This is a genomic window from Nocardia anaemiae NBRC 100462, from assembly GCF_001612725.1.
Classification (GTDB): Bacteria; Actinomycetota; Actinomycetes; order Mycobacteriales; family Mycobacteriaceae; genus Nocardia; species Nocardia anaemiae.
In genome coordinates, this window is record NZ_BDAZ01000021.1 from 1 (window position 1) to 98,938 (window position 98,938).

The 98,938-nt window shown below is 63.6% G+C and carries 83 protein-coding genes and 4 pseudogenes; 48 read left to right on the forward strand and 39 right to left on the reverse strand.

What is annotated here, in order from left to right:
* The 8 genes and pseudogenes from NA5_RS41295 to NA5_RS14385 all read left to right on the forward strand — a co-directional run.
* Positions 1 to 450, forward strand: a pseudogene (locus NA5_RS41295) (ParB/RepB/Spo0J family partition protein); the annotation flags it as partial.
* Between the two features lie 110 nt (positions 451 to 560).
* Positions 561 to 1,424, forward strand: a complete 864-nt coding sequence (locus NA5_RS14355; RefSeq protein WP_062985977.1) for a bifunctional DNA primase/polymerase — start codon at positions 561 to 563, stop codon at positions 1,422 to 1,424.
* A gap of 30 nt (positions 1,425 to 1,454) precedes the next feature.
* A complete protein-coding gene (locus tag NA5_RS14360; RefSeq protein WP_062985979.1) occupies positions 1,455 to 1,763 on the forward strand; it encodes a hypothetical protein in 309 nt (102 codons plus the stop codon).
* Positions 1,764 to 2,200: 437 nt separating this feature from the next.
* The gene (locus NA5_RS14365; RefSeq protein ID WP_062985981.1) at positions 2,201 to 3,424 is read left to right on the forward strand and encodes a DUF4192 domain-containing protein; all 1,224 of its coding nucleotides are present in this window, start codon (positions 2,201 to 2,203) and stop codon (positions 3,422 to 3,424) included.
* Positions 3,424 to 3,681 (forward strand): hypothetical protein, encoded by a 258-nt coding sequence (locus NA5_RS41300; RefSeq protein ID WP_062985983.1) that lies wholly within the window; start codon positions 3,424 to 3,426, stop codon positions 3,679 to 3,681. The genes NA5_RS14365 and NA5_RS41300 overlap by 1 nt, the downstream gene beginning before the upstream one ends.
* Positions 3,682 to 3,798: 117 nt before the next feature.
* Positions 3,799 to 5,304, forward strand: coding sequence for a YifB family Mg chelatase-like AAA ATPase (locus NA5_RS14375; RefSeq protein WP_062985985.1), 1,506 nt, complete (start codon positions 3,799 to 3,801; stop codon positions 5,302 to 5,304).
* A gap of 557 nt (positions 5,305 to 5,861) precedes the next feature.
* On the forward strand, positions 5,862 to 6,080 hold the full coding sequence (locus NA5_RS14380; RefSeq protein WP_062985987.1) for a hypothetical protein: 219 nt from the start codon (positions 5,862 to 5,864) through the stop codon (positions 6,078 to 6,080).
* Positions 6,077 to 6,487 (forward strand): hypothetical protein, encoded by a 411-nt coding sequence (locus NA5_RS14385; protein WP_062985989.1) that lies wholly within the window; start codon positions 6,077 to 6,079, stop codon positions 6,485 to 6,487. The genes NA5_RS14380 and NA5_RS14385 overlap by 4 nt, the downstream gene beginning before the upstream one ends.
* Positions 6,488 to 6,499: 12 nt before the next feature.
* Here the strand turns inward: NA5_RS14385 and NA5_RS40350 are convergent, their stop codons facing one another.
* The gene (locus NA5_RS40350; protein WP_157110407.1) at positions 6,500 to 6,673 is read right to left on the reverse strand and encodes a hypothetical protein; all 174 of its coding nucleotides are present in this window, start codon (positions 6,671 to 6,673) and stop codon (positions 6,500 to 6,502) included.
* A 367-nt stretch (positions 6,674 to 7,040) separates the two neighbouring features.
* Here NA5_RS40350 and NA5_RS14390 point away from each other — a divergent pair, with 367 nt between their 5' ends.
* The 5 genes from NA5_RS14390 (at position 7,041) to NA5_RS40355 (ending at position 12,110) form a co-directional block, all read left to right on the forward strand.
* A complete protein-coding gene (locus NA5_RS14390; protein ID WP_062985991.1) occupies positions 7,041 to 7,580 on the forward strand; it encodes a single-stranded DNA-binding protein in 540 nt (179 codons plus the stop codon).
* Positions 7,581 to 7,693: 113 nt separating this feature from the next.
* Positions 7,694 to 8,260 carry a hypothetical protein gene (locus tag NA5_RS14395; RefSeq protein WP_062985993.1) on the forward strand — a complete coding sequence of 189 codons (567 nt, stop codon included), beginning with the start codon at positions 7,694 to 7,696 and terminating at the stop codon, positions 8,258 to 8,260.
* A 366-nt stretch (positions 8,261 to 8,626) separates the two neighbouring features.
* Positions 8,627 to 10,225, forward strand: a complete 1,599-nt coding sequence (locus NA5_RS14400) for a hypothetical protein (protein ID WP_062985995.1) — start codon at positions 8,627 to 8,629, stop codon at positions 10,223 to 10,225.
* Between the two features lie 81 nt (positions 10,226 to 10,306).
* Positions 10,307 to 10,693: a hypothetical protein gene (locus NA5_RS14405; RefSeq protein WP_157110408.1), complete on the forward strand. Its 387-nt coding sequence runs from the start codon at positions 10,307 to 10,309 to the stop codon at positions 10,691 to 10,693.
* A gap of 427 nt (positions 10,694 to 11,120) precedes the next feature.
* A complete protein-coding gene (locus NA5_RS40355; protein ID WP_157110409.1) occupies positions 11,121 to 12,110 on the forward strand; it encodes an MmyB family transcriptional regulator in 990 nt (329 codons plus the stop codon).
* Between the two features lie 740 nt (positions 12,111 to 12,850).
* On the opposite strand, the gene NA5_RS14415 is transcribed toward NA5_RS40355, so the two are convergent.
* Entirely contained in the window at positions 12,851 to 13,615 is a 765-nt protein-coding gene (locus NA5_RS14415; RefSeq protein WP_062986001.1) for a class I SAM-dependent DNA methyltransferase, read from the reverse strand.
* Between the two features lie 657 nt (positions 13,616 to 14,272).
* On the opposite strand from NA5_RS14415, the gene NA5_RS14420 reads away from it, so the two are divergent.
* The 5 genes from NA5_RS14420 to NA5_RS14440 are packed head-to-tail and all read left to right on the forward strand — an operon-like array spanning position 14,273 to position 17,155.
* Positions 14,273 to 14,593: a WXG100 family type VII secretion target gene (locus tag NA5_RS14420; protein ID WP_062986002.1), complete on the forward strand. Its 321-nt coding sequence runs from the start codon at positions 14,273 to 14,275 to the stop codon at positions 14,591 to 14,593.
* A complete protein-coding gene (locus NA5_RS14425; protein ID WP_157110410.1) occupies positions 14,590 to 14,886 on the forward strand; it encodes a WXG100 family type VII secretion target in 297 nt (98 codons plus the stop codon). Before NA5_RS14420 ends, NA5_RS14425 begins: the two co-directional genes overlap by 4 nt.
* On the forward strand, positions 14,886 to 16,307 hold the full coding sequence (locus NA5_RS14430) for a WXG100-like domain-containing protein (protein WP_157110411.1): 1,422 nt from the start codon (positions 14,886 to 14,888) through the stop codon (positions 16,305 to 16,307). Before NA5_RS14425 ends, NA5_RS14430 begins: the two co-directional genes overlap by 1 nt.
* Positions 16,308 to 16,724 (forward strand): ankyrin repeat domain-containing protein, encoded by a 417-nt coding sequence (locus NA5_RS14435; protein WP_062986006.1) that lies wholly within the window; start codon positions 16,308 to 16,310, stop codon positions 16,722 to 16,724.
* A complete protein-coding gene (locus tag NA5_RS14440; RefSeq protein WP_062986008.1) occupies positions 16,721 to 17,155 on the forward strand; it encodes a YbaB/EbfC family nucleoid-associated protein in 435 nt (144 codons plus the stop codon). Before NA5_RS14435 ends, NA5_RS14440 begins: the two co-directional genes overlap by 4 nt.
* Before the next feature lie 83 nt (positions 17,156 to 17,238).
* On the opposite strand, the gene NA5_RS14445 is transcribed toward NA5_RS14440, so the two are convergent.
* Positions 17,239 to 17,487 carry a hypothetical protein gene (locus NA5_RS14445; protein ID WP_157110412.1) on the reverse strand — a complete coding sequence of 83 codons (249 nt, stop codon included), beginning with the start codon at positions 17,485 to 17,487 and terminating at the stop codon, positions 17,239 to 17,241.
* A 345-nt stretch (positions 17,488 to 17,832) separates the two neighbouring features.
* Here NA5_RS14445 and NA5_RS14450 point away from each other — a divergent pair, with 345 nt between their 5' ends.
* From NA5_RS14450 to NA5_RS39265, 4 genes are all read left to right on the forward strand, one after another.
* The gene (locus NA5_RS14450; protein ID WP_062986012.1) at positions 17,833 to 18,159 is read left to right on the forward strand and encodes a hypothetical protein; all 327 of its coding nucleotides are present in this window, start codon (positions 17,833 to 17,835) and stop codon (positions 18,157 to 18,159) included.
* A gap of 336 nt (positions 18,160 to 18,495) precedes the next feature.
* Complete coding sequence (locus NA5_RS14455; RefSeq protein WP_062986014.1) at positions 18,496 to 19,284, forward strand: hypothetical protein; 789 nt, start codon at positions 18,496 to 18,498, stop codon at positions 19,282 to 19,284.
* 63 nt (positions 19,285 to 19,347) lie between these two features.
* Positions 19,348 to 19,512, forward strand: a complete 165-nt coding sequence (locus tag NA5_RS14460) for a hypothetical protein (RefSeq protein WP_218020096.1) — start codon at positions 19,348 to 19,350, stop codon at positions 19,510 to 19,512.
* Positions 19,513 to 19,565: 53 nt separating this feature from the next.
* Positions 19,566 to 20,561 (forward strand): restriction endonuclease, encoded by a 996-nt coding sequence (locus NA5_RS39265; protein WP_084484122.1) that lies wholly within the window; start codon positions 19,566 to 19,568, stop codon positions 20,559 to 20,561.
* A gap of 560 nt (positions 20,562 to 21,121) precedes the next feature.
* On the opposite strand, the gene NA5_RS14475 is transcribed toward NA5_RS39265, so the two are convergent.
* From NA5_RS14475 to NA5_RS14480, 3 genes are all read right to left on the reverse strand, one after another.
* Positions 21,122 to 23,620, reverse strand: coding sequence for a DEAD/DEAH box helicase (locus NA5_RS14475; protein ID WP_062986022.1), 2,499 nt, complete (start codon positions 23,618 to 23,620; stop codon positions 21,122 to 21,124).
* Between the two features lie 937 nt (positions 23,621 to 24,557).
* Positions 24,558 to 24,707 (reverse strand): hypothetical protein, encoded by a 150-nt coding sequence (locus NA5_RS40360; RefSeq protein WP_157110414.1) that lies wholly within the window; start codon positions 24,705 to 24,707, stop codon positions 24,558 to 24,560.
* A gap of 437 nt (positions 24,708 to 25,144) precedes the next feature.
* Positions 25,145 to 27,997 (reverse strand): tetratricopeptide repeat protein, encoded by a 2,853-nt coding sequence (locus NA5_RS14480; protein ID WP_062986024.1) that lies wholly within the window; start codon positions 27,995 to 27,997, stop codon positions 25,145 to 25,147.
* Positions 27,998 to 28,757: 760 nt separating this feature from the next.
* Here NA5_RS14480 and NA5_RS14485 point away from each other — a divergent pair.
* Entirely contained in the window at positions 28,758 to 29,591 is an 834-nt protein-coding gene (locus NA5_RS14485; RefSeq protein ID WP_062986025.1) for a DUF4365 domain-containing protein, read from the forward strand.
* A 266-nt stretch (positions 29,592 to 29,857) separates the two neighbouring features.
* Positions 29,858 to 30,667, forward strand: a complete 810-nt coding sequence (locus NA5_RS14490; protein WP_157110415.1) for a hypothetical protein — start codon at positions 29,858 to 29,860, stop codon at positions 30,665 to 30,667.
* 132 nt (positions 30,668 to 30,799) lie between these two features.
* Here the strand turns inward: NA5_RS14490 and NA5_RS14495 are convergent, their stop codons facing one another.
* From NA5_RS14495 to NA5_RS14550, 11 genes are all read right to left on the reverse strand, one after another.
* Positions 30,800 to 34,054, reverse strand: coding sequence for a protein kinase domain-containing protein (locus NA5_RS14495; protein ID WP_062986145.1), 3,255 nt, complete (start codon positions 34,052 to 34,054; stop codon positions 30,800 to 30,802).
* Between the two features lie 189 nt (positions 34,055 to 34,243).
* Positions 34,244 to 34,612, reverse strand: a complete 369-nt coding sequence (locus tag NA5_RS14500; protein ID WP_062986027.1) for a DUF742 domain-containing protein — start codon at positions 34,610 to 34,612, stop codon at positions 34,244 to 34,246.
* Complete coding sequence (locus tag NA5_RS14505) at positions 34,609 to 35,133, reverse strand: roadblock/LC7 domain-containing protein (RefSeq protein ID WP_307188882.1); 525 nt, start codon at positions 35,131 to 35,133, stop codon at positions 34,609 to 34,611. Before NA5_RS14505 ends, NA5_RS14500 begins: the two co-directional genes overlap by 4 nt.
* On the reverse strand, positions 35,031 to 37,439 hold the full coding sequence (locus NA5_RS14510) for a sensor histidine kinase (protein ID WP_062986029.1): 2,409 nt from the start codon (positions 37,437 to 37,439) through the stop codon (positions 35,031 to 35,033). The genes NA5_RS14505 and NA5_RS14510 overlap by 103 nt, the downstream gene beginning before the upstream one ends.
* A 1,459-nt stretch (positions 37,440 to 38,898) precedes the next feature.
* Positions 38,899 to 39,597, reverse strand: a complete 699-nt coding sequence (locus NA5_RS14520) for a TetR/AcrR family transcriptional regulator (RefSeq protein ID WP_084484140.1) — start codon at positions 39,595 to 39,597, stop codon at positions 38,899 to 38,901.
* A 218-nt stretch (positions 39,598 to 39,815) separates the two neighbouring features.
* A complete protein-coding gene (locus NA5_RS14525; RefSeq protein WP_062986033.1) occupies positions 39,816 to 41,288 on the reverse strand; it encodes a CoA transferase in 1,473 nt (490 codons plus the stop codon).
* 77 nt (positions 41,289 to 41,365) lie between these two features.
* Positions 41,366 to 42,874 (reverse strand): aldehyde dehydrogenase family protein, encoded by a 1,509-nt coding sequence (locus NA5_RS14530; RefSeq protein WP_062986035.1) that lies wholly within the window; start codon positions 42,872 to 42,874, stop codon positions 41,366 to 41,368.
* A 2-nt stretch (positions 42,875 to 42,876) separates the two neighbouring features.
* Positions 42,877 to 43,845 (reverse strand): cytochrome P450, encoded by a 969-nt coding sequence (locus NA5_RS14535; protein WP_169811300.1) that lies wholly within the window; start codon positions 43,843 to 43,845, stop codon positions 42,877 to 42,879.
* 311 nt (positions 43,846 to 44,156) lie between these two features.
* A complete protein-coding gene (locus NA5_RS14540; protein WP_062986039.1) occupies positions 44,157 to 45,005 on the reverse strand; it encodes an SDR family NAD(P)-dependent oxidoreductase in 849 nt (282 codons plus the stop codon).
* A 144-nt stretch (positions 45,006 to 45,149) separates the two neighbouring features.
* Positions 45,150 to 45,542, reverse strand: a complete 393-nt coding sequence (locus NA5_RS14545; protein WP_062986041.1) for a nuclear transport factor 2 family protein — start codon at positions 45,540 to 45,542, stop codon at positions 45,150 to 45,152.
* A gap of 15 nt (positions 45,543 to 45,557) precedes the next feature.
* The gene (locus tag NA5_RS14550) at positions 45,558 to 46,661 is read right to left on the reverse strand and encodes an alcohol dehydrogenase catalytic domain-containing protein (RefSeq protein ID WP_062986042.1); all 1,104 of its coding nucleotides are present in this window, start codon (positions 46,659 to 46,661) and stop codon (positions 45,558 to 45,560) included.
* 649 nt (positions 46,662 to 47,310) lie between these two features.
* Here NA5_RS14550 and NA5_RS43170 point away from each other — a divergent pair.
* A pseudogene (locus tag NA5_RS43170) lies at positions 47,311 to 47,454 on the forward strand (flavodoxin domain-containing protein); the annotation flags it as partial.
* Positions 47,455 to 47,482: 28 nt separating this feature from the next.
* Positions 47,483 to 47,744 (forward strand): annotated as a pseudogene (locus NA5_RS42195) (hypothetical protein); the annotation flags it as partial.
* A gap of 518 nt (positions 47,745 to 48,262) precedes the next feature.
* Here NA5_RS42195 and NA5_RS14560 read toward each other — a convergent pair.
* From NA5_RS14560 to NA5_RS14580, 5 genes are read right to left on the reverse strand one after another with little or no spacing between them, the layout of a single operon-like run.
* A complete protein-coding gene (locus NA5_RS14560) occupies positions 48,263 to 48,670 on the reverse strand; it encodes a Zn-ribbon domain-containing OB-fold protein (protein ID WP_062986046.1) in 408 nt (135 codons plus the stop codon).
* Positions 48,667 to 49,797, reverse strand: a complete 1,131-nt coding sequence (locus tag NA5_RS14565; RefSeq protein ID WP_245672233.1) for a thiolase family protein — start codon at positions 49,795 to 49,797, stop codon at positions 48,667 to 48,669. The genes NA5_RS14560 and NA5_RS14565 overlap by 4 nt, the downstream gene beginning before the upstream one ends.
* 54 nt (positions 49,798 to 49,851) lie before the next feature.
* Entirely contained in the window at positions 49,852 to 51,075 is a 1,224-nt protein-coding gene (locus NA5_RS14570) for a CaiB/BaiF CoA transferase family protein (RefSeq protein ID WP_062986050.1), read from the reverse strand.
* Positions 51,072 to 52,214 carry a CoA transferase gene (locus tag NA5_RS14575; RefSeq protein WP_084484127.1) on the reverse strand — a complete coding sequence of 381 codons (1,143 nt, stop codon included), beginning with the start codon at positions 52,212 to 52,214 and terminating at the stop codon, positions 51,072 to 51,074. The genes NA5_RS14570 and NA5_RS14575 overlap by 4 nt, the downstream gene beginning before the upstream one ends.
* Positions 52,215 to 52,234: 20 nt before the next feature.
* The gene (locus NA5_RS14580; RefSeq protein WP_062986053.1) at positions 52,235 to 53,077 is read right to left on the reverse strand and encodes an enoyl-CoA hydratase/isomerase family protein; all 843 of its coding nucleotides are present in this window, start codon (positions 53,075 to 53,077) and stop codon (positions 52,235 to 52,237) included.
* 294 nt (positions 53,078 to 53,371) lie between these two features.
* Here NA5_RS14580 and NA5_RS43555 point away from each other — a divergent pair, with 294 nt between their 5' ends.
* On the forward strand, positions 53,372 to 53,929 hold the full coding sequence (locus NA5_RS43555; RefSeq protein ID WP_062986055.1) for a TetR/AcrR family transcriptional regulator: 558 nt from the start codon (positions 53,372 to 53,374) through the stop codon (positions 53,927 to 53,929).
* A gap of 344 nt (positions 53,930 to 54,273) precedes the next feature.
* Here the strand turns inward: NA5_RS43555 and NA5_RS14590 are convergent, their stop codons facing one another.
* From NA5_RS14590 to NA5_RS14600, 3 genes are all read right to left on the reverse strand, one after another.
* On the reverse strand, positions 54,274 to 54,495 hold the full coding sequence (locus tag NA5_RS14590; protein WP_062986057.1) for a ferredoxin: 222 nt from the start codon (positions 54,493 to 54,495) through the stop codon (positions 54,274 to 54,276).
* 21 nt (positions 54,496 to 54,516) lie between these two features.
* Positions 54,517 to 55,746 (reverse strand): cytochrome P450, encoded by a 1,230-nt coding sequence (locus NA5_RS14595; RefSeq protein WP_062986059.1) that lies wholly within the window; start codon positions 55,744 to 55,746, stop codon positions 54,517 to 54,519.
* A gap of 564 nt (positions 55,747 to 56,310) precedes the next feature.
* Positions 56,311 to 56,511, reverse strand: a complete 201-nt coding sequence (locus NA5_RS14600) for a hypothetical protein (RefSeq protein ID WP_062986061.1) — start codon at positions 56,509 to 56,511, stop codon at positions 56,311 to 56,313.
* A 2-nt stretch (positions 56,512 to 56,513) separates the two neighbouring features.
* Between NA5_RS14600 and NA5_RS14605 the strand changes: the two genes are divergently transcribed.
* The 4 genes from NA5_RS14605 (at position 56,514) to NA5_RS14620 (ending at position 60,688) form a co-directional block, all read left to right on the forward strand.
* Entirely contained in the window at positions 56,514 to 57,770 is a 1,257-nt protein-coding gene (locus tag NA5_RS14605) for a cytochrome P450 (RefSeq protein WP_157110417.1), read from the forward strand.
* A gap of 276 nt (positions 57,771 to 58,046) precedes the next feature.
* Complete coding sequence (locus NA5_RS14610) at positions 58,047 to 58,835, forward strand: MBL fold metallo-hydrolase (RefSeq protein ID WP_169811301.1); 789 nt, start codon at positions 58,047 to 58,049, stop codon at positions 58,833 to 58,835.
* 231 nt (positions 58,836 to 59,066) lie between these two features.
* Positions 59,067 to 59,747 (forward strand): GntR family transcriptional regulator, encoded by a 681-nt coding sequence (locus NA5_RS14615; protein WP_062986067.1) that lies wholly within the window; start codon positions 59,067 to 59,069, stop codon positions 59,745 to 59,747.
* 338 nt (positions 59,748 to 60,085) lie between these two features.
* Complete coding sequence (locus NA5_RS14620) at positions 60,086 to 60,688, forward strand: TetR family transcriptional regulator (protein WP_062986070.1); 603 nt, start codon at positions 60,086 to 60,088, stop codon at positions 60,686 to 60,688.
* Positions 60,689 to 60,699: 11 nt separating this feature from the next.
* Here the strand turns inward: NA5_RS14620 and NA5_RS14625 are convergent, their stop codons facing one another.
* The 3 genes from NA5_RS14625 to NA5_RS14635 all read right to left on the reverse strand — a co-directional run bounded on the left by NA5_RS14625 (position 60,700) and on the right by NA5_RS14635 (position 62,758).
* Positions 60,700 to 61,464 carry an alpha/beta fold hydrolase gene (locus tag NA5_RS14625; protein WP_062986073.1) on the reverse strand — a complete coding sequence of 255 codons (765 nt, stop codon included), beginning with the start codon at positions 61,462 to 61,464 and terminating at the stop codon, positions 60,700 to 60,702.
* A 348-nt stretch (positions 61,465 to 61,812) separates the two neighbouring features.
* The gene (locus tag NA5_RS14630; protein WP_157110418.1) at positions 61,813 to 62,298 is read right to left on the reverse strand and encodes a FadR/GntR family transcriptional regulator; all 486 of its coding nucleotides are present in this window, start codon (positions 62,296 to 62,298) and stop codon (positions 61,813 to 61,815) included.
* A gap of 31 nt (positions 62,299 to 62,329) precedes the next feature.
* On the reverse strand, positions 62,330 to 62,758 hold the full coding sequence (locus tag NA5_RS14635; RefSeq protein ID WP_062986077.1) for a GntR family transcriptional regulator: 429 nt from the start codon (positions 62,756 to 62,758) through the stop codon (positions 62,330 to 62,332).
* 92 nt (positions 62,759 to 62,850) lie between these two features.
* On the opposite strand from NA5_RS14635, the gene NA5_RS14640 reads away from it, so the two are divergent.
* The 6 genes from NA5_RS14640 (at position 62,851) to NA5_RS14665 (ending at position 69,592) form a co-directional block, all read left to right on the forward strand.
* Entirely contained in the window at positions 62,851 to 64,068 is a 1,218-nt protein-coding gene (locus NA5_RS14640) for an FAS1-like dehydratase domain-containing protein (protein WP_062986079.1), read from the forward strand.
* Between the two features lie 553 nt (positions 64,069 to 64,621).
* Complete coding sequence (locus NA5_RS14645; protein ID WP_084484132.1) at positions 64,622 to 65,623, forward strand: LLM class F420-dependent oxidoreductase; 1,002 nt, start codon at positions 64,622 to 64,624, stop codon at positions 65,621 to 65,623.
* Positions 65,624 to 66,817: an acyl-CoA dehydrogenase family protein gene (locus NA5_RS14650; RefSeq protein WP_062986083.1), complete on the forward strand. Its 1,194-nt coding sequence runs from the start codon at positions 65,624 to 65,626 to the stop codon at positions 66,815 to 66,817.
* A gap of 125 nt (positions 66,818 to 66,942) precedes the next feature.
* The gene (locus NA5_RS14655; protein ID WP_062986085.1) at positions 66,943 to 67,860 is read left to right on the forward strand and encodes a phosphotransferase family protein; all 918 of its coding nucleotides are present in this window, start codon (positions 66,943 to 66,945) and stop codon (positions 67,858 to 67,860) included.
* Positions 67,861 to 67,870: 10 nt separating this feature from the next.
* A complete protein-coding gene (locus tag NA5_RS14660) occupies positions 67,871 to 68,659 on the forward strand; it encodes an SDR family oxidoreductase (RefSeq protein ID WP_062986087.1) in 789 nt (262 codons plus the stop codon).
* A gap of 84 nt (positions 68,660 to 68,743) precedes the next feature.
* Positions 68,744 to 69,592: a MaoC/PaaZ C-terminal domain-containing protein gene (locus tag NA5_RS14665; protein ID WP_062986089.1), complete on the forward strand. Its 849-nt coding sequence runs from the start codon at positions 68,744 to 68,746 to the stop codon at positions 69,590 to 69,592.
* A 46-nt stretch (positions 69,593 to 69,638) separates the two neighbouring features.
* Here NA5_RS14665 and NA5_RS14670 read toward each other — a convergent pair whose 3' ends face one another.
* The gene (locus NA5_RS14670) at positions 69,639 to 70,787 is read right to left on the reverse strand and encodes a CaiB/BaiF CoA transferase family protein (protein WP_062986091.1); all 1,149 of its coding nucleotides are present in this window, start codon (positions 70,785 to 70,787) and stop codon (positions 69,639 to 69,641) included.
* An 86-nt stretch (positions 70,788 to 70,873) separates the two neighbouring features.
* Positions 70,874 to 72,403 (reverse strand): acyl-CoA synthetase, encoded by a 1,530-nt coding sequence (locus NA5_RS14675; protein ID WP_062986093.1) that lies wholly within the window; start codon positions 72,401 to 72,403, stop codon positions 70,874 to 70,876.
* A gap of 312 nt (positions 72,404 to 72,715) precedes the next feature.
* Here NA5_RS14675 and NA5_RS14680 point away from each other — a divergent pair, with 312 nt between their 5' ends.
* Genes NA5_RS14680 through NA5_RS14690 form a run of 3 tightly spaced genes read left to right on the forward strand, consistent with a single transcriptional unit; the run spans position 72,716 to position 77,451 of the window.
* Positions 72,716 to 75,490 (forward strand): branched-chain amino acid ABC transporter permease/ATP-binding protein, encoded by a 2,775-nt coding sequence (locus NA5_RS14680; protein ID WP_169811302.1) that lies wholly within the window; start codon positions 72,716 to 72,718, stop codon positions 75,488 to 75,490.
* A complete protein-coding gene (locus NA5_RS14685) occupies positions 75,487 to 76,194 on the forward strand; it encodes an ABC transporter ATP-binding protein (RefSeq protein WP_062986096.1) in 708 nt (235 codons plus the stop codon). Before NA5_RS14680 ends, NA5_RS14685 begins: the two co-directional genes overlap by 4 nt.
* A 9-nt stretch (positions 76,195 to 76,203) precedes the next feature.
* Positions 76,204 to 77,451: an ABC transporter substrate-binding protein gene (locus NA5_RS14690; protein WP_157110419.1), complete on the forward strand. Its 1,248-nt coding sequence runs from the start codon at positions 76,204 to 76,206 to the stop codon at positions 77,449 to 77,451.
* Positions 77,452 to 77,511: 60 nt separating this feature from the next.
* Here the strand turns inward: NA5_RS14690 and NA5_RS14695 are convergent.
* Positions 77,512 to 78,814 (reverse strand): annotated as a pseudogene (locus tag NA5_RS14695) (MFS transporter).
* 928 nt (positions 78,815 to 79,742) lie between these two features.
* Here NA5_RS14695 and NA5_RS14705 point away from each other — a divergent pair.
* A complete protein-coding gene (locus NA5_RS14705) occupies positions 79,743 to 80,441 on the forward strand; it encodes a DUF8020 domain-containing protein (protein ID WP_371856418.1) in 699 nt (232 codons plus the stop codon).
* Between the two features lie 330 nt (positions 80,442 to 80,771).
* Here the strand turns inward: NA5_RS14705 and NA5_RS14710 are convergent, their stop codons facing one another.
* A complete protein-coding gene (locus NA5_RS14710; protein ID WP_169811304.1) occupies positions 80,772 to 82,286 on the reverse strand; it encodes a class I adenylate-forming enzyme family protein in 1,515 nt (504 codons plus the stop codon).
* A 53-nt stretch (positions 82,287 to 82,339) separates the two neighbouring features.
* On the opposite strand from NA5_RS14710, the gene NA5_RS14715 reads away from it, so the two are divergent.
* Positions 82,340 to 83,506, forward strand: a complete 1,167-nt coding sequence (locus NA5_RS14715; RefSeq protein ID WP_062986108.1) for a CaiB/BaiF CoA transferase family protein — start codon at positions 82,340 to 82,342, stop codon at positions 83,504 to 83,506.
* Positions 83,494 to 84,261 (forward strand): enoyl-CoA hydratase/isomerase family protein, encoded by a 768-nt coding sequence (locus NA5_RS14720; protein ID WP_062986110.1) that lies wholly within the window; start codon positions 83,494 to 83,496, stop codon positions 84,259 to 84,261. Before NA5_RS14715 ends, NA5_RS14720 begins: the two co-directional genes overlap by 13 nt.
* Positions 84,262 to 84,824: 563 nt before the next feature.
* Here NA5_RS14720 and NA5_RS14725 read toward each other — a convergent pair.
* Genes NA5_RS14725 through NA5_RS14735 form a run of 3 tightly spaced genes read right to left on the reverse strand, consistent with a single transcriptional unit; the run spans position 84,825 to position 88,769 of the window.
* A complete protein-coding gene (locus tag NA5_RS14725) occupies positions 84,825 to 85,946 on the reverse strand; it encodes an acyl-CoA dehydrogenase family protein (RefSeq protein WP_062986112.1) in 1,122 nt (373 codons plus the stop codon).
* Positions 85,947 to 85,980: 34 nt separating this feature from the next.
* Positions 85,981 to 87,180, reverse strand: coding sequence for an acyl-CoA dehydrogenase family protein (locus tag NA5_RS14730; protein WP_062986114.1), 1,200 nt, complete (start codon positions 87,178 to 87,180; stop codon positions 85,981 to 85,983).
* The gene (locus NA5_RS14735; protein WP_084484137.1) at positions 87,177 to 88,769 is read right to left on the reverse strand and encodes an AMP-binding protein; all 1,593 of its coding nucleotides are present in this window, start codon (positions 88,767 to 88,769) and stop codon (positions 87,177 to 87,179) included. Before NA5_RS14735 ends, NA5_RS14730 begins: the two co-directional genes overlap by 4 nt.
* A 94-nt stretch (positions 88,770 to 88,863) precedes the next feature.
* Here NA5_RS14735 and NA5_RS14740 point away from each other — a divergent pair, with 94 nt between their 5' ends.
* Entirely contained in the window at positions 88,864 to 90,138 is a 1,275-nt protein-coding gene (locus tag NA5_RS14740) for a phenylacetate--CoA ligase family protein (RefSeq protein ID WP_062986116.1), read from the forward strand.
* 29 nt (positions 90,139 to 90,167) lie between these two features.
* Positions 90,168 to 91,304, forward strand: coding sequence for a hypothetical protein (locus tag NA5_RS14745; protein WP_062986122.1), 1,137 nt, complete (start codon positions 90,168 to 90,170; stop codon positions 91,302 to 91,304).
* Positions 91,305 to 91,384: 80 nt separating this feature from the next.
* Here NA5_RS14745 and NA5_RS14750 read toward each other — a convergent pair whose 3' ends face one another.
* Complete coding sequence (locus NA5_RS14750) at positions 91,385 to 92,191, reverse strand: enoyl-CoA hydratase/isomerase family protein (protein ID WP_062986124.1); 807 nt, start codon at positions 92,189 to 92,191, stop codon at positions 91,385 to 91,387.
* 18 nt (positions 92,192 to 92,209) lie between these two features.
* Positions 92,210 to 92,959, reverse strand: coding sequence for an SDR family NAD(P)-dependent oxidoreductase (locus NA5_RS14755; protein ID WP_157110420.1), 750 nt, complete (start codon positions 92,957 to 92,959; stop codon positions 92,210 to 92,212).
* 119 nt (positions 92,960 to 93,078) lie between these two features.
* Between NA5_RS14755 and NA5_RS14760 the strand changes: the two genes are divergently transcribed.
* From NA5_RS14760 to NA5_RS14770, 3 genes are all read left to right on the forward strand, one after another.
* Positions 93,079 to 94,179 (forward strand): acyl-CoA dehydrogenase family protein, encoded by a 1,101-nt coding sequence (locus NA5_RS14760; protein WP_084484138.1) that lies wholly within the window; start codon positions 93,079 to 93,081, stop codon positions 94,177 to 94,179.
* Positions 94,176 to 95,393: an acyl-CoA dehydrogenase family protein gene (locus NA5_RS14765; protein WP_062986130.1), complete on the forward strand. Its 1,218-nt coding sequence runs from the start codon at positions 94,176 to 94,178 to the stop codon at positions 95,391 to 95,393. The genes NA5_RS14760 and NA5_RS14765 overlap by 4 nt, the downstream gene beginning before the upstream one ends.
* 81 nt (positions 95,394 to 95,474) lie before the next feature.
* Positions 95,475 to 96,227, forward strand: a complete 753-nt coding sequence (locus NA5_RS14770; protein ID WP_063813379.1) for an enoyl-CoA hydratase-related protein — start codon at positions 95,475 to 95,477, stop codon at positions 96,225 to 96,227.
* A gap of 191 nt (positions 96,228 to 96,418) precedes the next feature.
* Here NA5_RS14770 and NA5_RS14775 read toward each other — a convergent pair whose 3' ends face one another.
* Positions 96,419 to 97,249, reverse strand: a complete 831-nt coding sequence (locus NA5_RS14775) for an SDR family oxidoreductase (RefSeq protein WP_062986147.1) — start codon at positions 97,247 to 97,249, stop codon at positions 96,419 to 96,421.
* Between the two features lie 64 nt (positions 97,250 to 97,313).
* Positions 97,314 to 98,198: an SDR family NAD(P)-dependent oxidoreductase gene (locus NA5_RS14780; RefSeq protein WP_062986139.1), complete on the reverse strand. Its 885-nt coding sequence runs from the start codon at positions 98,196 to 98,198 to the stop codon at positions 97,314 to 97,316.
* Positions 98,199 to 98,938 lie beyond the last annotated feature (740 nt).

Below are 98,938 nucleotides of genomic sequence, written 5' to 3' on the forward strand. Positions count from 1 at the left end.
GCCAAGACCACCCGTACCGAGTTCGTGGCGCGGCTGTTGACGCGCAAGACCCCACCGGTGCAGGCTCCGGTGTTCCTTGCCCAGGCGCTGGTCTCCGACAGTGGGCTGCTCAGCGAGTACCACGCTTTCAGCACGGCCCTGGAACTGTTGGGCATCAAGGGTTTCCGCGGTCGCGATGAGGTGCTCGCCGACCTCGACACGGCGAAACCGGCCCGCGCCCAAGTGATCGTGCTCGCGCTCGTCCTCGGTGCCTACGAAAGCCGCTGCGAGAAAACTCTATGGCGCTACGCCGACCGCGGCGTGCGCCACTACCTGAAATTCCTCAGCCAACTCGGCCACCCGCTCGTGCCCGTCGAACTCGCCGCCCTCGGCGAGGTCAACTCCGACGACATCGACATCGACACCGCCGCAACCGAACCCGACGAGCAGGAGCAGGCCGAAGCCGCCTGACCAACCTCCCCGGCCACCCCGGCATGCCGGTGCGCGGCCCCGTTCATTACCGCGCGCGTACCGGCATGCCGGGGGTTGTCCTTCCTTCGAACATGTAGGAGGTCCATCCCGTGACCGCTGTCCCGGATCTGCGGGCGGTGGCGTTTGCTGCCGCCGCCCGCGGCTGGCCGGTGTTCCCGCTGCGCCCGGGTAGGAAGAAACCAGCGATCAAACGCTGGCCCGAACTCGCCAGCACCGACGAAGATCTCATCCACCGCTGGTGGGGTTACAACCCGCGCTACAACGTCGCGATCCAGACCGGCCCGCCCAGCGGGCTGCACGTGATCGATCTCGACGCGCGTCATATGAGCCCGCCCGCGCTCGACCTTACCGAGGCCCTGGCCCGGCTCGCCGCCCATCTGCCCTATCCCGCGCCACCGACGCTGACCATCGCCACCCCAGCTGGTTGGCACGTGTACTACCGTGCCCCGAACGAGCCGATATTGCGGTGCACGGTGGCACGCATCGGCGACGGTATCGATTCCCGCGGGCACGGCGGCTACATCGTCGCGCCCGGATCCCGTACGCCCCACGGGGATTACACCGTTGCCGTGAACCGGCCGGTCGCCGTTCTTCCCGAAATGCTGATCCAACGGATCATTCCGCCTCCGCCGGCTCCGGCACCGAGCGGTGGTTGGAGCGGGTCGGTGGCCGTGGCGCCGGATTCGTATCTGGCGGCGATCCTGGCCGGTGAAGCCGAGCGAGTCGCCCGCGCGCGGGTGCACCTGCGCAACCACACCCTGTTCCGCTCCGCGTTGGTCCTCGGGCGGCTCGTGGCCGCCGGCGAAGTCAGCGAACACGACGCCCGCACCGTCCTCACTGACGCCGCCGCGGCCCACATCGGCGTCGAGGGATTCACCGCCGCCGAAGCGCACCGCGCCGTCAGCAACGGATTCCGCTACAGCCGCGCGCGCCCCCGACGGCTGCGCCCCTAAATCCCCTGCCCTCGGATCAGGAGCCCTATCGTGCCCGAGTGTTACGTCCGCTGGGAGATCGACGTCAGTGCTGATGATCCGGTCTCGGCCGCGTTCGCGGCGTTCGACATCTTTCGTGCGCCCGACTCGACAACCACTGTTTTCGACGTCATCGAACCCGACGGCGACACCTACCGCGTCGACCTCGACGATGACCCGATCACAGCACACCTGATCAGAAAACGCCCGCGCCGAGGACCGGTGGCGCGGCGTCTGGCCCGGATACTGCCCGCGCGGGCGCGCCGCTGGGCTGCCGCCTGGTGCACCGCGGTGTCCACCGTCTTGCAGCAGTACGGCTGATCACCCGAATCCCGCCACACCTCGAACTCGTCCACATCCAGATAGGCGGGGGCAGCGGGCCCGCACACCGACGTCCTTGCCGTCGTCGTCGATCGTGATCGCCTCACCGTCGGCGCGGAATGGTTCGACGCCCTCCTCGGCCGTGACTGGGCTTCCCGCCTCCACCGGGGATCGCCTGAGCAGGGCCGACTTTCACTCCACCGCAACGTCCATTCCGCCTGGATAGGTCAGGGCCGCCCGCTGATCCTCACCACCGGTCGAGCCACACCCCACCGGCCGCATGCACCCCTGATCCGCCCTACCGGGAGGCCACCGCGCCTCCTGCCGCGGCATCGAGCCAACCGGTCGCATTCCTCGAGCCGAGCGGCCGGACCTGGCACGGCCAACCCCCTGGCGAACCGCACCCACCACCTACATTGCGAAGGAGACGAAAACCTATGCCCGACAACAACACGGATGACGCCGCGTGGTCGGCCAGCACCGAAACACCCCCAACCTCCAGCCACACCTCCAAGGACCATACGGCCGCGGATCGATTGCACGTCGATGACCCCGGGGAATTGATTGTCGCGGTGCCCGCCATGGTCGGGTTCGTACCGCAGCGGTCCCTGGTAGTCGCTGTGCTGCGGGATGCACCGAATCCGGGCCGCAGTCCGATCATCGACGCGGTGCTGCGCTTCGATCTCGAAACCGACGGCGGGAGTCGGCGTGGTCTGGCCGCGGTATACGCACAGGCTGTGGCGCAGATCTGTGCCGCGGAGGGGGCCTCGGAGGTGCTCGCGGTAATCGTCGATGATCGGGTGCGCGAATCGCGCCGCACGCACCGACAGGGCGCGGTGAGTACCGGGCCGTGGGCCGCGCTCATCGCTTCGTTCGCGCGGCGGCTCGCACAGCAGGAGGTGTTCGTCGAGGGCGCGTGGGCCGTGCGTGCGATCGAGAAAGACCAGCGGTGGTGGAGCCTGCTGGAGGCGAATCGTCGTGGGGTGCTGCCGGATCCGGCGGCATCGATGGTGACGGTAGCGCATGTGCTCGACGGGCGCCCGATCCGCGGCGACCGCTCGGAGCTGACCGATCTGGTCACCCCCGACCACGAACTGGTCCAGCAGGTGACGGCTCATCTCGACAGCGCCCACGCTCTCGCGCACGAACGCTACGAGACCGCGGTCCGGCGCGGCGATCCCGACGAATATCACCGACGCGCACTCGAAAACATCCTGTGGCAGATCGCCGACACCGACTCCGGTGGGGCGCTCACCGCCCCGGCATGCGCAGAACTGGCTGCGGCGCTGCGCGATCGGACCGTGCGCGACTCGCTGTTCGCCCTAGCCGTCGGCGAGCACGCCGCCGCCGCGGAAAACCTGTGGGCCGCACTGACGCGAGCGTTGTCGGGCAGTGACCGTGCCGATGCCGCAACCCTTCTCGCCTACAGCGCCTATATCCGTGGTGACGGCCCCCTCGCGGGCATCGCCCTTCAGGCCGCTCTCTACGCCGACCCCACACACTCCATGGCGACTCTGCTGGAAACAGCGCTACACACCGGAATGCGCCCCGACACCCTGCGTCGATTGGCCTATAGCGGCCTGGGGATCGCCGCCGACCTCGGCATCGACCTCGACACCGATCCGACGAGCGGTGCGGCTCCAGACCACACCGCACTGTAGTGATCGGTAGCGCCGCCGAGCTCGTGGCGTGGATCCGAGCGAACCTGCCCGCGCTCGACGAGGACCGATTCGAACCCTGGCACACCGGATCCCCAGCACCCGGCGCGCTCACAGCGCGTATCGAGGTGCGCATTCACACACCCGCAGCCCGTGACCGCGTCACCAGCATCGCCCTCACCGCCGCACCCGTCGGCGAACCTTCCCTCCTGATCACCACCCCGCCCAACACCGTGTCCGCTGATCCAGATTCGAGGTGATCATGAACAACCCGTCCTCACCGCCCCAGCCACCACCATCAGGTTCGCCCTCGTTGCGGTCTCGTACGCGCACAACCAGATTCGCTCGCTCCCCAGCCATCGGTAGGAGGTGTTCTGATGACGCTCGGGCGCAGTAACTCCGTGGCCGTGTCCGGTGTGACCGGTCAGGTCGTCGAAGTCCACGCCGACATCGGTGCGGGCCTGCCGTCGGTCACCGCGAGCATCGAGGGCATCGGAGCGGAGATGCGTGACCGTATTCGCGCGGCCATCACCAACTCCGGGGAGCATTGGCCCGACCGCCGGGTGACCCTTGCGGCTTGCGCAGCGGTCCCGTTGTCGGGTGCCGCGCACGATCTTGCGTTGGCCGTTGCCGTGCTCACCGCATCCGGTGCGGTCCCCGCCGACCGGGGAACCAGCGTGGTGTTCCTCGGCGAGCTGGCACTCGACGGGAGGTTGCGCCGCTGCCGCGGGCTCCTGCCCGCCGTGCTCGCCGCGCGTCAGAACAACCATCGGACCGTCATCGTCCCCCAGCAAACACTCACCGAGGTCGCCGCCGTCGACGGGATCGACATCTTCGCCGCCCCGGACCTGCGTGCGGTTGTGGGGTGGCTTCGCCGCCAACGACCACTGACCACACCTGACCGGGTTGTCCCCGAATATCGGCTACCGGCAACCGATATCGGCGATATCACTGGTCACTCACACGCAAAGCGGGCGCTGGAAATCGCCGCCGCCGGCGGGCATCACCTCGCTCTACTCGGCGGTGCCGGGTCCGGGAAAACCCTTCTGGCGCAGTGTCTGCCGGGCATTCTGCCGCCCCTGACCGATGCCCAGGCGCTGGAGGTCGCCGCCATCGCCTCAGCCGCTGGAGCCGACCCCGACCAGGGCGTGTCCAGGATGCCGCCGTATGTCGCCGCGCATCACTCGAGCTCTGTCTCGGCGATGCTCGGCGGCGGCTCTTCTACCCTGCCGTTGCCCGGCGCCCTCAGCCGCGCCCATCACGGCGTGTTGTTCCTCGATGACGTCACCGAACTCGGCACCCGCGTACGGGAAGCACTGCGGGCACCGTTGACCGAGGGTGAAGTGCGCATCGCCCGCCGCGACGCCATCACCCGCTACCCGGCCCGATTCCAACTCGTTGTCGCGAGTTGTCTGTGCCCGTGCGGGGCCGCCACCGAAACTGGTTGCGGCTGTTCTCCGGTGACCCGGCGACGTTACCTCGACCGACTCGCCGGTGCGTGGACCGATCACGTTGGTATCTGGGTTGACCTGTCCCACAACACCACTGGGCTCACTGCCCCCGCCCGAGAAACCAGTGAGACCGTCCGTGCGCGTGTGAGCGCAGCTCGTGCAGCGGCGGCGTGGCGGTGGCGCGAACATGGGTACACCAGCAACGCCGAAGTGCCGGGCACGGTTTTGCGTCACGATTTCTCGTACCCGACGGCGGTGACCACCCCGATCGAATCTGCTCTGCAGGTCGGGCGTCTGTCCGCCCGTGGAGCCGAGGGCGTGCTTCGCCTGGCCTGGACCCTGTGTGATCTGCGGACGGCGGACCGACCCGACAATCAAGACGTCACCGACGCCTTGATGCTGCGCCAGCGCACACGATCACCGCTGACCTGAGCCCCGCCGCCCGGCACGACAAGTCCACGCACCGGTGTGGTCGCTGGCCTGAGTTTGGGCTTCCCTCACGAGGCACCCGGCAGGGCAGCTAAGCTCACTCGTCGGGGGTCCCTGGGGGTCGCTTTCTGCGTTCACCCGGTGCAACGTCCACGCCAGCGCCAACCCCTGCCCGGCGCACCGCGTGGCACCCCAAGGGGTTGGTGCGCCCCTCCCCTTCGGGCGCACCACCCTTTCCGCCCGAGCGCAGCTGCGATCAACCTGGCCTGAGCGCCCACCGCTGCGGGCCGGGTCGTCACTGACTTCCGTGACCGGTTGCGCGGCAACTCACCCGGATGCTGCCCGCGAAGGCGCAGGGCTGGTCGGCCCCTGTGGGTGCGCGGCCTTTTGACCTTCAGCCCCACCGGACCCACCTGCTGACCCGACACCACCTTCGGTCGTGCGGCTGCCGCCCCCACAACCATGCCCCGCGGCCGTGCGCCGAACCGTGCCGCTGCGGTACCGCGTCCACCGCGCATTGGCACTTCGGTTGCCCGTTCTCCTGAAAGGAGGCTCTGCTCATGCCCTATCCGCAATTGGCATGCGTCCTGCCGCAACTGTCGCGTCTCGACGGCCGCTACGCCACCGACGGCCGTGGGATGCCTCCGGTGTTGGGTGAGGCGCACGACGTGGGAATTGGTTGGGGTTACGCCGATCTGGGGTCCGCGGATGCCGACAACCTCACCGCCGCGCTCGCGACCCGGCACCATCGGCGGCCCACACCGAGCGTGCGGCGATGAGCGCCGAGGGCACCCTTCCACCCGCTGTCGATGTGACCGAGGTTGCGTTCCTGCGCCACCTTGTCTCCGGTATCGATGGCTGGTTCAGTGACCGCACCCGCGTTGACGAGCTTGCCCACGTCCGGGATCTGCTGCGCCAGCGGCTGAGCATTCTCACCGACACCGCACACCTCGCCGATGTCGACCCCGATCCGGTGATCGCGTTGTTCGCCGTCGAACTGCACCGGCTCCGCCACGCCGCCGCCGCGGTCACGATCACCACCGTCGGCGGGCATAGCCACGACCGTGTCCGTGTCCACGGGGTGCACCGCCACCACACCGTCATCGGCCATCGCCGCGGTTCGGGGGTGTTGCTGCCGCTGCGGTTCATCGAGGCCATCACACCCCACGACCAGCCGAGGCAGTGACATGCCGAGGGCTCAGTCCCCATAAACCGCCAGGACGCCGACACCCTGCTGCTGCGCACGCTCAGCCCCCACCTGAAAGCCAGCTCCGATCTGATCGAGTACGCACGCGGGGTCGTCATCGCTGTCGGCGGACAAACCTGGACGGCGTTCGAGCATCTGCTCGCCGAATCGTCTGTGTCGCGCCACTCAGCGACGATGGCGACGGATGGGTGTACGCGATGGGTCACCTCATCGGCGACGACCGCATCGGTGAGCACTACCCGACCTGGCGAGAAGCCCTCGCACAGCTCACACACGACATAGTCGGCGTCCCGCCACTGTAACCACTCCCGGTCGTGGAATCGGGGCGACTACCGGCCCTCGACGATGCCGATCGGTGCCTTGCCCGCCGAGCATCGTGCGCGGCCCATCAACGACGGCCGTGCCCGCCCAGTCACCACCGTCACCGAAGTAATCGCCGCCGTCGACGCCGCGCCCCACACACGTCCCTGACCACCGCACCACACCGTGGTCGCACACCACATCCGCCGCGAATAGTGAAGGAGCACACCCCATGGCCGGAGACACCGTCATCACCGTGATAGGCAACTTGACCGCCGCACCGGAACTTCGTTTCACCCCGAATGGTGTGGCGGTCGCCGATTTCACCGTCGCCTCCACGCCCCGCTTCCGCGACCCGAACAGCGGGGAGTGGAAAGACGGGGAGGCGTTGTTCTTGCGCTGCAACCTCTGGCGCGACGCCGCGGAGAACGCCGCGGAGAGCTTGACCAGGGGCTCGCGCGTGATTGTGACTGGCCGACTGAAGCAGCGCCGCTGGCAGACCCCCGACGGCCAGAACCGCGCCGTCGTCGAACTCGAAGTCGACGAACTCGGCCCGTCGCTGCGCTACGCCACCGCCAAGCCCAACCGCGTCAGGCGGGGCACCAACGGCGACAACGGTTTCGGGCGCTCGGACGCTGGCCCGAACTCCGACAACCGGTCCGCAGAGCTGGTCGGCGCGGCAGCGGGCACCAGCAAGACCGACGACCCGTGGGCGGTCAACGGCGCGGGCTCCTTCGGCGGCGGCACCGGCAACAACGACCCCCAGTTCTGAACTACCTGCTCACCACACGGTGCCCGGCGGTTGACGCCGCCGGGCACTTGTCGTCCACCGAAGCGAATCCCGCTCTATCCATTCCACTTTCGTGATCAGGAGCCGATGTGACTATGACCTCTCCTTCCCGTCCCGCGATCGCGGTGACCCCGCTGTTGACCGATATCGCTGCCCTCACCGAGCTGATCGACACCGAACCGTACCGGGCGCGCCTGGAGTTCCGCCAAGCGCTCAACGGCGTCACTGCCGAAGACTGGGCGTTTCTCGGACTCATCCACCGGGCCTTTGCCCACAGCCCGAAAACGGCGCTGGCACGGGTCGTTTCGATCGCACGCGCCCGACTCGGCGCACCCGAGCTCGAACCCGGTGAGATCACCGACGGCGATACCGGCCTGTACGCGACCGCTGACGCCGTCGAGGTACCGGTGGAGGTCGAACTGGGTCGGTGGGCGCGGACCCCGGTCCGTGATCTCGCCGACGACTTTCGCCTGCACGCGATCCCGACCGCGGCGACCGAGGCGGCACGGACCACGCCCGAGGCGATCGCGCGCCGCCGCGCTCGGCGCACACCACCGCCCACCGGGGCGGTAGTGCTGCGGCACCGTGCCCGCGACGCCGCACATCGCCTCCAAGCCGACGCCGACGCCTACTTCGCGGATCGTCCGCTGTTGGTGGCCTGACCCCCATCTCGCGAAGGAAGAACACAACAGGGTCAGGTCGGGTGTCCGGGGTGTTCGTCTGGTCGAGCGCCCCGCCTGACCGAAGGGCTACCAGGGTGGCGCGCGCCGCGCCTGCGTGCCCGCGCCCGTGCGTGCACGAATTTCCCTCCGGCGCGACGCCCAGTGGGCTGGGTGTGGGTTGGGTTGTGTGCGCGGGAAATTCGCGCCCACCCGTTTCGGCGCGTTCCCTCCGCCGCGTCGTTCACCACCCTGGTCGATCGCCCTTCAGGCGGGTCACCCGACCAGCCGCCCACCCCTCGTGTTGCGAAAAGCGCACGCGATTCCCGGGGTGGGTTTCCTTTTTCCTCGCGAGACAGGACATTCGTCATGCCCAGTGCTTTCCTCGATGCTCTGTTCCATCTGGACTGCCTCTTCCACGTCGACAGCCCGCGCCTCGCGCGTGAGATGTTCCCCGATGTGCTCGCTCTCGCCACCGACGAGGAACGTGCGTTCCTCGACGATCTCGTCGACACCTTCACCCGCTACCCGTTCGATACCGCGCACAAACGACTCGACGCGATATGGAAGGCCGCCGACGCCGAACACCGGGAGCTGATCAACCGCTGCGCCCCCGACACCGACCCGGGCCTGCACACCCGGGAGCTGCCCGAGATCTTCGAGGTCTCCTACACCTCCGCCGAACTCCCGCCAATGCCGGTGCGTGACCGCTACCGCCCGCTGATCACCCACCGCGTCCCGTCGCGAGCCACCGACGCCGCCCGCAACGCCCCCGGCAAAGTTGCCGCGCGCACGCAGGCCCGCCCGGTCCCGACGCCGAGCATTGCCGGGGATCACCGTGCGCACCTGCTGCCGTATGCGATCGCGACCGAGGCGATGATCACCGGGTACGTGTCCAGCGGCATGTTCACCGACGGCACCACCATCGCCGACCCCGACGCCGCGCCCGAACCGCCGCAGCGCCCGATCGAAGTTCCGGTGCCCGATCCCGATTCCGAGGAGGAACGCGAGAAGCGCCAGCGCCGCCGCTATGCCCGCGACCACGCCGAAGCCACCGAGCTATGGGACCGCGTCTACGTCAACTATGTCGCGGGCCAGTACGACAACCAGCACCGCGCCGCCTGGACTGCCCGCCGCGACCGCGACGGCGAGCACACCGACCAGACGTGGGACGAACGCACCAGCGACTACTTCGACAGCCGCGACGACACCGCGTCACGGGGTCGGCGCTCGCGCCGACGCGGGCCGGGCGGTGCGCCGCAGCGCAGCGGCCGGATCACCGAGGACGAGGCGAAGGCGTTCGCTGATGCCCGCACCGGGTTGCGGGTGCGGGACGACGCACGACCGGAGATCCCGAACCAGGGCAACGGCTTGGACTACGACGACGCCGCGATGGTCCCGGTCATGGGATGGCGGTGCGTGTCCTGCTTCATCGAACGCCCGATGACCGACCAGCGACCCATCCACATCCGTGCCGGTCAGTTAGTCTCCGATGACGGGCTCTGCGATCACTGCCGCGCGGATGGACGTCCCGGGATCGCGCCGCTGCCCGAGGAGTTCACCGTCGAGGACTTCGTGGTCTCTCGCTGTGAATTCCTCGCCGCCACCTATCCCGCCGCCGCGCATGCCCTGATCGTCGAAGTCTGGCACCGAGCAGCACCACACTCGATCTGCCGCCACATCACCCGCTTCCTCGCCACCCATCCCGAGCTGACCCCGAACCCGGCCAAGCCGCTCCAGCTCGCCGCCGAGGTTGCCGCCACCGAGGTAGCACCGCGTCCCCGCGCCACCGTGCGCAAGGGGCGGGTGAGGTTGGGTGCCGATCAGCGTCACGGCCGCTGCGATGGCTGCACTCGATACGCCGTCATCCACTCCGACAACTACTGCCTCACCTGCCGGATCGACCTCGGCCTCGTCCCCGCCCGCCCCCGGTCAGGCGCAGGCGGCCTGACCCGACATCCCGCTTAACCCCTTGATCGCCGGTCCGCCGTGGCTGCCTCGCGCCCACGGCGGACCGGTCCACCACCCCAACCTTCAGGAGCCCACGTGATGCACCGACCCCCGACCGGCCTCCGCCGCCTCACCCGAATGCTGCACCGCGCGTTCACACAACAGCGCCGCACGGTCACCGTGCGCGTGTTCCTCAACCGCGCCCCGCACTCCTTGCTCCACGGTTACACCCCCACCGCGCCGCTGGTCCTCGCCTACGAGTACACCGTCCCCACCGCAGGTCCCTCGGCCGACGCGGTGATCCTCGAACGTGCCTTCGCCGCGTTCAATGGCCACCCCGAGCACCCCGACGACCATGCCCACGCCGACGCTTGGGCTGCGAAGCCGTTGCGGTCGCTGTCGGTCGGCGACGTCGTCGCCATCGACGACCGTCACTACGCCTGCGAGTCCGCCGGGTGGACGCGCATTGCCGCACCACTCACCTGAGCGCTCGCGCCGCCGACGGCCAGGGGCCGGGACCGCGCGTACGGACCCGGCCCCACGCACCAGCACCCTCCCGACCACCATGCCTCCTCACTCTTCAGCCCACCACGTCTCCACACATCATCCTCATCCACCCACCCGCATTCCTCGCGTCCTACACTTCTTCTTCTACTACTCAGCTCACTTCCTTCCTCTCTTTATCTCTTTCTCACAAGCACACCTCTCCAATGCGGTTTCCTTTCAATCGGTTTGGACTTGCACTTCATATCCAAACCGTGAAACGCCCTGGAACGCTAGGGTTTACGCTTTCCTATTTTTCGGTAAGGAATGGATCATCAAGTTGCAATAGCGTCCGTATCCAGGACGTTTGCCGACCACTTCACGACCCTATTGTCAAAGACGATTTTTCGGGAATTATCTCTGCGGCACCATGATTCGATGTGCAAGCACGCCAACCGAACCCGCGACGCAGCAACACCGTCGGTTTCTCTCAGGTGGAAAGATCTTGCCGGGTCCTAGCTGTTCTGGTAGACACAAAGCCGGTGCATGGGGGCAACCGATCATCATATCTCCGCTCATCTCACAGCGGAAGACATCGGAAAGGGGGGACTCCGTGACCCGGAATCCCGCACACCGTTCAAACAACGCCAGGCCAAGGCCGCAACTGTCCATCCCGACACTGGGAACCACGTTGCGACTAATCAGAGACGACCTGGGTCTATCACGCTTCACGGCTCGCGACCGTCACGGCATCAGCGCCTCATACTTGTTCGAGATAGAAACCGATAGGTATGTGCCGAAACTAGAGACACTCGAGACGATCATCGACGGTTACAAGGTCGACTCGCTCCTGGGACGTCACCTGCGCGAACTACGCGCCCCGGCTGAGGATCTCGCCCCAACGGACAAGCTCCGTCACTGCGTGACCGGCAACGTCGACTGGATAAGCCACCTCGACGACCTCGAGCGACGGGGTGTGTTCGCAGCGTACGTCGATCCGATGTGGAACATCCTGGCCTGCAACAACTTGTTTCGCTCCGCCCTGCCCAGCATCGAGAAGACCGATTCCATCCCGACCTGGATTTTCAGCCCCGTCGCCCAGAAGGTCTTCGTCGACTGGAACCGCGAGGCCGCTCACTCGGTCGCCTACAACAAGGCAATCCTCGGCATCTACCGCAACTCCCAACAAGCCCGCGACCTCATACGGCAGCTCGGACCCAACAAGGAATGCCGACGCCTGTGGGCAGCCAGCCTTGCCGTGAACTACGGCCGCGACACCGACGACCTTCTGCATCACCGCGACATCACGACCGGCGAGCTCCGCTCCTACCGGATCAGCATCGCTCCGCAGACCGAGGCGCTGGACGTCTACCTCGTCACCGCAATCGGCAAGCCATACTCCGGCCCCCCAGTTCCCTAGTCACCGTGCGGCAGCCAGACACGCGAGTGCAACACGCCGTATCCGAGTAGTCAACGACGCGGATGTGGATGCCGCAGATGATCTTTCCATTGCGCTACCGTTCGCTCTCGACGCCTTGTAACCATCAGTCCAGCAACGTTGCAGCGTCGATGACCGACAGGTCACACCCGGACCAATCCTGGAAGGAAGGATCGGCTTCGAAGTCGTCGCCTAAAGGAATTTGCTAACGAGAGGATTATGAATTGCTCTTCCTATCGGAAAGGGCGATGCCTTGCAATTCGTGAAGAAGGTACGACCAATGCCCCTGACGCACACAGGTTTATCGTTTGCTCAGGGGGCGATCTACCCGCAGTCACCCGGACACGCGACGATGGCAAGCACGGTTCGGGCCGCCGAGCTGCCGGGGTAGAGCCGACGATGACAGATGACCCGGCACTCAGCCGTTACCGCCGGACGAACCGGCTCCCGCAGTCCCGCACGAGCCGACATATCCCTTTCGGTCGGAGCTTGCGCGTTGCGCAAGTCACGCCGCTGGTACGAAGAGCAACTCAAAGCCGGACGCCTCCCCGGTCACAAGGCAGGCAGAACCTGGTTCCATGTTCCAGATCCCTCATGCGGACCGATCATTAGACCGCGACCGCATGTCCGGTAGCCGAGTTGAGCACGTTCGGTGGTGGCTGAGTTCGACCGGCGCATGGCCCGCTGGTGGTGGGTGGCGGGCCCGCAGCGCATCTCGACAGTCAGCCTCGCTGCAGTTTCGTTGTTCGATCAGATGGGCTGCACGACATCGCGAGCATGGTGGGGATGGTGCTGAACCACTCCTGATATTCAGTCCACTCGGTGCCTGGAATGTCGTTGTGCGGCAGGGATGGTGGTTCGTGGATTCCGGTGATCACCAGACCGTGGGCGGTCAGTTGCTCGGCGTACCACGCCAGCGGGCGGTGGTAATGACGGTGCCCACCGAAGGATTCGATCCACCGTGTTTCGTGCTCCAGGTAGCCGGTGACCTTGCGGTAGCGCTGTCCCTCGGGTCCTTCGTCGACGATGTCGCGGCTGAAGAAGGCAGGATGCAGGATCGAGAAGACGAACACGCCTCCGGCGCGCAATGCGGCCGCGACATCGGTGAGCAGGCGGTCCAGAACGGGCACGTCCATGAGAACCATGTGCGCGACGATCCTGTCGTATCGGCAGCCCGGGTCGGGCAGGCCGAGCATGAGATCATGTTGGTGGAAGTCGATTTCGGGGTAATGCGATCGTGCGGTGGTCAACAGAGCCTGGCTGCCATCGATGCCCGTGACGCGGGCTCCGGCCCGTCGTAACTGTTCGGCCAGCCAACCGTGCCCACACCCCACGTCCAAGACATCGAGGTCGGCGACCGGACCCAGGTGCGACCACAAGAACTCATGAATCCGCCGATAGAAGCTGTCGGCAGGACCCGACACCGTCGTTGTATAGCTGTCGGCGGCCGCATCCCACAAACGCAGATCCTCAGAACTGTTCGTCACCGGCAAAGCCTGCCCGGCACCGGCACACCGATCAAGTAGTTTTGCGGCGACCCCAGCCTCTCACCGCGAAACCGGTTGGTCCCAGGATGAATTGACCGCCTACGCGCGTTCCAGATCATCCGGGCCTCTGCGACCCCGCAGCTGGATCGGCACCGCGCCGCCCCTCGAGGCGGGAGTTGATCCGCTCGCACTGGTCGCGGCCATGAACGCCCGCGCAAGTCGAAAAGGCCATAGGCCAAAGCGAATTGGAGCAGATACCACAAGCCGGCTACCGCTGCCAGATCGACAAGCTGATCGACTCGCTAGGCGACAGAGCGGCGAGTCCTCAACGCCAGATGGCAAGGTAGGCAAAGGAAGCGGGCCGCAGACGTCGAAAGAGGCTGCGTAGCAGTACCGTCAGCCAGCTTGAGACGGCTAAAGTGTGCAACTGTCGAAGATGTCGCCGATGAGGTTTGTGTAAAAAGCTGGCCTGCAACGTTTTTCGAGCAAGGGAAAGGACCGTATTGGCTGGCGCGCCACTCCGATGGCATGTGGATGTCCGGTGTTTGTCCTGGCAATCGCATGCTCGATCGGCGCTCCGGCTGTCGAGTGGAACCGGGCGGTTGCGCGCTGCGTCATATAGTTCAGAGGCGAGCTGCACGACGGAGGGAGGCGGGGGTGTCCGGGGAACTCCAGGTCGAGGTGGACCGACTACGCGAGGCGGCGCGGTTTACCGCCGGGAAAGCACAAACCATCCGAGACGAACTCAGCAAACTTGACGACACGATCGGCAAAGAGCTGCTCGTCGACGGCTGGCAGGGAAGAGCGGCCAGCGCCTACGACGAGTCGTGGGTGGAATGGAAGCACGGTGCCGAGACGGTGATCGCCGCGTTGGAGCAGTCCGCGGCGAGCCTGTCTGAGGCTGCGATCCAGTACGAACTGCGGGATACGACGAACAGTGACGCGATTACCGGGTTGCAGGGGTTGGATCTGCCGTGACCAGTGAGGACAGCTACCGGGTCGATCTGGAGCAGCTCGATGCCGCTATAGACACGATGGACAAGTTCGGCCGCAGTGTGGAGGACTGGCTGGGTGAGGTCGATGGGCATATCGCTGATTTGCATCTGACGTGGTCGAGCCAGGCGGCGTCAGCGCAGCGGGTGGCGCACGAAAAGTGGGTGGCCGGGGTGAATGAGATGCGGGAAAACCTCGACGAACTCCGCGATGTCGCCAAGACCGCACACCAAAACTACAGTGCCGCAATCGAAACCAACACCGGAATGTGGCCCTGATGGCTCCTCCTGTGCAGGTGGACCCGCAAGGGTTCACCAAGGCCGCCGACGTGTACGAGGGCGTGCACAACGCGTTGACCTACAACGTCGACACGTTGAGCAAGGTGCTGGCCACAGCGGGTGGGAGCGCTGGCTCGGACAACGCCGGGCGGAAATGGACCAACGACTACGACCCGGCCGCGTGGAGCACCGTCGACGCGCTCGGTGACCTCGCGTTGGCGGTCGGGCAGATGCATGACCTGCTGCAGTTCACCGCCGCCAATCACGCGAACGCGAATTCGCAATCGGCGCCGGAACCGAACCCGAATGACCTGGTATTTCCGCCGGGAACCCTCAAGGTTTACAACCCGCCCGAGCCTCCGGCCGCGTATGGCGGCCATGACGCGGAGCCGACGGGCTGGTCCTTGGTCCGTGACTGGGTTCAGGGCGAGGTGTGGCCGAACGGTCACCCGGATGTGCTGCGCAAGATGGCCGCGGCGTGGCGAACGATGGCCAATGGTCTTCGTGTATCGGCGGCCCCGTTGCCGACAGCGCGGGAGCTGATCGAGGCGCAGCAGAGTCCGGAGACCGAGCAGGCGCTCGAGCAGGCCGACATCGTCAAAGGTGAGTTCGAGTCGCTGGCGGGGGTGTGTGAGGAACTCGCGACTTCCTGTGACTCGTATGCGAATTCGGTTGAGCAGACCAAGAGCGCGATCAAACCCGCACTCGTCGAACTCGTAGCGTTGGTGGCGGTAGATCAAGCCTTCGGCTGGATCGCGGCCCCGTTCACCGGCGGCGGATCGGCATTCGCGGCCCAGGGCGGGATGGCGATCGCGATCAGCGTCTACGGGGCGCGCATCGCGACGATGATTCGCGCCCTGGTGGGCGTGGTCGAGACCGTGCGCGTTCCGGTCGCGGTGTCCCAAGCCCTCGCCCGCGGCTCGGAAGCGTTGATCCCGCTGATCGAGGCGCGACCGGCACTCGCCGCCGCGGATGGTGCGGTCGCGCCGGGGCCGTTCACCTCGTGGGCGAAGCTTCGCCGCCCGAATCTGTGGAAGCCGACCAAGGACACGATCGTCAACAACACCGAAAAGTGGCGAAGACCTGGCGATGCCACCGAGGACTTCTATACCGTCAAGTCCGAGCCCCGAGTCAAAGTGCCGATCGAGAAGAACTACGACAAACACCCCGAGATCACCCAGCTACCCAAGGATCCGAAGGGCCAATACTACATCGACGAAGCCAACGGGGTCCGATACCCGGTCAAGCCGGGCTGGGACTTCGGCCACAACAGCGGCTACGAGAACCGGAAACTGATCGCCGACGCACAAGCCAACGGCTGGACCCAGGAACAGCTGGATAAACAGGTCAACAGCCACCCCGACTGGTTCCACATCGAGGATTCAACCGGAAACCGAAGCGGCAGAAGGGAACAGAAGTAGATGACCCAACGCGACGAATGGGGCCGCACCCCACTGCATTACGCCGCCCTGCACGGTGATCTCGACGCCATCGAGCACCTGCTCGCCACCGAGGACGTCAACGTCCGCGACAACGACGACTGGACCCCTTTGCATTTCGCCGCACAGGAAGCCAACCCTGCGGCCGTGGAACGGCTGCTCGATGCCGGGGCCGACGTCGACGCACTTACCGCAAAAGGGATGCCCGCGATCTACTGGGCTGCCACGGCCAACGGCGGCGACCCTGTCGCCACGATACGGCTGCTGCGGGCCCGCGGCGCCGATCCTACGAAACCGACGATAAAGGACGACTATTTCCCGCCTCAGAGCCCCTTACACTTCATCAGTGAGACCACCAATAAACCCCACATCAAAGCCGAATTCGCGGACCTGCTGTGACCGATGACCCTGACATCGACGCCGCGCTCGAGGAGATGAAAACCAAAGCCACACAAGTACAAGCAGCGCTGGCCAAGATCCGCGGCAGCGGCACTGCCGCCAACGGCGCCATCACCGCGATCGTCGACTCGGGCGGGCACCTACGCGATCTCAAGCTCGGCCGCAGCGCCCTGCAATGGGGAGACAAGCTCGCGAGCATGATCCTGCAAGCGACCGCCGCCGCCGAGCAAGACGTAGCAGCGAAAGTAGAGCGAGCGATGCGTCCGCTCACACAAGACCACCGGGTCGAGGCCGGGTTGCGAACAATCCGCGAAACACTCGGCCAGGCCGAGCCCACGGCGCTCACCCCGACGGCGATGACTGAAGAGGAAATCCAAGCCGCCGACGACGCCTACTACGAGCGCATGAATCAACAAGGCTGGAGCCGGTAGTCACATCCCGCCTGGTACCTGCTGCGACCCAAACACAACGCCTTTACGCGGCTTCGTGCCGACAAGCGGATCGGTGATCTCGATCAGTCATCGCCGGGCGGTGGCGGATCGTAGGCCCGCGCCGGGTCCGCCAGATACTCCAGATCGCGCAGCCGCAAGACGACGGCCCATCCGACATCGCCGGGTTCGTACCGGAGTCCAGGCGTGTGCAGAAAATCGACCACCTGCTCGACTTGCTCCCGAGATGGCGGCGAGGTCATCTCAGCGCAGACCGCCCGATAGACCTCGGCGACCGTGAGGTCGCTGCCTGGCGGGATCGCGTCAACAACCACTGTGACTAACCGTTCGATGGTTGGCTCCATACTGTTCCTCCTGTCCAGCACGAGCAATTGCGGTCGAGCGGCGGGGTGTAGACCACGGCGCGGCATCGGCGGCAGGCGTGTGTTCGGTGCCCGCTCCGACCGGGCGCGACGCATGGGGTCCAGCCGACAAGAACTCTGTTGGCGCCGAGGATGTGGCCCGCTGAGCAGCGCACGGGCGCGGGCTCGACCCATCCGCGTTCGGTGCGGACGAGCTGATCGGGCGGTACGACTTTGCCGTCGACGGTGTAGAGCAGACGGACGATCATCCATCAAGAATACCGCGCGGTTCGAACATAATTTCGAATACTGTCCGGTTTGTTCTCGTGTCGGCGCGCTCCGGTCAAGGGCGGCACCAACCCCTTGACGCGCGTAATCCGCGAGCGCGAGCGCAAGACGCACTTCGACGCCGACATCCTGCAAGAGGAGATCCGGGCCTGGCAGGACGAACTCGACGGAGCGGTCCGTATCGGCTGGGCCCCCGGGTTCCTCGGCGACCTGCGAGACCGGGCCCGCACCGACCTCGCCGACCTGATCGCAGACGGGAAGCACATCATCGACCACCCCCGCACCATCCTGCGTGACCTCGCCGCCGAATTCACCGACGGCACCCACGACAACTGGTTCCAGGACGCTGTCGCATAAATACCGGAACATCGCCCTCAGAGGGCATCTCGCAGTTCAAGGTCTGCGAGATCCGGTTGCGGCTCCCGCAGCAGCGCACGCACCAGGTCCTGCTCGAACCTAAACTCGCCCACGGACGAACCCCCGATCATTAACTCCGCCGACAGGCTAGCACTCGCCGAATTTAGCGGGCGGTAGTCGCGCATGTGCATCTTCGCTGGAGGCGCCCACGTCGTCCACGGACGCCTGAGCCTTGCTTGTACAACTCGTGGTCGGGGCGGTGGATCAGGCCCGTATGGCGGCTTACCAACGTATATCCACTGGACGCCCGATCCGAGTCTTCCTTATTCTGATCAGATGGGTGAGCACGGGGAAGTCTTCAGTCGCATAGCGAACGAAATGTCTGATGCGGATTTGACGGAATTCTGCGAACATATGAGGAGTCAGACAAAACCGGCGTCAAAGTTTACGGCCCTGACGTTCGCTGGCATTCAAATGGTGATCGAAGCGAACGTGGAAGACGGCGCCATTGAAATTGGCGACAGGCCCGTAGCGGAAATCGTGACGGAACTCGAAAGTAATTTGGCTTCAATTGGAGATAGCTCCGCCGTTAGCATCGTATTGGACCACCGTCAAACTCTACTCGATCGTGCGCGAAGCGAAGCTAAAGCAGGTTACTCGCATGTGGCCGTAACGCTGTATGCGACCTGGGTTGAGCATCATGTGAATTCGCTGCTGCGCATGAAGCTTGAGTGGGCGAATTACTCCCGCGAAACGATTGTCTCACTGCTGCGAGAGCTGAGGCTTCGCACGAAACTAACGGCCTTGTGGGAAGTTGCAGATCTCCGTCCTATTTCTGACGATCTCATTGCAGTCATCGATCGTATTTCGGAAGATAGAAACCGGTTCGTTCACTACAAATGGTCATCGTTCACTTCAGCTGAAGATTACGCCGACGAAGCGCGACGTGAAGGCATCCTCGCCAAGGCGGAAGGTTTGGTTAGCGCTCTGAGCGACCTGGAATCGGAGACAATATGGAATGGGCGGCGCGACGAGATATTCGCAGCGTTCTGGCTGAGCTATATAGATCGCTGGCACGGTGAAGCCGGACTGGCCGCCATCAAAAGGATGGCGCGGCCTGCCTAAATTAAGCACCTACGTCGGCATCGGCACCTCCACCGGATGGGCGTGGAGATGCGGCGAACAGGCTTGAGCGATGAGCAGATCGAGGAGGCAGTGGAGCTGTACGCCGAGCAGCAATGGTCGCTGGTCAGGATCGCCGGCAAGCTGGGCGTTGACCACGGGACGGTCTGGGCACGGCTCAAGGAACGAGGGGTGCGGATGCGGGATACGCAGGGTCGCGTGACGTCATAGGCTTACCGACGCTTGGGCTTCAGTAGTCGTCAGCGGCCCTAAGGGAGGATACGGTGCTTGATCTCGATACCCTCGATTGGCAGACCTTCGAGGTGCTTGCGGTACTACTGCTTCGGCGCGAGGGGTTCGAGCTATCGGTACCGGCTCGTCATGGTCGTGGAGGGGACGGTGGCGTAGACGCCATTGGGACGGCGCCAGATGGTACGCGTGCTGTCGTCATTGTTAAGCAATTTGCAAAAAAAGCAGCATCGGCCCAGGTTGCTCGGCACGTTGTAGATGTAGCGACTCGGCTTCGTGTTCAGTCTCCTGAGTACGAAGTTTTCTACGTGGCTTCACAGGATCTTGGGCCTAGCTCTCAATGGTTGCTCGATGAAAATAAAATCAGGTGGTGGGGTCGGACTGACTTGCACATGTTGCTGGATCGCTATCCCGATATTGCCGAGCTGATCGGACAGCGAGCAGAGGCGCGAGATCTTTCCGACCTTTTCGCAGAGCCTGAGGGATCGGCCGAACTGACGTTCGAGCGTCAAGTGACGGAACGACTCGCTACGGTTCCTCTCGGAAAGTCTGGCTGGACACTTTTTGAAAAGTTGGCGGCACAGTCGCTGACCGAGATATTTGTGCAGCATCTGGACCCACCCACGATTCAGACGCGTACTGAAGATGGCTTGGATATCATGGATGCTGTCTTTGACATCCCGGAAACGGGATCGTCATGGGCACAGATTCGAGCGGACTACCGGACTCATTTCGTCGTTGCTGAATTCAAGAACTATAGTGACGAAATTGGCCAGAACGAAGTAAACCAACTTGCGGACTACCTGTGGTCTAAGGCGTTTAGAATGTTCGGCCTTCTCGTGTCCAGAAAGGGTCCGAATACTTCGGCCTTAGCCGCTCGTCGACGCGCTTGGGTCAAGGATGGAAAGCTGATTGCGTTTTTGACTGACGATGACATGATCGAAATGGCGCGTCTGGTGGATGATGGGAAGAATCCATTCGATGTTGTTCGAGATCAGCTTTTAAAGTTCTTCCGGACGCTCACCCCCTAAAGCGCTTGCCCGTTCGATAGGCCGGCAGGATACGCAGGGTCGGGAGCTGCAGTCAATCAAGCATCGCCTCGAATACGGCGCTGCTGTTCACGCGCTAGAGAATCCTCTCTGGCCCGCGTGAACATCCCAACCCCCGCATCACCGACAGCAGCAATGCTCGGATCGTCAGCCGCTGCGTACTCCTCGAATTCTTTGATGAGTACGGCATAGTGCTCAGATTGTTCGCCGGTCCACATACCACACTGGCCCAGGGATGCTGGCGCGCCGTATCGATACGGATAGCCAGCGTGATCTCCCGGTTCGGCGGTTCGGACATCGCTCCTCCTCGGTGCGAGCAGCCGGTAAACGCTTGCTGCGCTTACAGGTACGGCCGCAGGACACCGACGAGTTCCGCGGGCGGCCAGGATTTGGGGTGTTCGGGCAGACCGACATCAGGTTGACCGTCAGTTCTTGCTTCACCGACATGACCGGTCAACCACGCGTAGCAGTTAAGCCCGCGACCAACGAATGAGGACCTGAACGGCTACTGGGTCAGCCGTTAGCCACAAACCCAACACCGGTCAGGGCTTACGCGGCGTCACGCCCCATTTCTGGACGAAGGACTTGCTGTTGAGACCCCATGTCGCCAGTTGAGCGCTGGTCTTGTCGGTGTTCTGGTAGGCGTTGTCAGCTGCCAGTGCTGCGGCGTACTTGCTGATGGCTTCGCGGAGCTTGGCGAGCTTGGCGAAGGTGAACACTCGGGCCCCAGGTCGGCCGGAGGCTTGCTTGTGCAGCATGTTGGTGTTGTGGACTAGCACCGGGGTCGCGCTGCACGTGTGGTCGTACTTCTCGTCGAACCAGTCCATCGCGTGAGACAGCTGCTCGGCGTCGTGGCGCCAAATCGCGTCTGTCGTGCTGCCGCTCTTGCACTCGATGACCAGATATGCCAACTCGCCCAGGGACCACAGGACGTCCGGACCTTCCCCGGTGTCGCGCTCAGGTCGTTGCGCACCAAACCCGAGATGCAGGCCGAGCTCATGCACGGCCTGCTCGAAGATCGGCACGCTGGCCGGGTCCGGGTTTGGCATGAGGTCGTCCAGGACCGCGGCAACCCCGACGATCAGGTCGTTCCCATTTTCGTAGCGCGTGGTCAGGTACTCGGTGGCCTGCCGGGACTGGTCGGCGATGCTGCTTATACGGTGATACTCGACTCCGTCCCGGGGGCGCAGCACCGCCTTGTTGTCGGTCTGCGCGGACTTCTGCATCTGCAACGCGGCAGCCGGGTCCACCAAGTGCAGGTAGCTGGCGGCCCGCTGCTTGAGCCAGCCCTCGTGCCTCCGATCGCTGCGGGCGGCAGTGATTGCCTCGCGCATCTTCGCGTGGGCGTCCCGGTAGCGGCCGAGCTCAGCCATCCGGAACGCCTCCCGTTCGGCCACGGCAATGGGCGAGATAGTGCTCGTAGTTGGGTAGGTGACGCCGTCAAGGGCGTCACGGCTGGCCGTAACCCACTCCGGATCCCGGTCCAGGCACTGGTCGATCACGCTGCCGAGCTCGCTAAACGACATCCCGTGAAGCATGTCGGCGACCTGCCCAGACAGAGTCAGCTGGGCTCGAGTCGCCGGGCTAAACTTGGCCACGCCGCCAGCCTTGTGCAGGCGTTGGGTGAGTTTCGAGCCGACCAGCAGGACCGCGCAGTGGTCGTCGTTGGACCGAACGCCGCGACCCATGCCTTGTTCGATCCGCTGGATCTGCCGTGTGATCATCGCGTCGCTCTCGTCCAGAGCGAGAGCTTCGATACGGTCTAGGGCGCTATATGCCTCGGGGAGCCCATCGAGGGCCAGGATGCGGCAGGCGTTACCTGGGAGGTCGATGCCGTCGTACTTGTTGATCAATACCACCAGACCGACGTGCCCCTCTCTCAGCGCCCGGACGCCGTCGTGGATGCTCTGGCTGTCGTGTTCGGCGTCGGCAACCTGCCTCCAGAACGCGGCTCGGCGGCGCGACGGCACGATGACCACGACGTTGTGCCGCTCGGCCTGCTCGACCAGAAAGTCGCGTACTTCCTCGTCGGTGGTGCCAGGGTGGGTTTCCAGCGGGGTCAAGATCATGCGGTCGCCGAGGTCGTCGGCGGTTTGTGGGGTGATCGGCGTGGCAATCGTGGTCGGTGTGGCGCCGAAATGCGTGACCAGGACGCTGTCGTCGGCCAGAGTGGCGGTCAGGTAGATCCGGCGCTTGGCGGCGGCCAGGCTGGGAATCCTGTCGATCGGTGGGCAGGGAGGCTTGATCTCGATCTCGTCGTAGCTGATCGCTACATCGCACAGGTGCAGAACCTCGTGGATGAGGGGCCACACGAACTTGAACTCGTCGCTCGCGCGGTGCGGGTGCAGGGCGTTGAGGACCTGTTCGCGGTGATCCGCCCAGGCCCAGTACGGGATCCGCAGCGCGACGCCGGGAACGTCTTCGGCCAGGTCTCGGAGCGCCGAGGGCGACTGGTCCCGCAGGGCGTGATCGAACAGGTTGGCAAGTGGTTTGTAGGCTGCGTGGCCGCGGGGGATGGTGAGGGTGAACTGGTCTTCCAAGGTCGCCAAACAGGCATGAGTGTCGTCGACAAGCACTGAGCCCATCTCGATGTGTTGCCGAGTGTCGCCCACGACACCGAAGACCGACAAGCCGTTGATCACTTTGTGGACGTAGGTGACGAGGATGGCCTTCCCGGCCTGGAACCGACCTGAGCGAGGATCGTCGGTGGTCTCGATGCCCAAGGCCTTCGCTTCGCCCCGAACCTGGTCGGCGAGGAAGATGTCGGGTGTGATGTAGACGGCCGCGCCGGCGCTCTCGTTGAGGCAACTCTTGAGCATCATCAACCCGACGACCGTCTTGCCGCCGCCGGTGTTCATCTTGACCAGCAGGTCGGATTCGGTGCGGCGCTCGTGCCAGCGATCCCATACTTGCGTCTGCACATCCCACGGTCGGGCGTACTTCGGGTCGCGAGCCGGCAGCGCGGCGAATATTCGCCGCGGTTCGGTGGCGGAATCCACGACCGATCGCTTGGTCAACTTGCCGAAATCGAGTCCCGCCATCATCAGCCCCCTGCGCGATCGCGCACGTCGGTGTACGTGTTGCCCTGGTCGCCGTCGTCACGGCCAGCGTTTCGGCCGAGCGCCCTCAGCACCCATTCGGGTGTACTTCAGTGACCCCAGGATCGAACGATCGTACTCTGAGCTGCATCGGGGCCGTTGCTATTTCACAACGTGCGACCTCGTGTCGGACCGGGGCCTCCGCCCCATCCGAAACCTTCGGCCGACGACGGGCCTATCCCGCCCTGCAGATGGATTCCGCACTGCGGGAACGGTTTCGGATGGTTCCCGTGTTCACTAAGGATCGATCGACTTGGCACCCAGCTTTGCTCCGGCAGCATCGTCACAGTTACGCCGCAGGCTTTCACCGTGACCTCCTCACCGGCACGTTTAGCCGGCTACGGAGTCGACCACCACAAGGGTTGTCGTGCACTGCATGCCGGCCCATATCCACCAGTTTGAGCCGGTGCTTCGCTTACGAAGGTCTACCACTGGTGTCTCTCGTATACCGTCCGATCTTGTTTGTTGAACCCGGTCCCATCTGGCAGTGCCGACCCGTCCCAGCTTTGTCAGCGCTGCTGCCGAGTTGCGTGCACCCGGAGGGCTTCGGCTGAAAGAGCGTTGGATATCAGTGCACTTGCTTCACTTCTGGTCGAAGTAAATGGTGAGTGGGAAACGTCCGGCGGTTGGACCAACGCTCGGCCGTTGCCGATTCGACGCTGCCGTTTGTCCTCGTGGCTTCGCATCATCCGCATCCAGAGACAACCGTCTACGAGTGCCTGGCGATCGATGGTGTCATCCATACGCATTTGGACGATGCTGTGCGCCTGTGAGTTCCGGGTCGAAAACGATCGGGAGTGTCGCGCCGCGGAACGGCCGATACCTGCGCAGGCCAGCCGCGTGGTGGGTGGTGGAGGAGACAACCACCCACCGCCATCAACTATTGGTCGTCGTCTTGCTCTGCGCGACTGGCCGCCGCGTCGGCGCGATCGGCGAATCCGCTTGTTGCGGTGTCGGATTGCGGATCCCTCTCGGCGGCTGCGGCGATCCGATCGGCTAACTCGCGATCCATCGGACTGTTCTTACCCATTGTGGTGCGCCTTCATGATTGACGCGCGTACCCAGCTGATGCACCGCCAAGAGTGCGCTCGGGCATGGCAGGGGGTGGGGAAAGCGGCACAGCCGATCCCCGTGTCCGGCGTCGGCCAAGCCTGACGTCGGCGCGTCGCACATCCGGCCTCGATGCGGGTCCCAGAATCACCGCGGGAACAGCCTTGCGGGGAGCATGATCCCGGCCGCCTTTATGCTTCCAGGTCTCGTCCGGCACACCAAGCATGGCGATCCGGGCACTTGCCGGACACACTCTCGTCCTCGAAAGCCGCGGTAAACTGCGGTTTACCGCGGCGTTGGGAAGGGGCTGTGTCGCCGTCCACGCCTCAAGGATTCTGTCCGCACGATGTGTCGGGTCGCTGTGGTGAATCCGTCGAGCTTTGAAGTCAGTGAGATGCGGATTGTGCAGAAGTGGCGCTATCCGTTGACGGGGCCTCTGGCAGCGGCCTTTTCACGCAACGTTCCGTCGGGGTGTAGGCCGAAGTGTTTCAGCTGACAATAGGTGGCAGCGTCGCCGCGCCTCTTTCGGAACTCGGCAATATGCCACCATAGAATGACCTGGCCGTGTATCCCGGCAGCATGGATTGCCAGCTCCTCGGCGTCGTCCGTATCACCCTGTCCTTCAAGGCTTTCAACTGTTTCGAGGACACTTGGAGGCTTCGCACGCTGCGCCACGATTCGCCCGACGTCCTCGGTCTGTCCGGAGTGTTCGTAGATGGCCACGAGGACTTCCTGGACGTAATCCTCGTCGATCCCGCGGTACTGCAAGCACGCCCGCTTCGCGCCATCCCAATCGCCAATCTCACAACGCTGGCGGATGATTTGCCGCCATCCGTCCTGTCCGCCGAAGAGTCCGCCGGATTCGAATGGCGCCGCGTTCCGTGCGGCGTGTTCGGCTTCCTCCTGTAGTCCTGCTCGCTCGTACTCGGCGGCTAGCTCCGCCCATCCGGTTCCGTCTCCGAGGCCCGCAGCGTTGGCTGCAGCAATCTTCGCGCTGTCGAACTCTCCATCTTTTGCCCGTTCAGTGGCGAGACGGGCCCATCCCATTCCTTCCCCTCGCTCGGCCGCGGCCTCCGCACCCTGCGTGTCTCCAAGCTCGTGCCGCAGCGCGGCAAGCTCGGCCCAGGCGTACTGCGGCTCGTCGACGTCGGAGAGGGCGGTACGAAGCATTGTCTGCTCGGCAGCCTCGTACTCCCCCAACAACGCCAGCGCTCGTCCGACGTCCTGCCACGAGTTCTCATAGCCACGTTCAGCAGCTGCTTGGAATGCGCGCGCTGCGCCGCGGTAGTCGTGATACGAGAACATAAGTGCGTTGCCGATCTCGACCCACCCGTAGGGAAAGCCAGCAGCGGCCATAGCTTCTGCAGAGCGTTCTGCGCCGACGAAGTCACCAGAGGCGGCCCGGCGCGGAATGAGGTGCTCGTGCCATGTGACCGGGATACCTTCTCGTTCACAGTCTTTCCGTGCGGCCTCGTCCGCACCGAAGCCATCTCCGTGCTCCTCGCGCAACTTCGCCACGACCGACCAATTGATGAAAACGTCGTTGGCGTTCTGAAGCATAACTTCGGCAGTTGTCGGGTCATCGACCGTGTAGTAGAGCTGGGCGATCTCGTACCAGAGGTAGCCGGGATAGCCGTGTGCCGCACCGAGATCAGCCTGTGCTGCAGCGACCAATTCATCGGCAAATGACAGATCATGATGGTCTCTGGCCAATCGCGCGAGGTCCGCCCACCCACCGATCCAGCCCAGTTCGATGGTGCGGCGATGCAAACGCTCTGCTTCCGGATAGAGCAGACGACGCCGAGCCTCCAGCGCGACTGCACGGGCCGCCGATCGGTTGACCGCCTGATCCGCGACAAGCCCCCACAGTTGCTCGTGCGGAGGCTCGTTCAGATGCCTTTTGCCGTAGTAGCCGAGGAAATCCGCGAGCATGAAGCCATCCAAAGCTTCACCGCCGATGACTGTCCTGGCAGGCTCGAGAGCCGCAACCGCCCGCTTCACCGGCGTGGTCGCTTCCCGAACTGCCAGCTCGAACCAATCGTCCCGCAACCTCAGTTGCTGACGTGAACTGAGATAACAAGCGGCAGCTTTGCGCAGCAGCTCGTCCGGAATCGGAAGTGCATGGCCGATTCGGAACAGGTCGATCGCAGCTGTCAACACAGCCTTCAGTCGAGTACCCGCGCCTTCATATGACCGTACGAGTGCCGGACCGCCAGCGAGGTTCTGCACGAGTTCGCCACTCGCGGCGGCGGAATCAAGCACGTCAGCGAACTCCGGTCCCAGGATCCTGCGTGCGTCGTCGATCTGCGACACGGAGAAGGTTGACGGCACAGCGATCACCTCGACGTTGAGGTCGAACAATCGCTCCACCGCGACCCCGAGATCGAGCTGCTCGTCAGATTCCGTATCACCCCATACCGTCCCGATGACAAGCACAGCGCAGCTAGTGGTAGCGACCTCGAAGAGCCGCGGAACAACTTTGTCCTCACCATCGCCAGGTCCCAGAAGTTCCTGAATGTCATCGAGCAAGATCACAGTCGACGCGGCTATGTCCGATTCGAGGACCTGATGGAGCTGATCCTTCCCGCTCGGGCGGACCAGCGACCAGTCCGGAAGTCGGTTTCGTACGGCCTCGACGGCACACCTGGTTTTGCCGGTGCACGAACCTCCCCGCAGGATGATCATCCGACTTGCGCGCCCGGCGAGGGCGCCATCGATCGCTTGTCGGACGGCGGTGTCATGCGGGCGCAGGACATAGTCGACCATTCGAGTCCCACCCACCGTCGCATGTATGCGCAGAGCCTCGGCTGACCATTCGCAGACCGGCTTGCTGACCGGCCCCTTCGAAGCCCGGTATGGCACAGTGGCGGCATTCGCCCAGTTCGGTGCGAGCCGTTCGGTCCACGATGCAGAAGCGTTGTCGACGAGGACAGGTGACGGGTTGGAGAGTTCACTCCGAGGAGTGGGGAACGGGGGCGCGGCATTGCCGTCCTTCCACAGCCTCTGCCAGTACTGTCGGTCGAACCATGCAGGGTCGATCGGCAGTTTCTTGTGCGCGGCGATTCGTTCGCACGCCTTCACGTACATCGACACCGACCGCGCCCGTACATTGGTGCCGTTCTCGATCCTGCTGACGGTATCGTCGGAGAGGGAATCGCCGGTGCCGCGCAAGGCATTCGGCAGGTCGGTCTTGTCGGCCTGTACGCGGTGACGCAGCGCCGCGAGCTCTTGTGCGAGCCGCGGGGTGGCATCACCGGTGGGGCTGTTCATCGGTCTTATCTTCTCCGAAACAATCACGTCCGGCAGCGGATTACAGGGCCGTGACAATGAGGATCGCGACGGCGATCGACCCGAGCACGCACGCACATACGCACAGCCGCAGCGTATGCCCCCAGCTATCCATAGCTTTGCGGACCGTCTTGCCGAGTTCCGCCCACATTGTCTTCCCCGTCCGTCGACGCGTGATTGCGATGAGCGGGCAACGATCTCGGTCGCTAACTCCCGCTCGATCTCACTGCACCACAACAGAATCCACAGACCACAGTTCAGCGGTGCAGTGCGGAGACCTGCCGGGAACTGCGGAGTATTGCGTGTGATTGAGGGCGATGCCGCTCACGCATCGGGACACGAACCCGAGAACCGGGCTTGGAACCCTTCACCGCGATAGCAGTGTGGACACCGTGGCCGTCAGTCCGGGGACGTGAGCACTCAAAGGAGACGCAGCGTCAACACCTTCGTTGCTCGATACGATGGCCAGGCAAGGACCTCACCCTCCTCAGCCGTGCCCCAAAGGTTGACCCAGCCGGGCATCCAGGGCCGTCCTGGGCGCTTGGATACCCGGTCACCCACCATCGGGACAATCTTGAAATCGACCCTCGGCAACATCATGGACCGCAAACATCAGGCAGCGGACCGGTCAGTGCGGCACTCTAGTCCGGAGGCTAATGCGTGCTGAGATACCGACTCGCAAAAGGAGATTGAAATGCCTCCCAGACGGCCGAGATCTCACATCAACTCAGAGATCTCGATTGTGAAGCTCAATGCGGCCTTTCTCTCGGCGGGGTGGACGGTAGAGGAGTTGCACCGTGACTACGGCGAGGACTTGCACGTGCGGATCTTCGACGACGGCGAGCCCACCCCGTTCCGGTTCTTCGTCCAGGCCAAGCACATTCACCACGCGTCACGGTGTCGAAGCAGTGACGGCAGGTACGTGTCCTACCCGTTCAAGCGACACCATATGCAGCTGTGGGAAGACTTCTGGGATCCGGTAGTTCTGACCTTGTGGGATGTCGAGAAGGACCGGATCTATTGGGACATCGCCCAAACCCTCGAATGGCCGCCGACGGACAAGGAGACTCGAACGTGCCTGATCCGATTCCCGACTGACAATCTGCTCGACCCGGATGGCCTGGCCCGCATCAGGTCACGCACCATTGCCCGGTCTCAAAGACTCGAGGTGCAGCTCAGTGGCGTTCAAGTACTGATCAACAGGATTTGCGCCCTGTTCGACACCGAGATCGACTACGACCCCCGCGCCGGACGCCTGCTCATCACGCTGCCCAACGGAGACGGTGACCTCACGTTCTTCGGCTGGATGGGTGAAATCCTGCCCGAGCTCATGCAACGTACCGGGCTGGATGCCGCGACGTTGTACATGATCCTGACCGAGATGTCGCTCGGGTTGATGAAGACCGCTGAAGCGGGGCATCCATTCCCCATCATCGACCAGAACGGTTCTCTGAAACTCCTCACCGATCCTGTTGAGGTGATGCGGCACACGATCCGCGAAGCGGAGGCGTCCCCAAAACGTGCGAGCGCCGCAGAGATCGCACAGATCATCGAGCGGCTGAACATCCGCCCCTGATCCCCCTCCGGCTCTATGAAGTGCACGGCTCGCTCAAGGTTGCTCGTGTGCAATCGGATTGGTCGACAGGCTGCTTACGTCGTGTGTAGAGTCGGGCGTTGCAGCAGGAAGTTGTCTCGGCAGCAGTAGCCGAGGTCTGTTGGTGGATACCAGGCATCTCCAACAGCAACCACGCAGGGCGTGGACACTGCGCTACCTGGTCAACGTCTTCGTCAGCGAGACTGGCGTGTCACTGTGCTGATGCCTGGGCAGCGTGGAGACGCGCGATGTCGGACTCGTCGAATTCCTTGGGCCGCAACAAGATTATCCGCGCCCGGCAGCGCTACTCCCCTGAGCCACGATGGGAAGCGCAATATGGTGTCCGGGGCAGTCTGATCGGATTCGATACCGACAATCGCTCGCAGCAGCGAATGCGGGCACAGTTGGCGCTGATGCTCCTCAACTCGGCGCAGTCACCACCGCAGGAGTTGGTGGAGGCCAGTGACAACCGCGGTCATCACTGGCGGGATCTCTACGGCCTCATGGTGAACACTCTCGTCTTCTCGCCACGTTTCAACGATCTCGCTGTCTTCTCCGACATACCCGGCCATCTCGTCGGGAAGATTCACAACTTCCCCGGCATCCGCTTCGAGGACGTCGACTGGAAGCATGACGCATTGATCTTGAAGCACATCCCGACCGGGGGGACTCTGAGTTTTCGGTACTTTCCGAGCCATCACCCGAGGATGCGGGAGCAATGCCCCAAGTACAGATTATTGGGCAAGGTCGACACCCTCCGCCAGGACGCGGAGCTGGAAGACGAGGAAAGACTCGCCCTGTCCTGTATGCCGGCGATGACCGAGGATGCCGAACGCCTTCTCGCAGCGCTTATCTCGCGCCTGTATCTACATAGCCCGAATGAACGGTGGGCAGTCGGAGCGCTGGTCGACGATCCACTCCGACGTCCACGACCAAAAGCCTCACCATTGCCGTCGTGGGCTCGTTCTCGGGCGGCGTCGGCGATGCGGGACTGGTTCCCGAGCATCCGGTCCAGATACGCCGCGCGTAGTGACGGCGAACCGTTGATCACCCGGTGAAGCTCCGCCGCGCCGGCGGCCTGCGCCGGATCCATCATGTAGTACATCCTGGGGGACGCTGGCCGGTTCGAAACTATTTGCGAGGGGCCGACATTCAGCGAACCGCAATCCTGTAAGCGGCACCTCACGGCTTCACGAGTCGGACTTCGCGGCGGCCCATGCCGCAATTTGTGCTCGTGAGGTGAACCCGAGCTTCGTCAGGATATGTTCCACATGTCCCTCTGCCGTACGTGGCGAGATCACCAACCTGCCTGCGATCGCCCTATTGGTAAGGCCCTGGGCAACGAGACCCGCAACTTGGCGCTCGCGCTTGGTCAGTTTTCCCTCTGAGCGCGGCTCGGATTCGATTGTTCCCGGCCCCTCTCCCAATGCATAGCCGACAGCCGCATCGAAACTCATGGCGGCGCCTTCCTTGCGCGCCGACTCGAACACCTTATTCCCCAACGCTTTGCGGCAACTCTGAAAGCAATCATCGCGGTAGACACGCATTTTTCGAAACATGAATGCCGAACTGCCGGCAACGCGACCCAAGGAGTCGGCAGCCCCTGTCAAGACCGCGGCACGTCGGTAGTTCTCCGCTTGGGCCTCGATCCAGGCCATTGTCTCCGAACAGGCCGCAGCGATGAGCGGATCAGCTACCAGACGCGCGGACCGAATCCCTTGCCGCAGCATGTGCACAGCGCGGTCCGACTCGTTCGCTTTCCAGTCTGTGAATCCCGCCGCCCACGAGGCCCACGACCGAAACATAGTCTCGCCGTTGAACTCCGCGATTTCGAGGGCTCTTTTCAGATACACAGCGGCGTTCTGAACGTCCCCCTGCAGAGCATTTGCGCAGCCTAGCGCAATCAGGGCATCCAGTTGCAATTTGAGGTCGCCTGATGCTTCATACGTGTCGAGAGCATCAAGCAGAAGAGGGCGGGCACGCGCTAGATCGTCGTCATCACCGGTAATGTAGGTGGTCCCTTCGGCATGCGCGAAGAGGGCTGCGACCAGTGGGTCCGAGGCCTCGTCGGCCAAGGTCTCGAGCCGGGCCATTGTCCCAGCCGCGGCCGGCAGATCTCCCTGCATCGCGGCCATCACGCTGGCTGAGTAGAGACTCTTCGCCCGGTCGGTAATCCGCGCGTCGGTCGTGCGATCGAGCGCGCGCGTACTCCAACGGCGTCCCTCACTCAACCGTCCACGCAAAGTCCAGAACAGGTAGAGCGCCGAGGCGATCCTCAACGCGGAATCGTCGGCCTCGCGCAGACCTAGTTCCAATGCCTTACGCAGATTCGGCAGCTCCCGGTCCAAGCGAGCAATCCAGCGCAGTTGGTCCGGGCCGACCCACTCCGCCCCCGCTGTCAGCGCCAGTTGCTCACACCAGTTGCGATGACGCCTTTCGTATTCGCGGTAGTTCCCACTCTCCTCAGCTTTTTCGCGCCCGTACTCTTGAACGTTCTCGAGCATCCGAAATCGAATCGCTGCATCGATTTCCTCACGTATCAGGATCGACTTGTCGACCAGAGCGGACACACCATCGAGTACCTCCGCTTCGGACAGATCGTGGCCGCATACCTGCTGGGCGGCGTCGAACTCGAAACCACCGACGAAGACCGACAGCTGGGCCCATAGCCGCTGCTCGACCGGGGTACAAAGGTCATAACTCCAGCCGATGCACCACCGCAGGGTCTGCTGCCGCACCGGGGCACCGCGGCTCCCCCGTGTCAGCAACTCGTACCGATCATCGAGCCGGGACAGGATCTGCTCCGGCGACATCGTCCGCAGACGGGCCGCGGCCAGCTCGATCGCCAATGGCAAGCCGTCCAGCCGTGCACAGATCCGGGCCACACAGCGATCGGTGTCCTCGGTGATCTCGAAACCCGGCACCGCCGCGGCCCCGCGTTCGGCAAACAACGCCACGGCGTCGTAGCGTGCCGCCACACGTCGTGTCAGCTGGTCAGCGATGACGGGAACATCCAACGGGGGCACAGAGAACACCGCTTCTCCGCCTACACTCAAAGCCTCGCGGCTGGTCGCCAGGATCCGCAACTGTGGGTACGTCTGCAACAACGACTCGGCCAGCGACGTGACCGCGTCGATCACCTGCTCACAGTTGTCGAGGACAAGTAGCACGTCGCGGTTGGACAATAAGTGTTCCATCGCTTCCACCATCGGGCGGGCGCCCCGGTTACGCAGCCCGAGGGCAACGGCCACAGCGTCGGGGACCAATGTCGGCTCCGTGAGGTCACCAAGCTCCACCAGCCATGCTCCGCCGTTGAAGTCAGTCCGCACCTTGTGAGCCACCCGCAGCGCGAGTCGTGATTTGCCGACACCTCCGATCCCTGTAAGCGTAACGAGACGTGATCTTGCGAGCAGACTCTTGACCGCGGCCACCTGGAGCCGCCGGTCAACGAAGCTGGTCAGCTCGAGCGGTAGATTCCCGACGTTGTTTCCCATGGCTGACATCGGCACCGCAGCCGAAACATGGTCGGCCAGCAGACCGGTTCGTGGTCCCGTCGGAAGTATCATCTCGTCGACTACCAGCCCATGGTCGCGCTCTATCTGCCGCAGACGCTGCCCCAAGGTCAGTACAGTGGGGCGATCGCGCGGATCGCGCGACATCGCCGCCTCGACCGCACTACATATGTCGTCCGGAATGCCGTTCTCACGCAGATCCGGAACGGGTTCCTCCGTGATACGTAGAAACTGCGCAACCAGCTGCTCACCTTCACGGCGCTCGAATGCCGCATGCCCGGTCAGAGCACAGAACAACGTGGCGCCCAGCCCGTACACGTCGGACGCTGGGCTCGCCCCCTCGCCACCGAGCACCTCGGGTGCGGTGAACGCCGGCGATCCGGTGACCGTACCGGTTGCCGTTTTGAACCCGCCGCCGACATGAGCGATCCCGAAGTCGGTCAGCGCTGGTTCACCGTAGTCGGTCAGCAGAATGTTTCCCGGCTTGATATCGCGGTGCAAAATCTCCGCGCGGTGCGCCGCCTCCAACGCACCCGCAATCTTCACCCCCAGGCTCAGCACCTCGGCAGGCCGAAGCGGCCCGTTAGTGCGAATGCGCGTATCCAACGAGCCGTGCGAGTGGTAAGGCATCACCAGATACAACAAACCACTCGCTGTTTCACCAACCTCCAGCATGTCGACAATATTCGGATGTCCAGTGAGCCGGCCCATCGCGCGCTGCTCGCGGAAGAAGCGCTCGCGATCCTCCTCGAACCGGCCGGTCAGCACCTTTACCGCCACAGTGCGTCCAATGGCGTGCTGCACGCACCGGAATACCATGCCGAAGCCGCCTCGGCCGATTTCCTCCGCATCCTCGAATCCGGCGTGACCCAACTCCGCGACGACGTCGATTCCGACGTCGCGCTGTGTTCGGAACGGATCACCTTCGACCATCGACACTCGCGATCTACCTAGCAGGCACAGTCAGAATATCGCCGCTACAGCCGTCTGGCATCAACACAAGGCATCGAGCGAACACTATGGTCCCAAACCGCACCAACGGTGGTTGTCTTCCCCACACCGAACCCGCCAGCGATGAGAATCTTCACCGACGCGGCCGGCCGACGTTCTCGTGTGTCCACGTCAGAGTTTTCTAATACCATTCAAAACCGCCCGGAGCGTGTCTATATCGGCGCTCGCCTGCGGCACAGATGGCCGGAACACAAGGCAGCCGTAAACGATAAGGTCACTGATCAGGATTTTTGTCACCATCAGGGGAAGCTGTAGCCGCGCCGAAACCTCCGCCACCGCTTGCGGTTTCGCGCACAACTGCAGAATTTCACGATGCTCGGGATCCATGCCCTGGCTCGGCGAGGCGGCACAGACCGTCATCACCTGCGTCGATACCTCGAGATCCGCACGCGAACTGCGTGTACGCCCGCGGGTTACCGCGAACGGACGCACCAACGGCCCGGCGGCGTCGTCGAACCAGGAGTGGCGCCGGTCGCTCACGGCACTCCCGAATCAGGTCTTCCGGCGCGGGAACCACGAGTCGACGCCGACAGCACTGTGCCGACGCGAATCACGACCTGCCCGATCTCGTACGCAATCAATCCCAGATCCGCCGACTCCTCGGCCAACAGCGCGAGGCAGGCGTTCGACCCGGCCGACGAGACGAACAGTACACTTCGGTCCAACTCCACTACCGTCTGCCGCACGGACCCACCATCGAATCGCCGACCCACGCTTCGCGCCAGCCCGTGCAACGCGGAGGCCATGGCACACAGATGCTCCGCGGCATCGCGCTCAATCGCCGTCGATTGCCCAAGCAACAACCCATCCGCGGACAACACCACCGCATGACGAACACCAACCAGCCGGCGGACCAAATCGTCCAGCAGCCAATCCAGCCTTTCCATTGGGGCGGTAGTCACCATGAACCTCTCGGTTGTTGGGGTTGATCCAGCTGCTGCCCGTGGCCGGGGCCAGCCGGTCGGCGGCCTTGTCTGGTACCCGTGTCGATCGCGGCCCATATGCTGCGGGCACGCTCCGGCGAATGCGCGGGATCCAGCACGGGCGCCGCCGACTCCGAGTCGACGCCGTGATTGGCCAGCTCGGGCGCGAGACTGTCCTGACGACGACGCCGCGGCAAGGGTGGACGGCCATCGTCCGGATACCAGGCCGCTTCCGCAACCTCGCCCTGTGCGTGAACCTGCTGAGACTCAGGCAATTTCGTAGCATGCTGACGATGGCGAGCACGATCGACAGACGGGCCGGAAGCCTGCGACCAGGGCTGCTCGACCGCCGCAATGACCTGATGACCGACTACCCGCACGCCGCCGTGCGGCGGTTCGCACAGTGTTGCCGGATTCGATCGAACAATCTCCGCGTCAACGGTTTCAGTATCCCTATTCTTCGCAACGAGCTTGGTCGGAATGAGGACCACAGCACGAATCCCGCCATAATCGGATTCGGCTAGGCGGACGCCGATGTCGTGGCGGGCTGCCAGGCGGGCGACCACGAACATTCCGAGCCGGGACTCACTGGAGATCTCGGCGACACCGAAGTCCGGGGCGTCGCTAAGGGCGGCATTAATCCGCTCCATCTGATCCGTGGTCATCCCGAGGCCCTGATCCAGGACCTCGACGGCCACGCCCTTGCCGACGACGTTGCCGGACACTTCGATACGGGATTCGGGCGGAGAGAACGCATTCGCATTGTCAACCAACTCGGCGAGCAGATGCACCAGATCGGCCACCACCGACCCCAGCAGCATGACCTCGGGCAGGCGTCCGATGCTGACCCGCGCGAAACCCTCGGTCTCGCCAATCGCACTACGGACGATCTCCAGCAAAGTCACCGGATTTCGCCATTTGCGCCCCGGCCGGTCGCCGCCGAGGATGATGAGATTCTCGGCGTTCCGCCGTTCTCGGGTCGCCAATTGGTCCAGCTTGAACAGCAGCTCCAGCAACGCCGGATCCTCCTGCCGTTCCTCGGCTCGGTCCAGCAACGCCAACTGCTGGTGGACAACCATCTGGCTGCGGTGAGCAATATTGAGGAATACCGCCCGCACACCCTCACGAGTCCGGGTCTCGGCGACCGTCGCGCTCACCGCGGCGCCATAGGCTCTACCGAAAGCTTCTGCGACCTCACCGATTTCGTCACGACCGAAATCGAGTTCGGTAGGCTCAGCCGCCACATCGACCGACTCGCCCGCCTCCAGCCTCCACAACAACCGTGGCAGCTCCTCATCCGCCAACGCCAACGTCCGAGTCCGCAATCGTCGTAGACGCCGGATCAGTCGGTTGGACAATGCCAGTGCGACAGCGAACGCGATAACCGCCACAACAACAATCGCGACGGCAGCGAGCAGTGAGGTGTACGCCATTCGCTGCCCAGCGTCCGCAGCGAGACTGAGTGCGGAGCGGACTTGCGATACCCATATCCCCAGCAACTCATTGTTGACGGCGGTGGCAGCACTCTGCCAACTCGCCAAGTCGAACGGCACGGATGGGGCTCGCGACTCGGTGTCCCCGCGCGATCCGGTGCCGTACTGGATCAGCGCTTCCTCCATCCTGCTCAGGTTCTGCCAAGCCGCTCCGGAGGTGAGCGCAGTCATGCGTTTCTGACCATCCGAAGCGAGTTCGGTCTCGAGCGCGCCGGCCTCGGTGTGATAGAAACCGATCAAGCGGTTGAACTCGGCGAATAGATCCGGCGCCAGCCGACCATCGATGGCGGCGAGCCCGCCTAGCGCGTTGCTGTGCGACATCGCCTCTGCGACGTCGGCCAGGCGGGTCGCAATGGCGAGGTTCGTCGCGGTCTTCGTATCGGGCGCAGTCGTGGTGACGGCGGACGTGCCTCTGATAGCGATAGCGGCCACGCGCGTGTAGAACTGATCGACTTCGTCGACCGAAGCACTACCGACGTCGACGCGGCTTCGCAGCGCCGAAATGCCGGCACGCGCAGTGTCGACCGTCGCCACGATGTCGGTGGTGGTGCCTGGCACCACTTTCTCGAGGGGGTGGCCGGCCGACGTGACCACGTCCCACCCGCCGTCGACGCGATGTCGCGCCTCTTGCAATGAGGTCGGGTCGGCTGCCCCACCAGCCAGCCGTAGAAGTGACCTCTCGCGCTCCTGCTGAACACCACTGATGAACTCGAAGCCTGGCGTCGAGGCGTGCTCGATCTCGGCGGACCAATTCTTCGCGCTAACACCACGATCCACCAGGATCCAGCCACCGGCAATCCCGAGGCCGCATAGCGCAACACTCGGAATGAGCGCGATCGCAAGGATCCGCGCCCGCGCTGTGAGCAGGGCGCTGAGCAAGGTCTTGAACAAAGGTACCAACCTGATGAGGCAGAACGATACGGCAGAGGTATGGGACACTGAATAGGATCTTCGTAGCGAAATCCACTGATTGCTAGAGGTCTCGGGAGTCACGGCATCCATAGCCGCGCACAAGGCAGAGGACACAGATCTTCGGAGAGCTTGCCATCGATGCGGACTTCGACGCCTCCGCGACGGGCGGCCGCTGCGAAGCGTTCGGCGATGTGCCGGTACGCGCGATACTGCAGAGCGGGATGCCCCGCGAAAAGTATGGTCACCCGACACTCGTCACCGCAATCATCGTTCACGTGCAACTCGGAGACGACATTCGCCGGCATCCGAGCAACACCCTGGCCCAGGTCCACACCGGACACAGGTGGCGAGATCGCCAGACGATGCCGCGCAACCCCAAAATACTGTGCAGCGCAGTACATTCCAGCCAACTTCGATCACCTCACGCACACTCGAGAACGAAATCGACGACTCCCCGCCGATCATGACCACGGGCCGTCGGCCACAGCGCCGGCAAGGCCGGGGAGCCATCCAAATGCCAATGACCAGCAAGCATTGAGCACCGCGCACAAGCGGCCGCGGTTCGACCGACGAGCGAGGGTCAGCAACCGTGCGTGCAGCGTTCACGACATGCCGCTCTACACCTCTCCTCCTTGCCCACTCCTGGCAGTTCTTCGTCCGATTTCACGCCGCACCCCCGAAGCGCCTCCGCGAGAGCGGATCTCGCGAACGCTGGCATGCCCATCGAGCACGCCCAACGACACCGCGCCACTTGCGCGGCACCGCGCGATGTGGCCTCGATTGCGTTCTTGCCATAAGTTCCATCGATTCTCGAGCGAATCCAGGCGGACGCACTCGGGACGAGATCTCACTCGACCAGCAGCGGTTCGGTTACAGTATAGTATACTGATATCCACGCGCGCCGCTAGAGCTCCCCGCAAACTACGGCCAGTAGCCTACTTCGAACAACGAATACCCTTCATAGAGTGCACTCTCTACGGGTGCGTGCTGCTCGTATAGATCAAAAGACGCCGTGCCAGATCACCCGCGGGTTAGGTACAGCAACGCCCGCGCCACAAGTTTCGAATGCCCCCATGTCGGTCAATAGAGAAACCGGCGAACCGCGAGACTCACCCCCACGGCATCGTCACCCTCCATCGAAGTTCATCGGCCTCGCAACTTAGGACGGAATTCGGAGGGCCCAAAGGTGACACCCAAGAGGGTACTCCGAGCCTCGCTATCAAGGACAAGCTCGGGCACAAGGTCACCAGCGGGAAGGCCCACGCGCATTTGCGGACCGACGACGCAAAGGCCGCTCCCGTCGACACCGTGAACCGGACTACTTTTCGACGGTAGTCCGCCCACAAAAGGGCAGTCACCTCATCAGCAGGCTTTCGCCATTATCCAGTGCTTTCTAACGATCAAATTGTCCCACAACATACCGCAGGTCCAGCGTAGATCAGTCCGATGTCTCCCCCGGGACGGGGGTCAACATCACTCTGAGGAATTCAAACCAAGACTTCTCGAACTCGTCCGAATACGGCTGGCCTAAAACCAGGCGAAAGACCCTGGGCATGGCCAGAGGAATTATCCGACCGAAGACAACAAGCGCCACCAACTTGTCCGCGGAGAGGCGGTTCGTGATCCGTCCAGCCGCCTGATCCTCCTCGATCCACTCGCGCATTATCCTGAAATTCTCCGCGCGCTTGGCATCGAGCTCGGGGCTTTCAACTCCTTCGGTGAGCCCCTCCCAGCTCTGCAGGCGTGCCCAGATGAGGCGGGCGTCGTCCCGACCGGCATGGAACTGCCGAGAGGCCATGTAGGAACGGCCACTCGATCGATCTTCTTCGATCGCCGCGCGCGCTTGGGTCACCAGGCGATCCATCACCGATTCATATAAATCCTGCTTGGTTCCGAAGTAGCGATAAATGAGCTGCTTGTTCGACTTCGCATTTTCGGCGATACGATCAACGCGCGCGCCGGCAATTCCGTATTCAGCAAACTCCGCGGCAGCCGCAGCCAGAATCCGCGCACGTGTCGCCTCCGGATCGCCACGCTTGTCGATTCTGGAGCTCGCCTTACCAGGGGCGGATGCGGCGTCGGGCGTTCCGGGGTCGTTCAGGGACGCTTGCGGACCGCCGTCCAGTTCACTCGACATGTCCACATAGTAACCACACGGTTGACAATACCCCCGGGAACCTGCCCGGCTTCTTCAGATCCCTTACAGGACAAGGGATCTCACAGCTCCCACATCTCGGGCGGCTTGGCATATCCCGGCTCGATGAGCTTCAACGGCATCGCGCCGAAGAACACATAAGAAGGGGCTCATCCGCATCCACGACATCGAGCACGGCTGGGTGTAGTCCTTCATGAATGTCAGAAAGTCCAGATCGGCGAGGACGAACCCACCCGCTCCGCGGGCCGTTCCCAGAACAGTGGTGTGTTGTCGATCGTGACCGGGAAGATCATGCGACGCACCGGACCAAAAGGCCCGGTATAGATCCGGTCCTGCCACGGGCCGTCGAGCGGGATATTAATCTTCGGACCCGGATCGGGATTTCGGGCTTCCTTGATGACCAGAGAGGCTGTCCGGGCAAGAGAGAACTTGGAGGTCGAGCCGACACCGGTCCGGAGCCGACGCGTCAAACCACGAATCGCGCCGGCCGCCATCAGATATCCCGTGGCGAGGTCGAGCCCCTCGACAACTGTATGCCGAGGACGAGATGCGTCGATAGGATGACCGTTGATACTCAAGGGAAGCCGATGCTCCGGATCCTCGAGTGCCCATGCTTGCGTCGCGTTCGCCAGACCTGTACTGAACTGGACAATCGTGTCGAAGCCCCGGCGCATGGCCCACGGCCCTGTCCAACCATAAGCCCGGATCGCGACTTCGATCAGATCAGGTTTGATGCTGCGACGCTCGGCCTCGCTGATGAGTCCGTCCAGGCCCCCCGGTCGATAGCCGTGGACGAGCACGTCGGCCTCGGACAGCAGGCGCTTGAACTGCTCGAGCCCCTCCGTAGTCGCCAGATCCAGGAATGCCCAGCGCTTACCGAGATTCTGGTCCGCGCCCTTGCCGAACCACATTGTGGACTCGTCCGAGCCGGGCTTGTCGATACGCAAGACCTCGGCGCCGAGCGCCGCCAGGAAGCGCGTTCCGATGGGCCCCGCGAGCACACGCGTCAGATCGAGCACTCGGATCCCCGCAAGCGGCCTGCCTGGCGTCGGACGCCAAGCGCTCCCACCAGCGAGGTGCTCGGTGACAGCGGCAAGTGGTTCCTGATCGACGGCCATACCCGCTGGGGAAGCGAACCATTCGTCCGAGGTCCGGCTCGCCGCCACGATGGATCCGCCATCGACCAGACGCTGTTCGATCTCGTCGGCTTTGCTCTGTGCCACAATCGCAGTGACCCGGTCGATATCTTCCGGCACTCCCAACGTCTTGGCGATACGCGCCCGCGCCGACGGGAAGATGCCGTGCAGACGCAGCCATCGATCATCCACAGTGGGCAGTTCTGTGAAGAACGGAAAGTTGCTCGAGTGGTTCTCCTGGATCAACGGGGCACCCAGCGGCAGCGAGGGCCCCGCAGGAAGGCGGAACCAGTCGCTCGCGACAACACGGTCGACCTCTATTCGAGGTGCGGGCTCCCCGACCTCCGATAGCAACTCCCCCACCGCTGTCCCAACCGTGCCGAATGCGGCGCCGGCCAGATCAGTCAGAGCGAAGGGCGAGGGCAAGGAGCCTTCTCCGGTGAACGAGACATTCTCGATCAGGTCAGTATCACCACCCAGTGCGCCCCACATGTCGGTGGCAAGTTTGCGTGCGACCGGATAATCGGGTTGCGACATATGACTTGTTCTCTTTCCCACCGGTGTGCCGACCCAAATCCGTTGCCTGGCACAGGGTGCGCGTGGCTTTGACGACGTTATGCACCGAGGCCGAGATATACCGACTTCGTTTCCGTGTACTGGTCGAGGGCGTGCAGGCCGCCTTCGCTGCCGATGCCCGATTCCTTGGTTCCGCCGAACGGCATGAGCGGTGAGAACATTCGCCACGTGTTGATCCACACCACACCGGCCTCCAGCCACGGCGCAAGACGATGCGCCCGCTCCAAGTCCGAAGTCCAAAAGCCAGCGGTGAGGCCATATTTCGTATCATTTGCGATGGCGACAGCCTCGGCGTCGGTGCTGAACCTGATCGCCGCACCGACAGGCCCGAAAATCTCTTCCTGAGCCAGGCGTGCGTGGTTGTCGACGTCGCCGTACAGCGTCGGCTCCACGAAAAGCCCATGCTCAAGTTCCGCGGTGCCGGTACCTCGCCGACCGCCGGTGACCAGCCGGTGCTGCGCCGCGGCTGCTACATCGAAATAGCTCGTGACTTTCTCGAACTGAGGACGTGAGGCCAAGGGCCCCAACTCGGTACCGACTTCGAGCGGGTCACCGAGCGTCAGAGCGGCGAGCGCTGTGCCGACTCGACCGATGACCTCCTCGTAGATGCTCTCGTGTACGAGGACACGCGAACCCGCGTTGCACGCCTGGCCGGTGCCAGCCGTGATGCCCTTGACAAGGGAATCCACAGCGCGATCGAGGTCGGCGTCGGGGAACACGATTTGCGCGCCCTTCCCGCCGAGTTCCAATGTGACACGGGCGAAGCGTTCGGCTCCGGCGCGGGCGATCGCCCTGCCGGTGGTCGTGGACCCGGTGAATGCCAGTTTGTCCACCCAGGGATGCTCGGCCAGCGCCCGACCGGTGCCGCCTCCGCCCGTGACGACGTTGACGACACCCTTCGGGATACCCGCCTCGACGGCGAGTTCCGCGAGACGCAGCGTCGACACCGGGGTCACCTCGCTCGGCTTGATCACCACGGTGTTGCCGACGGCCACTGCAGGAAACAATTTGGGCACCAATAGCCCGAGCGGGTTGTTCCACGGAGTGATCGCACCGACCACGCCGATCGGGCTTCGCAATGTCCAGCCCTGGTGGTTCGGCAGTGCGGGGTCGATCGTGTAGCCGTGATGCATCTGGGCGAGTTGGGCGTAGTACGCCGCCGCCCGCGCGCAACCCTGCGAGGCGGCGCGCATCTCCACGATCGTTTTGCCGTTCTCGTGCACCTGAAGCCGAGAAAGTTCCTCCGCATGTTCCGCGATCAGCCGGCCCCACTTCACCAGCAGGGCCGATCGCTGCGACTGCGATGTATCGCGCCATCCGGCGTACGCACGTCGCGCGGCCCGCACGGCGCGATCGACATCGACGGGCGACGCCTCGGCGACATGACCCCATTCGCGGTTCTCGAAGGGATCGACACAACGGAACGTCGCCCCACCTTCCGCCGTCGTACTCTCGCCGTCGATCAGCAACCCATAACGTGCGTCCTCGGGGATCTCGGGAAAGCGCGAGCCGACTGAGATCGCCTCGGACGCAACGGAATTGCTCATGTTCACTTCTTCCTGGCGACCGGGAGCGCCTGAAGCTGGTTGATGAAGTTCGACCAGCCGCGCTCAGGCGTTCCATTGAGCTCGAGCCGAATGTTCCTGGCGGCCAACTCCTCGAACAGCACCTGTATCTCGAGAATGGCCAGATACGCCCCGATACAGCGGTGGATACCCGAGCCGAACGCGAGCGTCACCGTCTCCTTACGCCACGGATCGAACGTGTCGGGGTTGTCGAACACCGTCTCGTCGCGGTTCGCGGCGGCGTAGTAGAGCACCATGACGTCGCCTTTGCTCACCTGTGTCCCGGCGAACTCGATGTCCGTCGTCGCGGTGCGCGCCATCTGCATCGCCGGCGAGATCATCCGGATGAATTCCTTGGCCACAAGCTCGCTTTCACCGTTCGCGACGGCTCGATCGACCTTCTCCCGGACGTCCGTGTCCTCGAGATACATCCGCATGGACTGCCCGATCACGGTGTGTGTGGTCTCGAATCCCGCCGACATCATGAGCACCATCCATCGGACGAACTCCGTGGAGCTGAGCGTGCCGTCCTCGACAAGTGCACCCAATTCGGTGAACATGTCCTCGGCAGGGTGTTCACGCTTGTACGCCTGCATCTGCAGGGCGTATTCGACCATATCGGCCTGAGCCTCCTGGATCGCGTGGAGACCAGCCTCGCCCTTCTCATCGGGCTTGCGCTGCTGCGTGGCGTTGAACGTGGCAATGGTCCAATCGACCATCTTCTTCCGGTCCAAACGCGGCACACCGAGCACACGCCCGATGACATACGCCGGGACGGTACGAGCAAACTCCTCGACGTAGTCGAACTCGTCCTTATCTGCGACCCCTTCGATGACCTCGTCGACGATCTCGCGCACCCAGGGCTCGAAGTGCTGCACGACCCGCGGGGCGAAGCCGCCTGCCGCGGCCCGCCGAAGCCGAGTATGCCGGGGAGGGTCGGTGAGCATCAGCACGTCACCGTGCGGACTGGTCATCGGCTCACGTGTCATGAGTGGATACGCCGCGCCCTGAGTCGAGGTGAAGACCTCGACGTTCTTCTCCAGTTGCTGGATGTCCTTGAATCTGGTGACGGCCCAATAGCCGCCGTTCACGGTCGACAATTCGGTTGGCTGCCAATACAGGCCGGGCGTCTCACGGATACGCTTGAACGCCTCATACGGGACAGCATCGACGAAAGTCGCTGGATCGCTGAGATCCGGAAGTGGGGTTTCAGAGGCGAGAGTACTCATGATGTTCCTCAGGTAGTTCCCAGCAGAGTTGGTTGTCAGTGGCCCATGACCGGGCATTTGCTGATGTCGCCGCTCTGGTCCTGGCCGCCGCCACGCCCGGCCGCGTCCAGGTCGCGCAGGACCGCCTCGGCGCGAGCACGCGCGAAGGGCACTGACTTCGGATTGGTCACGATGATCTGTCGGCCGTTGCTCAGCCCCTCGAAAGCGATGCGGGCGACGTCGGCGGCCGGCTGTGTGTACGGCTCGACGGCCGCGCGGAATTCCTCCGACTTGTCCATGATCGCGGAAACGGACTCCGTCAGCACCCAGCCTGGCGCCAGGAGAGACACCTGAACCCCGGTGGCGGCGAGATCACGGCGCGCAGTCTCCGTGATGGCGAGATCCGCTTGTTTGCTGATCGTGTAGCCGCTGAGCGGCATGACGTGAGGCGGCACGCCCAGCGAGTGCTCGGAGCCGACGTTGAGCACATATGCCGGCTTATCTTCCTTCGCCTTCGCGACCAGGTCGCCCGCGAAGGCGCGAATGATCCAGATGTAGCCCAGAACGTTGACCTCGAGGGTGCGGCGCAAGGCGTCGACATCACTGTCGAACAGTGAGCCCTGCGCACCGCCGCCGGCGGCGTTGTTGATTACCACATTCGCAGGACCGTGCTTCCCCTGCACGAATGTGGCGAAAGCTTCCACTTCATCGGGGTGGGAGACGTCGACCTGGAACCAGTCGGCTTCGTACCCTTCGGACCTGAGCTTCTCGACGGCAGCCGCGGCATCGGTCAGAGACCCGATCACCACGCGGGAGCCGAGCCGCGCGGCCTCGGCGGCGAGAGCGAACCCCACCCCCTGTCCTCCTCCAGTGACGACCGTCAGGGTGCCCGTCAGATCGGTCATTGTCTGCCTCCTTGCAGATTTGAGCGCAGCAGACCAGCGCTGCCCACAACGTAGGCCGGGGCGAGCCAGAATGTCAACTATTTAGTTACTATTTTGGAGACAAGGCTGCACACGGCCGCACAGCGACGACCTTTCACCAACTGATCACCTGAGCTGCAGGGTCCGCTCCGCGAACCGCCATCCCGCGGCGGTCTTCACGAACCGGTCCGAATAGCGTGGCGCTGCCCGAATCTCCCAGTGGCCGTGCGTTTTACCCAGCAGAACCATGTCGAGACTGCCGTATGCCTCCACGGACGATGTCACGCGCACATACGAATTCATCATCAGGTGTCGGAGCGGACCTGCCGCGGCGGTCGAGGCAATCCAGTCGCGGATCTCCGATTGGCCCGCGATGACCCGGTCACCGATGCGAATGACGCCATCGTCGGAGAACAGACCTGCGAAGGCGTCGTGTTCCCCATCATCGGCATGCTGCGGATATAGGCCGAGAAGCTGCCGGATGTCGCTCTCGGCAACGAGACGCTCGAGGCCGTCCATGTATCTACTCCGTTCTCAGTACACGACTACGGTTCTCACGGCTTGGCCACTGGAAACCAGATCGAATCCATCGTTGATGTTCGCGTGGTTCAGCCGATGGGTGACGAGTTCGTCGAGCAGGACCGTGCCGTCGCGGTACCAGTCGACGATTCGTGGGATGTCCGTCAGCGGATTGACATTGCCGAGGAAGGTGCCCTGCAGACGCCGTCCCATCCAGAACGTCGACGCCGGCAGCGTCAATTCGCTTCCGCCCGGCGCGATCCCAACAGCCACGCACACGCCGCTGAACGGGTCGACCATCGCGAGGGCCTGTTCGATGAGTCGGGCGTTGCCGACACACTCGAACGAGTAGTCTGCCGGCCCGCTCAGCAGCTCGGTGACCTGGTCAGCGAGCGTGTGCTCAGTTGCGATCGGCTGCAGGAAGTCCGTAGCGCCGAATCGCTTCGCGACATCCTCCTTGCTGGAATTGGTATCCACCGCGACGATCCGTGCCGCTCCGGCGATGCGTGCTCCTTGGATGACATTGAGCCCGACGGACCCCATCCCGATGACGACCACCGTCGACCCTTCACTCACCTCGGCACTGGAGAGCGCTGCCCCCATCCCAGTAATGACTCCGCATGGGACGAGCGCTGCCGAATCGAACGGCATGTCGTTCGGAATCTTGATCAAGTTTCCGGCAGGAAGCACACTATGACCGGCAAAGCTGGCGACAACGCCGGCGGACGCAATTTCCTTGCCTCTCCACGTATAGACCGGGCGGCGGCTGCCCGCTTTTGCGGTTTCGGCGCAGAACGACGACTTGCCGGTCCGGCACGAGGCACACACTCCACAATGCGCGATGTTGCTCAGGATGACGTGGTCCCCCGGTTGAACACCATCGACATCCCTTCCACATTCCAGCACAACTCCCGCCCCTTCGTGGCCGAGCACTGCCGGTAGCGCGGTCCCCGGGAAGTCGCCGGTCATCATCGAAAAATCGGTATGACACAGGCCGCTCGCCTTCATCTGCACAAGCACCTCATGCGACTCCGGTGCGCGGACCTCGACCGACTCGACAACCAACGGCTCCCCTGTGGCCGGTGCGACCGCAGCGACAGACTCGATATTCCTACTCATGGACGGACTCCTCTTCCGATCACTCCCCGAGCGATCCGAGCCTGGGCCGACCCGGCGCACCGTTGGATTGACACATGAATTGTGTTGCGCTGGAACCGATGACGACAGACCAGACCGCCATCATTCCTCGCCTGGCATGCCGTGTTGACGCCCTCATCGCTCCGCCGACTTCCGTAGGGTCCGAATGTCGATATCGACCACGTGACGACGAGTGACCTCACCACCAGGCGCATCGTCTTGAAATGTGTTGCTGGGCCCCGACTCGATCGGAATCACCAATCGTCCGTCGCGAATGGCGGTCAGAGAAACGAGCTGCTCGCCATACTCGCCAACCATCCGCGCCCGATAGCTGCCGCTGGCGGCGTAGACAGGCGAAGTCACGATCCGGGCCGGTCCGGCCCGATAGTCGTCCCAGGTATGCGGAATTCCCTCCTGCACCAAGGTTTTATGTAGCGCGGCGCCCGTCGACGCTGTTGACAAGGCTGGCGGACCCAAGCGAAGATGTCAACTATTCAGTTGCAATCTTGGCCGAGGTGACGCCTCGACCTTGCAACAAGCCGAGCTGTCGGGGCTCGGGGGCCTCCCGTGGGGGAAGGAGAAACAGACAATGGAGTCACAAGTCCTCAGTGAGCCAGTTGTGAGCACTTCGATGGACAGTGCCGACACGTCGACCACGACAACGGTCAACGTACTGTTCGGGTCACAGACTGGGAACGCAGAGGGCGTTGCGGCTCGGTTCGCCGACGTGGCACGTGCAAATGGGTTGACGGTCAACACATCCGAACTCAACGAGTTCAGTATGGATCGCCTTGCCCGGACATCTCGACACGGCATTTTCACGCGACCAGGCACACAAAGAGTACGTTCAGACGCGCATGCTCGAGCACGCAGAAGAGCTGTACGCGTGGCTCGAGGACGGCCTATGTCTATGTCTGCGGCAACGCGGAGCGAATGGCGCCGGATGTCGAGTCCGCCCTCCTGACGATCATCGCGACTCAACGTGGTGTCGACGAAGCGGGCGCCCAGTCCTACCTGGACACCCCACGGCCAATCCCCGCATCTCCGCAGCCGTTTCCGAGGTGACCAAACCAAACTCGGTGCGGACCACCGCCAATGGCGCGTGCAGGTACGGAAGAAGTTCCAGGAGCGGACGAATCGAATGTTGTAGCGATCGCTGCGTTTCCATCGCCACGAGTCGCCGACTCGACCGAATGATGCCTTAGCGACATGCCGCAGCAGGAAGTCCGGCGCAGAAGGGCTTGACACCGCGCGCACTCGGAAGAAGTCGGCCACCCCTCTTCCAGGGAAGAGATTAGACCCGACTCGAATCGTCACGTGACAGATACTCGTCGTCATTGAACCGCGTGTCGGCGGTGATCACACCGCTCACAAGATCTGGAAAGTCGATCGCCGCGGCGACGGCTGATTGTCCGGGTGCAAGCCCCGTGCACCAGCACGACCGGCGCATCCCCCTGCGCGCCCCACGATGTAGTAGTGGACGTTCACCCCGTCCACTACTACATCGTGCTCATCGGGTGTGGAAGCAATTCCTTTGTCGAACCACGCGGATGTTTCCTCGGTGAGAGTGGTGGTCTCCTCGCTCACGCCGATTCGAAGCGCAACAGGGTAACCTCGTCGTTGACGTCATCCCAGGATGCCCGGACACGCTGGTCCACTTTGGCGTCTCCCGGCGCGATGTCCAGGCGAACGTTGAAAATCGGGCCATCGTCTGTCACGACTCGTCCTATGACATAAGGGATTTCGTTGTTCTTCGACGGGTCCAGCGCACGGTGGTAGACCACGAAACTGAAGACCGTGCCTTGCGGAGAGATCTCTGTCCAGACCTGGTTCGGAGACCAGCATTTCGGGCAGATCTCGAGAGCCGGATACCGCAGGTCTCCACAATCCTCGCACTTCTGCGCGACCAGCACGTGCCGCTTGGCCGCCTCCCAGAACGGCGCGGTGGCCGGCGCGGTCACGTCGGGCAGCCGGGTAAGTGTCGTGCTCACTGATCCACTCCAATGATCGATGCGGCACTCTTGTGAAAAGCCATGGTCGAGCAGTACAGGGCCAATTCCGGGTTGTTGGGCACCTGACGCTCGGGTTCGACCGTGCCACGCAACTGGCGCACTGCCTCGACCATGTGCAGCCAGCCCCACATATAACTCTCGGACAGCTGTCCGCCGTTGGTGTTCAGCGGCATGTCACCGCCGGGGCGAGTGTGGCCCTCGGCCACCCAACGACCACCCTCACCCACGGGGGCGAACCCGTAGTACTCCACCATCTGCAGGTTCCACACCGCGGTCGGGTTCTGGATGTACAGGATGTCGATGTCGTCCGGAGTGAAACCCGTTGTCTCCCAGATCCTTGCGGCGGTGCCCTTGATGTTCGGGCGCATATGCCAGTCGGGAAAATAGTCGCCCCGGATCTCGTTGTTCTCCGCCATGCCCAAGATGTACACCGGCTTGTTCGGATAATCCCGGGCTCGTTCGGCACTGGTGACCACCAGCGCCACACCGCCATCGGAGACCATCGTGACATCCTCACGACGCAACGGCTCTACCATGTACGGCCGGGCCAGGTAGTCCTCGATCGTCAACGGGTCACGGAAGATCGCCAGCGGATTACGTTGTGCCCATTCACGTTCGGAGACCGCGAACCAGCCGAACTCCTCGTCGGTCGTGCCGTACAGCGCTTTGTGCCGCTGCAGTGCCATTCCCGCCTGCCCGGCGATGTGCACGAAGCCGGACGCACCCTCCAGCGTCGGTTGCGACGCGGCGAAATTCACCTTGCTCGAGCGAGCGTTCGCGCCGTATACCAATACGATCGTCTCGGCCAACCCGGTCAGAATCGCTTGCACCGCTAGGTGCAGTGAAAAATTGCATGTGCCGTAGTCCAGGGTCTGCGCGTACTTCGGGCTCAGCCCAAACAGCGGGCCCACGCTCACATCGGTGTTGCCACCCTGGATCGACTTGCAGGTGATCAAGCCATCGACCTGATCCTTGGTCAGCTGAGCATCCGCGAGTGCGGATTGAATGGCCTCGATCGAGAGCCGTTCGGCGCTCTTCCCCGGGAACGTGCCTTGGTCGGAGTGTCCCAACCCGACGATCGCGACTTTCCCTCTGATGTCCGTCACATTCATGCCTTTCTCATCTGTGGTGGGCCGCAGACCTCGCTGTTGTCCGCCGAATCAGCCACGACTTGCCGCGGACCGCGGCCGGGAGACAACGCCTCGGGCGTACGGGGACTCGATTTCCGTTTGCACATACCCCAATTCGGCAAGCACCTCATCGGTGTCCTCACCGACATGGGGTGCCCTCTTCCGCACGCGGTCCGGTCCGCCTTTGTCGAACTGAACGACCCACCCGCGCTGTTGCTCGGTACCGCCGCCGTCAGGGAGATCAACCGTCTGCCACCAGCCGCGCTCCCGTAGGTACGGGTCGTTCAGCAGCTCTTCGCCGCTGTTGATCGGAACAGCATCGAGGCCGGCTGCTTGTAGTACCGCAACTGCGGCCTCGCGCGTGCGGTCTGCCGCCCACCGGTCCGTCGCGGAACGAAGCGCGGCCACTTCGACATCGCCGTCGGGATCACCGCTGAGATCGGCCGCGACGATCGTTGCAAGACGCTCGCGCGTGGCGGCTGAGGGCACAGAGATCGCGAACCATCGATCTTCGCCGGAACACCGCGAAACCCATTCGGCCCTGCCAGGCTCGGCATTGCCGGAAGGACCCGGTGCCGCACCGGTCAGGGAAGTCTCGAGGATCCACTCGCCGAGCAGACTCGTCACCACCTCGCGCTGCGACAAATCCACCCATCGCGGTCTCCCATCTGCGCGTGAGGCCATCACAGCGGCGAGGATGACCGCGGGAGAGATCGTGTTCGCCGTTTGGTCGGGATAGTTGACACGGCCGCTCGACCAGGTCGGCGTGGACTCGTCGTAACCCGTCACCGACATCATCCCGCCGAGCGCGTCGAGCGTAGTACCGAACGAGGTGTACCCACGATCGGGTCCGGTCGCGCCCTGGCTGGATATCGAGACCAGCACGATGTTGCTGCGGATATCGATCAGATCCTTGAATCCCAGACCGAGCCGCTCGACCACACCGCGGCGGAAATTCTCCACCACGACGTCGCTGTCGGCGATGAGGCGCCGCACCACTTCATGACCTTCGGGGGCCTTGAGATTCACGGACAAACCACGCTTGTTGCGATTCGCCACGCGGAATGGCGGGAAGTCGAGGTCGGTAGACCCGCCCTGGTCACCGGTGAATCCGAGACGGTACATATCCGGGCGGTCTTCGCTCTCGATCTTGACGACATCGGCACCGAAGTCCCCGAGAACCTGTGTTGCCCCCGCGCCCGCCGTGACGATGGAGAGATCGGCCACTTTCAGGCCGTCGAGCATTCCGCTCATGCGACATTCACTTCCGAACCAGCATCGTCGGATGTCAGGATCTGCCACGGTGCGTCCGGTATTTCTCCGGCTCCTACACCATCGATCTCGACACTCTGAAAAAACTTGCGGGAGCGGGCCTGCGGCGATGTCAGCAGGTCGCTCATCGTAGCGACGTGGCCCGCGGGGATCCCCCGTGACTGCGCGCGATGGTAGAGGTCCGTCTTCGACAACGTGCGGGTTGTCTCCTCGATGACAGCGGCGAGTTCAGCCTGGTGCTGAGCCCGAGCGGCCGGATCTTTGAACCGGTCCTCGTCCAGCCGCGGGTCGCCGACGATCTTCTTGACGTCGTCCCAATGCGGGGGGGTGAAGAACATCGCAAAGTGGCCGTCACGCGTCCGGACCACCACCGGACCGCCGCCGTCCTGTCCACGACGCTCGCGGGGGCGCCCTGCTTGTGTGGCGCTGGCGATCTTCCATTCGAGGTGCGCCACCGACTCGAAGTCCGACGTCGTGAAGAATGCACCCTCGCCTGTGTTCTGTCGCCGGAACAGGCCGATCATCACCCCATCGAGCGCCAAGAGGCCGGTCGTCGCCTGCATCACATGGCCGCCGAGCCGCACCGGCTCGCGTTCCATAACACCGATGACATTCATCAAGCCGCCGGCGGCCTGTGCCAACAACTCGCTCCCATGCAAGCGTGTGTAGGGCCCGGAATCACCCCAATGCGTGATCTGACCGATCACTGCGCGCGAGGCGGTCTCGCGAATGTGCGCAACCGGCACACCGAAGCCTTCCCACTCTGCGCTCGTCCCCGCGATCAGCACGACGTCCGCTTCGTCCAGTAGCAGTTCGAGTCGACCACGACCGTCAGCGGATCCCAGATCGATCGAGACCAGGTTTTTGCCATGGTGTAACCACTCGGCGACGGCCGATCGAGTGTTGTCACCCTCGCCGATCAGTGGAGCGAGATCGGCTGTCTCGGTGGGTGCTCCGACCGGGAGCACCCGAGTCACTTGCGCGCCGAGCCGTTCCAGGTATCGCCCAGCCGTTCCGGTCGCGACGGTGTCCCCCAGCTCGAGCACCTTCGTCGATGCGGGAAGCAGGGCTGTCCGCCGCTCGCCCGAGGATCGGATGCTCTCAGCATTGCTCATACTCATCTCCGAATCCGCGAGTCGTCTCAGGCGCCCTGACCGATGGTCCGGTTGCCCTGCACGAAGTTGCTCAACCCCTGCTTCGTCGCATCGCTCTGGCTCCGAATGACCAGGTTGGTGATCTGGCAGTAGTCCATCGCCTCGTCCCAGGTCAGATCCTCCATACGCTGGAGAGTCTTCTTGCCCCAGTCGAGGGCCACCGCGTCGAACCCGGCCAGCTGCTCGGCCAGGGCGACCGCCTCGGCGAGCAGTTGATCGTCGGGCACGACCCTGTTGACGATCGCCATGCGGTATGCCTCGTGTGCGTCCACACGGCGAGCGGTGAGAATCAATTCGGCCGCGTGCTTGGGCGCCATGCGCTTCGCAGCGGCGGGCCCAGCCTGCAGCGGGAACCCGCCGAAGCCCATCTCCGGCGCACCAATCTTCGCGGACTCCGCCGCGATCGCCAGGTCGCAGCTGTGAATCAAGGTCGATCCACCGCCGAGCGCATACCCGTTGACCGCGGCGATGAATACCGCACCGTGAGCCCGAATCTGAGCCTGGATCGCCGTCCAGAGGTGCGTCTCCTGGCTGGTCCGATTCGCAAAGAACTCAGCACTTTTCGCCGCTTCGGACAGGTCCATACCGGCGCAGAACGACGGCCCCGTACCAGTCAGGACCACTGCCTTCTTGCCACGCACCTCCTGGAGCGCTTCCTGGAAGCGAGCGAGCGAGTCGAAGCTCATCGCATTGCGCTTCTCCGGACGGTTGATCGTGAGGATCGCGTAATTACCGCGATCATCAACCTGGACCAGTTCCTGATACGGCGTCTGAGGCTTCTCGGTCTTGCCAGTGGAATCCGACATGTAGGTCCTCGCAATCGGCGACATCGCCGATGACCTTGCCGACCAGCCCTGCACAGGCTGCAGCACGCCATCGCGCGGGAAGTTTTGTAGTACGTAATACCGTATACTCTTTAGACCGCCTGTCAATGGGTGTACTCAATGGCATGCGGCGGCCGACGAACGCGCGCGAGACGCCCGAAGGGCGGCCGCGGGTAGGCACCGATCACGCTGCGCACGAACAACCGCTATGTTCGAAAAGGCACAGAGTCGGACGATTCGGTCCTGAGTACCAGGCCGATCCGAAGATCCGAGTCGGGCGGGGCAGGAGAGACGACGAAAATGACGCGGGAGGCGAAGCGCCGTACTCCGAGCCGATGGGGTGAGGGCGCTGTACTGCGCGAGGAGATACTTTCCGCCGCCGCGCGCCTGCTCGCCGAATCCGGCAGGGAGGGCGATCTTTCATTGCGCGCAGTCGCCCGCGAAGTCGGCATCTCCGCACCGAGCATCTACCACCACTTCAAGGACCGCACCGAACTGGTCGCCGAAGTAACACGACGCGCCTACGCGCGGCTGATCGAGGAGTTACAACAAGTCAGTGCGGCCGAGGACGATCCACGCCGGGCACTGCAGGCAATGGCGCAGGTCTACTGCCAGTTCGCCATCGACAATCCCAGGCACTATCGACTGATGTTCGGGATAGAGCGCGTCGAGAACACCGATGAGGACACCCCGTATTCGAACTGGTGCGGGTGTGGAACGAAGCCGTCGCAGCTCACCGCGGCGGTGATCCCCGACTCGAGGAGAACGTCCGAGTCGCCAGGCTCCTTCGTGCCTCATTGCACGGGATCGTCGCGCTGGCCGTGTCCGTACCGTTCCCGATCGATCGACGGACTATGACTGAGACCGCAGACGACCTGCTTACTCTCGCACTTCAGCGCTGACTGCTCCTATCTGGTAACACATTCGCAGACCTGCCGACCAGGAAGTACAGGCGGAAAGGTTCGCGGGTTCCATTGCGTCCCAGCCATTTCGGCTCTCGATTGCAGCTCCTCATCGATTCGGAGCGCTGAGTGGCACGCGGGTACGGATCGAGTTGTGCGGCCTCGGACCACTGGACCGCAGCATGCCCCGACGCGGTGGTGATCTCGGAAACCACTGTCCCGAGCCGGAATTCCACGCCATGACCATCATGAACTCGCACGAGCTCGGGCGGCGGTCACTCCGGCCGCCGAGCGCCACGCTCATGATCCGACCTGGTTCGCCGATGGACTTTGCCCGGTCGGGCGAATCGCCGCAGCCGGGCAGATGACGGCGGCCTCCGGCACAGCGTCGTGCTGATCAAGGCCAGGAGTGTCCTGCCGCAGGATCACGATGCCAGCGTCATCCTGATCGAAGACCTCCGGTGCGGTCATGACGCATTGTCCCGATCTGACACATCTCAGCCGGTCGACTTCCACGTGCACGAGCGGTTCTCCTTCGACCGGCTACCAGGTGACCGGGAGTTCGTAGACCCCATACACGATCCCGTCGTGCTTGAAACTCACCTGCTCGACATCGGTAGCCAAGGCGAGAGTCGGAATACGCGAGTACAGGGACTTGTACGCGATCTGCAATTCGAGACGTGCCAGGGGTTGCCCCAGGCATTGATGAATGCCGAAGCCGAACGCGATGTGGCGGCGGGCATCTCGGGTGTTATCCAAGCGGTCGGGATCCGGGAACGCCTCGGGGTCACGGTTCGCGATGTCGTTGGCGACGATCACCCCATCCCCCGCACGAATTGTGTGCCCATCGATCTCGATATCCTCCAGTGCGACGCGACGACGTCCGGAATGGGTGATGCTCAGGTACCGCAACAACTCCTCGACCGCCCGCTCGACCACGTTCGGTTCGTCGCTGTCGCGGATCAGCACGAGCTGATCCGGATTTTGCAGCAGGGCAACGGTTCCCAGCGAAATCATGTTTGCGGTGGTCTCATGGCCCGCACTCAGCAGCAGCGTGCCCATCTGGGCGGCCTCTCGCCGGGTCAACTCTCCGGTTGCGACACGCTCGGTCGCCAGCATGGAGAGGACATCGTCGGCCGGGTCGGCCAACTTGGCTGTCAGCAAATCGTCGAGATAATCAGTGAGCGTCTCCGTCGCGTCGAGCACCTCATCGGGACTCGAATCGCGCCGAACGATCACCCTGGTGTTGGTCTGGAACAGCTCGTGATCCGCGTACGGGACGCCCAGCAACGCGGAGATGATCAGCCTCGGAACCGGCAGCGCGAACACCTCCACCAGATCGACAGGCTTCGGGCCGGCCAACATCCCATCGATGAGATCGTCGACGATCCTCTGTACCTCCGGCCGCATCGCCCGCATTCGCTTGACAACGAACGGCCCGGTCACCATCCGACGCATTCGCGCATGTTCCGGATCATCCATTTGCAGGAAGGTCCGGCGAACCTGGTCACTTGCCTTGCCACCCGGACTGCGGCGCGGGAAGAGCGTCCGGGTCGAATCGGAACTGATCCTCGGATCGCTCAGCAAGGCACGCGCGTGATCGTGGCGAGTGATCAGCCATGGTGCACTGCCATCCCAGATCCGCACGCGAGACACCGGATGTTCCGGCAACAGCGCTCGCAGCGCGGGCGGCGGATCGAATGGGCACCCTGCCGCGCGCGGCGAAGGATGTTCAGGCCGAACAGGATTGGCATCAGTGAGGATTTCGGTCACCTGTCACCTCCGGAAGGAGAGGAGCGATACCCTACTTGCCTAACAGTGTTAGTACATATTCGCGACGACAAGACCGAGCCGAGCGGGCTAGCTAGCCCGCCGTTACACAGCCTTCGAACCACTTACGCCAGAGCGCTTTTCACTGATCATCCCCACCATCGGCAACGTCGCGGCGGCAGCGGCGGCCACGCGCCGGCACCTCCCGGAGAACAAGTAGGCAAACACGGGCCGGATTGATCTCCCCTGCAGCGGCCGTGAACAGACAGGCCCACCGGCGAGAGCCCCCGGCAGACCAGTTCGGTCATCGTTCGACGGCCAGCGTTGTTCGCCGCACCGCGTCGGCAATTACAAAACCACCGGACGAGCACACCCACGGTTTGCACCTTAGGCGCACTCAATTGCATGGGCAGAACACAGGGATGAGGTCGCGATGCGCCCTTCCAATGCCTGGCCAGGACCTATTTTCAGAACATGTCATGACGGTATGGCAGCCAGACTTGACGCTTATGAGTATCCTGATTTGTACCGCGGTGCTGCTGCCTCTTCCGGGCGCGCGGTGCGCGGTCACCGAGATGAGAGGGCACGGACGTGACGGTTGGACAGTCGTTGCAGATTCGACCGTTGCACGGCGTCGGCACAGCGTCCGGTCGCGGTGCGCGGTACGCCGAAGAGCTCCGGGCATGCCATACCACCCCAGGAGCGGTAGGCCGTCCCCTCGAACCGCTCGATAACCGAGCTGAAAACGTAGTCGAGAAAGGGAACCATCCGTGACGACCCCGCAGGCCGCAGCTTCGACGTCGGCAATACCCGCACACGTCCCACCTGAACTCGTCGTGGACTACGACCCGCAGAACGGTCCGGAGGTCATGGCGTTTCCCCCTGCCGCTCTCAACGCCTTCCGGGACAAGCCGATCTTCTACACGCCCTTCGGCGGCGGGTTCTGGGTACTGACGCGATTCAACGACATCAGAGATGCCTTCCAGAACTACACGGCATTCCCGCAATGGGGGACGGTGACGCCCAACTGGACGGGGCGCCAACACATCCCGCTGCGACTCAACCCGCCTGAGCATCACAAGTACCGCCGGATGCTGATGCCGATGTTCTCACCGAACCGGCTGAAGAGTCTCGAGTCCATCATCCGGCGGACTGCGCACGAACGACTGGCCCGCATCGCACCGACTGGCCGATGCGAATTCATGAGCGACTTCGCTCTGCTACTGCCGGCGGCGACTTACTGTCACCTCCTGGGACTCCCACCGGAGCACTTCGCGCACTTCAACCAGTTGTCCTACGATCTGGTGTTCGGTGCCGAAGATGTGCGACGGACACAGGGAGCGGGGGCAGGCGCGGCGTTCCGGAAGAACGTGGTGGAGCAGATCGATCAGATCATCACCGAGGTCATCCAACAGCGGCGCGAGGATCCCGGCGACGACATCATCAGTTTCCTGGTCGAGGCCGAACTCGATGGGAGCCGGCTCAGCGACGAGGACATCCTCAATATCGCTTCCCTTCTGTTCTTCGCGGGAACCGACTCCACCGGCTCGATGATCGGGTATTCCATGGGATTCCTCGCCAAGAACCCCGAGTACCGGCAGGAGTTGCTCGATGATCCGGCGATCATCCCGGATGCCGTCGAGGAGCTGATCCGCTTCCACGGCTTCCACCACAATGTCCGCGACGTCGCCGAGGACATCGAAATCGCCGGCGTCCAACTCAAAGCCGGCGACCGAATCCTGGTGCACACCGGCGGGGCCAACCATGACCCGGAAGCGTTCGAGAATCCCGATAAAGTCGACTTCAGTCGTTTCGAAACCAGTCACCTGACATTCGGGACCGGTATCCACCGCTGTCTCGGCGCCCCCCTTGCGAAGTTGCAGCTGCGGATAGCCCTCGAAGAGTTCAATTCCGCCATCCCGGACTACCGGTTGCCGGAGGGGCAGGCCATCAAGTACGTCGGCGGGCAGAGCAAGGTCCAGCCGAGTCTGATACCACTCGAATTCACACCTCGCGACATCTCGTAGTGCACGGGCCATCGGCCCATCGAACCTCTGCCCACGTCCCGATTGCGAAATCGGGCTCGGGGCAGCCTGATTCACTCATTGAACGCGTGGACCCGGTTGCCCACAGCAACCGGGTCCACGACGGCGATGCCACACCGCGGAAGCCGTTGTATTTCGACCGATATTCGAGGAGACGAACTGATGGTCGGCCCCATAGACATCCATCCACTTCGCCAGGATCCTGTCTCAGCGAATGCGATCAATACGGTCGAGGTCGGACAGCTGAGGCTTATCGCAATGTCCGATGGCTTTTTCCGTGTTCCCGAGCGCTTTCTCGGCACAGCCGAATCGCCGACCGCCGGTTACGACCACCTCGCCAACGAGCAGGGCAGTGACGTGCGGCTGCCGATCGGATGCTTCCTTGTCCCTGGCGAACGCAACACGCTCATCGACCTGGGGGCAGGGCCAACCGATCTCGGAGGACGAGGCCTTCTGATCGGGGGACTCCTGCTCGAACACCTGGCGGCAATGGGTATGGCGCCGAGCGCGATCCATGCGATAGCACTCAGTCATCTTCATGCTGACCACATTGGATGGCTTGCCGACGCAGCTGGAAGGCCGACATTCCCGAATGCCACCGTCTATCTAGGCCGTAGAGACTGGGAATACTTCGTGACCGGTGGCGCCGATCCGGCACCCGCGCCTCATCTCCTACACGCACTGCAGCAACTCGATCACGCGGGCAGAATCGAGCTCCTCGATAGCGAGACAGACATCGCACCGGGTGTGCGGAGCTTGCCCGCACCCGGCCATACGCCAGGACACACCTTCTACACCGTGCACGACCGCGGGGAGCGGGTGACTCTCGTAGGCGATGCCCTGTACTGCCCTGGGCAAATGCTCAGGCCGGATTGGCGCGCAGTTTCGGATGTCGACACCCGGCTGGCGACCGAAACCCTGTACCAACTCATTCGAGATCTAGCCGACTGCGGCGGCACTGCCCTCGGCTGCCATTTCCCTGGGCTGTTGGCCAGCGGATCGGATGGGCAGCGGCCAGCTGCCAAGGCTGCGGGCACAGCCCACTGAAGCCGATTCGCGTTGTCGCCGTGCTCCGGACAAGCATCATCAGCTGTTCGCTCTCGGATGGACGACGCCGAGAGTTCTGCGCCGGTTCGGCCCGGACCGTGACCTACTGCTGAACAGCTCGCCGTGGCGGATCGGCAGCCCATGGAAGCCTGATCGGTACGCTTGTCGATCGACACGATGACCGCGTTCCCTCCGTCTCCGGGACCGGCGCGTCTGGGAGAGGTATCGAGAATGACGGATTTGCGCATTCAACGTCCGGAGCGCCTCCTGCGTGACCGGGTGACCGACACACTGCGCAAGGCCGTCCTCGACGGCGTATTCAACCCCGGCGACCGTCTCACCGAACGCCAGCTTGTCGAACTCACGGGCGTCAGCCGCACGTCACTACGTGAAGGACTCCGGCAGCTCCAGGCCGAGGGCCTGGTCGAGCCCGCGCCCGGCAGAGGGCTGCAGGTCGTTCTTCTCAGTGAAGCCGAGCTCGCAGAACTGTTCGAAGTCCGCGAATACCTCGAGAGTGCCGCCGTGGAACTGTTCATCGCCAATGCCTCCGGCGAACAAGTCACAGCTCTCGTACGTCATTTCGCGGACTCCCCCGGCCACAACGACAACGCAACCAACCCGTCGTCCGCTTACTACGAGATCCTCTTCACCGGCGCGGGAAACGCACTCCTAAAGCAACTGTTCGGGTCGATCACGGCTCGAATTGTCATAATGCAGAACCTGTCGATCCGTTCCCCGGGCAGAGCCGAGGAAAGCCGGCGAGAGGCCGAGCAGACCGTGGCGTGGATCGAAGCACGGGACTCCGCTCGCGCTGTGCAAGCGGCTCGCCACCATGTACGGATGGCCAAGGAATCAGCGCTTCAGGCACTCCGTGCAAAGATCGCCCAGCCAGCGGCGACACAACCCGGATAAGCTCTCGACCGGCACTACGGCAGACTATCCAATCGTTCAGTTCCCCGAACCCGACGCGTGGACTGTCGCAAGCGGCTGGGCTGTGCGCGCGGCCGGAGCGCGATCTCGATAGACGTCGGCCCATCAAGTGCTCCGAGGTCTTCTGGAACAGATCGACCACTGTCTGCTGGGGCACCAGAAAGGCCGAGGGTGCCCAGGATCCTCCCGTTGCTTGGTACCGGTGGGGCTCTCCCGGCCCGTGTTCCCGGCCGGGGAGCACCCGTCCCCGATGACATTGCGAGAAGATGCGCCCGGCCGTGGCCGTAGGCTGAGAACACGCCCGATCACAGGAGGTTTCCTTGCCCGTCCGCACGACCCGACGTGAGCGACAGAAGGCCGCGACACGGGAGGAACTTCGCGCCGTCGCGATCGATGCGTTTCTGACACAGGGCTACCACGAAGCCAACATCACCGAAATCGCCGAGCGGGCCGGGGTTTCGGAGCGCACCTTCTATCGCTACTTCCCGACGAAAGAATCCGTCGCGCTCGATTGGATCGACGAAACCGCACCGACAGTGCACGAGATGCTGCGTCGGCAACGGCCTGCCGTGGCCCCGAGCGATGCCCTCTGCGAGGCTTTGATCGCCGCGACACCGCTCTCTCGAGAGGGCACCCTGCACGACCCGATCCTGTCGCTGATCTTCTCGACCCCCCGGCTATTGACTGCCTACTACGAGCATGCGAGAACCTGGGAAGCGGATGTCGCCGAAGTGCTGGCGGAACGTCTGGGTACGGATGTCCGATCCGATCCCCGTCCAACGCTGTGGTCGGCCATGGGTTTCGCGATCGCCCACAAGGTGGCGCAGGAAAGCGCTGCGCTGGGCGAGAACCTCGACTATCCGAGCCTGTTGCGCCAGCGATTCGCCGAGGCCGCAGAGTTCTTCCGCGGCCTTGGCGGCTGACGAAGGGTTGCTCAGGCAATCTGCGGCCTCGCGTTCACTTCCGCCGCGCCTTCTACGATTCGAGCGATCAGCCGAGGGTGAGTCGCGATCATGTTGTGCCCGGCCGAGACCACCACTTCCTCGATCTCATTGCCCAGGTTGTGAATGATCTGCGCGGCGAGTTCGGGACCGACCGCGACGTCTCGTTCACCGCGCACGTAGATCGTCCGGACCCGCGGCATGCCGGACCGGTCGACAGGCGTCGTGATCGGCAGCGGCGGCTCCGGCGCCAAACGACGCAGCCACGGATCGATCTCATCCGGGGGCAGGTCTTCGAGACCAAGCATGTAGCAGGCCACTTCGAATGGAGGAACAGGGAACAAACCTCCCGCATCGAGCACCGCACCGGGATCGGCAGGGTTCAACAACTGTGCCACCGTCTGTCCCTCGGCGGGCCCCAACGCAGCGACGAACACCATCGCGTGGACACAGTCCCCCAGCGCCGCCGCGAGCCCCGGAAGCGTGAGACCGCCGAGCGAATGGCCAACCAAAATCAGGCGTCCGGCATCCAGATCGGACGCCTGCGCGGCTGCCGAGGACACCCAGTCCTCCAAAGTTATGGACAGAAGCTGCTCGGAGCTCGCGCCACGCCCTGGAAGATCGACAGCAACCGACGGGAAGGTCAGCTCTCGTCGAAGGTTGTCCCAACACCAGCCACCATGCAGGCCACCGTGAACGAGAATGACTCCCAAATCACCGGTCCCACCATCGCAGTTATCGAGCTCGGATGTACCCATACTCCGCTTTCCTTGATTCTCGGTGGCACGCCTCGAAACAAGCATCAGCCATCCAGATTGGTGCGACGGCATTTTCGAAGTACATGACGACACCGCCGAACTACGGGGGAAGGGGAAGGATGCGCGCTCAGCCGAAACCAACCGGACATACTTCTGCCAACGGCACCGATCGGCACAGGAAAGCCCTGTGCTCGAGCAGGTTTCGGGTTCGAGCCTGATCACGACCACGATCGGCAATGCGACGTTGTCGCCGACGATAACGACCGTGGCACGCCCTTCGCCGCAACTACCTGTTTCGGCAATTAGGGATACTCTACAGCTTGTTTGGATTCGCGTCCCCAGATCTGGCTAACCAGGTTCGGGGACGCCGCCGGAATCACGATCCACCCGCTCGCCGGCCTCGAGGTACCTGCCGATCCCCTGCAGGTGCCGCAGCATCCGATGCTTGGCGAGAGACGCGTCCTTGGCGATGATCGCGTCGACAATCCGGCCGTGTGCGTGCCGGACGGCCGACTGACGACCTTCCACCGCATCCTGCTCGACGGGTTTGATCTCGGGTGTCAACCGCGCCATGACCTCGAGAAACACCCGCAGCGCCGGATTACCGGTCAGATCGGCGATCAGCAGATGCAGACTGTTGCTTCCCAGGTGCCCACCGGACTCCTGAAGATGCTCCTCCCGAGCAAGCGCCTCGCGCAACATGACAACGCCGTCTTCGTCTATCCGCTCGGCAGCGAGCTCGACGATTGTCAACTCCACGGCACGCCGAGCCTCGAAAATGTCCCGCGGGCAGGCCTCGTGAAATTGCAGATACATCGCCGCCGACCTGGCCACCGACGCAGCATGTCATGCGGTTCGGTGACCATCAGCCCCCGCCTGGTCCGCGCCGCATACGACCGATCTCGTCACGTTCCAAGAGCCGCACCGCTTCTCGGAACACCGCACGACTGACACCGAGCTCGGCCACCAACTCGGGCTCCGACCCGATAATCGCACCAACCGGGTAGCGAAGATCAGCGATCCGAGCAATCAGCTTCTTCGCGACCACCTCGGCAAGTTTGACTGCGGATTCACCAGCATCCCGCCGCACGGCACCTGTCGGCAGAAGACCGTCGGCGAGCGCCTTCGCGCCATCCTCACACACTTGCGCCCCCGGATTCCGCAGATCGCCGCGGCGGTCGACACCCACCGATTCCGCGACACCGACAACGCCGACCAGCACCGCCCGCCCGGTGGACAACTCCCCCAGCTGGTCGGTGCGGGCCGGAACCAATTCCTCGGAACAACCCGACACACACATCGATAACCATAATTTAGTGTACTCTTCCCTTGGTGCCGTGTCGGCGAGTTCGTAGCCCGGCCGAGTGAGATGCGATTGGAGTAGGTATGTCTGATGGTTTGATTCATGGTGATATCACCGAGGAATCCCTGGCCAAGATGCGAGCACGGATCGGGACCCCGAACCCCACCCTGCGTACCGGGTTCGTCGACTGGCCCTGGAACGAAACAGCCAGCATCGACTCCATCCGCCAATACACCCACGGATACGGCGACCTCAACCCCCTCTACACCAACCCCGAATACGCCGCTGGCACCCGTTGGGGAACAGTCATCGCCCCACCTGGATACGAATGGACCATGGGCGTCGACCGATCCCCCACCGTCGGCGACGAACTCCGCGAAGCCACCCGCGGAGCCCTACGCGGAGTCCACCTGTTCAACGCCGGCCACGAAGGCTGGTACTACCGGCCCATCACCCCCGGAACCCGCCTCTACCGCAGCAGCGTCCTCGCCGACGTCCAAGTCAAAAAATCCGAATTCGCCGGCACCTCCGCCATCGCCACCAACGAACACCGCTGGTACGACGAGGACGGCACCACCTACGCTATCCGACGCCCCTGGTACATCCACGCCGAACGCAAAAAAGTCGACTCCGACAACAAATACGCCAAAGACCAACGCGCCCACTACACCGACGCCGAAATCGACGCGATCGACGCCGCCTACGACGCCGAATACATCCGCGGCGACGACACCCTCTACTACGAAGACGCTCAAATCGGCACGCAACTACCACCCATGGTCAAAGGCCCTCTCACCATCACCGACCTCATGAACTTCTTCATGGGCGCCGGCTGGTACGGCTACGGCTTCCCCGCCCTGCGCCTCGCCCGCGAAAACCGACGCACCCTCCGAGGCTTCTACAGCCGCAACGACTTCAACTCCTGGGACGCCATCATGCGCATCCACTGGGAAGACCACACCGCCCGCGACATCGGAGTCCCCGCCGCGTACGACATCGGCCCCATCCGCTGGACCTGGCTCACCCACTACTGCACCAACTACGCCGGCAACAACGGCTGGGTCTTCAACGTCCGCGCCGAATTCCGCCGCTTCAACTACATCGGCGACACCACCTGGATCACCGGCCACATCACCGGCAAACGCATCGACCCACAACACGGCCCCCTCATCGAACTCCAACTCACCGGCACCAACCAACGCCAACAACAAAACATCCGAGGCACCGCCACCATCCTCCTCCCCTCCCACCAACACGGGCCCGTCCAACTCCCCACCCACCAACCACAGAAGACCCACTGAACCACCGACTTGTTCGGGATGGTGGTACTGCATTCGCGGCATCACCATCTCGCCTACTCACCCGGAACCTCGACCCGAGTCGCAGACGGACACGCCATCCGCTCCTCGGACTTCAAAGATGTTTCGTCAGAACGACTCTCGCGCCTCGATACGTTGTTCTATCTCAGCTATTCCGCGCAGGATCATCGCGCTGACAGCATCCGCTTCGGCTGCGCCGGCGGCCGTCTGCGCGCGTGCACGGTTGGTTGGCGTGAGTTCCGGCGCTGTGGCCACCACTGGGCCTTGCGATCAACTCGGGTTGCCGGGCGAGCAGCCGCTCGCTGACGACGGCGGATCGGATTGAAGCCCCAGACAGCAGCCAACTCTTTTCCAAGCAACTCCGCAGCAATACAGTATGCTGTTCACTTCGCCTTCCGTGAAGGCGCTTCATCAAAATGCTCGATTTACTCTGACAATTGTTCAAACCTCCTCCGAGCCCACATAGTACAGGCTACTCTTTTACCCAGCCGCTCCGATTCAGCGGCCGCCGCCAAACGATGAAGTGGGAGGTCTGGTGGGCGTCACGACATGGGGATTCAGCGTTCCCTTTCAAGGGCTGACGTTGCCCGAACACACCGATTTCTGGTCGGAACTGGCCGACCACGGGTACGGCAGTGTTTGGACCTCAGAGTCCGCGAGTACGGACGCAATCACCCCGCTGGGACTGGCCGCAGCCGAACCCCGCCTGGACCTCGGATGCGCGGTGGTCTCGACGTTCACCCGCGCGCCGTCGGTACTTGCCGTCACCGCGGCCACCCTCGCACGGGTCGCCCCTGGGCGCGTGCGATTCGGACTGGGGGCGTCGTCCCCGAACATCGTCTCCGGCTGGAACGGAATCGCGTTCGACCAGCCCTATTCAAAGACCCGCGATGTACTGCGATTTCTCCGGCAAGCGCTGGCAGGAGAACGTGTGCGGGACCACTTCGACACGTTCAGTTCGAACGGGTTCCGGCTCGTCGACCCGCCGAGTCAGCCACCAGAGTTGTTGCTTGCCGCGCTCAGGCCGCGCATGCTGGCCCTGGCAGGAGACGAAGCGGACGGCGTCATCCTCAACTGGGTGAGCGCGAGCGACGTGCGGCGACTGGTCGACGAGGTCCGCTCACGCAATCCGAAGGCCCGGATTGTCGATCGCATAATGGTCTGTCCCACAGAAGATTTCAACTTGGTACACAAGACGCTGGCGCCTATCGTGGCGGCCTATCTCTCCACTCCGGTGTATCGAAAGTTCTACGAATGGCTCGGTCACGCCTCGTGGGTGGATCCGGTCGCGAGCGCGTGGGAACAAGGCGAGCGGTCGGCAGCGATCGCCGCCGTTCCTGACGAGCTGATCGACGCGGTGTGCGTCTGGGGCACTCCTGAGCGCTGCCGATCCGGGCTGTCGGCCTACGCGGATGCGGGTGTCACAGACCCGGTACTGGCACTGGTCAGCTCCACTCCGGTCGACAGAAGCACCGTGGCAAAGCTATTGCCAGGCGATCTCGATCGCCAAACCCATGCGGGAAAGGACAACAGGTAGATGGCATACGTGGTACCCGAACGGATACGTCCACTGCGCGAACAGGTTCGACGATTCGTCGACGATCGGATCATCCCGCACGAGCGGCTCCTGCTGCGTGGCGGCGACGAAGCGGACGCGTTACGCACCAAGCTGATTACCGAGGCCAAGTCCGAGGGTCTCTGGGCAATGGGTCATCCCGCCGAAATCGGCGGGCGCGGTCTGCCCTGGCTCGACTACGCCTACGTCAATGAAGTCATCGGCCGGTCCGATCCGGCGATGCACATATTCGGTTCCTATTCTGTGCAGACGTGTCTGATGCTGGACAAGGCCGTCACCGACAGTCAGCGCTCGCAGATTCTGCTGCCGGCGGTGCAGGGCGAGTTCCATGTCGCGTTCGCGGTGACCGAACCAGGTGCAGCCAGCTCCGATCCCACGACCATCACCACCACTGCCCGCCTCGAAGGTGACGAATGGGTCATCAACGGCCGCAAGTGGTACACGAGCGCGGCGCGCACGTCCGACTGGATTTGCGTCATGTGCCGCACGGAATCCGACGACGCGCCACGACACGAGCGGTTCTCGATGATCCTGGTACCGAGTTCGGCGCCTGGCTACACAATCGAACGTGACGTCTTCGTCATGGGCCTGAACTCCAATCATCCCGAATGCAGCTACACCGATGTGCGAGTCCCGCGGGAAAACCTGCTCGGTGAACGCGGACAAGGCTTCTCGCTGTTCCAGACCCGGCTCGGGCCGGCGCGCCTGACGAACTGCATGCGCTGGCTGGGTCAGGCGCAGCGCGCGTTCGACCTCATGTGCGATCGCATCAACACCCGGCAGGTTCGAGGTGGTGTTCTCGCTGACAAGCAACTCATGCAGCACTACGTCTACCAGTCCTACACCGACATCCACACCGCGCGGATGATGGTGCTCGACGCAGCCGAGAAGATGGATGCGGGCCAGCAAGCCCGCGTCGAGATCAGTGCGGTGAAGACATACGCCGCGAACATGCTGCAGCGGGTCCTCGATCGAGCGGTACAGGTGCACGGTGCACTGGGGGTCTGCGACGACACCCCGCTCGAGCAGATGTACCGGATGGCACGCATCTACCGGATCGTCGACGGTCCGGACGAGGTGCACATCGAGCGAGTGGGCAAGACCATCTTGAAGCAGTACGCGGAAGGCCGCGGTTGGGACTTCGCGACGAAATGACGGCCGAAGCGAATTCGCGAAACGACGAGAACCGCAGGACGGCAGTAGATCTCGCTGAGCTGACGGACCGAATTGACGCGGCGGCCGCACAGTCAGGGGCCGGGCGTCTGACACATCTCGAGCGAATGGCCGGAGGAGCATCGGGACTGACGTACCGGGCAACTCTGACCGGACCGGCCGGAACTACGGTCGTGATCGTCAAGGTCGCCCCACCTGGTCTGGCCCCCACCAAGAATCGCGATGTGCTGCGGCAGGCGCGTGCGATCTCCGGACTGGCGACGATTCCCGAGGTACGCGTGCCGCGTGTTCTGTTCGTCCACGAAGGCGAACCACCAAGTGTGCCACCGCTGTTCGCGATGTCGTTCGAACCGGGAGAGTGTCTGGAGCCGATCTTCGGATACGGCCCGCTGCCCTCGCCGACCGAGGTGTGCAACCGGGTTATGGCGGCTGCGCGGATGCTCGGCGCCCTGCACCGTGTGAGCCCGAATGAAATCGGCCTGGGAGACGAGTCGGTCATCGCACTGACCGCGGAGATCGACAAGTGGGTGGGCGCATTCAGCACCGTCCCCGAGGAATTTCGCGGCAGGGCGGACGAGGCGGCTGCGCTACTGCGGGCTGACGTACCTGAGCAATCCCGCACATCGCTGGTGCACGGCGATTACCGTCTCGGCAATATGCTGTGCCAGGGCGGCGAGGTCAACGCGATCGTCGACTGGGAGCTGTGGGCCATGTCCGACCCACGCCTGGATCTGGGCTGGTTCCTCCTGCACCATGACACCGCGGGCAACCCTCATCAGCAATGCACGGCGCCCGGGATGCCGTCGGTCGACCGCATCGTGGCCACGTATGAGGAGTCCTCCCGCACGACGGTGACGGACCTGGCGTGGTTCGCCGCGCTGGTCCGGTTCAAACAGGCCTCCGCGGGTGCGCTGCTGCTCAAACGAAAGCCGCTGCGCCCAGACAGCGACGAATTGCGCGTGCAGGCGCAACGACTGCGTACCGAAGTCGACCAGTCGATTTCGATGCTGTCCTCTGCTCGATGAAGGAGTGATTATGGAGCGGGTCCTCGTCACAGGTTGCTCGACCGGCATCGGCCGAGAGGTGGCAATAGAGTTGACACGCAAGGGATATGAGGTGGTGGCGACCGCCCGCGACAAGGCACAACTGGCCGATCTCGATGTCGCGCAACGGCTCTGCCTGGACGTGACCGACGATGCGTCAGTGGCCGCAGCGGTCGAAGCGGCCGGACCGATCGATGTTCTGATCAACAACGCGGGAATCAGCGTATGGGGGCCGATCGAGACCACACCACTCGATGCGGTGCAGTCGATCTTCGAGACGAATGTGCTGGGCGTGGTGCGCGTGACTCAGGCGTTCCTGCCGGCGATGCGCGAACGCGGCCGGGGCGCCGTGGTCAATATGTCGTCGGCCGCAGGGCGCACCCGCGCCCGGCCGATACTCGGCTGGTACTCCGCGACCAAACATGCTCTGGAGGTGCTGACCGAGGTATTGCGTTGGGAGGTAGGACATCTCGGAATCCGAGTGATCCTCATCGAACCCGGGGCGGTCGAGTCCAACTTCCCGCAGAACCGGAAGGTCGCCGGTCTGGACCGGCCGCCCTACGACGAGATCGGCCGTCGTTTCATGGCCACGGTCGCGGCACAGCGAACGACGCCCTACCCCGCCTCAGAGGTGGCGGCGGTAGTGGTCCAGGCGCTGGCCGAGGAGACTCCCCGGCTCCGGTGGTACGGCAGCCCGGATGCCGAAGAGCTCATCGAGAAGAGTCTGTCCGCCACCGACGAAGAGACCGAGCGCGCCATGCGTTCGATGTTGAATTCGTAGCCATGGACCAGGACATCCACTGCGGTGCAAGTGAATTCACCGACCGGCCACGGTTCGAATGTCGACAGGAGAGAAGTTGTGACGATGGATCCGGATACGGTGCTCGCCACGCAGCCGATCAAGCGGCCTACGGAGTGGAAACCAGAGGAGGTGATCCTCTACCACCTTGGCCTGGGCGCAGGCGCACACCCGGTCGACGCTGAGCATTTGCGGTACGTCTTCGAAGCGGACCTGAAGGTACTGCCCACCTTCGGGGTGATCACCGCGCAGCCGGTGGCGAGAGAGCTGCTCACCGCACCCGGAATAGTGTTCGACCCTACGCTCATGCTGCACGGTGAACAGGAACTCGTGGTCCATCGTCAACTGCCGGCGCTCGGCGCGGGCACCACGAGCACCGGTCGCATCGTCGGCCTGTACGACAAGGGCAAGGCTGCGGTTCTGGTGACCGAGGTGGTGCTGGCCGACGGCGGCGTGCCGTTGTGTACCAACCGATTCAGCAGCTTTCTGCGAGGTGCGGGCGGATTCGGTGGCGATCCGGGACCGGCGACGAGCAAGAGGACACCCGCCCGGGCCCCGGATGCCGTGTATGAATTGCGGACGCTTCCACAGCAGGCCGCTCTCTACCGGCTCACCGGCGATCACAATCCACTGCATATAGATCCCGAGTTCGCTGAACGAGCGGGATTCCAGCGCCCCATCACACACGGCCTGTGCACATGGGGCATGGCGTGCAAACTGGTGGTGGACGAGATCCTCGGCGGCGAGACCACCGCAGTTGGTTCGTGGGGCGGGCGCTTCTCCGGCGTGGTCTACCCCGGGGAGACTCTCATCGTGTCGACATGGCAGGACGCCGATCGGATCGCAGTCGAGGTGTCGAGCAAAGAGCGCGCCGAACCGGTGCTCAGCAACGGATCATTGACCATTCGCCAGTGACGGAACGTGGCCCGAGCATTGTTTGCCTCGGGCCACGCTCTGTGTCCTACTCCGCCTCCAGCGCAGTACCGTTCGCGATCAACGCGTCGACCCGATCCGGCGCGATCCCCCAGGCGAGCAGACCCGCGCGTGTGTTCTCTCCTGGTAACGCCGGCGCCGCACCGATCGTGGCCGGGGTGGCGCTGAATTTGGGCGCGGGTGCGGGCTGGACGACGCCGTCCACATCGACGAATGTGCCACGTGACCGCATATGCGGATCGGTGATGGCCTCATCGATGTCCAGCACGGGAGCCACGCAGGCATCCACGCCGTCGAACACCGCCATCCACTCGTCACGTGTGCGAGTCCGGAAGACCTCGGCGAACCGCTTCTTCAAGGCAGGCCACCGGTCTCGATCGTTTTGCTGGTCGAGCAGCGCCTGATCCGCGATCCCCATCCCCTCGACCAGGATCGCGAAGAATTTCGGCTCGATAGCGCCCACGCTCAGGTAGCGCCCATCGGCGGTCTCGTAGACCTCGTAGAACGGCGCGCCGGTGTCGAGAAGGTTTTCGCCACGACCTCGCCACTGTCCCATCGCGCGCAGCGTGTGCACCACGGTCGCCAGCCAGGCGGCCGCATCCACCATCGCGACATCGACCACCTGCCCTGTGCCGGTTGCCCGTGCGTGCATGATTCCGGACAGGATGGAGACCGCACACATCATCGCGCCACCGCCGAAGTCACCGACCAGATTCATCGGCGGCACTGGGCGTTCCCCGGCGCGACCGAACAGGCCGAGTACCCCAGCCCGCGCGATGTAGTTGATGTCGTGCCCCGCGCGCGGAGCCATCGGCCCGGTCTGGCCCCATCCGGTCATACGCGCGAAGACCAGCCCCGGATTACGCGCGAGGCACTGCTCAGGGCCCACACCCAGGCGCTCGGCTACGCCGGGACGGAATGGGTCGATGAGAGCATCCGCCTGTGCGACCAGGTCGAGAACCAGCTCGGCACCGTCGGGTGAGCTCAGATCCACACCGACCGATGGGCGACCGCGGTTCATCAGATCGGCCCGCGCGTCGGCCGCGGACCTCGGCTTTCGCCCGGGACGCTCGATCCGCAGAACGTCGGCGCCGAGGTCGGCCAGCACCATGCCGCAGAAGGGGCCTGGCCCGGTCCCGACGAGCTCGACGACGCGGACGGTGGACAGCGGTCCCATGGGCACTCCTATTGTGTTGGTTCAGAACTGGTGGTGTGTCGGCGTCGGACGCGCGGACTCCGACGAGCGGTGAGCTTCGCGCGGCGTTACCGTTGCGGCCAGTAGGCATCGCGAATCTTCCGCTTGTACAACTTCCCGTTCTCGCCGCGCGGAAGTGCGAGCACGAAATCGACTGTCCGGGGGCACTTGTAATGGGCGAGGGCACGGCGGCAGTCCTCGATCAATCGTCGCGCCAGTTCCGGCGCCGCGGCCTCGCCAGGTGCGGTCACCACCACGGCCTTGACCTCTTCGCCGAACTCGTCGTTGGGGACTCCGATGACCGCGGCGTCATCGACGGCGGGGTGAGTGATCAAGAAGTCCTCGACCTCTTGCGGATAGATGTTGACGCCTCCGGAAATGATCAGGTGCGATCGGCGGTCGCTCAGGTAGAGGTAGCCGTCGGCATCCAGATGGCCGGCATCGTCGGCTGTCGTCCAGCCCTTCGGATGCCGCGACTTCGCAGTCTTCTCGGCGTCTCCGTGGTAGGTGAACGGCTCGCCGACAGTCTCGAAGTAGATGGCGCCGGTCTCCCCCACAGGAACTTCGTTCCCGTCGTCGTCGACGATATGGACGACGCCGACCTTCGGCCGGCCGACCGAGCCCCGATGCGTCAGCCACTCCTGCGGAGATATCCAGCAGTATCCGATGCCCTCGGTACCCGCGTAGTACTCGTAGACGATGGGGCCGAGCCAGTCGAGTATCGCCTCTTTGACCGGGACGGGACACGGTGCCGCGGAATGGATTACCGACGAGAGGCTGCTGAGGTCATAGCTGGTGCGCACGTGCTCGGGTAGTCGCAGCGCGCGGATGAGCATAGTGGGCACAACCTGAACGCACGTCACCGCGTACTGCTCGATCGCCCGCAGCATTCCCTCGGCGTCGAAGCGCTCCATCACGATCGCCGTCGCGCCGATCCGGTGCATCGCGGTTGTATACCAAAGCCCTGCACCGTGGTACAGCGGAGCCGGGCACAGGTATCGGGTGTCGGGACCCCAACCGTAGAGTTCGCACAGACTGTCCAGCCAGGGATCCGCCGCGGTGAACGTGCCTTCCGGGAGGGGCCGCTTCACCCCTTTCGGGCGACCCGTGGTGCCGGCCGAGTACTTCATCGAACTTCCCTGCGACTCATCGGGAATCGGTTCCGTCGGTTCGGTTCGCACCGTCTCCTCGTACGTGCGAAATCCGGAAATCGTTCCCTCGACGGAAATCAGCAGGGTCACCTCCGGGACAAGCCGCATGATCTCCTGGGCGGTCGCCGCGTAGCGTGCCGACACGAACAGCACGGTGCTACCCGAGTCGCGCACGATGTACGCCGCTTCGGCGGCACTCAGCCAGACATTGATCGGTGTGTAGTAACAGCCGGCACGCATTGCGCCCCAGATGATTTCGAACGCGGTCGGGCAGTTCTCGAGAAGGTACGCGACATGGTCGCCGCGGCGCAGCCCGGCACGACGCATCGCCTGCGCGACCTGATTCGACCCGCGCTCGAGTTCGGCGTAGGTGAGTGTCGCGCCGCTGGCAGCCATCACCACGGCCGGCTTGTCCGGGGTTCGCTCGGCGAACATGCCAAGGAACATGGGTGCAGGGCTGGTACGCATCATGAGACTCCTGTTGTGACCACGAGGCCCGCAGTACTGCAAGCGATGGTCACCCAGCCTAAATGAGGGCACTGTTGCGCGAGGAGACTTTAAGATCTCTCGCCGCTCACTGCACCCAACAGCGCGACGAATCCTCCCAAAATCGCGCGCATAGTAGCCCCAATGACGCGTCAATTAGTGGAAATCGGGCAGAAAATCCGACTATTGCGCCGAGTGTGACCCACGTCTACTCTAAGCGCAATTAGTGCACTCTTAAGAAGTTGAGTGTCAGTCCTCATTGTGGAGGCTCCTGTGACTGTCCCAATACAATTCGCGTTGCTCGGCTTGGGGGCAGGTGCTGCTTACGGCCTTGCCGCACTGGGACTCGTGTTGGTTTATCGAGGGTCGGGAGTCATCAACTTCGCGCATGGCGCCGTGGGGATGATCGGCACATTCGTGTTCTACGAGCTCCACGATGTGCGCCACTGGAGCTTCGCATCGGCCGCCGTACCGGCATTGGTCGTGTGCGCCCTGCTGGGCGTCGCGATTCAGTTGCTGGTCATGGGGCCACTACAGCACAGTTCAGGCCTTGCCAAACTGCTGGCAACCCTTGGCGTGCTGACTACCCTGGAGGGACTGGCAGGCCTTCGGTACCACTCGGGCTCGGTCGTGGTCGCGTCATCACTACCTCGGTCGACGGTGCAGATCGCCGGTGCCGTCATCGGGTGGGACCGCCTGCTCATCTTCGCCTTGGTCGTAGTGCTCGTCGCGATCTTGTTCGCCCTCTACCGTTACAGCAAGTTCGGCATAGCTACCGCTGCCGTTGCCGAAAATCCGCGTGCCGCAGCACATCTGGGGCACTCACCGACCGCAATCGCGTGCGCGAACTGGGCGATGGGTTCCATGTTGGCAGGCTTGGCGGGGATATTGCTCGCCCCGATCACCGGCCTTTCGGTGGCCGGCCTGACTCTGCTGGTCATCCCGGCGCTGGCCGCGGCCGTGGTGGGGCGGATGCTGTCGTTCCCGGTGACGCTGTTGGCAGGTGTGCTGATCGGCGTCGCGCAATCCGAAATAACTCGCTACGTGAGCTCGCCCGGATGGGCGAACGCGGTCCCCTTCTTCGTCATCATCGTCATGCTGTCGTTGCGAGGAACCGGACTCCCGACGCGCGGCACCGAATCGCAACGGATGCCGGCAGTCGGCCTGGGCCGGATCCGACTATGGCTCGTTGCAATCGCACTGGCGGTCGTCATCGGTCTGGTACAGGTGATCCCACCGGAGTGGGTCGATGGCATCACCGTATCGATAACCGTCGCGATTGTGGTGTTGTCCATTGTGGTCGTCACCGGATACGCCGGCCAGGTATCGCTCGCACAGTGGATGATGGCCGGTTTGGGGGCCTGGATCGCCGCGAAACTGGTCAGTTCTGCCGGATTCTCGATGCTGGCCGCGCTGTTGATCTCGGTGGTGGTCATGCTTCCCATCGGGGTGGTCATCGGACTACCCGCCTTGCGATCAAGGGGCGATCAGCTGGCGATCGTCACATTGGGCGTCAGCGTCGCGATCGAGCAGTTGATCTTCAACTCGCCTGCACTCACCGGCGGCAGCACCGGGTTGCAGGTCGGCTTCCCCACCATCTTCGGGATCGATGTCGACAACATAATCCATCCGCGGTCCTACGCGGTGGTCTCGATATGCCTGTTCACGATCTGTGCGGTGGCCGTGGCCAACCTGCGGCGTGGTCGCGCCGGGCGCGGACTACTAGCGCTGCGATCGAACGAACGGGCTGCCGCGTCGCTGGGCGTGTGGGTCACCGGTAGCAAGCTGTACGCATTCGCTTTCGCCGGGATGGTAGCCGCGGTCGGTGGGGTGGTCTTCTCGTTCCGCAACCCCGCTGTCCTGTTCAGCGACTATCCGGCTTTCCAATCTGTCACCGTCGTCGGCTATGCCGTCATCGGCGGGCTTGGCTTCGTTACGGGCCCATTGGTGGGTTCGGCCCTGCAACCCGGTGGCGTCGGAACGACTCTCGGCAACCTGTTCGGAGAGGGAATCGAACAGTATCTCCTGGTGGCGAGCGGGCCGCTGCTCATTCTCACGGTGGTCGCCAATGTCAATGGTGTTGTCGCCTCGGAAATCCGGCGTTGGAGCAGCGTCGGCAGGAGGATCACGGGGAGGATTCGCCGAAACCGGCCTGCTGACGTCACTGTGTCTGAGCCCGCCGCCAATGCGGGAACCGGAACGGATGCCGTCGCCCGGAAGGCGACGAGGGTCACCGAACAGGCGCTCGAGATCAGCGATATCGCGGTGCGCTTCGGCGCAACCGAAGTACTACGGAACGTTTCGCTGGACGTCCAGCCCGGGTCCGTCGTGGGCCTGATAGGGCCGAACGGAGCAGGTAAAACGACGTTGATCGACGTGATCACCGGCTTCGTCACTCCCTCACACGGCACTGTGAGGTTGAACGGCGAACCAGTCCACCGCGCTGCGTACCAGCGTGCTCGGACCGGGATCGCGCGGTCGTATCAGTCGCTCGAACTGTTCGACGACATGACGGTGCTCGAGAACCTCCGGATAGCCGCCGAGCGCTGCCGATGGTGGAACTACATCACCGATCCCATTTTCCCTGGCCATCCCACCACCTCACCGGCGATGGCCGAGGCGATCGAGGTATTCCGCCTCGGGGATGTACTCGACAAGCGCCCGAGCGAACTACCGTACGGCCAGCGCAGGCTGGTCGCCATCGCCCGCGCGGTGGCGTCGGAGCCCTCCGTCTTGCTCCTGGACGAACCCGCGGCGGGTTTGAGCGAAGTGGAACGCGACGAACTCGGTGAGCTGGTCACTCACCTCGCACGCGAGCGCGGGATCGCCATCCTGCTGATCGAGCACGACGTGGAACTCGTCATGCGGTTGTGTGAGCGGATCGTCGCCCTCGATTTCGGCCAGGTGATCGCACAAGGGTCTCCCGCCGAAATTCGCGAGAACGCCGCGGTTGTCGCCTCCTATCTCGGCGCAGCGGCGACCGAAGAGATCGCGATCGACGACGAAATCCGCTCCGTCCGAATCGATTCCCAGGAGGTCCGGTCATGACCACATCGAACACGTTGCTGGCGGCCGAAAAGATTGCCGCGGGGTACAACGGCATCCCGGTCCTGGAGAACGTCTGTCTTCATGTCGAGCCTGGTGAGGTCGTGACGTTGCTCGGGGCGAACGGCGCGGGCAAGACGACGACACTCCTGACTTTGGCCGGCAATCTCCGACCGCTTCAGGGCCAGGTCGTTTGGAAAGGCCGTCCCATCCGGACGCCTCCCTACCGACGCAGCCGAGAAGGCATGGCGTTCCTGACCGAGGAACGTGCCGTATTCACGAAATTGACCACCGCGGAAAATCTTCGGCTCGGGCGGGGCGGGGTTCGCGCGGCACTCGACATCACCCCTGAGCTCGAAAAGCTCCTCGATCGCAAGGCTGGGCTGCTCTCCGGCGGCGAACAACAGATGCTTGCCCTCACCCGGGCCATCGCGGCCCGCCCCGCGGTATTGCTCGCCGACGAATTGTCACTGGGCCTTGCGCCGAAGATGGCTCGGCGGCTGCTCGACGCCGTCCGGAAGGCGGCCGACTCCGGGATCGGCGTCATCCTCGTGGAGCAGCATGTCCGCAACGCACTGTCCATCGCCGACCGTGGATACGTACTTCGACGCGGCCGTGTGGTCATGACCGGAACGTCCGCCGAATTGCTCTCGCGCATCGGTGATATCGAGGCAAACTACCTCGCTGGCCCCAGCACATCCGAATAGAAATTTCAGTTGATCAAATCGAATTTCTCAAAAGAAATTCGAGAAATGGAGTCTGCCATGCGGACAAAAGTAAAAACTGCCCTGGTGGGCATGACGGTGGCAGGATTGGTCACCGCGATGACAGCGTGTTCCGACGGAGGGGGCGGGTCCGACGGAAGCACCATCAAGGTGATGGCCATGGGGCAGTACCAGTCGTCCCAATTCTCCTTCCCCGAAATGAAGGACGCAGTGGAGGGGGCGATCAATGCCGCCAACGCCGCGGGCGGCATCAACGGCAAGAAGATCGAACTCACGACCTGCAACGACCAGGGCGACCCGAACGTCGCCGCGAAATGTGCACGACAAGCAGTGACGGAACACGCCGCCGCGGTCCTCGGGAGCATCTCGCTGTTCAACACCGGCGTCACGCCCGTGTTGGAAGCTGCCCACATTCCATTGATCGGCGCACTTCCATTGACCAGTGCCGATTTCACCAGCCCGATCTCGTACCCGGTCGACGGTGGCAATCCAGGGCAATTCACCGCAGCTGGACTGGCGCTGGCGCAGCGAGGCTGCAAACAAGTAGGGATCATATCCAGTTCGGACAGCGCGGCCGCGCAGGTTTCGGCAGAGCTGATCGAACAGGGGGTGAAATCCGGTGGCGGACAAGTTACTTCCTCGATCGGTGTCACCAGTGATGCTCCCGACCTCGCACCTGCGGTTTCCACCCTGTTGCAAGGAGGCGCGCGCTGCGTCGGCGTGGCCCTTCCCGCCGCAGCACAGATGAAATTCATCATGGCGGCGCGCCAGAGCAGTAACCCACAGCTCCCGATCGCAGCCAGCCTGGCGAATGTTCCACCGAGTGTCCTGGCTTCGTCGGGTGCAGCCATGGAAGGCGTCCTGCTTCCCGACAGCAAGGTCCTTCCCAACCCGACCGATACACCCAATTTCGTGGCGCAGTTGAAGGCACATAATCCGAAGGCCGAGGTGGATACGAGCGCCGAGCTTGCCTGGTCCGCAGCAACCGTATTCATCGAGGTGGCCAAACAGATCCAAGGTCCGGTGACCGCATCGAGCGTGATCGACCAGTTGAAGAAGACGACCGCGATGAAGCTCGAGACCTACCCGAGTCCGATCGACTTCACGAAGGAGAACTCGAACCCCAAGTACAAGCGGCTGTTCAACACTAAGGACGTTCTGTACATGGTGCACGACGGCGCCATCATCAAGGCGCAGAACGACCTGATCAATGTCGCCGATGCGCTGGCGGCGAGCTGACAGTCAGATTGTCGAGGCCGGCGGGGCCGATCATCTCGGCCCCGCCGGTCTCGGCGCGTGCTACTGCATCGCTGGCTGAAGAGCCGGCGCGGTGTGCGTGTGTGGTGGTCGGGCGAGGAGTGCCATGATCGCAGCCGCCGTGTTCACCAGCGCCAAGGCGATGAGGACCGGAACGAAGCTCCCGAGCCGATCGAGCATCGCGCCGACGACGACCGGAGCGGCACCACCGAACAGCGACTGCAGCGGCGTGGAAACCCCGCCCAGCACCGGGTACGCCTTGGTGCCGAAGTAATTCGTGAAGATGACCGCCGTCATCAGATAGATCTCGCCATTGGCCAACCCGACCGCGATCAGATAGACGTACAGCGCGCCCGACCACATGTACAAGAGCGCGAACACGACCAGTCCGAAACCGAGCACCAATTGGAACAGCGCCATGAGGTAGCGCGCTTCGACGAGGTCGGAGATCCAGCCACCGATCAGCCGGCTGAAACCGCTGACAGTGTTGACCAATCCGAAGATCGTCACCGCCGCCGTGACACTGAGCCCGCTGGCCTCGAAAATCTTCACCTGATGCGCGGAAAGCCCACTGAAAACGAAGATTTCGAAGGTGGCGGACAATGCGACGAGCCAGAACGCGGGATGTGCAAGAGCTTGCGCGCCGGTCCACGACCTGGTGACCTTGTAGGCCATCCGCCGTCGGATCGGTTCGACATCGACGAGTTGGCGGTCCGTGGCACCGCCATCGGTCTCCTGTCCGAGGTCTTCGGGCTTTTCACGAACGAACAACAGAGCACACAGCGGAGCCAAGATCGCGATCCCGCCCTCGACCCTGGCGACATCCCGCCAGGTGCCGAATGCTCCGAGTAGCGCCACCGAAAGCTGGGACCACACGATCGCGATGAGTGTCGATGACGAGATGACGATCGACAGCCCCAGCCCCCGCCGACGGTGGAGCCAGTTACTGACGATCGCCGGTCCGCACAACGCCGCACCCGCTGCCGATACCGAGCACGCCCGTGCACAAATACAGCTGCCAGGCATGCTGAACCAGGGACATGCCCAGGACGGCCAGTGGCACCAGGGGCGTGAAGCAGACCATGAGCCTACGAGCACCCACCCGTGGTATCAGCAGTCCGGCCACGAAACTCGCCACCCCGACGCTGATGAGATAAATGGATGAGCCGGCACCGTACTCCGCGGCACTCCAGCCCAGCTCTTTCGCCATCAGTGGAACGTTCATTCCGAGGGTGACGAACATGCCGACCGTCAATGCGTAGATTATCGTGATGAATACAAGGTTGTAGTAGCCATAAAAGCCTCGCGACCAGGCGAACATGGGCCCCTCGTTGTGTGCGTGCATGAGATATGCAAAATGATCCGTCGAACACGCCCTGCGGCTCAGGCACGTACGAATGTACGATCTGGCACTCACGGTGTCGACGAATGGTGACGAGCCGGATATCCGGCGACCGAGTTACCTTTCGAAACTTGAGGGTTCGGGTGAGCAGAAAATGCCCGCGGACAAGGTCCGGCCGGCCCCAGCGACACGGCTGGACGCATTCGTGGAATGCGCAAGCTCAGCTCAACAGCAAGCATAGAAGAGTGTCCTATATCTCTTTGCCTACGTCAAGAGTCCATAACCCCCAGTGCAACTCATCGACACTCGAAATACCCGCAACCCATTGCGGCGAAGGACTTCTGCGACTTGCGATTCCAGCGCACCCCGCTGCCAGGCCGACTACCGGACAACCAATGACGCGCAAAGGTCACGAATGCAGCGAGCACATCTCCCCCAAGCCGACCAAGGTTCGCTGTACAGACAACCAATGCCACGAACTGCTCCGATGACGAAGAGTTTTCCGAAACTGCCCCCGCATCAACCAAAACAGTATACTCTTGAGTCCATGCTCGAAACCTGGCGACACTCTCGAGATGATCAATCAGGTTTCACCAGTTCGACCATAGATTTTGCGCGCGAGTGAATCGAAAACGTCGAACAAGTTCGACCATCGCCCGGGAACAGGAGAAGTCATTCCGGTTCACCGAGCGGTGATAGATATATTTGAATACCGGAAATCTAAATATTCCATCTGACACTTTCTAGCGGCAATTGGTCGGCGTGCCCGATTGACAGTCCGCACCTTCGTTTACATATTCCAGAACCAAAATAGAAGCGTTCACCGCCGTCGGCGCCGCTGATGGTGTGTGTCGCCGCTCAGTGATCCCCGAATCACCGGTTTTCGACCCCTCGGTCAGCATATCCGGGGAGTCCGATGAGAGGAAATATGATGAGGAAAATCGCCGCTGCCTGTGTACTGGCAGTCGGAGTCGTGAGCATGGCGGGAACCGCGCACGCGACGCCGCCACCGGACGCGATCCACTACACGACCTTCGCAACACCCACCGGGACGGTCATCAGCACCGATGCGGGATCCCTGACCGCCGAGGATGGCGTGTTCAAGATCAAGGGTGCCGACGGAACCGTGGTCGCCGGCTCGGAATTGTCGTTCCGGGTCGACGATTTCGTCTTCCCCATCGACGCCCAGATCAGTAACCGCACCGCGACGCTCACCCCCCGGTTCGACCTCGCCCACGCCAGCTATCGACCGGTCAGCCTGCCATACGAGGAGCAGGCTCCCTGGAAGACGCAATACGACCGTGAACAGGCCGCCTGGAGTCGACTGGTCACCACGATCACGGCGGGCGCCACCATCGGAACCATGGTGGGCGGGCTCGGCGGTGCGGCGGTCGGCTGTGTGCTCGGCGGCATCGCGGGTGCGACCATCGCCGCCGCGACCATCGTCGGCATGTTCGGCCCGTTCATCCCGGCCGCCGCCATTGGCTGCCTCGGCGGCATCATAGCCATCGGAGCGCTCGGCACCGCGGCCGGACAGCTACTGGTGACCGCGCCCGTCGCGATCATGGCCGCCGTCCAGTACTTCACGACCGTCAACCAGCCCCCGCCCGGCCCCGCCCCGGCCAAGTAGTCGGCGACCGCGCCGGGACGTTCGGACACGACGGTCGCCCAGAAGCGACCACCGAGAACTCCCGGCGCGGCCCGCACACCGCAAGGCGAAGCCTCAGCCGCACAACGACACTGACCAACACCACAGCCCGGCTGGATGCTCACGCCGAATTTCGAAGCGAGCGCGTCTGCTGACGATCCGAAGCTGTTCCGCCCGATTCAAATGCTGGCCGGTGGGCAATCATCTGTACCGTCGCTGCCGCAGAACTCGACGCCGCCCGGACGGCTAACCGTCCCCTCCAAACCAAGTTCAGTATTCTCAATAGGCTTCTGAACTCCCCAGGGAGGAACCTCAATCCGTAGTGCGGCCTACGAGCTGCAATACCTCACGCACCCCCACCTTCATCGTCGCGTTTCGCGGAAGTTCGTCGACAACTGCTATCGCGACCGGAATCTTATAGGCCTCGAGGCGCTCCCGGACGAATGATTTCAGTTCACCCTCCTCCGGCGCACCGCCAGGCGCCGGAGTCACCACAGCAACCGGCACGCTACCCAGTCGGGAGTCCGGCGCGCCCACGACGACCGCGTCCGCCACCGCAGGGTGGGCCCGCAATGTGTCAGCCACCTCTCCCGCGTCGACCTTGAAACCACCACGGTTGATGACGTCGTCGACCCGCCCTTCGATGTACAGGAACCCGTCCGAATCGATACGGGCCAGATCGCTCGTCCGGATCCATTGCCCCGCACGATCACCTGCGGCCTGCGCCGAACGAACCTCGAGGATTCCAACCGAGTCCGGACCCAGTACTGCGGGAGCAGAATCCTCCGCAGCGGTGGTCCGGTCGATAACCCGCAGTTCGACACCGGGATGAGCCCTACCGACACTGCCCCTTTTGCTCGGGCCGAACTTCTTGTGATCCTGCAGCGTCCAACTCGCAACGCCCTGGAACTCGGTCGCCCCGTATGCCTGAATCACCGGAATGTCATAGCGGGCGGTGAATTCGTCGGCGAGCGACTGGGGCAGGGGCGCGGTACCGGCTCGGACCGCCCGCAACGACCCGAGCCACTCCTTCGGAATGTCGGCATCGAGAATCATGCGCAGCGCGGCAGGGGGCATCCCGGACACGGCGATCTCATGATCCCGGACGGCCGCCGCCCACTTCCACGGATCGAATCTGTCGAGGAGCACCATTCTCCGCCCCTCGACCGCCATCACACACAGCGCGAGCAGGGCACTCGTGTGCCCAAGGGGAAGCATCTGCACAGCGACCCCCGGACGCAGCTTCAGTTCGGGCTCACCCCCGGGGCCGTAGTGACCCAGCACGCCGGCCACAGACGCGTCGATATTGGCGTAGGTCATCGAAACCCGCTTGGGCGGGCCGGTCGTGCCACTGGTCTGCAAACTGATCGCGGTGTCCTCTTCGACCTTGCCGAAGTCCGCGCCCGGAGAAGCCGCGACGACCTCCGACACCTCCCGTAGGTCCGCGGCGATCCGCAATCCGAGGCCACCAGTAGCGGAAACCGCCCCGGCAACACCATCGCGCTTCCAGTCCTCTTCGTCGGCCACGACGATGGCCGGGCGCAGGGTCGCGATCTCGTCCACCATGGCAGCATCCGGATGCATGCCGTTGATCGTCACGCAAGCGCGACGCAACGCGAGCAAACCGAGGATCGCGGCGGCGATCGTCGGCCTGTTGCGCGTGATCACAGCTATCACCGCGTTCGCGGGCAATCCCGATGCCGCGCGCTGCAGTTCCTCGGTGACGAACTCGACGTCTCCCCACGTCGACCATTGCCCCTCGTAATCAACGACGGGTACGGCCGGGTCCACGGCCATCACTCGACGGATACGGGTCGAAACATCCACGTCTGCCTCCTCGGCGCCGATTGCCGGAATCATGGATAGAGTACACTGTTTCCATGCCTGAAGGTCAGACCGCTCACTACCTGCCGCTGTCCGGTGTCCGCATCTTGGACCTGGCCAAACTGATCCCGGGCGACCTCGCCACGCGCATCTTGGCCGACCTGGGTGCCGAAGTGGTGAAGGTGGAACTGCCGGGAATAGGGGACTACCTACGCAACATTCCGCCCATGTATGGGCCTGACTCCTACCATCACTTGGCGCTGAACCGAGGTAAGAAGAGCGTCGCGCTGGACTTGCGCACCGAGGCCGGCCTGCGGGATTTCCACGCGTTGGCGAACAAAGCCGACGCCATCATGGAGGTCTCACAGCCCGGACGCTTTCAGCAGATGGGTATCGATTTCGCCGAGATGCGCCGCCAGCGGCCGGAATTGGTGATCTGCTCGATGACAGGATTCGGACAAACCGGACCGTTGGCGACGTTACCTTCCCACGGCTACAGCATGGACGCACTCGCCGGTACTGCGATTGTCGATCGCAAACCGGACCGTACCGAATTCGCTGATGGCGGCCCCTCCTCCAGCATCAGCTCCGAGGCTGGCGCCTCAGCTGCTGCTACCGCCACGATGGCCGCGTTGTTCGGCGCACGGACCACCGGAATCGGTGCGTGGATCGATATCTCCTTCTGGGATGCGGCAGTCGAGATGAGTCGGGCCGCAATCGCGCACAGAGCCGCGATGGACGCACCTCGTCCAGTATCAATGGACAAATGGTCCCTCTACGCCATTTATCGTGCCTCGGACGGACGGGACGTGGTGATCTGCGCGATCGAGCGGAAGTTCTTCGCTGCGTTCTGCACAGGAATCGGGCGCGAAGACCTGATCGAACGGTGGTCGAGCCCGGTGGGCGGAAGCGTCGACTACGGCGACGCGAGTATGCGAACCGAACTCGACGCCGTGTTCCGAACCGCGACCGCGCAAGAGTGGCTGGACCGCTTCATCGAATGGGATGTCCCTGGCGGAATTGTCGAAACTCCGGACGATCTCGCGAATTTCGAGCACACGACGGCCCGCGGCCTGCTCGAACGCAACTGGCACGGCACCGTTCCCAATATCTTGTCGCCCATCCGGTGGATGGATTCCGGTACCCGGCCGGGTACCGGCGCAGACGTGTGCTCCCCCGTAGGGGCCGACAACGAGGAGGTCTTCCGCACATGGCTCAGCTGACAACAGACAGCGAGACAGATAACTCGACCGGCATCACCTTCCACCGTGAGGACACGGTGGCGGTCCTGTCCCTGGACGCACCGCACCGCAACGCTTTGACACCTCAGTTCGCCGATGCGTTGGTCGCGAACCTGGAGAGTGCCGAAAAGGACGACACGATCACCTCGGTGCTGATCCGCTCCGAAGGGAAAACCTTCTGCAGCGGTGCAGATCTCGAACTTCTGAGCACGGTGGCCGCGGATCCTCTCGAAGAGGCCAACTACGCCGCTATCGGAAAGATCTACTCGATGTTCGAGCGGCTGCGCGACGCCCGGATTCCGACTCTCGCGGCGGTCAGCGGCACTGTCGTGGGCGCTGGAATCAATTTGCCGCTCGCCTGCGATCTGCGCCTGGTCGCCGACAACGTACGGATCATCGGCTTCGGGAGGGCAGGCGTCCACCCTGGAGGCGGCCATCTGACCATGTTGCGGCAGAACCTGTCGGCAGTCGCGGGAGCCGCGATCGCGTTGTTCAACCAGGAGATGAACGCCGAGCAGGCCGTCGCGTCCGGCTTCGCATGGCGAGCCGTGCCTGCGGCCGAACTCGACACGGCCGCACTCCAGACAGCGGCGGGTGCGGGCCCGGACGCACGGCTGTCCCGGGCGGTCACGTGGACATACCGCACCGTTGCCGAGACCGCACCGACGCCGCGCGCGGCGGTATTGCTGGAGCGCGCGCCCCAATTGTGGAGCCTGCAGCGACGTTTCGGTGATTGAGCGGTTGAACAACGTGAAGTAGGCGGGCAACCAGGATGCGCCTGACGGCAAATTTGTTGCCCGCCAGGCGCATACGTTCGCTCTCGCATCACATCGACCGGGTTTGCCACAGCGCTCGGTCGGTGTGTGTCCGCGCTTTCCAGCCGATCCCGGTCAAACGACCTTCCCGTGCGGCGACGTCCGTAGTCGATCGACGGCAACGTCGCGGCTGGCGCTTGTCTACCGCCCGCGGCCGGACACGCGCTCCGGGGCGACCGGCTAGAAGATCACCGGCAACTGCGCGGGGACGGGAACTGTGCCCGAGGATCTGCGGCACAGCGAGCGACATATCGAGCCGGATATCTGCATCCAGCCCGCCGACGCGAGCAGCGCTTCCAGCGATTGCGAAACCGCCGTCTTCGGAGAAATCTGCCGCCGCCCCTTGCTTTGCACCTGCCCGTGGACAACATGCCGATCACCGGTTTCGGGAGGCGGTGTTCCGCCTGGCGGGGTACATGTTGTTCCCCACCAAAAAACTCACGTCAGCTCGGCATGCCGCAGTCCACCCGGCATCCCTCCCGGGGTCACGCCGCGTCGATCAGACTCGCTGCGGCGTTCAACCGCTGCCAGTCCGCACTTCCCAGCAGATCCCGGTCCAGCTGAGCACGTTTGAAGAACAGATGGCAGTCGTGCTCCCACGTGTAGCCGATACCGCCGTGAACCTGAATCGCGTCGCCGGCCACCTTCACATATGCGTCGCGGGCGAAGGCCGCCACCAATCGAGCTCGCATGAGATCGCCGTCCGCCAAGGCGCGCGCGGCACCGGCGGATGCCGCAACCGCGCCCTCGACCTGCACGAAATCGTCCGCCAGCTTATGCTTCACGGCTTGGAACGAACCGATCGGCCGATCGAACTGGGTCCGCTCGATCGCATATTCGGCGGCCATGTGCAGCAAACGATCGGCCCCGCCGGCAGCATCGGATGCCAGTGCGACCGACGCCGCACACGTCAGCCGGTCGAGCAGATCGATCGCCTCCTGGCCGCGAACCAGCAGGTCACGGGGTTCAACGGCGGTTCCGGAGAAAGTAACCGTGCACAGTTTGCGAGTACGGTCGTGTACACGCACCGGAAAGATCGTCGTCCCATTGCGATCGGGTTCGACAGCGTAGACGACGGTCTCGTCACCGGTATGCCCGGCAACCAGCAGAACCGATGCGGAGGCGGCGTCTGGGACGAAACCACACTCACCGTAGAGTCGGACACCCGAATCATCCGAAATCGCCTCGACAGCAGCGCCCTCGATCGAGGGGTTGCCGTCACGGTCACTGAGAACGACCGTGCCGACAAGTCCCTCGGCCAGCCGCGGCAGCCACGCCGCGGCCACGTCGGTGCTCGGGTAGGCCGCCAGCGCGCCCACCGTCAGAACAGCACTGGACAGGAACGGAACCGGCGCCAGTGCGCGACCCAACTCCTCCCCGATCACCGCCATGGCCGTGGGTCCGGCCTCCAGACCACCATGGCTTTCCGGCACCGCCATGGCCGACAGGCCGACCTCACTGTTCAGCGCATCCCACAGGGACCGGTCGAAGTCCTGCTCGTCGTCGGCGGCGATCTCCCGAACTCGCGACATCGGCAGCCGCCGCTCCAGAAGTCCACGCATGCTGGCACGGAGATCGGCCAGTTCCGCAACGCTGGGTTCGTTCACTGATCTTCTTTCGTGGTACGTGGCGCGTCCGGCGTCACTTGGGTTCGCGGGGCAGGCCGAGCAGCCGTTCCCCGATGATGTTCCGCTGGATCTCCGAGGTTCCCCCCGCGATCGTCCATGTCCATGACCGGATGTGATCGAGCATCCAGTCTCCGGAGGTGTAGCTGATGTCGTTCTTGCGCTGCGGATCGATGTGGGCATTCAACCCGTTGGTCTGTACGCCGAATTCGGTGAGACGCTGCAGGATCTGGCTGAATTGGAGTTTGAGCACCGAACCGGCCGCACCCGGATCCTGTCCCTCGGCAAGCTGGCCCAGGACTCGATCGTTCATCAGGCCGAATACCTCGACCTCCCCGGCGAACCGCGCGAGTTCGAGCCGGAAGGCCGAATCAGCGCTCACACCAGAGGCATTGGCCTGCGAGACCAACTGGGCCACCAGTGACCGGAGTCCCTCCTGCAGTTCGATCATCTGCGAATACCGCTCGGTGCTGAGCGTGGTCTGCGCGATCCGCCATCCGTTGTTCTCCGCCCCGATCAGGCGGTCCGCCGGGATCCGCACATCCGTGAGGAATACCTCGGCGAACTCCTTTGCCCCCGTGGCCTGGCGGATCGGTCGAACCTCCACACCCGGGCTCTGCATATCGAGGATGAACATGGAGATTCCGCGATGTTTGGGAGCCTCCGCGTCGGTCCGCGCGAGAAGCAGGCCCCATTTCGCATACAAGCCCATACTGGACCAGATCTTCTGGCCGTTGACCACGTAGACATCCCCTTCACGCCGCGCGCGGGTGCGCAGCGACGCCAGATCGGAGCCCGCGCCCGGCTCGGAGAAGCCCTGGCACCAGATGTCACCGGCCAGGATTCCGTCGAGCAGCTTCTGCTGTTCAGGTGTGCCGTGCTCCATCAGTGTGGCCGCGGCGTGCCCCAGCGAGATCGCGAGGTATCGAGGCCGTGGCGCGTTGGCTCGGGTCATCTCCTCCTGCAAGATCAACTGCTGCGCCACCGAGGCGCCGGCGCCGCCGAATCGCTCCGGCCAGTGCGCGACCAGCAGCCCTGCGGAATGCAGTGTGCGCGCCCAGTTCTCGAAGAACTCGGCGACCTCGTCGTCATCGGCGAAGGGAAGGGTCTGCTCCCACCCTGCCGGGGTGTTGGCCTCCAGCCATCGGCGCACATTCGCGCGGTAGGTATCCAGATCGGCGTCGTGTTGCGGCTTGCTGACCAACGTCTCGCTCATCGTGCCACCGCTCCTGTCGCCGGGCCGACCGGAACGTCACGCCTTCCGCTGGACACCTGCCCCGGATATCCACCGCCGCCGTATTCGCGATCGACCGCGTCGCGATCCACCTGACCGGTCTTCGTCTTCGGCAACGCCGTCACGAAAGTCACGAACCGGGGCTTCTTGTACGAAGCAATGTGGTCGCGACAGTGTTCGATCAGCTCTTCCGCAGTCACCGTGGCGCCGGCAGCCGTGACTACCACCGCCTTGACCGACTGCGTCCACCGCTCATCGGGTACCCCGAGCACTACCACCTCCGACACCGCGGGATGTGCGCCCAGACACCGTTCGACCTCGATCGGATAGATGTTCTCCGAGGCCGATTTGATCATTTTCATCATGGGCCCGACGAACGTGATCGAGCCATCCTTCTCCCGGCGCCCCAGATCCCCGGTGCGATGCCATCCGTTCAAGCGGCGCTCGGCGTTGAGCTCATCGCGATTCAGGTAGCCGTTCATCACCACGGGGCCGCGGCAGATGATCTCGCCGGTCTCGCCGGTCGGCACCTCGACACCGGCGGCGTCCACGATGCGAACCTGCCCCAGCGGAGTGGTGCGTCCGTATATCGAGTCCGCCTTCGAACCCAGTCCATAGCTGGTGATCAGGCCCGTGACCTCGGATTGTCCATACCCGCCAGCGCGTCCGCTGGTCGGGTTCGCGCTCGGCGTGCACATCGTCCACGTCGCCGGGTCAGGATCCGGCCACAAGCTCCGAAGATCCCACCGACCGTTCTGGTTCGCCTCGCGCATCGCCTCGACAGTCGGCGCCATGATGAATGCGCGGTTGCATTTCTCCCGGTCGATCACCTCGCACATCTCCTCCGCGTCGGTCCGCGCCACCACTACATTCGTGCCACCCAATAGGAACGTTGCGAGCGTCGTCATCACGGTGCCCAGGTGGAACAGCGGGCCGGAATTGAGGAACACCGTCTCATCACTGATCTCGGCGATTCGCGCAATCACCAGGCCTTCGATGAGGGCCGCACGATGCGACAGCGCCGCCGCATGCGGACGGCCGCCGAAAGCCGCCGTGTAAATGCCCAGGACCGACAGATCAGGGTCGATCGGTTCCTCGGCATCGACTGTGGACCCCGTGGCGAGGACGGCTTCGTAACCGTCGGCGGCGACGGAATCATGCTGGATCCACTCCGCGTCGGCGGTTGCAAGAGCATGTGCCCGCTCGACCAGCTCACCGACATCGCTCTTCTGCCAGAGCACCACAGCTGCATTCACATCGTCGATGACCGCAGCGAGCTCGGCGGCCGACTGCCGCCAGTTGACCGGCACCAGGAGTGCACCCAATTTGGCACAGGCGAGCAGGGTCTCGATGAGCCGGAAGGAGTTCTGACCGATCCAGAGCACCCGTTCCCCGGCCCTCACACCACGCTCGGAAAGCACGTTCGCCCACTGGGTGACGCGATCGTCGAGGGTGACGTAATCAAGCCTGAATTCGCCATCTACCAGCGCAGTCATCGATCCACGACTGCGCCTGTGCTCCCGTAGGACATCACCTAGCGAAGTCCACCCGACCGGATCTGCCGAGCCCATCGTTACCTCCGATTCGAAATCGAGCGTTGCGTCACACCCTACAACATAATTAGTATCCTCAAAAGCAAGACCACCATGCTCCGAGGAGGCCCACTTGTCCGACAAACTCGTCGACCGAGAACTGTTCGACCCGTCCCGGCAAACGATCGAGCCGGCGGAGAATCGGCGACGGGCTCTGGCCGGGCTCGCCACGGAATGGGAACGCGCGTGGGACAACCCGTACTACAGCAAGCGCTTTCGAGAGGCCGGCCTGACTCCCGGCCCCATGCCCGATCTCGACGAGATTCCCCGCACAACCAAGGACGATCTGCGGGCCGATGTGCAGGCACATCCGCCGTTCGGAACCCATCGTTCGGTTACCCTCGCCAACGCTCGCCGGGTGGGAACATCAACTGGGACCACCGGCAAGCCGTGGCTGCAGTTGTGGACCGAGCGCGACATGGCCAGTGCCATCGACGTCCGGATGCAGTACCTCTGGCGCGCGGGCATGCGACCCGACGGCCGGTTCGCACACAGCTGGCCGACCGGCCTGTATTCGACCGGCGTGCTGGCCGGACGCGACTTCCTGCGCGCGGAAATCATGGAGATCCCGTGCGGTCTCCCGAACACCGCACAGGACATCGCGACCCACCTCGATCTGTGGGAGTTGTTGTCCCCCACCGGTTTCATGCTCACCGGCTCCCAGATCGGCATCTATGACGAGGCCGCGCGCGCAGCCGGCAAGGACCTGCGCACACTGTTCAACGGCGCTTCGGTTCTGATCGTGGAGGCTCTCTATCAATTCGAGGGCCCCCGCAAGCAGTTCGAAGAACAGTATGGGGTGCGGTTGCACAACATCACCGGCGCCTCGGAAGTGCCCGCCTACTCCATCAACGACTGCCGCTTCCACACCGGCATGCACGTGCCGATCGGAAACCACTTGATCCAGGTGGTCGATCCCGAGACCGGGCGTGAGGTTCCCGCTGGGGAGCGCGGCAATCTCGTGCTCAATGCCTACGGCCTGGACGCGTTCTATATGCGATACGACCTCGAGGACATCGTGGTCGCCGAGACCGGTCCTTGCCCGTGTGGCGACACCGGCCAGCGGTACACCTTCATCGGTCGTGGCGCCGATCGGTGCGAAGTCCAAGGGAAGAAGATCCTTCCACTCGACATCCAGCTCGCGCTGTTCGAGCACGGTTCACCGGAGTTCCGGCTCAAGCCGGGCAAGTTGGACAAGGTCCAGCTCATGGTCGAGTGTGAGGGTTCGGCCGCGAACGGGCTCGCAGCGGACCTCGCGAGCCGCCTGGACGTCCCCGTCGAGATCGAGGCTGTCGAAACGGGCAGCCTGCCACGCTCGTCGTTCAAGCCGCGCCGCACCGCCTCGTAGCCGACTTCCCCTCCACAACAAGGAGTTTCATGACCAATGACACAGCCACGGCTGAATACGAGCAGGTCCGCGCGGACTGCGTCATGCGGGCGCACATCGTTGATCCCGGTTTCGAGATCCGCGAGATCGTGCCGCCCGGCGATCGACTCTACGACCCGCAGATTCGCTATACCGACGCCGACGAATCCGTGGTGATCAGCGATATCGGAGGCCAGGCCCAGCCAGGCTTCGACCCGAACGCGGGACACGGGGCGATCTTCCGCCTGACACCGGAGTTCGACCTGCGAGAGATCACTCCGCCCGGCATGTACGGTGCAAGCGGGCCCATGCGCCCCAACCTCGCACCCGACGCGTTCGGTCCCTGGGGCGGGCACATCTTCTTTGTCGCACAGGCGACGGCGGGTCGTGCCGGTGCGCACAAGAACCACTGCGTCTACCGAGTGGACCCGGCCGATGGAGTGCCGCACCGATTCGCCGAGATGCCTACCCACGGCACCATCGGCGAAGGCGTCGCGGGCGCAGGTATGACCGGTGCTTTCGGCCCCGCGGGCAGTCCCCACGCCGGATACCTCTATGTGCAATCGCTACTCAATTGCGTGGTCTACCGGATCGATCCGGACGGTAACAGCGAGCCGTACCTGACGATGGCCCCGCCGCTGGTCGAGCGCCCGATGATGCCGTTCCTGACCTTGATCGCACCCGATTTCGGGGAGTGGCGACCAGTGGCAGGCGAATTGATCATCGCCTCGCGCCGGACCACCTATCTCGACGACGGCAGTGCGGAGACGAACCTCGAGTACTGGCGTGTCGATACGGACGACCGCACAGTACATTTGATCGAGGGCATCGAGTGGCGACCGGGGGTCATCGCGCCCGCGGACTTCGGCCCCTATGGCGGGCACATGTTCACGGTCGACGAGGGATCCACCAATCTGCTGCATACCACCATCGAGGAACTCAATGCGAAGCCGCTCCCCTACGACGCGCGAATCATTCGCATCGCGCCCGATGGGTCGGTGCACGATTTCATCGCCACCCTGCAGGGTGGCAGCACGACATTGACTTTCAGCCGTAACCGCCTGCTCATCGCCTCAACGCGCAAGAGCTACTCGACCGGGCAGTACCACCTGCCGGACGGCTCGATCTACGCCGTATCACCGACCTGATCGGCACTGCGACGACAAACGGAAGGGCGCCACCGATCGGTGGCGCCCTTCCGTTTGTCGTGGCCAGTTCCGGCTGCGCTTCAGCGCTGCCACTTCGGAGGACGCTTCTCCCCGAAGGCCCGCGGCCCTTCCTGCGCGTCCGGGTGGTGGTCACCGTGCGCCCGCAGCGCCGGCCAGGCCAAGCGCACGGCGTCGTGCATGGGTCGTTCCAGCGCATCCCACAGACACGCACGGCTCACCGCGATGGCAGCCGGCGAGTTGCCGGCGATGATCCGCGCCAGTTCGATTGCACGGCCACGCAATTCGGCCGCGGGAACGACCTCGGTCACCATTCCCAGGCGCAGGGCGTGCTCGGCATCGACACGTTCATCGCGGCCCAGCAACATCATGCGCATCACCGCCTGGTGCGGCATACGACGCGCGAGCACGATGGTCTCCACCGCGCTGACCTGGCCGACCGATACATGCGGATCGAGGAATGTCGCAGTGTCGGCCGCGATGGTGAAATCGGTGTCGGCGACGAAATGCAGTCCACCCCCCGCACAGACCCCGTTCACCGCGCAGATGGTCGGCTTCGACACCTTCGCCTGCAATGGAGTGAATCGGTTCTCCCGCTCGAACACCCCGGTGCGAGCGCGCGACCGATCGGCCACCGTTCCGACATCCGCGCCGGAACAGAATGCCCGGGTACCGGCGCCGGTGATCACGGCCACCCGCAACGAGTCGTCTGCCTCGAACAGGTCCCATACCATCGGCAGTTCGGACAGCATGGTTGGCGAGATGGCGTTCATCCGCTCCTGCCGGTCGAGTTCGACCAGCAGGATGCTGTCCTCGATCTCGACCCGAAGCGTCTCCCAGGGGCCACGCAGCGCCCGGTTCGTTGTCATTGGTCCTCCTCGTGTCCGTCAGAGTGACGGATTCAGTCCACCGGCCACAGTCAGGATCTGTCCGGTGATGTTCCGGCTGGCTTTCGATACGAGAAACTCCACCGAGTCGGCGATGTCCTCAGGATTGTTGGGGCGCCCGAGCGGGTTGTGCGACGCCCAGTTCTGGACCCAGGTCCCATCCCCTCGGTCCGCGACGGTGGTCGCTGTTGCACCGGGCACGACGATATTCACATTCACGCCGCGGCGGGCCCACTGTGTCGCCGCCGAACGCGTCAGCGCCACCAGGCCCGCCTTCGCCGCGGCGTAGTGGGATCGGTCAGGACTGCCCGACCACGAGGTCGAACCGATATTGACGATTCGCCCGCTGCCCGCCGCGAGCATGACCCGTCCCGCTTCCTGCATCCATACGAACGCCGATGACAGATTGAAGTCGATCGTCCGGTGCCAGCCCTCATCCGTGATGTCTTCCAGCGGGACGTTCAACGGACCGTGCACCCCGCCGGCCACATTGACCAAACCGTCTACCCGGCCCCACTTTTCGAGCGCCGCCGCGGTGAGTGCTCGCGCCACTTCGCGAGAGGTCGCGTCACCGACGATCGGCAGCACCCGCGCGTCGGCGTCCTCGAGTTCCTGGGCGATCACACTCAGACGGCGGGCGGAACGATCATTCAACGCCACGGCGTAGCCGAGGCTCGACAGCCGCCGGGCAATCGCCGACCCCATCGGACCGCCCGCGGCAGTTATCACGGCCACTCTCGGGTTACTCACCACCGCAAAAGAGTATCATCTACTCAGGCGCTCTAACTCGCCGAGCGCGGCCGATTCGGACCCAACGCCGATTTCAAGCATGTAATACTCTTATTAAGTACACTTTTAACGGAGGCGGTATGGAGTTCAGTTTGAGCAGTGAGCAGCAGGCGCTGCAGGAGAACGTCCGCAGACTGCTCGCGACGCACCCAGCGACTCGAGACATGTTCACCACCGATGGCCCCAGCTCGGCACGCGAATTGTGGGGGCGTCTCAACGACGCCGGCCTGAGCACCCTCGGCCTGCGGCTCGAGGAACTCGATCTCGAGTCAACCGCGATCGAGCAGATGCTGGTGGCCGAGGAGATCGGCCGCGCGGCGGCGCCGTCACCCTTCGTCGGCCTGGCCGCTGCCACTTCGATTCTCGCACGCAGCAGTCGGTCCGAGGCCGGACAGCTGCTCGAGCAGGTACTCGACGGACGAATCGTCGTCGCGGCACTGCCGTCCGCGTTCGGCGGAACGGTCGCGGTCAAGGCACTGGGCGAGGGCGGCGACACAACACTGCACGGCGAGGTCCTACTGGTCCCGGGTGGCGCGTGGGCGGACACCATCCTGGTCGCCGCGGAGGCCAACGGCTCGCCCGCGATCTACGCGGTGGATGTGACCGCGACCGGCTGTGTCGTGCAGCCGACACCATCGATCGATCCCGGCGCCGGGTTGGCCAAACTCGGCCTGGATTCGGCCGCGGCGACGCCCGTACTGGACACCGAAGCCGAAGACGCCTTACAGCACGCCACAATCCTCGCAATGCTGCTCACTGCTGCCGAGACGACGGGGGTCGCGCATTCCGCACTGCACCTCGCCGCCGACTATGCGCGCACCCGAACACAATTCGGCCATCCGATCGGCTCCTTCCAAGCGGTCAAACACAAGCTGTCGGACATGGTGGTAGCAGTCGAAAACGCGCGCTCGGCCTGCTACGGCGCCGCCTGGAAACTACACGACAACGAGGCTGACGCCGCTGTATACGTTCACATGGCGAAAGCCGTTGCCGCAGAAAGTGGTCCGCACGTGGCCGCCGATGCGCTGCAGTTGCATGGCGGCATCGGTTGCACCTTCGAGCACGACATCCACCTGTACTTGCGCCGCGCCAAGACCGGACAGTTGCTCTACGGCGACGCGAACGAGCACCTCGATTACCTTGCCTCGGCATTCCTGGAAGACGGAGAAACGACACGATGACCACCGAGAGCGCCACACAGAGCACCGAGCAGTTCGTCACCGAGTTGCGCGACTGGCTCGATCACAACCTGCCTGAAGGCTGGGGCACTCGCGACTTCCGGATGCCGAAAGGACAGGTGCCGCGGCGAGAATTCATCCGCGACCTGCAGCGCAAGATGGCCGCCGATCGGTGGATCGCAATCCACTGGCCCGAGGAATTCGGCGGTCGAGGTGCGACGATGGACCAGCAGATCGCCTATCACGCGGAGCTCGCGCGCCGCGGCGTGCCGCGTCCGCTCGGCCACATCGGATTGAATCTGTGTGGTCCCACGATCATTCGTCACGGCACCGACGAACAGCGGGCGCGGTTCCTGCGTCCGATGCTCGACGGCGACGAGATCTGGTGTGAAGGGTTTTCCGAGCCCGGCGCCGGTTCCGATCTGGCCGGCCTGCGCACGCGCGGGCGCATCGAAGGCGATGAGATCGTCATCAACGGTCAGAAGACCTGGAACACCGGCGGGCACTACGCCCAGTGGATGTTCGCCCTGGTGCGCACCGATCCCGACGCTCCCAAACACCACGGGCTGTCGTTCGTGTTGTTACCGATGGATTCGCCGGGCGTCACGGTTCGCCCCATCGAACGGATCTGCCGCGAGCATGACATCAACGACGTGTTCCTCGATGATGTGCGCGTACCGCTCAGCAATGTTGTCGGACCACTCAATTCCGGCTGGCAGGTCACCCGTACCACACTGAACCATGAGCGTTACACGCAGTTCCTCGCCTCACAGATCGGCTTCCGCCGGACCCTGGACAACGTCGCCGAGCTCGCCAAGCGCCGGAATGCGCTGGGGCAGCGACCTGCCGACCGCCACGAGGTGCGTACCGCACTGGCCAAGAAATGGATCGCCAGCGAGCTGATCCGGTTGAACGGCCTGCGGAACATCGCCAGTGTCCAGAGCTCCGGCGAGCCGGGGCCCGAGGGGGCGATCATGAAGGTGTTCGGCCAAGAGCAGGAAAAGGAGCTCTACGAGCTCGCAGTGGATATCTCGGGTTCCCTCGGCCTGCTGGACCGCGGCTCCGACGACGCACAGGATCGAGGCAAGTGGGTGTTCGGCTACCTGCGTTCGCGCGCCTCGACCATCGCAGGCGGTACCAGCGAGATCCAACGCAACGTGATCGCCGAGCGCGTCCTGCACATGCCCCGCGACCCGTGGGTATCCCGGACCTCCTGACTGATCAGCAGTGCGAGGCGGCTCCGATCCTGACTGATCGGAGCCGCCTCACGTTTCGGCAATTTTAGTATACTCATTCGTGTGCACGGACTAACCGCATCGCGAGTCGGGCCGATCCTCCTGCTGACAATTCAACGTCCGGACAAGCGAAATGCAGTGGACCATCTGGTCCTCGCCGCGATGTCACAATCGCTCGACATGTTCGAAGCTGACGACACTCTGCGTACCGGGATCATCTCCGGCGCCGACGGAACCTTTTGTGCGGGAGCCGATCTCGCCGACCGCCTCGCCGGGAACAAAGTCGTGGATGCCAACGGCTTCGCTGGAGTCACCAGGCGACGCCGGACCAAGCCCCTGATCGCCGCAGTCGAGGGTTATGCGGTCGGCGGCGGGTTCGAACTTGCTCTGTCCTGCGACCTGATCGTCGCCTCACGTACAGCCAAGTTCGGCTTACCCGAGGTCAAGCGGTCCGTACTCGCGGCAGAGGGTGGCCTGTTCCGGACTGCGCGGGCACTGGGCAAGTCCACGGCGATGCACATCGCGCTCACCGGACGACCGATCGACGCTACGCGGCTCTACGAACTCGGTCTCGTGTGTGAGTTGACCGCCGCCGGCGAAGCGTTGTCGGCGGCTGTGCGTATCGCGGAGGAAATCGGCGCCAATCCCAAGGAAGCGGTGCTGGAGTCCCGAGCCCTGATCGAGCAGGCAGTCGAATACGGTGCGGACAGCCTGTGGGCCGATACGCGGCGCTCTTACAGCCGGATTCGCGGCAGCGCCAACTACCGCCGGGGAGCACAGGCCTTCGTCAGCAAGGAAAGCCCCGAATGGGACTGAGTAGCGCACAACTGCCGCATCAGCGGCGCCGGGATACGCCGATTACCGCACCACCAACGATGCCGGTAGCGCGGTAATCGGCAAATACCATAAATTTCACATGTCGGACGATGTCCGGCCGTCGCCATCTCGACGTCCACGCGGGCGGACCGCCACAGTCGGCCGTCCGAGAACGCGCTGGAAGCAGCCGCTTACGAATCGACGAAGATATCCAGATCGGGCTCGGTGCCGCCCCCGTACCCGGTGAAGTCGCCAACCCCGGTCTCGCGCAGGACGTCTTCATCGATCAAGGTCTGCCCGGTGACCTTCCCTGCCGGAGTCGACAGGATCTCGAGCGCGGCGTCCGCCATGACTTGCGGGCTCCGCGATCGGGCTGCGGCTTCCTGGCCGCCGAGGATATTCACCACCGCCGCAGTCGCGACCGTCGTTTTCGGCCACAGACAGTTCACCGACAAGGATTGGTTTGCCGCTTCTGCCGCAATCCCCAGCGTGACGATCGACATCCCGTACTTGGACAACGTATAGGCGGGGTGTGCGCCGAGCCACCGTTGCGACAGGTTGAGCGGCGGCGACAACGACAGCACATGCCCGGAGTCCGAACGTCGCAGATGCGGCAGACACGCCCGTGTCAACGCGAACGTGCCACGAATATTGACGTTCTGCATCAAGTCGAAGCGTGAGAGCGGAAGATCTTCCGTCGCAGACAGATTCAGGACACTGGCATTGTTCACACAGATGTCGACACCCCCGAACTCGCTCACCGCGGCACTGACGAGCCGTTCGATATCGGCCTCATTGCGCACATCCCCGACGATCCCGAGCGCCCGTCCGCCGCCTTCGGCTTCGATCTCGGCGACCGCCGTGCGCACCGTGCCTTCCAGGCGCGGGTGGGGGGTATCGGTCTTGGCAAGGAACGCGACATTCGCGCCTTCTCGCGCCGCGGTCCGCAGAATCGCCAATCCGATTCCGCGGCTACCGCCGGACATCACCAGTGTCCGATTCGCCAGACGTCTCTTTGTCATTTCGATCATGTTCCCGATCTGAATCTATCGGCGCCGGAGCACCGACACCGTGCGGATGTGCACATCACTGCTGGTCGTCGGAGGCATCGGTAGCCAAGGTGGGCAACGTGGCGGCCAGTTCATCGATCGTCCACCGGGACTCTCGAGACAGCTCGGCGGTGTGATGCCAGGAACGCACCGAGCTGACCAGCCCGCCGCGCACGTAGAACGTCTGCGCGGTGAGCTCGCAGCTCTCGGACAGCAGGTAACCGACGACCGGCGCGACGTTGCGCGGGTCGTACACATCGAAGGCGTCCGCGTCCTCCGGCGCAGCCATCAGCTTCGCGACGCTGGGCACCGCTGTGGTCAGCCTGGTACGCGCGGCCGGCACGATCACGTTCGATCGCACTCCGTAGCGCTGCAACTCGGCCGAGCAGACCTGTGAGAACATACCGATTCCCGCTTTGGCGGCAACGTAATTCGCCTGACCGGCATTGCCGAACAGCCCGGAGCTGGACGAGGTGTGAACCAGGGCAGCCTGACGCTGGCGACCGGCCTTGCTCTCCTCCCGCCAGTACTTCGCAGCCCAGTGAGTCGGCACGTAGGTACCGCGCAGGTTCACTCGAATGACGAGATCCCAGTCGTCGGCGGACATGTTGACCAGCAGTCCGTCGCGAAGCACGCCCGCGTTGTTCACCAGGCCGTCCAGTCCACCGAATTCGCGCACGGCCGTCTCGACCAACAGCTTGCCCGAATCGAAGTCGGCGACATCGGCATCCACCGCGACAGCGCGCTGACCTTTCGCCCTGATCTCCGCGGCCACATCGCCCGCAGGACTCTGTCCGCCCTCTCCGGGGAGATCGGTCAGCACGACCGCGGCGCCCTCCTCGGCGAAGAAGGTGGCGTAAGCCTGACCGAGACCACGCCCGGCACCGGTGACGATGACCACCCGACCATCCAGAGCACCCATGAAATTCCTCCACATCGAGATCGACTGAGCCCCGCACAGTCACAGATACCGCAGCGTACTCAGTGTACTAATTTATGTCTCGACTTACGACATTGCCCGATATTTTTCAGTAGAGAATAGCGCCTTCACCTGTATTTGTTACACCCTTTTAGTGGCACATGGGCGCACACCATCCCACCTTCGTAGCCGTCTCGGCTCACCGAAACGGCCGACGGATCGCCGGTTGGAAAGACCAGCGGGACGGCGAGCAGAATCGCCTTGCGCTGCCCGGACCGGAACGCGACCCCATCGGAGTCCGGGTCGATCCCGCACCCGGGGATCAGCGAGTGCCACCCCCGTGGAGGTTGATGCTGAAACCGCGGTCCGCCACGAGTCCGGACTTCATCAGCGCGTGGGCCGTGTAAATTCCCGCAGGCCCAGCACCGATGATCGCGACGCGAAACGGACGAACAGCCATGGCAATGCCTCCAAGCCGAATAGGGATGTGGGCTCCGGCCGCCCGTTACACGGGTCGGACGTCGATGTGAACTACTGAAACGCCGGACGGCCTGGCGAAACCCCGGCCGCATCAGGCCTCTTACCCACTTGCCGAAGGCTCCGGCGTACTGACAGGTGCGGCGGGATCCACTGCAGCCGTCAGGAATTCGGGACGCGCCTTCCAGAAGTAGTTGTGCACACCGGCGCTGGTGGCAAGCCGCCGGAAGGTCATTCGCACCGGTAGTCCGACCTCGACCTCCTCT

Coding starts and splice junctions, on each gene's coding strand:
- NA5_RS14600 (WP_062986061.1), bottom strand. CDS start 56,511: ATGGTTCCCTTTCTCGACTACGTTTTCAGCTCGGTTATCGAGCGGTTC.
- NA5_RS14685 (WP_062986096.1), top strand. CDS start 75,487: ATGACCACATCGAACACGTTGCTGGCGGCCGAAAAGATTGCCGCGGGG.
- NA5_RS14550 (WP_062986042.1), bottom strand. CDS start 46,661: ATGAGTAGGAATATCGAGTCTGTCGCTGCGGTCGCACCGGCCACAGGG.
- NA5_RS14390 (WP_062985991.1), top strand. CDS start 7,041: ATGGCCGGAGACACCGTCATCACCGTGATAGGCAACTTGACCGCCGCA.
- NA5_RS14745 (WP_062986122.1), top strand. CDS start 90,168: ATGACCAATGACACAGCCACGGCTGAATACGAGCAGGTCCGCGCGGAC.
- NA5_RS14490 (WP_157110415.1), top strand. CDS start 29,858: ATGTCGGACTCGTCGAATTCCTTGGGCCGCAACAAGATTATCCGCGCC.
- NA5_RS14380 (WP_062985987.1), top strand. CDS start 5,862: ATGCCCTATCCGCAATTGGCATGCGTCCTGCCGCAACTGTCGCGTCTC.
- NA5_RS14405 (WP_157110408.1), top strand. CDS start 10,307: ATGCACCGACCCCCGACCGGCCTCCGCCGCCTCACCCGAATGCTGCAC.
- NA5_RS14520 (WP_084484140.1), bottom strand. CDS start 39,597: ATGTCGAGTGAACTGGACGGCGGTCCGCAAGCGTCCCTGAACGACCCC.
- NA5_RS14640 (WP_062986079.1), top strand. CDS start 62,851: ATGTCTGATGGTTTGATTCATGGTGATATCACCGAGGAATCCCTGGCC.
- NA5_RS14750 (WP_062986124.1), bottom strand. CDS start 92,191: ATGACAACGAACCGGGCGCTGCGTGGCCCCTGGGAGACGCTTCGGGTC.
- NA5_RS40355 (WP_157110409.1), top strand. CDS start 11,121: ATGATTCGATGTGCAAGCACGCCAACCGAACCCGCGACGCAGCAACAC.
- NA5_RS14455 (WP_062986014.1), top strand. CDS start 18,496: ATGGGTGAGCACGGGGAAGTCTTCAGTCGCATAGCGAACGAAATGTCT.
- NA5_RS14575 (WP_084484127.1), bottom strand. CDS start 52,214: ATGAGTATGAGCAATGCTGAGAGCATCCGATCCTCGGGCGAGCGGCGG.
- NA5_RS14430 (WP_157110411.1), top strand. CDS start 14,886: ATGGCTCCTCCTGTGCAGGTGGACCCGCAAGGGTTCACCAAGGCCGCC.
- NA5_RS14730 (WP_062986114.1), bottom strand. CDS start 87,180: ATGAGCGAGACGTTGGTCAGCAAGCCGCAACACGACGCCGATCTGGAT.
- NA5_RS14525 (WP_062986033.1), bottom strand. CDS start 41,288: ATGTCGCAACCCGATTATCCGGTCGCACGCAAACTTGCCACCGACATG.
- NA5_RS14475 (WP_062986022.1), bottom strand. CDS start 23,620: ATGGCGGGACTCGATTTCGGCAAGTTGACCAAGCGATCGGTCGTGGAT.
- NA5_RS14675 (WP_062986093.1), bottom strand. CDS start 72,403: ATGTTCCTTGGCATGTTCGCCGAGCGAACCCCGGACAAGCCGGCCGTG.
- NA5_RS14650 (WP_062986083.1), top strand. CDS start 65,624: ATGGCATACGTGGTACCCGAACGGATACGTCCACTGCGCGAACAGGTT.
- NA5_RS14765 (WP_062986130.1), top strand. CDS start 94,176: ATGACCACCGAGAGCGCCACACAGAGCACCGAGCAGTTCGTCACCGAG.
- NA5_RS14530 (WP_062986035.1), bottom strand. CDS start 42,874: ATGAGCAATTCCGTTGCGTCCGAGGCGATCTCAGTCGGCTCGCGCTTT.
- NA5_RS14775 (WP_062986147.1), bottom strand. CDS start 97,249: ATGACAAAGAGACGTCTGGCGAATCGGACACTGGTGATGTCCGGCGGT.
- NA5_RS43555 (WP_062986055.1), top strand. CDS start 53,372: ATGACGCGGGAGGCGAAGCGCCGTACTCCGAGCCGATGGGGTGAGGGC.
- NA5_RS14610 (WP_169811301.1), top strand. CDS start 58,047: ATGTCCGATGGCTTTTTCCGTGTTCCCGAGCGCTTTCTCGGCACAGCC.
- NA5_RS14705 (WP_371856418.1), top strand. CDS start 79,743: ATGAGGAAAATCGCCGCTGCCTGTGTACTGGCAGTCGGAGTCGTGAGC.
- NA5_RS14540 (WP_062986039.1), bottom strand. CDS start 45,005: ATGACCGATCTGACGGGCACCCTGACGGTCGTCACTGGAGGAGGACAG.
- NA5_RS14625 (WP_062986073.1), bottom strand. CDS start 61,464: ATGGGTACATCCGAGCTCGATAACTGCGATGGTGGGACCGGTGATTTG.
- NA5_RS40360 (WP_157110414.1), bottom strand. CDS start 24,707: ATGGGTAAGAACAGTCCGATGGATCGCGAGTTAGCCGATCGGATCGCC.
- NA5_RS14580 (WP_062986053.1), bottom strand. CDS start 53,077: ATGTCGCCGATTGCGAGGACCTACATGTCGGATTCCACTGGCAAGACC.
- NA5_RS14655 (WP_062986085.1), top strand. CDS start 66,943: ATGGCCGGAGGAGCATCGGGACTGACGTACCGGGCAACTCTGACCGGA.
- NA5_RS14660 (WP_062986087.1), top strand. CDS start 67,871: ATGGAGCGGGTCCTCGTCACAGGTTGCTCGACCGGCATCGGCCGAGAG.
- NA5_RS14505 (WP_307188882.1), bottom strand. CDS start 35,133: ATGGGCCGCGATCGACACGGGTACCAGACAAGGCCGCCGACCGGCTGG.
- NA5_RS14400 (WP_062985995.1), top strand. CDS start 8,627: ATGCCCAGTGCTTTCCTCGATGCTCTGTTCCATCTGGACTGCCTCTTC.
- NA5_RS14375 (WP_062985985.1), top strand. CDS start 3,799: ATGACGCTCGGGCGCAGTAACTCCGTGGCCGTGTCCGGTGTGACCGGT.
- NA5_RS14780 (WP_062986139.1), bottom strand. CDS start 98,198: ATGGGTGCTCTGGATGGTCGGGTGGTCATCGTCACCGGTGCCGGGCGT.
- NA5_RS14495 (WP_062986145.1), bottom strand. CDS start 34,054: ATGGTCGAAGGTGATCCGTTCCGAACACAGCGCGACGTCGGAATCGAC.
- NA5_RS14715 (WP_062986108.1), top strand. CDS start 82,340: ATGCCTGAAGGTCAGACCGCTCACTACCTGCCGCTGTCCGGTGTCCGC.
- NA5_RS14480 (WP_062986024.1), bottom strand. CDS start 27,997: ATGAACAGCCCCACCGGTGATGCCACCCCGCGGCTCGCACAAGAGCTC.
- NA5_RS14570 (WP_062986050.1), bottom strand. CDS start 51,075: ATGAGCGGAATGCTCGACGGCCTGAAAGTGGCCGATCTCTCCATCGTC.
- NA5_RS14545 (WP_062986041.1), bottom strand. CDS start 45,542: ATGGACGGCCTCGAGCGTCTCGTTGCCGAGAGCGACATCCGGCAGCTT.
- NA5_RS14435 (WP_062986006.1), top strand. CDS start 16,308: ATGACCCAACGCGACGAATGGGGCCGCACCCCACTGCATTACGCCGCC.
- NA5_RS14615 (WP_062986067.1), top strand. CDS start 59,067: ATGACGGATTTGCGCATTCAACGTCCGGAGCGCCTCCTGCGTGACCGG.
- NA5_RS14670 (WP_062986091.1), bottom strand. CDS start 70,787: ATGGGACCGCTGTCCACCGTCCGCGTCGTCGAGCTCGTCGGGACCGGG.
- NA5_RS14720 (WP_062986110.1), top strand. CDS start 83,494: ATGGCTCAGCTGACAACAGACAGCGAGACAGATAACTCGACCGGCATC.
- NA5_RS14385 (WP_062985989.1), top strand. CDS start 6,077: ATGAGCGCCGAGGGCACCCTTCCACCCGCTGTCGATGTGACCGAGGTT.
- NA5_RS14735 (WP_084484137.1), bottom strand. CDS start 88,769: ATGGGCTCGGCAGATCCGGTCGGGTGGACTTCGCTAGGTGATGTCCTA.
- NA5_RS14365 (WP_062985981.1), top strand. CDS start 2,201: ATGCCCGACAACAACACGGATGACGCCGCGTGGTCGGCCAGCACCGAA.
- NA5_RS14760 (WP_084484138.1), top strand. CDS start 93,079: ATGGAGTTCAGTTTGAGCAGTGAGCAGCAGGCGCTGCAGGAGAACGTC.
- NA5_RS14395 (WP_062985993.1), top strand. CDS start 7,694: ATGACCTCTCCTTCCCGTCCCGCGATCGCGGTGACCCCGCTGTTGACC.
- NA5_RS14665 (WP_062986089.1), top strand. CDS start 68,744: ATGGATCCGGATACGGTGCTCGCCACGCAGCCGATCAAGCGGCCTACG.